Here is a 99,488-nt window from a genome sequence, read left to right on the forward strand (position 1 = left end):
TCTTGGGCGTGGCGGCAATCCGAAACGGGCGTTCTCTTCGTTCAGAATCTCCTCGCGCCAGGCCATATGCGCACAGCCGCGATCACAGACGTAGAGCATGCCGCGCTTTTGCGCGGCGGCGCCGCTGATCAACCCAACGCCTTCGTGACCTACAAAAATATCGCTGTCCGGCAGGTCTTTCGCCACGTATCGATCCAAAGTGGCGACAGAAAGCTGATGCAATCGATCAAGGGCGGCATGCGGCACCTGAAAGGGCAAAGCACGCGTGCCCATAAGCAAAGGCCGCACATAGGGAAAGGTCTTGACCCGCTCCCGGGACACGCCCTCTCGCTCCAACTTCGACCACGGAAACCCACTGTAAATCCGCTCAAGCACACCATGGCGTTCAAGCTCTCTGGCCAGAGGAAACATGTGAAAACGACCGATGGTGGAGAGGGTGATTTTCATAGGGCTTCTCGTCTCTCTCCGTGCCGGACAAAACGAGGCATGTAGTGGATCACAAATAGCAAAAGAAGGCAGGTTACCCAAAGTAAGGGAAGTTCTCTCAAAGCCATACTGTAAAAACGTTCAAATTCTTTCTCGGCTAGTCGCATCATGAAAAAGCAACTCAGCGCACCAAATGCCAAACCGTTAACATTTCCAAAAAAATAGTTCATTATCAGAAATGTAGGCAAAATAGTGATAAATGGAATGATCACTATGTTTAGGCTTCCGCTTATGGAGACAGTTGACGCGACTAGCCCGATTACGGGTCTTGCAATTGATCCTTCCGAACGAATTTTTGCCTCCCAAGCTACGATGTCCGACAAAGCTTCAGGGTCTTTAGAGATCAAAAATGAGGGCAAAATAAGCTCTCCCATTTCTTCTACTGCATCCGCGATTGAAACGCCTCCTGCACCTTGACTAGAACGCATGACCTGATCTGTCGGGAAAATCATCATAAAGCGATCGACATTCGCAGAACTTGGATAAACGTAGCTGTTATACGGCCCGTAGGAATAAGCAAAACTTTCAAAATGCTGATCTTGCAGCCTTGCTAAAGTCGCAGGCGAAAAACCCGAGTCAACAATCACATCCCATGTCGCGGCAATCCGCTGCCACGCATAAACGCCGGCCAGATCCTTTCGCGCCAATTGAACGGCTGGCGCAAGGATAGATACGGCCAAATAGGCGACCAGAGAAATGGCAAACAAATGCCTGAATTTGATTTTGAGATTCAGGAAAAGAACGCCAAAGAAGAGAGCCATAAACATATTTATGGTTTCAACTTTTACATTCCCAAGCATTGTCAAAATAACACCTGACACGAGACAGGAAATCACCCCCCACTTCGCAAGCTGAGAACCACGTGCAGCGTGGAACAGCGCCATGAACATGCCAAACATCAAAATGGGCTGAAAGAGATTCAAGTAAGCACCTAGAGAAGACCCACTCTCACTGGCCTTCACCAAAAGGACAAAAGCGAAACGGCTCAGAAGACCAAAGGCAAGTATGATCGGAAGAAACGTTACCCCGTTTTCCGCGAGATCGTTCATACGTTTGCTAATCTGAGAGGAATATCTACCACCAAGCATTTTCGCCAAAATTGCAGCCAGCATCACCGATGAGAAGCCGATCATCATGACAGCAGAAGAGGCTGTAGGTTCGACTAAATTGGTTTGTAGTTTCTGCCCCAACATGGATTTCAAAATGAGCGTAAAGGTTCCACAGTAAAGCCCAAGCAGATAGACAAAAACATCAGAAGGCCGGATAGAGCGCTGCATAAGGAACAGTGCCGACACGCAGGCAATACCCCACAACACAACTGTGAGCAGAATAGAACTGCCGATTGCCAGTTGAAAAACGGCCAAAACACTCATTGCCACGATTTGCACCCGCATAATTCGAACGCGGTTCGCAAAAGATACGGACATATCGGCCTGTTCCGTCATCGACATCTTACTGCGCGCTCCTCTTTGCCAACAGCGCCGCAACATTGCGGTTCAGCGTGTCTGTGGTGTAGGAGCGACGCATTTTCTCTGCACCTTTTCGTCCCATATCGGCCGCAAGGTCAGGATCATCGAACAGGCGCGCCATTGCCGTCGCGAGGGCCTCAGTGTCGGTCGGCTCGACCGCATACCCGTCCACGCCATCGCTGACAACCTCGGGCGCCGCGCCATGGACAGAGCAGATGACCGGCAGAAGATGACTCCAGGCTTCGAGGTAGACGATCCCGAACCCCTCCTTGGAAGACGGAAGCACAAATTGCGTGGCCGTTTGGTACAGCTCAAGCAAACGTTCCTCACTGACGCGCCCGGCAAATTCGACACGCTCCGTCAGACCGTTTTCTGCGACAAGGGCTTCATAGTCGGGGCGCAGAACACCATCCCCCACGATGACAAGGCGTGTCTGAGACAGGTGGTCCGGCAACAGCTTCATCGCGCGAATGATCTGATCCAGATGTTTGGTCCGGTCATGCTCATCCATCCGGCTCACAGCCAGCGCAAACGGCGGAGCGGAGGGATGATGCTCCGCATCGACTTCAGGATTCACCGTGTTCGGAAAAATCGTGAAAAGGGCTTCAGGCAGATGAAATTCGCGTTGCATGACACCTGCGGTATAGGCGCTTACGGCCGCAATCCGATCGAGTTTTCGCAAAAGATAGGGTTCATAAAACCGAATTTTGCGAAAGGCCGGATCGTTCCAGACTTCGACCCCATGCGCCATCATGATGACGTTGAGCTTTGGATGAATAAGCTTGGCCAGACGTCCGAGCCACAGCAAATTGATATGACCGAGAATAAGCGTATCTGCCGAAAGCGATTTCTTCAGTGACTGATAGATGTATGAGATTTTTTTGCGCCCAAACCCCGTCACACACATCGACATGTCCGAGGGAATATCCGTCGGCGCATCCTGAGTGAAGTGGGCCGTAAGGCGGTCAGGCCCAACCACAGACAGCAAAGCGCTCACCAGACGCTGGTTAAAACGCTGGATGCCCCCGAAACGGCTATAGGTTTGAAGACCGAGGAAGAGGACGTTTTTTTCACCATCGACAGTCATGTTCTTACTGTGACTCCAACACCCGTTTTTGACGGACGGATATGACGTTCGTGTCACCAACTCCGGGAATTACGGCACCGGCCTTTGGCGCATAAGACCCAGGCGAAGAACTCAAATCCGCGGGTCGCATCAGCCCTCAACACTCACGGGCAATTCCAGGCCGTGTTCCTTCAAAAGCGCCACGCGTTTTGCGGCTTTCAGGTCTTCCGCAACCATCTCCGTACACATTTCCTGCGCGGTGATTTCCGGCACCCAGCCGAGTTTCTCCTTGGCTTTGGTCGGGTCGCCCAAGAGGGTTTCCACTTCCGCCGGGCGGAAATAACGCGGGTCGATGCGCATGATGACATCGCCGACCTTGAGCGCGGGGGCTTTATCGCCAGAGATCGCGGAGACGGTGGCAGTTTCCTCCACACCCTCTCCTTTAAACTCAAGCTCAATGCCCAGTTCGCGCGCGGTCCAGATGATGAATTCGCGCACCGAATATTGCACCCCGGTGGCGATCACGAAATCTTCGGGCGCGTCCTGTTGCAGCATCATCCACTGCATCCGCACGTAGTCCTTGGCATGCCCCCAATCGCGCAGCGCGTCGATGTTGCCCATGTAGAGGCAGGGCTCGAGCCCCATCGCGATATTGGACAGGCCGCGGGTGATCTTACGCGTCACAAAAGTCTCACCGCGGCGCGGGCTTTCGTGGTTAAACAGGATACCGTTACAGGCATAAATGCCGTAGCTTTCGCGGTAATTCACCGCGATCCAATAGGCATACATCTTGGCCACGGCATAGGGCGAGCGCGGATAGAACGGCGTGGTTTCTTTCTGCGGAATTTCCTGCACCTTGCCGAACAGTTCCGAGGTCGAGGCCTGATAAAACCGGGTCTTCTTTTCGAGCCCCAGGAAACGGATCGCCTCCAAGAGACGCAGCGTGCCGGTGGCATCTACATCGGCGGTGTATTCCGGCGCCTCGAACGATACGGCGACATGGGATTGCGCACCGAGGTTATAGACTTCGTCCGGCTCAATGTCGCGCAAAAGACGCGTAAGGTTCGACGTATCGGTCAGATCGCCGTAATGCAGCTTGAGACGCGCCTTATCCGTGTGCGGGTCCTCGTAAATATGATCCACGCGCTGCGTGTTGAACAAAGAGGCACGACGTTTGATCCCGTGAACCTCATAGCCTTTCTCAAGCAAAAACTCCGCCAGATATGAGCCATCTTGCCCGGTAATCCCGGTGATCAGTGCCTTTTTCATCGGTGTCTTGTTCCTTCAGGTCTTAACGCGCACGTCAATGATACTTAGAATTGTTCGACAGATACGCGCCTATCGGCGAGATGTGTCATTCGTGTTTCGAGCCGGTTCAAAATGGCCGACATGTCCCAATTTTCCAAAGCTCTTGTTCGCGCCACGCGACCGTAAGCGAGACGTTGCTCAGGATCGTCCAGCATCTGTTCAATCGCATCGGCAAACGCCCTGGCATTTCCGGGCTCTGTCACAAGCCCTGCGCCCGCGACCTCCTGTGCCAACGCCGTATCGGGATAGGCGGTGGCGACAACCGGGCGCCCGGAGGCCAGCATATTCGTCAGCTTTGAGGGCAAAACCAGTTCGGCCACACCCGCAATCTGCGGCAGAAGATGCACATCCGCCATGCCCAATGCATCGCTCAGTTTTTCGAAAGGCTGAAGCGGGTAGAAGCGGATATTTTTTAAACCTTCTGCCTTTTGCTTAAGCGTTTCCAGAAAAGGCCCCTCGCCGCAAATCACGAAGGTCAAATCATCGCGCTCCGCCAAAAGCCGCGCCGCCTCGGGAATGATTTCCAACCCCTGCTTTGCCGCGACATTGCCGGAGTAATAGGCCACGAATTCCGTCTCGATCCCAAGCTCCGCCCGCATCGGCGAAACGCCTTCGATCACCTTGACCTTCTTCAGGTTGGCCCAGTTGCGGAATTCGAAAATCTTGTCTTCGGGAATGCCGTTTGAGCGCAATTTATCGAGCATCGGCCCGGAGATGGAGCTGATCATGTCGAATTTGCTCATCATCCAGCCCTCAAACGCCCGCGCAGCCCGCCCGAGACGGCTTTCGGGCGCAATCGCTCCCGTAGCGAAAGCGGCTTCCACTTCGAAATCCTGGATGTGAAGCCAGAGCTTGGCCCCTGTCAGGCGGGCCGTCACCCAAGCCGTCACGGCGGAAACCAGCGACGGCGCGACCACGAAAATGACATCGGGACGGCCCTTGGCGGCGTCTAAAGTCATGCGTGGAAAGGCCGTCAGGGCAAAACTTGCATAATGCAGCATCCGGGATTTGGCGGTCGGCACCTTGGGGACATAAAGCGGACAATGCACGACTTTCGGCTCTGCCTCCCCGGCCTGGACCGTACGATAGCCGAATTTGGGCCAGTCCGGCCGCAAACGCCACTGCGGGTAATAAGGATGCGCACAAAGCACCGACACATCATGGCCGCGCGCGGACATTTCCTGCGCAAAGCCCGTCGAGTAGACAGCAATCCCGATTTCTTCCGGCGCATAGTTCAAACTGAGGCATTGTATTTTCAAACCACCACCGCTTTCCCAAGCTACAGAAAGGAGCACCTCAGCGCACCCAAGCGTTAGAGATGATCAAAGCGCCTCTGATTGACGCTAAGACACTTTGGCATTTACGCAGCACAGGCCGTCATTATGCAAGTGCAGAATACACCAGCCTTGTGCAACTGCAGAAAAAATGTCACGCAAGTAAGGTGAAAGATCGCCACACGTGTTGGTTGTGAAACCTTTTTCTCACCATCGCCTAAAATTCAGACTTTTCAAACAGCTGAACGAGAGCAATCGATGACGAAGAAAATTTATGTCGCTGGACACCGCGGAATGGTCGGCGGAGCAATCATGCGAAGCCTTGAGGCGCGTCAGGCGTCAGGCGAAGATTTGACCCTCGTGACACGCACGTCGGCTGAACTGGACCTTAAAAATCAGGCCGCCGTGCAAGAGTTCATGCAAACGGAAAAGCCCGATCAGGTCATTCTGGCGGCGGCAAAAGTGGGCGGCATCATCGCCAACAACAGCTACCCTGCGCAGTTCATCTACGAGAACCTGATGATCGAGTGCAACGTGATCCACGCAGCCTATGAGGCCGGGGTCAAAAAGCTGTTGCAACTCGGGTCGTCCTGCATCTATCCGAAACTGGCCGATCAACCTATGCGCGAAGACGCCCTGCTGACCGGCACGCTCGAACCCACGAACGAAGCCTATGCCATCGCCAAGATCGCCGGGATCAAACTCTGCGAAAGCTACAACCGCCAATACGGTGTCGATTACCGCTCCGTGATGCCCACAAACCTCTATGGCCCCGGCGACAATTTCCACCCGGAAAACTCCCACGTCCTGCCCGCGCTGATCCGTCGTTTCCACGAAGCGGCACAAAGAGGAGATGAAAGCGTCACCGTTTGGGGGTCGGGCAAACCGATGCGCGAGTTCCTGCATGTCGATGACATGGCCGAGGCATCGCTGTTCGTGCTCGATCTGGCGGATGAAACCTATCAACGCGAAACTGAACCGATGCTCAGCCACATCAATGTCGGCTCCGGCACGGATGTCACCATTCGCGAATTGGCCGAAACCGTCGCCCGCGTCACAGGCTTTGAGGGGGCGCTGGAATTCGACGCGACAAAGCCGGACGGGACCCCGCGCAAACTGATGGATGTCAGCCGGCTGGCGCGTCTTGGATGGACCGCGACAATCCCGCTCGAACAGGGCATCGAAGAGACCTACGCATGGTTCCTGCAACAAGGCCTGGACCAACTTCGGTCGAAATAAGCGGAATTCCACTTATTCCGTAATCCTTTTGCCGGGAGAAACTCATGCGGTGTGATATAAGAAAGACCAAGATCGACGAGCCGCATATGCTATGGCAAAAGGCAGCAAACATGCACAGCATCAGCAAATTTCAGTGAATGAGAAACACGTGTCCCTAGATCGTCCCATACGACAAACGCCGCAAAACGCTTCCTCCGATGATGATGTACTCGATCTCGGCGCCATGTTGAGAACGCTATGGCGTAAAAAACTGTGGATTCTCGCGAGCGTCATCCTGGCGACCGCACTCGGCGCCTTTTACGCCTACAAAGTCGTCGTTCCGAAATACCGCGCCACATCTGTTGTTCTGCTGGATACGGCACAGGATCAACTCGTTGACCTTGGCGCTGTGCTTCCAAGCCTCGGCTCGGAATCCGAAGCCATCAACACCGAAGTCGAGGTTCTCAAAAGCCGTCGCCTTCTCGAACGTGTGGTCACCGCCGCCGATCTGACCCAGGACCCCGAATTCAACGGCGCGCTGCGCCCCTTGAGCTTCAAGGCACGTTTCAAAAATTTCGTCACGGGTGCCACACGGCCCACGCCGACCCAAGAACAACAGGTCACCGGCGCCGTAAATGCGCTTTTGGCTCGAATCTCCGTCCGAAACCTGCCGAAAACTTATATTTTGCAAATCACGCTTGAGACCGAGAATGCCGCAAAATCGGCAATGCTCGCAGATACGATGGCCGAACAATACATCCTCTATCAGATGGATGTGAAATTCGAGGCGACCCGCGATGCCTCGGAGTGGCTGACGTCCCGTGTCGCCGATCTCCAGATCGAGCTGGAACAAGCAGAAGCACGCCTCGCAGAGTTCTCATCGAACTCGGAAGTCGTCAGCATCGAAACCGTTCAGGCCCTTGAGCGTCAATTGAAAGAGCTGCGCGACAGGCTTCAGACGATGCGCGCTTCGCTGGTGACGGATACAGAGCAACTGAACGCGTTGGAAAATGCACAAGACGCCACGCCCGAAGAGAAAATCGCACTTGCCGGCGATCCGCGTCTTGAAACGATCTTCCGCGAAAACGGAGCTGGCCCCGCCTTTGACGCGCGCTTCCGTCAGATCCTCAATCTCGCTGACATTCAGGTCCAGCGGTCCCAGACCCAAATCGAGGCCCTGATGACAAGCATCAATGCCCGCGAAGCAGATATTGCGCGGCAAAGCGACGAGTTGATCCAGCTTCAGCAATTGACACGGGAGGCCGAGGCGAGCCGTCTGCTTTACGAATATTTCCTGAGCCGCCTGAAAGAAACCTCCGCCCAAGAGGGCATTCAACGTGCCGACAGCCGTATTCTGTCAAATGCCGTTTTGCCCACTTTTCCATCTGAGCCTCGCAAAACTCTGATTTTGGCCATGTCCATTATGCTTGGCGGGCTCATCGGTATTGCTGGTGTTCTGCTTTGGGAAATGCGCAAGAACGGATACCGCCTGCCGGAGGAACTGGAGGAAGATACAGGCTTGCCCGTCATGGGCCAGCTTCCGCTCCTTCCCACGTCCAACCGGCGAGAAGCGCTCGAATATCTCTCCATGAAACCCACGTCCTCCGCGGCAGAGGCGGTCCGGAACCTGCGAACTTCGATCCTTTTGTCCAGCATGGATAAAACACCGAAAGTCATCATGCTGTCCTCCGCTTTGCCGGGAGAGGGAAAAACAACCGTATCCTTTGCACTGGCGCAGAATTTCGTCGGGCTCGGCAAAAAGGTCCTGTTGATCGAGGGCGACATTCGCCGCCGGGTCTTTAGCCAATATCTCGACGTCAAAGATGCCAAGGGAATGATGTCGGTGCTCTCGGGGGAAACCACCCTGACCGATGCGGCCATCCACGATCCGGTGCTCGGCGCAGACATTCTCATCAGCGAACAAACCGATGCGAATGCTGCCGACATTCTCTCGTCGCAACAGTTCAAAACCTTCCTCGAGACCGCGCGCGAAGCCTATGACATCGTGATCATCGACACGCCGCCGGTTCTGGTCGTGCCCGACGCGCGCGTCGTTGCGCAACTTGTCGACACCCTTTTGTTCACCGTGCATTGGGACAAAACATCCAAGACGCAGCTGGCGAACGCTTTGCGCATGTTCGACACGGTCGGCGTCCGCATCAACGGGCTGGTGCTCAATCAGATCGATCCGAAAGGGATGAGAGAGTATGGTTACGGCGACAGTTACGGGGCTTACGGAGCTTATGGCAGCAAATATTATACAAACTGATCATGCCGCCTAAATTTTCACATGTTTGAAAACGCGAATGTGATGCGCAGAATCCTCTTCCACGATTTTGCTGTCGAAACCGAATGGTTTTAAAGGCGTTTTTTGGCTATGAGTTGTCACAAAGATAAGATCACATAGGGGCAGAACCGTGCGTATTGCAGTCGCCATTCTTACCGCCTTGACGCTCTCCTCCTGCGGGACCGTGTACAAGAGCCAGCGCGTTGTTGCGGGAACAACGGATGAGGCGAAAGTCCGCGTGATGGACGTGACGCCCCAGTCGGTGCTTGTCGCCAACAGATCGTCCTACTCCCCGCGCGAGCTGCCCGCCGTTTTCAACATGACAAGCGGCACGGGCGGCGGTCTTCGTGGCACCGGCGCAGTGCCCGAGCCGGCGTATTCGGCACAGACCCGCCCGAACGCACTTGAAACCCGCCTTCCGCCCGAAGTCACCCCGCAGCCCTACAAGATCGGTGTCGGCGATGTGATCCTTCTGGCCACCCCGTCGGGCAGCTCCATCGAGGAACTGACGGGCCTTTTGGCCGCACAAAACAGCCGCCAGGGCTATACCGTTCAAGACGATGGCAGCATCGCGATCCCGGATGTCGGACGTGTTTCCATTGCAGGCATGACGCTCGAAGAGGCCGAAGCAAAACTGTTCCAAAGTCTGGTCTCCGCCCAGATCGAACCGACCTTCAGCCTCGAAGTCTCGCAATTCAATTCCAAGAAAGTCTCGATCGGGGGCGCCGTGGGGACGCCCGGTGTTGTGCCGATCACCCTGACCCCGCTTTATCTGGACGAAGCCCTGGCCACTGCGGGCGGCACGACGGCGACGAATCTCGATTACACCTCCGTGCGCATTTATCGCAACGGGACGATCTACCAAATCCCGCTTGAGGAGCTCTATTCCAAGAGCAGCATCAAGAAAATCGCACTTCTGCCCGGCGACAGCATTTTCGTCGACGACACCTATCAGCTCGATCAGGCCTCCGCCTATTTCGCGCAGCAAATCCAGCTTGCGCAATATCGCCAAGGCGCACGTACGACGGCCCTGGCCCAGCTTCAGGCAGAGGTCGGTCTGCGGCGCGCCCAACTTGACGAAGCCCGCGACAACTATCGCGCCCTCACCGAATTCGACGCTACGGAACGCGACTACGTCTACCTGACTGGCGAGGTGAAGACACAAGGGCGGTTCGATCTTCCGCTCGGTCGTCAGGCCAGCCTTGCTGATGCGCTCTATGAGGGCGCAGGTGGGACCGCGACAAGTTCGGCGGACCCCCGCCAAGTCTATGTCCTGCGTGCCTCCACTGATCCGATGGAATTCGACTCCCTGACGGCCTGGAAACTGGATACCAGCAATGTCGCGGCACTGGCTTTGGCCACCCGCTTTGAATTGCGCCCGAATGACATCGTGTTCATCGCCGAGCAGCCGGTCACACGGTGGAAACGCACCATCGATCAGATCACGCCGACCATCATCTCGATCGGGGCCAATGCGGCAAACGGGTGACGCGATTGAATTTACGACTGGGGAAAGAGTAAGCAACAGGCTCAGGAATTGTGCCCTTCATGTGACGCACCCCGCCTGAAAGCCCCCGTTTTCGGTAAAATGGGCCAAATTAAAGCTTTCCTCATGCATTTGCGCGATGAATCGCGTATGCTCAACTTAAAGACGATTTAGATTCCCTTGCTGTGCAGGGGAGCCCTCCCTCGAAAATTGTGAGTTTACCGATGCCCAAATATGCCCTCCTGACGATCACAGCCCTCGCGCTGTCAGCGACCAACGCAATGGCGCAATCCACCTCGACAATCGATTGTAGCCTCGCAGCCAATGCCAACAGCCCGGAATGCATCGTTCTTCCGCCTGTGGGCGATGTGCAGAACTTTGTGCCTTTCATCGCACCTGCCCTCGCGGCGGCCGGTGTTGCGGCTCTCGCTGGTGGCGGAAGCTCGACGTCCACCACCTCCACGACGGCCACCACCTCGACCACGAACTAAAGCGTTTCGCATTCACGCTGAATAACAGATTTGGCGTGGAGCGTTCACAGCTTGCACTGCGTAAAGGCATCCTTCAGGATGCCTTTTGCCTTTGAGAGCCTCTCTCGCGATGGGCTCAACACTTCCTTAGTCCTTCTCTGTTGTACTCCAAGCTGAACCGATCCACGTCGGTGCTGGGGAAGAACACCCCGATGTTTCATCAGGGGTGTTGCCATGCTTATCAAAACCGTCACACGCTTTGCGGTCCTATGCGTCAATCTGTTTCTTATCGCCCTTATGCTGGCCGGAAAGCCCGCCGACGCAGCACAGTCACGGTCCAGCCAACCGGGCGCAACAATCCTCATCACCGGCGATCCGGGCGGGAGCGTCAAGGCAAGGTACAATGAGATCGCCGAAATCAACCGCCTTGGACAAAAGATCGAAATCCGCCGCGGCGAATGCGTGTCGAGCTGCACAATGTTTCTGGGCGCCGACAACGTCTGTGTCTCACCACGCGCCGTCTTCGCCTTTCATGGCCCCTACCGGCTCGGAACAAAATTAAGCCCGGCGGAATTCGACCACTGGTCGCACATGATCGCCGAACATTTTCCGGAGCCGCTGCGTCAATGGTACATGAGCACGGCACGCTACAAGATTTACAGCGTCACACGACTCTCCGGCGCAGAAGTGATCCGAAAAGGCGTGCCCCGCTGTCGCTGAGACAAGACTGCGCCCTCCTGTGTCGTCAAGACTGCGCAGGGCCAAAAGCGTTAACGCCGAAAAGCAGTTTCGTAGAGTTTGTGACCATAAATTCTACGAATTGGGCATATTTAACGCAGAGGCAAGATCACTCGCCTTAAACGCGACTTCTCCTAGACTTCACACAGGTTACACATCTATCAGAGAAAGAGTAGGTAACGACTTTGCGGATCAGGGAACGAACGAATGCCATTGATTACACCGGTTATTTTGTGCGGCGGTTCTGGAACTCGGCTTTGGCCGCTCTCGCGCAAGAGCTATCCAAAGCAATTCGTCCCACTGGTCGATGAGCAAACGCTGTTTCAGGCTTCGGCCAAACGCCTGAGCGGCACGAGCAACACGCTCAGTTTTACCGCGCCCACCGTCCTTACGGGATCGGATTTCCGTTTCATTGTCACCGAACAGCTTTCCGCCATCGGCATTGATCCCGGCGCCATCCTGATCGAACCAGAGGGCCGAAATACCGCCCCCGCGATCTTCGCTGCTGCGCTCTATCTCGTCGAGAAAGACCCGGATGCCATCATGCTGGTGGCGCCGTCTGATCATGTGGTGCCCGATGTCGAAGCCTTCCACGTCGCGATTGAAAAAGGCCTCACCGCAATCGAGGCCGGCAAGCTTGTGACCTTCGGCATCAAACCGACGCACGCGGAAACCGCCTATGGCTATCTTGAACTGACCGCCGAGCCGGACGCCTCCGGTTACGCCGTCGATCTCAAACAATTCGTGGAAAAACCCGATGCGGACCGCGCCGCCGAAATGGTCGCAGCAGGCACTTTCCTGTGGAACGCCGGGATTTTCCTGTTCAAAGCGAAAGACATCATCGCCGCTTTCACAAAATACGCACCCACCCTGACCGCCCCCGTCACGGAGGCCGTGGACGCGGCTCAGGTCGATCTCGGCTTCCTGCGCCTCGACCCGGAGACCTGGGCCAAAGCCGAAGACATTTCCATCGACTATGCCGTGATGGAAAAGGCCGACAACCTCGCTGTCGTGCCCTTTGACGGTGGCTGGTCCGATCTAGGCGGCTGGGACGCGGTCTGGCGCGAAGCGGGCCCCGATGAGAATGGCGTCGTCACCTCCGGCGACGCGACCGCCATCGACTGTAAAGACAGCCTTATTCGCTCCGACAGCGACCGCCTTGAGGTGGTCGGCATCGGACTTGAGAACATCATGGCCATCGCAATGAATGACGCGGTTCTGGTCGCCGACATGTCCCGCGCGCAAGACGTGAAAAAAGCCGTCACCGCGCTCAAAGCCAAAGGGTCGGATCAAGCCACGCAATTCCCGAAGGATCACCGTCCCTGGGGATGGTTCGAAAGCCTCGTGGTCGGCGGGCGGTTTCAGGTCAAACGCATCCACGTCCACCCCGGCGCAGCGCTCAGCCTGCAAAGCCACTTCCACCGCTCCGAACACTGGATCGTGGTCGAAGGCACCGCGCGCGTCACCGTCGATGACGAAGTGCAACTGGTGACCGAAAACCAATCCGTCTACATCCCGCTGGGCGCGGTTCACCGGATGGAAAACCCCGGCAAAGTGCCGATGGTGCTGATCGAGGTGCAAACCGGGTCTTACGTGGGCGAAGACGACATCATCCGCTACGAAGATGTCTATTCCCGCGGGCAAGGCGCGAAGGGGTAAGACAGATGGCTCCCAAATTCGGCACCAGCGGTCTGCGCGGCCTTGTCACCGAGCTGACCGACGATCTCGTTGCGGAGTATGTGCATGCTTTTCTCAGCACGGTCAAATCCGACACGCTTTACGTAGGCCAGGATTTGCGGCCCTCCTCCCCACGCATTGCCAAGACCATTTGCGACACGGCGCGGGCGGCGGGTGTGGATGTCATCGACTGCGGCGCGCTTGGCACGCCCGCTTTGGCTCTGTCATCGATGGCGGCAAAAGCCCCCGCGATCATGGTGACCGGAAGCCACATCCCGGCAGATCGCAATGGCTTGAAATTCTATCTGCCCGAAGGCGAAGTGTCAAAAGCGGACGAGGCCGCGATCAACGCGGCCTACGCGGAAAAGTCCCGCTATGAGGGCACGGCACAAGGCACCTATCAGGAGGCGCCAGAGGCCGAAACGCTCTATATCGCGCGCTACATCGACGCCTTTGGTCCGGGGGCACTCGCAGGCCTCAAAATCGGTGTCTACCGCCATTCTTCCGTGGCCCGAGACACGATGGAGGCGATCTTCACAGGCCTCGGCGCCGACATCGTCCCTCTGGCCCATTCAGACACGTTCATCCCGGTCGACACCGAAGCGGTCGATCCCGCGACCCGCGAGAAACTGCGGGCCTGGTGTCAGGACAATCAGCTCGACGCAATTGCCTCTACCGATGGTGACGCGGACCGGCCGATGCTCACAGATGAGACAGGCAAAGTCATTCCCGGCGACATCCTCGGTGTGTTGAGTGCGCAAGTTTTGGGCGCGAACTCCGTGGTCACGCCGGTGTCCTCCAACGACATGGTGCGCCGCCTGCCGGAGTTCGATGAGGTGATCCTTACAAAGATCGGTTCGCCCTTTGTCATCGCGGGCATGGCCGAGGCCAAACATCCAGAAGTCGTTGGGTTCGAGGCCAATGGCGGTTTTCTTTTGGGCTTCGCGGCCCATCTCAAGGCCCCGCTGTCGCCGCTTCCAACTCGCGACTGCGTCCTGCCGATCCTCGCCCCTCTGGTGGCTGCGAAACAGGCCGGGCACAGCCTGTCTGCGCTGGTCGCCGCCTTGCCGCCGTGCTTCACCGCCGCCGATCGTGTGCAGGAAATCGACCGCGACAAGGCAAAAGTCTTTCTCGACGAGCTGATCGCGGACAATGACACCCGTGCGGCCTTTTTTGCGCCCTTCGGCACGATTGCCGCGATGGACCTCACCGACGGGCTGCGCGTCGATTTCGACAGCGGCGATGTGCTGCACCTGCGCCCCTCTGGCAATGCGCCCGAATTCCGCATCTATGCGCAGGCACAGAGCGAGGAAAAAGCACTCTCTCTGGTGAAAGCCGCCTATCAGGACGTCGCAAAAGCTGTGCTTTAAACCTAAAGCGCGCTTTGCAGATATTGCACATGCCCGTCCGCGATAAGCGCCGCCGTCAGCCGCCCCGTCGCATAGGCGCCGGTGTCGATAGAGATCACCCTGTTGCGCTCTTGTGGCATGTCGACAATCTTATGGCCATGCACGATCCAAACCCGATCTGGCCGCATCTGTCGCCGAAACCCCCTGTGCCCCCACATTAGGGTCTTTGGGTCCTGCTCGGCGATCGGGATGTCCGGATCGGCTCCGGCATGCACCACGGCCACATTCCCGCTTTGGAAATAAAACGGCCTTTCGGCGAGCCAGATGGCCATGCCTTCCGGCATCCGCTCCAAAAGCTGATCCCGCGCGCGCACCAGGGCCTCGGCGGAATTCTCGATCCCAAGCTCGAACGCGCCAAAGCTTGCCATCGTCTGCAAACCACCATGCCGCATCCAACGGTTCCCGGCTGTTTCCGGTGCCACCATGAAGTGCAGCATCATGTCTTCGTGGTTGCCGCGCAGGCAGATCGTGTTGGGACGTTCCGCCTCCACCTCTCGAAGCCGCGACAAAACCGCCGCGCTATGATCCCCGCGGTCGACAAAATCGCCGACAAAGATCCAGCGCGCCCGCGGCGCTTCAACAGCGAGTTTTTCGAGAATGTCGTCAAGACAGCGGAGCTGGCCGTGAATATCCCCCACGACCGCCAAATCCTCATCCGGCGAGGGCAGGCTTTGCGCCCTGCGGGAGGTGAATGTGATTTCCGGCACCGGCTGGCGACGCAAACGCTTGAACATCTGGCGATCCTTTAGACTGTCATCCGGGCATCGTGGTGGCGGATTTCACCCACCACCAGGGATTGCCCTCGGCCAGTTGAAGTGCGGCTGCATCGGCCTTGTAACGCTCTTCGAACAGCGCAAAACAGGTCGCCCCCGAGCCCGACATGCGCACCATCTGCGCGCCGGGCGCCAAAGCCAAAGCCGTAAGCGCCGCCGCCACTTCAGGCACGCGTTTTACGGCAGGGCGTTCCAAATCGTTCCGCTGCGTGCCCAGCCAATCGATGAAAGACAGGCTATCGGGCCAATTGGGCAAAAGGTCCGGCATCTCCATATTGTCTTTTTCTGTCAGAGCCTTGAACACCTCCGGCGTCGACACTTCGACGCGCGGGTTGACCAGAACCATGTGCAAGGCTGGCATGGTCACGGGCGTCAGCTCATCGCCGATCCCGCGCATCCGCACGGGCTTGGTTGCCAGGCACACGGGCACATCGGCCCCCAAGGACAGGGCTTGTTCCGCAGTGACCGGCGCAGCCCCCAGACGTGCCGCCGCGCGCAAGGTGGCCGCCGCGTCGCTCGATCCGCCACCAATGCCGGAAGCGGGCGGCAAGCGCTTGTCGAGCACCATCTCCATCGGCATCCCGGCAAGCGCCGCCGCGCGCATCACCAGATTCGTTTCATCCGTCGGCACTCCTTCGGTAAAAGGCCCGGTGACGGTCAGAGACGACGTGGCGGCAGGCGTCGCCGTCACCTGATCGCCAAGATCGACAAAGGCCACCAGACTGTCCAAAAGATGATAGCCATCGTCGCGCTGGCCGGTGACGTGAAGCGTCAGGTTGATTTTGGCTGGGGCGAAAACCTTGACCGTCATTTATCCATCCGACCCCATGCGCGTCGGCTCTTCGCCCTCATCAATCAGAACGCGATCCAGACCGACGTCGAGCTTGCGGCGAATGCGATCTGCCTCCTCGTCTTCCGGCTCAAAGGACAGAGCCCGTTGCCACTGAAACCGCGCCTCGCGATCCCGGCCCACGGCCCAATAGACATCACCCAAATGGTCGTTGATGATCGGATCGACCGGCATCAATTCCACCGCGCGCTCCATCGGCTCCACGGCCTCCTCATAGCGGCGCAGACGGTAGAGGCCCCAGGCGAGACTGTCGGTGATATAGCCATCCTGCGGGCGTGCTTCGGCGGCTTTGCGGATCATCTCCATCGCCTCATCGAGGTTGGTTTTCAGCTCCAGGAATGAATAGCCCAGATAATTCAGCACACGCGGCTGATCGGGTTCGAGTGCCAAAGCCTGACGCAGGTCGGCTTCGGATTTCTCCCACTCGCCCAGCCGTTCATAGGCTGTGCCGCGGGTGAAGTAGAGCGGCCAAAGCGCACGGGTTGGCGGCTGGTGACGCTCGATCACCACGGAATAGGCCTCAACCGCCTCTTCATAGCGTTCCGAACTGCGCAGGGCGTCCCCCAAAGCGATATGGACATTGTCCATCTCGGGATAGGCCTTGGTCAATTGGCGCAGCACTTCCAAAGAAGCCTCATCCTTGCCCGCCGCGCGCAGGGTTTCGGCACGCCCCAGATTTGCAATCGGGAAAGCAGGATCGTCCTGCGCAATGCTGTCATAGGCCGTGGTCGCAAGATCGTAATTGCCCAGACGCTCCAAAAGCCCGGCCACATTCAAAACATAAGCCGCCTGATCCGGGCGCAGCGCCTCGGCGATGCGGGCGTAAAGGAGCGTATAAGAGTCATCAAGCCCGCCATCGAGCGCGGCAGCCACGGCGAAAAACACATCGGCGATGCCGTCACTGGCACTGCGCACGACCGTGAAGGGCACGGTATCGCCCGCAGACAGCGCAGCCCGCATTTCTTCGAGCTCCGGGTCCAACACGCCCTCGCCAAAGGCATCGTTCAACACCACAAGCGCCTCACCATTGCGTTCGAGCTGGCTGAGGATTTCGATCTTCGCCAGAACAGAGGTGCGCGCGTCCCGCACGCCGTCCTCTGTCAGAATCGCCAGCGCGCCTTCGTAATCGCCGACCAGCCCCAGGGCCAAAGCCTTGTTATAGGCGCCGAAATGTTCGAACCCTTCGCCGAGGCCGGTGCCTTCGTCGAACAATTCCAAAGCGCCCGACATATCGCCCTGACCGATATGCGCCCAGGCCAACATGAGGCCGTCGACCACGGTACTGATGCTTTGCCCGCCTTCGAGCGCGGTGATGAGACCGTCGTAATCGCCGTCGCGGGCCAACAGCGTCAGCTCCGCCATGGCGGCGATCTGATTGCCCGGCTCGATCTGGTTCAACAGCGCGGCATAGCCTTTGGTGGCGTCGAAGTCGCCCATGGAGATATGCGCCGAGATCACGGATTCGAGCAGGACGGGATTTTTCGGGTCCGACACGAGCGCGCGGGTGGCATAGGCGGCGAGGTCCTCAAAGCTGCGGTCCATCGTCGCCTGACGCGCGGCCAGATAGGGCCCTGCATCGGCCACGGCGGAAACGGGCGCGAGCGCGGCACTGCTTCCAAGCAAGAGGCCAATGGCCGTAAGGGCGGAAATCATGCGGCCGCTGCGTTGTGTCACCTGTGGTCTCCTCGGACATGTCGTGTGGAGCTGAGACTAGCCGCCAATCCGACCCACCGCAATGCAAACGGGGGCCGCGCTGGCCCCCGTCATTCATCTTGGAAAACACGTTGCCGTGAAAGGCTTACATGTTCGGATAGTTCGGGCCGTCGCCACCCTGGGGCACCGTCCAGGTGATGTTCTGGCTGGTTTCCTTGATGTCGCAGGTCTTGCAGTGCACGCAGTTCTGGAAGTTGATCACGAACTTCGGCGCCTCGCCTTCTTCCGTCAGATATTCGTAAACACCGGCCGGACAGTAACGCTGCGACGGGCCACCGTATTGTTTGTAATCGACATCAATCGCCACCTGCGGGTCTTTGAGTTTCAAGTGACAGGGCTGGCTTTCTTCGTGGTTGGTCGCCGCAAAGGAGACGTTGGTCAGACGGTCAAACGAGATCACGCCATCCGGTTTCGGATAGTCGATCGGTTTGAATTTCTCCGCCTTGCCGGTCGCTTGCGCATCGGTTTTGCCGTGTTTCACGGTGCCAAAGAGCGACCCGCCAAAGATCTGGTTGGTCCACATGTCGAACCCGCCCAGTGCCAGCGACGCAGTGAGGCCGAATTTGGACCAGAGTGGTTTGACGTTGCGCACGCGTTTGAGGTCTTTGCCGACCGCGCCCTCGCGCAGCTCGGTCTCGTAACCTTCCAGCGTATCGCCGGAGCGCCCTTCCTGGATCGCCGCAAAGGCGTGTTCCGCCGCCGCCTTGCCCGACAGCATCGCGTTGTGGTTGCCCTTGATCCGCGGCACGTTGACGAGGCCAACGGAACAACCGAGCAAAGCCCCGCCCGGGAAGGCCGCTTTCGGCATCGACTGATAGCCGCCCTCGGAAATCGCACGCGCGCCGTAAGCGACGCGTTTGCCGCCTTCCAAAAGCTCCTTCACCAGCGGGTGCTGTTTGAAGCGCTGGAATTCCATGTAGGGGAAGAGGTAGGGGTTCTTGTAGTTCAGGTGAACCACGAAACCCAGATAAAGCTGATTGTTTTCGGCGTGGTAGACAAAGCCACCGCCGCCCGCGTTCGAGCCCAGAGGCCAGCCCATCGAGTGCCAGACCTTGCCTTCGCGGTGCTTCTCCGGGTCGATCTCCCAGATCTCTTTCATGCCGAGACCGAATTTCTGCGCATCGCGGCCGGCCTGCAGGTCGTATTTCGCGATGATCTCTTTCGCCAGAGACCCGCGTACGCCTTCAGAAATCAGCACGTATTTGCCGTGCAGCTCCATCCCCGGCTCTGTGTCCGGCCCGATGGTGCCGTCGGCCTCAAGCCCGAAGACGCCCGCGACGACGCCTTTGACCTCGCCGTTGTCGCCGTAGACCAGCTCGGAACAGGCCATGCCCGGGAAAATCTCGACACCCAGCTCTTCGGCCTGCTCCGCCATCCAGCGGCAGACATTGCCCATCGACACGATGTATTTGCCGTGGTTCGACATCAACGGCGGCAGCGGGAAGTTCGGGATGCGGATCGAACCGGCTTCCCCAAGCACGTGGAAATGGTCTTCCTTCACCTCGGTGGTGATCGGCGCGCCGCGCTCTTTCCAATCCGGGATCAAAGCGTTCAGACCCACCGGATCAAGCACCGCTCCAGACAGAATATGTGCGCCCACTTCGGAGCCTTTTTCCAACACGACGACACTCAGATCGGCGTCCAATTGCTTGAGCCGGATCGCAGCAGACAGGCCAGCGGGGCCTGCACCTACAATCACGACATCATATTCCATCGCCTCACGCTCGATTTGCGACATGTTTGTTCTCCCTGGCACTGGCGGCGTTTGTTGGCCTAAGTAACCTTTATGCGAGGGCTTGGTCAATTTGCGCAGTCGATTTTCGTGACGTCCCTAGGGTCCTGCGACGCATAAAAACTCGCAAAAAGGCAAATATTGCGACAGTGAGCAGCACAGATGCGTAACCGTCCACCGCGTAATGCCATCCTGTATAGACAGAGAGGAACAGAATCGTCGCGGCATAGGCGATGCCAACGGGCGCATAGAGCCGCGAGCGTTCCGACACATAAAGCGCCCAGATCGTCGCCATCGCCACATGCATCGACGGGAAAGCGGAAATGCCGGAGCCGCCAAGTTGCGTGCCCCCGCCCTCGACATATTTGGCCCAGAGCGCCTGTTGCACACGGTCGACCGAGGTGCCCGGGAAGGTCAGATCGGACAGCGACGCCACCATCGGCGCAAAATGATCGCCGCCCGTGACCAGATCGGCATAGATCGGCCCGGCGGAGGCAAACACGGTCGCCATGACATTGCCAAGCAGAACCCAAGACAGCGCATAGAGGCTCAAGTAGCGGGCTTTGCGCGTCGGATCGCTGTCGCCCAAAGCCAAAAGCACAGGGAAGGAAAAGGCAAACGCGCCCCAGACACCCGAATAGGTGAAGGCGGCGCCATCCGTGTCGATCCAACGGCGCAGATCATGCGCCACCTGCCAGGCATCGCGCCCGCCATGCAGCGACCGATCCCATCCGGCCAGCATCGGGTCAGCCCAAAACGGCACGAGGGTCGGGATCACCGCTTTGAACAAAGTGTAGCCAGAGACCAGCGCGATGGTCGCCGCGAATCCCAAAGCTGCCTCACCCAGGCGTCGCGGGTGTTTCCACGCAAAATAGCCGAACAAAGGCAAAGTCCAGATCACCCAAGGCCCCGCGCCCATGTAAGCGATGGTCGAAAGGGCAAAACTGACGATGCCGGGGATATGCGCTGTCGTGCCCCGAATGAGCACCGTCGCCACGAGGGCGAAGAGGAAAAAGACAAAAGAAAATCGTGCGAACCCGACCACGCCCAGCCCCTTTTTGCATTTGGATTTCCTCGTAAGATGCATCTTTAATTGGGCATAAATACGACCGCAGATCGGGAATTTTGCGAAATCAGGAAACAAAAGTCTCTGACGCGTTCCAGAAAACCCCCTTGAAAAACCCCTCCATTCCGGGTCAGGTAGGTCGACAAACTGAAACAACACAAGCACGCGGAGACCCCGACAGGTCACTGCAGTGCTTTTTTCGTGCAGATGAGTGGCCCTATGGAAAAGATTCTCATGACCCGCGCGGGCTATACCGCGCTGAACGACGAGCTGAAAAAACTGAAATCCGTGGAGCGCCCGGCGATCATTCAGGCCATCGCGGAGGCCCGCGAACTTGGCGATCTCTCCGAGAACGCCGAATACCATTCCGCACGCGAGAAACAGAGCTTTATCGAAGGCCGGATCAAGGAGCTTGAGGGCGTCCTGTCTCTGACCGATGTGATTGATCCGAAAACACTTTCGGGCGCGGTGAAGTTCTCCGCCACCGTGACCATCGTCGATGAGGACACGGATGAGGAAAAGACCTATCAGATTGTCGGCGAGCACGAAGCCGACATCGAACGCGGGCTTTTGAACATCAAATCACCGCTGGCGCGCGCGCTCATTGGCAAAGACGAAGGCGACAGTGTCGAGGTGCGCACCCCGGGCGGAGAAAAAGCCTACGAAATCCTCAAGATCGCGTATATCTGATCGAGAAACGCGGTCACAGCCGACCACGGTGGAGGCCTCCTTGGCAGACGAAAGCCCGAAAAAAATCGAACTCGGCGTGTATCAACGCCCTGAGGATGCCCCGAAAATCACGGCGACCGAAATGATCGCCGCGATTCTGTCGCTGATTTGGCTGGCCATGACAGCTGGCTATTTTCTGATCGTAGGCACAGGGACAAGCGAAGGCGGCTTCGACAGCATTCGCTTCGTGATGATGCTCATCGCGATTTTCATGCCTGTGGCGATGATTTGGGTTGGGGCTCTGGCTGTGCGCGCCTCCGTGACCATGCGCGAAGAGAGCCGTCGGTTGCAGGCCGCGATCTCAGCCATGCGACAGGCCTACCTCTCCGGGCAACAGGGCGGTTCGAACGCCACTGTCGAGAAAAAGCTCGAAGAGATCGCCGCCGCGCAACGCAAGACCGAGAGCACGCTGGCGACCTTTACCTCGATCCGCCCTGGCCAGACACCGGCCGAGGACAAGCTTGCGATTCCGGCACCGACGCTGATCGAGGAACAGGCCTCTCTGGCACTTGGCACCCCCTCGGAAAGCCTCGCCCCCCCGCTGTCGGTCGCGGATTTCATCAAAGCGCTGAACTTCCCGGAAACCGCCGAGGACAAAGAGGGCTTTCGGGCGCTGCGTCGTGCGCTGTCGGATCGCAAGGTCAGCCAGTTGATCCATGCCGCACAAGACGTTCTGACGCTTTTGTCGCAAGACGGCATCTATATGGACGATCTGCGCCCCGACCGTGCCAAGCCCGAGATCTGGCGTCGCTTTGCCAAGGGCGAGCGCGGCCATGCCGTCGCCTCTTTGGGTGGTGTGCGGGATCGCTCGTCTTTGGCGCTGGCCTCCGCGCGGATGAAACAGGACGCGATTTTCCGCGATGCCGTGCACCATTTCCTGCGCAAATTCGACAAGACCTTTGCCGAGTTCGAACAGACCGCCACGGATGAAGAAATCGCCGCCCTGTCAGATTGCCGCACCGCGCGGGCCTTTATGCTTTTGGGCCGTGTGACCGGCACATTCGACTGACTCGCGTCTTTCGTCATCAGCATTCGCAAAGCCCGTCTTCACATTTCGCCATTGGTCCTGACCGCCGCACTCTCGTAGGGTGCAACGGTTCCCAACACGTTGATCTCATGTCTTACTCACCCGCCACACAGCAATTCCTCAAAGGGGCCAAAGACGGCCTGCCCTTTCACATCGTGATCTGGCCCTTCGCCGCGATTTTCGGCGCGATTGCCACCCAGGCCGGGCTCAATGTCGTCGAGGTCATGGGGTTCTCCATCCTCGTGATCGCCGGCTCCGCGCAATTGGCCGCACTACAGCTCATGACGGACAACGCCCCCACCGTGATCGTGCTGGCAACCGCCTTGGCCGTGAACCTGCGCATGGGGATGTATTCCGCCGCGATCACGCCGCATATCGGCAAGGCCTCGCTCGCGACCCGCGCCTTTGCCGCCTATATGCTCTATGATCAGCCCTACGCGCTGGCGAGCATCAAGTTCGAGAAAGAGCCTGATCTGAGCCTCTCCGAGAAGCTCGGCTATTTCTTTGGCGTCGCCATCCCAATCGGCATTGCCTGGTATCTTTTGACGCTGGCGGGCGCGCTTTTGGGCGAGATGATCCCCACCGACATCGGTGTCGATTTCGCCGTGCCGATCACGTTTCTGGCCGTCGTCGCGCCGATGCTCAAGACGCTGGCGCATGTCGCCTCTGCGCTGACCTCCGTCGTGCTGGTGTTGGTGTTGAGCTTCATGCCCTATGGCACCGGGCTTTTGGTGGCCGCCGTCGCTGCGCTTTTGGTGGGCGCGCAGGTGGAAAGCTGGATGGAAAAGAGAAAGGCCGCGGCATGATCGAGGCAAGCCCGACGCAAATCTGGATCATCATCATCGGAATGGCCATCGGCACCTTCCTGATCCGCTTTTCATTTCTGGGTCTGGTGGGGGATCGCCCCCTGCCCGCGTGGCTCTTGCGCCTGTTGCGCTATACGCCTGTCGCGGTGCTGCCCGCCGTGGTCGCGCCGATGCTGATCGGGGCCAAGGCCGACACCGACCCGCTGCGCCTGTTTTGCGCGGCGGTGACGATTGTCATCGGGGTCTGGACCAAGAACGTGCTCTGGGCCATCCTGGCGGGGCTTGGGTTGTTCTTCGGTCTCGGTGCTGTGCTTGGATAAGGCCTCTTAAGCCCCGCCACGGTTGAGCAACAGAGGCGGCGCCTGAATGAGCTGGCCATTGTCATCCGGGCTGTCATCGTAGTGCTTTTTCTCGGTGACACCGGGCAAACCGCCGAACCAATGCATCAGCTTTTTCGGCGACATGGTGCGTGGCGCATCCTCGAACCCCGGCAGGCCGGAGAGGATTTCGGACACGCTGCTGGCGCACATCGCCTTGGGCACGGCGCCGTAGGCCTGAACCTTCGCGAGCGCCAGGGTGGCGACTTCGGGGCTGACCTCGATGGTCTGCTCGACCACATGCCAGCTCACCCGCGCGTGGTAATCGATGTAAAAATCGACAGCCCGGTCGCTCATGCCGTAATGCACGTCGTTCCGTTCCGGCAGATGCGGGTGATAAAACGTGCCCGCCGGGTCAAAGATCAACCGCTCGGAGGGCGCATTGACCATCAACGCCGAGTGACCGCCGCCGCCGTGGCGGTTGTTGATCACGGTGAAAAGCGTCAGCTGATAGGGCGCGCCGTGGACGTAATGCGACCGCGCGACCTCGGTGTCAGGCGCCCATTTGGGTTCAGCGGCCCCACATGCGGTGAGAACGACAAGCGACAGGAGCCAAAAGGCTCGATGCAAGATGTGCAAAGTTTCGGCTCCTGGCCTATGTGGTAACTTAGCCGTTAAAGACGGCAGCGATGATCAAAACGATAATGGACGCGGCTGCAACCCCGATCGACCATTTGATGAAGCCATCAAAGGTCTTTTCCTGAACGGAAATATCCATTTCGCCGTGTTTGTGGTCTGACATTGTGCGTTTCTCCTCCTGTTTCTTATGAAGTAGACGATTCACAAACACCTGTCACGCCTTGGCGTTACCTTTCGCCTCTTCAACATCGCGCTCCTGTTCCAGATCGGCCACAAGGCGGAATCCGATCCGCGCGGGCGGCGCCATCGGCGCCTGTTTCGGCAAAGCGCGCAGCATGACGTTCAGTTGCGTGACGTGTTGAATGAGCTGGGTCTTGGTCCCCGTCTCATCAGAGCCGTAAAAGGTCACGATGTCAGGATCGAAAAAGCCGATGCCTTCGATCCGCATCACCCCGGTGTCAGAGCCCGCAAAGCCCATGGCGATCTCATGTTCGCTGTCGAGCTGTTCCTCGAAATTCTGGATATAGAGGATCAGGCGCTCATAGGCCCATTCGGCGGCGCTTTTCTCCTCGACCGACTTGCGCACCATGGCATTGGGCAGAGGTTTCTGCTCCGCCGTACAGGTTTCCGGGTCGGCATGGACCACACGGGCCTGCGGCAGCGCGGCCTCTTCGTGCGCCTCTGCGGTGGTGCGGATTTCATCAGACATGGTTACGCTCCTGTTTGCCACAGGATGGCACCATCCTCGCGCAGGCGTCCAGTCACAACGCCTTTGCGTTCGAGGTGACGACAATGCGCCATGGCCTCGACCATCGCGAGGCCATATTCGCCCTCTTTGATCGGACGCTTGAACAGCACATCGAAACAGTCGCAGGCGGTGCGCGGCTCCGACAGGACTTCGGTCAGCCGCGCGAGAGCATGGCGGTGGTTTTCGATCAAATGGCTGAGCCGTGCGGGCAGGCCGGTGTAGGGAAACTTGTGCCCGGTCAGCACCAATTGGCTATCGCGGGCATGCGGCGCGAAACGCTCGCAGGAGGCAATCCAATCGCCCACGGGATCGGCCAAGGGTTCGGTCGCAGAGACGCCGAGGTTCGGAGAAATCCCACCCAAAAGCTGATCGCCACCGATGACCAGGGCCCCATCGCGGCGCCAAAACGTCAGATGTTCGGGCGCGTGACCATCGCCCGTTCGAATGTCCCAGAGCTGTCCGCCGATCTCGATCTCGCCCCCGTCCTGCAACCGCGTGTATCCGAGGGGCAGCGGGCTCACCGCATCGGCGGTGTTGAAGGGGCGCTCAGAGAGGCGCTTGGCGTAGACCTCTTCCGACATGCCGCAAGAGCGCCAAAAAGCACACATTTCAGGCGTTGGAGCGTCCTGAACATCAAGGCACAGCATACGCGCCATCAGATAGGAGGTCCGACTGGTGAGCAATTCCGCGCCATGGTCGGACATCAGCCAGCCTGCGAGACCGACGTGATCGAGATGGTGATGGGTGACAATCACGCGCTTGATTGGCCGCCCGCCCAAAGGACCCGCCATGAACGCCTCCCAAAGCCCACGGCTTTTGCGCGTGTCCACGCCAGTATCCACCACGGTCCAGCCCTCGCCCTCGTCGAAGGCATAGACATTCACATGCCCCAAGGGCGGCGGCAGAGGCATCCGGGTCCAGAGCACGCCGGGTTCGATCTCGACCACGCCCCCCAATTCCGGTGGCTCGAAGGGCGTGCGGATCGGTTCAGTCATCAGGCAGTCAGGTCCTCTGGGGCCAAGGCGTAAATATCCTCCGCCCCCAAACGCGCCTGCGCCAGAAGAGCGGTGTGCTCCGGCAGCATACGGTTGATGTAGAAAGCTGCAAGACGCGCGCGCGGACCATCCCCGCCCTCAGAGATCGCGGCCTTGAGGTGATAATAGCCACCCAGCACGCGGGCAAAGGCGCGCAGGAAGGGCACGGCGCCCGCAAAACGGTCGTTCATCGGCAGCGCCAGCATCGCCTCGACACCTTCGCGGAGCGTCTCGGCGGCGTTCCACACCGCTTTCGCACGGTTCGGCAACGTCGCACGTGCGGCTTCGGCAAAGACCTCGATCTCGTCCAAAATCCCAAAGGCCGCGTCACCGCCGTCCATCAGTTTGCGGCCCACAAGGTCCATCGCCTGAATGCCATTCGTGCCCTCATAGATCGAGGTGATCCGCGCGTCGCGGGCATATTGCGCCGCACCGGTTTCCTCGATGAAGCCCATGCCGCCATGCACCTGCACGCCGATTTGAGCGACCTCATGGCCGATGTCGGTGGAGAACGCCTTGGCAATCGGAATGAGGAACGCGCCGCGCGCCTGTTGATCCGGGTCCTTGCGCCCAAGGTCCAGCGCCACACCGCAGGCCAGCGCAATCGAGCGGGCCACAAAGGTGTCCGCCCGCATCGTCGCCAGCATCCGGCGCACATCGGCGTGGTCGATGATCCCCGCGCCCTCATTGCCCAGCGGCGATTTGCCCTGAACGCGATCTTCCGCATAGGCCAGCGCCTTTTGCGTCGCGGCCTCGGCGATGCCTACGCCCTGAACACCGACGCCCAGACGGGCGTTGTTCATCATGGTGAACATGCATTTCATGCCCTGGTGTTCTTCGCCCACGAGCCACCCCTTGGCGCCCTCGTAGGCCATGACACAGGTCGGCGAGCCGTGGATGCCGAGTTTGTGCTCAAGGCTGACCACATGCAGGCTGTTCGCATCGCCCAGAGAGCCGTCGTCATTCGGCAGGATTTTCGGCACCATGAAGAGCGAAATGCCTTTCGTGCCCGGACCGCCATCGGGCAGCCGCGCCAGCACGAGGTGGCAGACGTTCTCGGAGAAATCATTGTCGCCCCAGGTGATGAAAATCTTCTGACCGGTGATGGCGTAAGAGCCGTCGTCATTGCGCTCTGCTTTGGTCCGCAACGCGCCCACGTCAGAGCCCGCCCCCGATTCCGTCAGGTTCATCGTCCCGGTCCATTCGCCAGAGATAAGCTTTGGAATATAGTGCTCTTTGATCGCGTCCGAGGCGTGGTGTTCCAGCGCCTCGATCTGGCCCTGGGTCATCAAGGGCTGCAACGACAGCGACAGACAAGCGCCGGACATCATCTCATTGACCGCCGTCGCCACCGTCAATGGCAGGCCCATGCCGCCATTTTCAGGGTCGGCCAGCATGCCGATCCAGCCGCCTTCGGCGATCTGGCCATGCGCCTCGGCAAAACCGGGTGAGGTTTTGACCACACCGTCGGAGAGCACAGCAGGCGTCAGATCACCGCCACGGTCCAGCGGCGCAACCACATCGCTGGCGAGCTTGCCAGCCTCGGACAGGATCGCCGCGATGGTCTCCGCATCCACATCTTCGAAACTGTCGCTCCCCAGGACGGAGGCGAAATCGACGATGTGATCGAGAATGAACTGATAATCCGAAACCGGCGCGCGATAGGTCATGTGAGTCTCCTCTTGAGCGGGACAGGTTCTCAAACCTAAGAGTCACCGCAAATTTGTCTACGAGACTAACGAACCCCTCTGCGCGTCCCAACCCGAACGCTGCGTCACGGAACTGTGCGGCGCTGGTGCGATCAGGCGCGCCCGGCGTCACCGGACAAAAGCGCGGGGCTGACGCCCAGAGAATTGAGCGCCGCTTCCCATTTCTGCGCATCGGGCGTGGCAAAGATGATGTCGCGATCCGCATCGCAACTGAGCCAACCGTTTTGCGAGATCTCGCCTTCAAGTTGGCCGGGCCCCCACCCCGCATAGCCGAGGCACAAGAGCCGCTCCAAAGGCCCGCCCCCCAGTGCCATATCGCGCAGAATCTCGCGCGAGGCGGTCATGGCATAATCATGGCTCACCGACATCGAGGCATGATCGGCGTCATAATCCGTCGAATGCAACACGAACCCGCGCCCGACCTCGACCGGCCCGCCGAAATGAACGGGCAAGGGCCGCATGTCGGGGCTCGGGCGAATCTCGAGCTGATCGAGGACATCGGCCACGGCGATTTCCTCGGAGCGTTTGTTGATCATCAAACCCATCGCCCCCTCATCGGAATGCGCGCACATGAAAACCACCGCGTTTTCAAAGCGCGGATCGCCGATGCCCGGCATCGCAATCAGGAGTTTACCTGTCAGATCAGAAGAAACGGGTTCCATAGGCCCACATCACCGCAATGTGCCGGGAGGTGCAAGGCTTCGTCACGCAGAGTTTTGCGCAAAATGACGCGGAAGGGCGCAGGGACAGCCGCGCAGTAAGGACATTTGCGCAACAGCACGGGCCTCTTCACAGCCAGATCGTCCAAATGTGAGTTTGTAACGATCTGCTCCCTCCTTATATCGGACACATGAAAACACCTGTCGCGCCGTTGGCCACCGCTCTTTGCCTCGCCCTCTCCGCCCCTGCCGCAGATGCGCAGGAGGCCTCCGATATGGCGCGGATCGACATCCTGCCTGGGTGGCAGATGGACAACGGGCACCGTATGGCCGCGATCCGCATCCGTCTCGCCCCCGGTTGGCACACCTATTGGCGCAGCCCCGGTGAAAGCGGCATTCCCCCAAGTTTCAACCTCGCCGGATCGGACAACCTGTCCCATATGGAGTTGCACTGGCCCGTGCCGGAGCTCTTTTCCGACAATGGCATGTGGTATCTGGGCTATGAGCATGAGCTGATCCTGCCGATTGAACTGGTGCCCGAGGCCAATGGTGACATTCACCTGAACGGCACGATGGATCTGGGCGTCTGCAACGACATCTGCATCCCGATGCAGGCGCAGTTGAACGCGACGCTGACGCCTGACGGCAAAGGCTCCATGAGTCCTCAGATCAAGGCTGCGCTGGCGGATCGTCCGACGCCTGTGGCCAACGCGAAATGCGATGCGTCACCTCTGAGCGACGGCATGCGCCTCACCGCGCATTTGACCCTGCCGTCTCTGCCGTCTGATGTGGTCGCTGTGATCGAACACCCGGACCGCTCCGTCTGGGTGTCGGAGGCTCAGATGCAGCGCCAGGGCGGCACGGTGGAGGTGCAAAGCGATCTGGTGCCCAAAGAGGCGCAGCCGTTTTTCATCGACCGTTCGGCCCTGACCATTTCCGTCATCGGCGGCGGGCGTGCCTATGAGGCGCAGGGCTGCACCGGGGGCTAAACCAACGCCCTCCCGGCCTAGATTTTCTGCCCGTTCCGCACCCGCATCCCCGCCACGACCATGTAGGTCGAGGCGAAAGCCGCGATCAGACCAATCAAAAACAGCGCCAAAGCCGACATGAAACTGCCGCTGCCAAAGAGCATCGGCAAGACACCCGGCAGGACCACCGGCCCGATGGTCATCACGAACCACAGAGCGGAGAACCCTACCGCACCGATCAGCACCTTGCCGACCGTGCCGCTGCGTTTCGGGTTGAACAACCCGCGCCGCAGCGCCGCAACTTGACGCGCCACATCGAGCTGCATCGCCAAAATAGCGGGCACCAGCATCAGCACGATCACCATGCCAAAACCCAGGCCATAGGCCAGCGTGATCACCGTCGGCTTGAGGAATTGCGCGTCCGCTGAGGTTTCATACAGCAGCGGCCCAAGCCCCAGAACCGTGGTCATCGTGGTCAACATCACCGGACGCAGACGGTCGACAGCGGCGTCGATCACCGCGGGGATCAGCCCGCGGTCCCGCCCGTATTCATCCACGGTCGAGACCAAGACGATGGAATCGTTGATGATAATCCCGGTCATCCCAATGAGACCGACGACGGAGAACATCGACAAAGGCACGCCCCAAATCGCATGGCCGTGGATTGCGCCGATGAGGCCAAAGGGGATCACCGACATCACCACCACAGGCCGCGTCCAGCTTGAGAAAATCCACGCGAGCGTCAGGTAGATCCCGATCAACACGCCGGAGAGCCCGAGGAAAGCATCGGAGAGAAAGCGGTTTTCCTGTTCGGCGAGGCCGGAAATCCGGTGGGTGATGCCAAATTGCGCATCCAGTTCCGGCATGATTTCATTGCGAATCTCGTCCTGAAGCTCGGCAGAGCGCGCCGCATTGCCCTCGTCCATATCGCCGGAGACGGTGAGAATACGCAGCCCGTTTTCGCGGCGCACAGTGGAAAAGCCGGTCTTGCGTTCGACGGTCACAATATCGGAAAGCGGCACATAGGCGCCCGAGGCCGCACGCATCTGGGTGCGGTTCAGGAAATCGGCGGTCAGCTCGTCTTCGGGCACTTCGACCTGAATGCTCGCGGTGCGCACACCTTCGGGATAGGTCGCCGCCTCGATGCCGCCCAGACGGTGCGCCAAAACGGACCCCAGCGCGTTGATGGTAAAGCCCAGCGCTTCGCCCTGCGGAGTGAGTTCGAGGATCAATTCCTCCTTGTCGTAAGACAGGGTGTCCTCAAGCGCCGAGACCTCAGGGAATTGCGACAGCCGGGATTTGAGCTCCTCGGCGGCGGCTTTCAAGGTCTCAGAGTCCGCACCGTAGAGATCGACGTCAATCGCGTCGCCACCGGGGCCGAACCGCCCGCGTCGGAAGGACACGGTTTCCGCCAGAGGATGATTCACCACCTCCTCTTGCAGGTCGCTCACAAAGGCGGCGGAGGAATAGGGCCGCAAGTCGGCGTCGATCAGTTCGATCGTGATACCGCCCAGCTGATAATCCTCTTTGCCGTTGGTCCCAGACAGGCCGCGCCCCGCATTCGAGCCGATTTGCGAGACCATGTAGAGCAAAGGATTGGTGCCGTATTCGTCTTCATAACGGTCTGCCACGGTCTCGGTCGCGCGCTGCAATTCCTGCGCCATGGCGATGGAGTCGCTGCGCAGACCGGCGGGGGCCATGGCGAAATTGCCGGTGATCACCGGTTGTTCAGGCGAGCTGAAAAACCGCCACTGCACCTGACCGGAGATCAGCAAAGAGGCCTGGACGGCCAAAAGCAACACGGCGCCGGCCACCACCGGATAGCGCAGTTTGACGGACCATGTGACCAGCGGGCGGAACAGGCGTTGGCGAAACGCCTGAAACCCTTTGTCGACCTGACGCGAGGGCCAGTCGTACCAATGCGATTTCGACTGCGCGGTCAGGGAATGGCTGAGGTGGTTGGGCAAGATGATGAAACATTCGATCAGCGAGGCGATCAGCACCACGATGACGGTAAAGGGAATGTCGGAGATCATATCCCCGAAGCGCCCCGAAATGGCGGTCAGGCCAAAGAAGGCGATCACGGTGGTCACGGTCGAGGAGAACACCGGCGCAAACATCCGTTTCGCGGCGTTTTCGGCGGCCGTGACGGGACCTTCGCCCAGACGCCTGACCCGGAAATCCGCATGTTCGCCCACCACAATGGCGTCATCAACAACGATGCCAAGGGTAATGATCAGCGCGAAAAGCGAGATCATGTTGATCGTCAGACCGGCGGCATACATCATCGCAATGGCCGAGAGCATCGCAACCGGAATGCCCGCCGCCACCCAAATCGCCGTGCGCGCATTCAGAAACAGAAACAAAAGCGTCAAAACGAGGCCAAGCCCCATCGCGCCATTCGACAGCAAAAGATCGAGCCGCGCCTGAATCCGCTCCGCCCGCGTGTTGTAGAGATCGAGCGTCACACCTTCGGGCAGGGTCAGCTCCATCTCGGCGGCGACCTCTTCGACGATGCCCTGAATTTCGATCGCATCGCCCATGTCGGAGCGCGACACCCGCACGGAAACCGCCGGATTGTCGCGCACGAAAAACGCCTCATCGCGGTCCACACCGTTGACCTCGATGCTGGCCACATCGCCGATGGTGAGCTGTGAGCCGTCGTCATTGCTGCGCAGTACGATGCTGGCAATGTCCGCCGCGCCGCGTTTTTCAACGCCCGTGCGCACCCGCGCGCCACCATTGCCGACATTGCCCGCCGGGCTGGTATCGGCCTCGGAGGCAATGGCGCTGGCGATCTCTTCCATCGTCACATCATGTTCGATGAGGCTCAGCGTCGGCACGCGCACCACGGTTTCCGAGGCCGCAACACCGGAGATGGTCGTCCGCGTCACACCGCGGGCAAAAAGCCGGGCGACCAGCTCGTCCGAAAACCGCGCCAATTGATCCAAGCCCACGGGTCCGGTGATCGCCACATCGGTGACGCGGTCGGTCCAGCCGCCCCATTGAACCTCGGCATCATCCGCGCCATCAGGCAGGTCGGTCACCGTGTCGATGGCGGCATTCACATCGTCGGCAGCGCGCTGCATGTCCCAGCCCGGCTCGAATTCCAGCGTGATATTGCCGCGCCCCTCGACCGAGGTGGCGCTTGATTCCAACACGCCTTCGACGGCCAAAAGCGTCGGCTCTAACACCTGCACGATGCCATTGTCGACATCTTCCGGCCCCGCGCCGTCCCAAGCGACCGAGACGCGGACGCTATCGACCACGACATCGGGGAAAAACTGCGACCGCATCTGCGGAATCGCGGCCAGCCCGGAGCAGAGCAACAACACAAGAACAAGGTTCGCCGCCGTCCGGTGACGTGTGAAATAGGAGAGAATGCCCTTGGCCTTCGCCAAACCTGCGCCGCGGCCTGTCTCTTTCACAGACATGGCTTAGCTCCCCATCCGTTGTTCGAGACGCTCGATCAGATCGGCGGGCACTTTATCAGCGGCAAGCTGTTCCTGAACACGCACCCGCATCTCGTCGGACATTTTGTCATTGCTGGCGACAAAGGCCAAAAGCGCGGCACGGCGTTCGTCGGTCAGCGCGATCATATCGGCGCCTGCACCGCCCTGCGCCGATCCTTCGGCGCCGTTCACTCGGACCCGAATGCCCGCGCCCAACAAGGGCGTGCGTTCCGCGACGACCTGACGCCCGGAGAGGCCCTCGACCCCGATGATCACATCATCACCCTGACGGCGCAGCACGGAAACGGGCACCTCTTCGAGACGGCTTTGCTCGGTCACGGCCAGCACCGTGTCATTGCCCCCCACCGCCGACGCGGGCACCAAGGCCACGCGCTCCAGCTCGGGTTCTTCCAACTCCACCGTCACAAAGTCACCGGGGCGAAAGCCCAGCACATCGTCGAGACGGGCATAAAGCGTCCGCCCGCTTTGCCCCTCGGCGACGGCGGCACTTTCACGCACAACGCGTCCCTTCGCCTTGAGATCCAGCCCGGCGACATCGAGCGTCACGGTGACGTCCATCTGCGGCAGGCGCGCGCGGTCGGTGACCAGCCTGGCATATTGTTCGGTCGAAATGCGAAACGCCACTTCCAATTCGTCGGGATTGATCAGCGTGGCGAATTGCTCATTGGTGCTCAACAGCGTGCCCAGCGCGCCGGACACGTCACTTAACACCCCGTCGAAGGCGGCGGTGATGGTCATGTCATCGAGCGTACGTTGCATGTTGTCGCGATCAATCTCGGCGCGGAGCACCGAGGTTTTCGCGCTATCGACCGCCGCTTCGGCATCCGCCAAAGCCTGACGTTTCGACAAAACGGATTGACCGGCGGCGGCATGGGTGAGGGCCGCCTCTTCGACCGAGCTGGCACTGCCGACACCTCGGTCGAACAGGCTTTGCTGACGGTCGAGTGCGGCCTTGCGCAGGTCGAGCTGCGCACGGGCGGCCTTCAGATCGTCAGCGGCGATGGTGCGAGCGCGCTCGGCGTCACGCAGATCGGCCTCTGCCTCCAACAGATCGGCCCGTGCCACGCGCAGCGCGGCATCGGCATCTTCGGTGTCGATTTTCAGGATCACTTCGCCCGCCGTGACCGCCCCGCCCTCTTCAAAGGCCTCGGACAGCGCGACGATCCGCCCGGCGGCGGGGGCGCGCAGTTCAAGGCTCTGCCGCGCCGAAATCTGACCGTAGCTCGTGAGCACCGGGATCAGTCGCTGCGGCACCACCTCCGCGACATTGACCGCGAACTGGCGCTCACGCGCCTGCGGCGGCAGGCTTTCGGCGGCCAGACGGGCCTGATAGGCGGAGTAGACCTTGTAGCCGGCACCGACCAAGAGAGCGAGCGTGGCGCAGGTGAGGAACAACCCGATCAGGGAACGGCGGAGAAATCGCATTGCGGGAACCCTTTGTGGTCCTGAAGATCAAAAGACGGCTCCGAAACAGGCACAGCTCTGCCCCGGTGAACGATAAGCATACGGCAGAACAGAAAAATTCTGTCGCGCTATTTTGTCGCTTCACGGAATTGTTGGTTAAAGCGTTTTTCAAAAAACTTGAGGCACTCAATTTTTGAAAAACGCAGCAAGATCAATTCAGTGTCGCAACGTTTTTCGCTCAATCTGATTCAGAATAAACGAAAACCGCTTTATTTCCGGCGTTTGTGCTCTTCGAGACGCGGGAAAATCTGGACGAAATTGCAGGGCTTGTGCCGGTAATCGAGCTGGAATTTCAGGATCTCGTTCCAGGCATCTTTGCAAGCGCCGGTCGAGCCGGGCAGTGCAAAGAGGTAAGTACCGCCCGCGACACCGCCGGTGGCGCGAGACTGCACGGCAGAGGTGCCGATCTTTTGCATCGAGACAATGGTAAAGACCGTGCCGAAGGCGTCGATTTCCTTTTCGTAGACATCACGATGGGCCTCGACCGTCACATCGCGGCCCGTAAGCCCCGTCCCCCCGGTCGAGATCACCACATCGACATCCTTGTCGTCGATCCACATCTGAAGCGTGTCACGAATGAGCGGACGGTCATCGGTGACAATCTTGCGATCCGCCACCACATGTCCGGATTCTTCGATCATCTTGACCAGCGTGTCGCCGGATTTGTCGTCCTTGAGCGTGCGCGAATCCGAGACGGTCAGAACCGCGATACGCACGGGGATGAATTCGAGGGTGTCGTCGATGTGGCTCATGATGGCTCCGTAAAAGGGCAATGCCCTATGATTTCAGCTTGGCCTGAATGTCCAACAAATCCGCCCAGGCCTCGCGCTTCGCCAGGGGCGTGCGCAAAAGATAGGCCGGATGGGTCATCGGCATCGCGGGTTTGCCCAGCACCTTTTGCCATTGGCCCCGAAGCCTCGTGATCCCGGCACGCCCCAGCAGAGCGGTGCAGGCCCAATTGCCCATCAGCACGATCACATCCGGGTCGGCCAACTCAATGTGGCGGATCAAAAACGGTTTCAGCATCGCGATCTCGGCCGGCGTCGGGTCGCGGTTTTCGGGCGGGCGCCAGGGGATCGGATTGGTGATGTAAAGCGCATGCTCTGCGTCGGGCGAGGTCCGATCCAGACCGATGGCCGCGAACATCTTGTCCAACAGCTGCCCGGAGCGCCCAACAAAAGGCTTGCCTTGAATGTCCTCGTCCCGCCCCGGCGCTTCGCCGACGATCATCACGCGGGCCTTGGGATTGCCGTCAGAGAACACCAGATTGCGCGCGCCGCGTTTGAGATCGCAAAGCTCGAAGCCCTCCAGCGCCTCGCGCAGCGCGTCCAGATCGCCCGCCGATTGCGCCAGTTTCAACGCGACTTCTGAGGCGTCTTGCTGTTTCTCCGGCAAGATCGCCTGCGGGGCCTTTGCCGCCTCCACCGCAGGTTTCGGTGCCTTCTCAGGGATTTCATAGCGATTGACAGGCGTCTCGGAGATCGCCTCGGCCGCGCCAAGTTCGATCTGCCACTCCAAAAGAGCGTGCGCCTCCCAATAGTCGATCTGAGTCTCCATAGCGGCCAAGCTACAAGGCCCGGACGAGGAGGTAAATCGCGTAAAAGTCGAGAATGGCGCATTGCCCGCCCGCGCGTGCTTTTCTATAAGCGAGGGAAAGCACATAGGGGGTTATCTCATGGCATTCCGGCAAAAACACCTTCTGGGGATCGAGCCGCTTCATCCCGATGAGATCACCACTATTCTCGATGTGGCGGAGCGCTACGTCGACCTGAACCGTCAGGCCAACAAACATTCCGACGCCCTCAAGGGCCTCACCCAGATCAACATGTTCTTCGAGAACTCGACACGGACGCAGTCGTCTTTCGAACTGGCCGGCAAGCGTCTTGGTGCCGATGTGATGAACATGGCGATGCAGGCCAGCTCGATCAAAAAGGGCGAGACGTTGATCGACACGGCGCTGACCCTGAACGCGATGCATCCCGATCTCTTGGTCGTGCGCCACCCGCATTCAGGTGCGGTGGATCTCCTGGCGCAAAAGGTCAACTGCGCGGTGCTGAACGCAGGAGATGGCAAGCACGAACACCCGACGCAGGCTTTGCTCGATGCGCTGACGATCCGGCGCGCGAAAGGCCGGTTGCACCGTCTCAACATCGCGATTTGCGGGGATATTGCCCACTCTCGCGTGGCGCGCTCGAACCTCATGCTCTTGGGCAAAATGGAGAACCGTGTGCGCCTCGTCGGCCCGCCCACTTTGGTGCCGCAGCAGTTCCGCGAATTTGGTTGCGAGATTTACGACGACATGGCCGAGGGCCTGAAAGATGTCGATGTGGTGATGATGCTTCGCCTGCAAAAAGAGCGCATGGATGGCGGCTTCATCCCGTCGGAGCGCGAATATTTCTACCGCTACGGGCTGGATGCCGACAAGCTGGCGCATGCCAAACCCGACGCCATTGTGATGCATCCGGGGCCGATGAACCGCGGCGTCGAGATCGACGGCACCATTGCCGACGACATCAACCGGTCGGTCATTCAGGAACAGGTCGAAATGGGTGTCGCCGTGCGCATGGCCGCGATGGATTTGCTCGCGCGCAACCTCAAGGCCTCGCGCGAAGAGGCGGGGGTGATGGTGTGAGCAACATTCTCGATATTCCGCAGTCAGAGCTACAGTTTGGGCAAAAGCTGGTCTGGGCCTTTTCCTATGAGGGCCCCATGGACGCCCTCGAAGCCCTTTCGCCCGAAGAACTGGCCGAGGCTTTGGGCCTTTGGGCCACGCCTGACATGGACCACGTCGAGCGCTTCGATCTGGACAGCATGCGCGACTATGGCTTTGCGCGCTATCTCTCCGAGGCCAGCGGGTTTGAGATTGGCGAGGACACAAGCCGTCTCGATGCGCTCACCGGGCCAGTTCTGCTGATCCACGCCAAGGCGCTCAATGTCAAAGACACCCGCTTTGCGCCGGAGCCGCCCTTTGCGCTGATCGGGCGCTACGGCACGGCCCTCGACATCCCGCCGGTGATCGGGATTGAGAGCGACAGCGCCAAAGGCCAGCTGCCGCAGGGCAAGCCGCCGAAGTCCTCGGCGCGCATCTCCGGCATGGTCGCCACCTTTGTCCTCATCTTCCTCGCGCTCTTTGTCGCCGTCTTCGTCTGGATCGGCGGATGACCGAGGGCTGGGCGGACATCCTCCACCCCAATGAGCGGGTGCTGTGGCAGGGGCAGCCTGATCAACGCATACAATGGCGTGGCCCCGGCCTGCCGTTTGCGTTTTTCGGCGTGGTCTTTGCGGGCTTTGCCCTGTTCTGGATGGTGAATGCTTTTGTGGCAGGCGGGTTCTGGATTTTCGGCCTGTTCCAATTCATCACCGGTCTTTTGGTGGCGCTTGCGCCCCTGCTTTTGGGCCCTTTCATCGCGCGGCGCACATGGTATTCGCTGAGTTCCCGCCGCGCGTTCTTCGCGAGCGACATGCCGTTCTCCGGCAAGACCCTTTTGGCCCTCGACCTGCGCCCCTCTTTGGGTGTGGAGTTCGACGGCCAAGACCCCGGCACAATCACCTTCAACACCCGCGCAGAGCCGATTGTCGGCGAACAATTCGACAGCACGCCCGCGTTTGCTCTTATCCCCGATGCCCGCACCGTCTACGGGCTGATCCGCGATATTCAGAAAGGCTCAGTATGACCATTTTCACCAATGCCCGTCTGATCGACCCGGAAACCCAGACCGATACTTTGGGGTGGCTGCGCGTCGAGGGCGATGTCATCGCGGAAAGCGGCACGGGCACGCCGCCGCTGGGCGAGACCGTCGACTGTGGCGGCAAATGCCTTGCCCCCGGGATCGTCGATCTGGGTGTGAAAGTCTCGGAACCCGGTGAGCGTCATAAGGAAAGCTTTGCCTCCGCCGGTCGCGCCGCCGCCGCGGGCGGGGTGACGACGATTGTCACGCGCCCAGATACGCTGAGCGCGATTGACACGCCCGAGGTTTTGGAATTCGTCCAACGCCGCGCAGCGAGCGATGCCATCGTCAAGGTCAAACACCTCTCCGCCCTCACCAAAGGCCGCGAGGGCCGCGAGATGGTTGAGATCGGGTTCATGCGCGACGCGGGTGCCGTGGCCTTTACCGATTGCGATCATGTCATCGAGAACACCAAGGTGTTGCAGCGCGCGCTGACCTACGCGAAATCCTGTGGCGCGCTGGTGATCGGCCACCCGCAGGAGCCGGGTCTGTCGAAAGGTGCCGCCGCCACCTCCGGCAAATTCGCCGCCCTGCGCGGCCTCCCCGCCGTGTCGCCGATGGCCGAACGCATGGGCCTCGACCGCGATCTGGCGCTGATCGAGATGACCAATGTCAGCTATCATTTCGACCAAATCACCACCGCCCGCGCCTTGCCTGCACTGGAGCGGGCGAAACAGAATGGCTTTGATGTGACGGCGGGCGTGTCGATCCACCACCTGACGCTCAACGAGCTGGATGTGGGCGATTACCGGACGTTCTTCAAAGTCAAACCGCCGCTGCGCTCCGAAGACGACCGTTTGGCGATGGTCGAGGCGGTGGCCTCCGGCTTGATCGACGTGATTTCCTCGATGCACACACCGCAGGACGAAGAGAGCAAACGCCTGCCGTTTGAGGAAGCCGCCTCGGGGGCCGTGGGGCTTGAGACGCTGCTCCCCGCCGCGCTGCGCCTGTACCACGCGGGCCAATTGACCTTGCCGGAGCTGTTCCGGGCGATGGCGTTGAACCCGGCGAAACGGCTGGGACTTTCGAGCGGGCGTCTCTCTGAGGGCGCGCCTGCGGATCTTGTGCTCTTCGACCCGGATGCACCTTTTGTGCTGGATCGGTTCAAGCTCCGTTCGAAATCCAAGAATACCCCCTTTGACGGCGCCCGGATGCAGGGCATTGTCAAAGGCACCTGGGTCGATGGGATGCGGGTGTTCGACGGCTGAGCCCCGCCGCCGCATCCTATTTTGAGTATTTAAACCACGGAAAAGACCATGACGCTTCTCTTGATCATCATAACCGCGCTTTTGGCCTATCTTTTGGGCTCGATCCCCTTTGGCATCGTCATGGCGCGGCTCTTTGGTTTGGGCGATTTGCGCCAGATCGGGTCGGGCAACATCGGCGCGACCAATGTTTTGCGCACCGGCAACAAAGTGGCGGCCTTTTTGACGCTTTTAGGGGACAGCGGCAAAGGGGCGCTGGCGGTGATCCTGGCACGGGCGCTTTTGGGCGAACAACTGGCCGGCATCGCCGGGCTTTTCGCCATGCTCGGGCATCTCTATCCCGTGTTTTTGCGCTTCAAAGGGGGGAAAGGTGTTGCGACCTTCCTCGGCACGCTTTTGGCGCTCTCTTTGCCTGTTGGGCTTTTGGCCTGTGGCACCTGGCTCTTGGTGGCGGTGATCACGCGCTACTCAAGCCTCTCGGCCCTGATCGCCGCACTTTTGGCGCCGATCTACACCGCGTTTTTCTACCATTTGCATGGCGCCCTTCTGGTGCTGATCCTGACCGGCCTGATTTTCTACAAACACCGCGACAACATCGCGCGGCTCAAGGCCGGGACGGAAACCAAGATCGGCCAGAAGGGCTAAGAGACCGCAAACGGTCCTTTTGAGGCCCAATTTACGCCACAAGTGATGGTTAATCTGAGCCCATATTTGGAGATCAGGAGCCTGTTATGATTGGTCCATTGCAAGCGATTGAAAATTTTTACTTTCGGTATTTCCAGTTTTCGGGACGCGCCACCCGCGCCGAATACAATTGGATTGGCCTCTATTCCTTCGTGGTCTCGGCCTTCCTTTTCATGCTCGCTCTCACGGGATCGGATGAGTCCGCACTCCTCGCGATCGGGGTGTTTTGCCTTGTGAACCTGATCCCCGGCTGGGCGCTCACCTGCCGAAGGTTTCACGATTTCAACTGGTCGGGCTTTGCGATTTTCCTGTTTATGATCCCTGTCGCCTCGCTCGTTGTCAGCATCATGCTGATGTTCCGGGGCTCGGACAGAGGTGAAAACAGCTACGGGCCACCTTCTGGCGGCACGCACAAGCTGACCGAGCGTCAAATGGGGGCCTATGCAGCTCTCGTCAATGTGCCCAGCGTGAACAATCAGGCAAGCGCCAGCACTTGGGACACGCGCGAAGAGGCGCGTCGCCAAGAGGTGCACGACTATTATCGCAAACATGTGCTGGGGCAGCAGAGCTAAAAGTTAATAGCTGTATTCGCCAAAGACGCGTGTCACGTCGCCGTTCCAGTCGCCTTCAAAACGCGCGATCAGCTCGTCCGCAGGGGCTTGGCCAGTTTCGATGCTGTCCTTGAGCGCGCTCAGGAAGTGGGTTTCATCCGGCACCATGCCGCCTGCACCCGCACGTCCACGGGCTTTGAGACCCGCCTCGGCAATCGACACACATTCGCGCGCGAGATCGAGCATTTTGACGCCACCAACCTCGGCCTGAAGCGCATCGACGGAGGCGGCGACGCGCAGCTCTTCGCGGAACTCGGGCGTCCAGCCCTTGATCAGGTCAGAGGTCGCATCGAGCGCGCTCTGATCGTACATCAGCCCGACCCAAAACGCCGGAAGCGCGCAGAGGCGACGCCACGGGCCACCATCGGCGCCGCGCATCTCCATGTATTTCTTGATCCGAGCCTCGGGGAAGAGCGTCGTGAGGTGATCCGCCCAATCCGACATCGTCGGCTTTTCGCCGGGCATCGCGGGCAGTTCGCCTTTCATAAAATCGCGGAAGGACTGGCCCAGCGCGTTGATGTATTTGCCGTCTCGGTAGACGAAATACATCGGCACATCGAGGGCATAGTCGACATAGCGCTCAAAGCTCATGCCGTCTTCGAACACAAACGGCAGCATGCCGGTGCGCGAGGCGTCGAGGTGACGCCAGATGCGCGAGCGCCAGGATTTGTGACCGTTGAGCTTGCCCTCTTTGAAGGGCGAATTGGCGAAGAGCGCGGTCGCCACCGGCTGCAACGCCAGAGCGGTGCGGAATTTCTGCACCATGTCGGCCTCGGAGGCGAAATCGAGGTTCACCTGCACGGTACAGGTGCGGCGCATCATGTCTTTGCCGGTCTCGCCCACGGTCGCCATATAGGAATCCATCAGCTTGTACCGGCCTTTGGGCATCAACGGCATCTCGTCATGGGTCCAGGTCGGCGCCATGCCAAGCCCGATAAACCGCGCGCCCACTTCGTCGGCGATGGTGTGCACTTCCTTGAGGTGTTCGTTCACCTCGTCACAGGTCTGGTGGATGTTGTCCAAAGGCGCGCCGGACAATTCCAACTGCCCGCCTGGCTCCAGCGAGATATTCGCGCCGTTCAGTTCAAGCCCGATGAGGTACTCGCCCTCGAAAATCGGGTTCCAACCATAGCGGTCCTGCAACCCTTCGAGGATCGCCTTGATCGAACGCTCGCCCGCATAGGGCAACGGCATCAGAGCATCTTCGCAATAGCCGAATTTCTCGTGTTCGGTGCCGATTTTCCACTGATCTTTGGGCTTACAGCCCTCAGCAAGATAACCCACGAGATCGTCATAGCTTTCGATCGGCCCGCCGCCGGATTGAGGAATGGACATGGGGGAAGGTGCTCCGAAAGAGTTGCAAATCGTTCGGGTACAGTTGTGCGATGCGGGCGGCGAAGTCAATGCGGCCCGGACCTTCTGTGATTTGCGCTCAGTGAAGAACCGCTGTGCGTTTCCGCCAGATCACGACCGGGTGATCCGGTGTCTGTTTGATCTGGCGCAGCATTTTTTCGGTCTCGAGACCTTCGAGCGTGACGAAGACATCAAAGAGCGCCTCGGCCCCGTGGGCGTTGACGGGGATGGTCAAGGGCGGCTGGCCGGGGGCATCCAATTGCCAATGGGCGTGGCCCTTGCCGGTGGGGACCAGAGTGACGGCGATCAGCGCCTCGATCTCAACCTGTCCGCCCGTCAGAGGGGAAAAGAAAGAGACGACGCCTTCGTCCACTTCGACCGCACCAAAGCCGCCGCCGCCCCGATCAAAGCGCGCGCGCTGAATGGCCGCAACGGCGAAGATCACGGAGAGCGCAGTGAACCCCAGCGCGATCCAGCGCATGACACCGAAAGAAGACGCGGCCCAAAGGCCCATGAGCGTGACGACCAGAAGCGCCACGACAACCTCACGCCAGCGCCAGAGCAGGGCTTTCACCTCGGGGCGCATCACCAGTCACCGAGCTGTTGCTGCCAGATCGTCAGCGCCGCGACCGCCGCCGTGTCGGCGCGCAGGATGCGAGGACCGAGAGACACCGCATGAGCAAAGGGCAACGCATGCAGGCGTTTGCGCTCAGCCTCGGAGAACCCACCTTCTGGACCAATGAGAATGGCCCATTTGCCACCTTTCACATCCCCAAGCGCCTCCTCAGCGCCCACAAGCGTCTCGTCACAGAACATGATCTGCCGCTCCGCATCCCAGTCTGACAAAAGCCTATCGAGCTTCACCAGATCGGCCACCTCGGGCACGTAAGTCCCGCCACATTGCTCGGCGGCCTCGACGGCATGGGCCTGCAACCGGTCTTGCCGGATACGTTCGGAATTGGTGAAATCCGTCGCCACGGGGACGATGCGTTTCGCCCCCATCTCGGCAGCTTTCTCGACAATAAAATCGGTGCGCGCCTTTTTGATCGGAGCAAACAAGAGCCAGAGATCGGGCGGCATCTGCAAATCGCGGGTCTTTTCGCGACAGGTCAATTCTCCACCGCGTTTGCCCGCCTGCGTGACCTCCGCCAGAAACTCGCCATCGCGGGAATTGAACAGCGCGACAAAGGCGCCCTCCCCTTGGCGCATCACGCCAAAAAGATAATGCGCCTGATCCCTTTCCAGAGGAATGGATTGCCCCACTGCAAGCGGGTGATCTACATAGAGCCTGATTTTCGCTTCAACCATGGACATTACATATGACCGATGAGCAGCCAACACCAGAGATGAACGGACAAGTGGCCGATGCGGTGAAGGGCAATTGGGTGGACCGACTTGCGCCCCCCGCCACGCGTCCCTACCTGCGGCTGTCGCGGGCGGATCGGCCTGTGGGCACATGGTTGTTGCTCATTCCCTGCTGGTGGGGTGCGCTTTTGGCCTCGGCTGAGGTCGGAACTCTGAGCCTGCGGACGGTCTGGATCATCATCGGCTGCGCTCTGGGCGCTTGGCTCATGCGTGGGGCGGGCTGTACATGGAATGACATCACCGACCGGGATTTCGACGATAAGGTGGAGCGTACCAAAAGCCGTCCGATTCCCTCCGGTCAGGTCACGGTGAAACAGGCCGCGGCATGGATGATCGTGCAAAGCCTCATCGCCCTCGCGATCCTCCTGACCTTCGGCAAGCTCGCGATCCTCTTGGGCATCCTCTCGCTTTTGCCCGTCGCGATCTATCCTTTCGCCAAGCGGTTCACATGGTGGCCGCAGGTGTTCTTGGGCATCGCTTTCAACTGGGGCGCACTTTTGGCCTATGCCGCCGTCGCGGGCAAACTCACCACGGCGCCCGTGTTTTTGTATCTGGCGGGCATCGCCTGGACGATCTTCTACGACACAATCTATGCGCATCAGGACAAAGAAGACGATGCGCTCATCGGCGTGAAATCCACCGCGCGCCGCTTTGGCGACGACACCCCGCGCTGGCTCAAACGCTTTCTCGTGATCACCGTGGTGCTCATGGCCGCAGGCATCATCGAGGCGCTGGCTGACCGTTCGATTTTGGCGCTGGTCGTGGGGCTTGGCGCGCCATGGGCGATGGGGCTGCACATGACCTGGCAGATGTCGCGGCTCGACACCGAAGACCCGGATCGCTGCCTCTCTCTGTTCCGCGCGAACCGCGACACGGGGCTCTTGGCTGCGCTGTTTCTTGCCATCGCGGTCTTCCTTTGATTGCAGCAATCCGCCGAACCCCCTAAGACAAAGGCCAAAGTCACAAACAGGCGTCTTGTTCCCTGATGCGCATTTCAGAATTCCTACCCGTCTTCGCCGCCCTCATCGCGGGCCTCATCCTCAGCCTCGGGGCCGCCGCCATCGGGGCCACGGTGATCGAGAACACCTCGACCAAAGCCGTGGACAACCAATTGGCGATGCGCGGCTATGACTGGGTGGATGTGCAGGGCGACGGGTTGCAGATCGTGCTCACCGGCACCGCGCCGGACGAACAGACGCAACTGGCCGCCCAGCGCGCGGCGGGCCATGTGGTCGATCCCTCCCGCGTCATCAACGTGATGAACGTCGTGCAACAAGAGGCCATCCCCGCGCCGCGGTTTTCCATCGAGATCCTGCGCAATGACAGTGGCATTTCTCTGATCGGTCTGGTGCCCAGCGGTTGGGACCGCGAAGGGTTTATCGAAGCACTGAAACGCGCGAGCGGCACCGGCTCCGTCGCCGATCTTCTGGAACAGGCGGATTATCCGGTGCCCGAAAACTGGGGCGATGCCACCGAATTCGGCCGCACCGCGATTGGTCTTTTGCCCCGCTCGAAAATCTCCATCGCCGCCGACGGCATCACGCTCACGGCTCTGGCCGACAGCAAGGAGCAGAAAGTCACCTTCGAGCGCGCCCTGATCCGCGCCCTGCCCGACACGCTTCCGGTGGCCATCGACGTGGCCGCGCCCCGGCCCGTGATCACCCCCTTCACGGTGCGCTTTATCATCGACGCAAATGGCCCGCGCTTTGACGCCTGTGTCGCCGAAACGCCGTCGGGTCACGCCCGCATTCTGGCCGCCGCGAAAGCCGCAGGCGTTGAGAACCCGACCTGCACCATCGGCCTCGGCTCGCCCACGGCACAATGGGCTGCGGCGGTCGAAACCGGCATGCGCGCGCTTCAGGACTTGGGTCAGGGCAGCATCACCTATTCCGACGGCGATGTCAGCCTGATCGCCGCCGAGGGCACTTCTGCGTCGCTCTTCGACAGGGTCGTGGGCGAGCTGGAAGCCGATCTTCCCGCCACCTTCACCCTGCACAGCAGCCTGCCGCAGGCGGAGACAGAGGCCGAAGAAGAAACCCGCCCCGAGTTCATCGTCATCCGTTCGCCCGAAGGCCAGACCCAGCTGCGCGGCCGCATCGCCGACGAGCGCAGCCAGGCCGCGACCGAAGCGCTGGCCAAAGCCGCCTTCGGCAGCGCCTCGGTCTATTCCGCGATGCGCGTCGAAGATGACCTGCCCGACGGCTGGTCCCTGCGCGCCATGGCCGCCATCGAAGCACTGGCCCAGCTGAACCGCGGCTCCGCGACCATGACCGAGGACCTCGTGACCGTGCGGGGCGAGACCGGCAACGAGAACGCCCGCGCCGAGATCGCAAGCCTCCTATCCGCGAAACTGGGTGACGGCGAACAATTCACCATCGATGTCACTTACGTGCGGAAACTCGATCCGGTGCTCAACCTCCCGACGCCACAAGAGTGCGTCGACCGCGCCAACCAACGCATCGCGGCGAACAAAATCGTCTTTGATCCCGGCTCGACCGAGCTGAACGAAGCCGCCAACGAGACCCTCGACCAGATCGCCGAGGTGCTCAAGGATTGCGAAGAGGTCGAAATGGAGATCGGCGCGCATAGTGACAGCCAGGGCGGCGAGGTGATGAACCTCAACCTCTCGACCCAACGTGCCAACTCGGTGCTCGACGGGTTGCTGATGCGCCGTGTGGCAGGCGTGAAATTCACCGCGCAGGGCTATGGCGAAAGCCAGCCGATCGCGGACAACGACACCGAGGAGGGGCGCGAGGCCAACCGTCGGATCGAATTTAAATTGCTGAACGCAGAGGCGCCGGAGACGGCAACCGCGCAAGATGAGGCACAACAGGACACATCTGACGCGCCGCGGGGGGACGATGCGGCGACAGATACGGATGGGGCCACGGATGGGGCAGAGGGTGCAGATACCGCATCTGAAGACGGGGAAACGGAAGAATGAACAGAACCGAATTGATCATCGCGACCGCAGTCGTGCTCTTCATCGCCTTTTTGCTGGGCTGGTTTGCGCATTGGCTGATCCATCGCTTTGTGCGTGTGGGTCAGGGCGAGATGAGCGATCTCGACACCATGGCGCAGCAATTGCATGAGGCCGAAGAAGAACGCGATCAGGCGATCCACTATTATCAGCAACGTGAATCCGAGCTGACCAATCAGGCCAATCAAACCGACGCGGAACTGCGCGCTGCGATGGAAGGCCTGCGTGAGGCGCGCCAGGAGGCCGAAGAGCTGCGCGCTTATATCGAACGGCAAAACGCGGGGTAAGCCCCCGCGTCTTCACGTTTCAGGCGCTTATTCCGCTTCGATCATATCCACGCGGGTGGCGTGGCGGCCGCCTTCGAATTCGGCGGACAGGTAAGCATCCACGATGTCGAGCGCGAGGCCCTCGCCCACCACGCGCGCGCCGATGGAGAGCATATTGGCATCGTTGTGCTGACGGATCATCCGGGCGGAGAAGCTGTCGGAACAGACCCCGCAACGGATGCCTTTGACCTTATTGGCGGCCATCATGATGCCTTGGCCCGTCCCGCACAGAATGATGCCCAGATCACAATCGCCAGAGGCGACAAGCTCCGCCGCCGCCTGCCCATGTTTCGGGTAATGCGTGCTCTCCGGCGTGGTCGGACCGATGTCGACGGCTTCATAGCCCTGCTCGGTGATATGTTTGGCAATCGCTTGACGCAGCTCGATGGCGGCGTGGTCGCTTGAAAGCGCGATACGTTTGGTCATGGTTCGTTTCTCGGTCGTTGTCTTGGTTAAAATCTGCGGGCTCACCAGCGGTTCAAAGCCTCTTCATCGGCGTCTTTCGCGGCGACCCAATCGGCGCCCTCGCGCGTCACTTCTTTCTTCCAGAAGGGCGCGCGGGATTTCAGGTAATCCATGAGATATTCGGCGGCCTCGAACGCCTCCACCCGGTGGCGGGCGGCGGTGGCGACCATCATGATCTGATCGCCGGGGCGGAGATTGCCGTAGCGATGGATCACAAGGCAATCGGTGAGCGACCAGCGCGTGGCAGCCTCTTCGGCGATCTTGGTGATCGTCGCCTCGCACATGCCGGGATAATGCTCGATCTCCATATGCTCCAGCGTACCGCTGTCATCGCGGACCCGTCCTGTGAAGCTGACCGTCGCGCCGGTGTTGGGCGCTTTGCCAAAGCCTTTGAGCACTTGGGCGAGATCGAAATCTTCGGATTGGACGGTCACTTGCATCTCAGCCACCCGTCATGGGCGGAAAGAACGCCACCTCGCGCACGCCGTCCAAGGAGGCGTCGAACTCGGTCAGCTCCTGATCAAGCGCCACACGCAGGGATTTGAGATCGGAAAACGCCAGATCATAGCGCGGCTCGCGGGCGCGCAACTCTTCGACCAGATCCATCACGGTCGCGGCCTCGGTCTCCAACGTCTCGCGCGGCTCCCCGATGCGCTCGCGCACCCAAGCGAAATAGAGCACCTCAATCTTCATGGCTGTCTCTCAGATAGGGCATGGCTTTGCTCAGATAATCCCAACCGGTGATCACGGTCAAAATCCCGGCGATCCAGAAGATCAGCAGCCCCAGCGTGAACAAGGCCGCAACCGCGGTCGCGCCATAGGCAAAGAGCACCGCAATGGCGACCATCTGCGCCGTGGTTTTCCATTTGGCAAGCTTGGTGACCTTCAAAGTCCCGGCGGTGTCGCCCAGGAATTCCCGCAGGCCAGACACGAAGGTTTCGCGCAGCAAAATGAAGGCGGCGGGAATGACGATCAACGCATTCGCGCCATGCAACATGGTCAAGACCGCAATCGCCGTGACCACCATCGCCTTATCGGCAATCGGGTCCAACATGGCGCCGAATTTCGACATCTGGTCCCATTTGCGCGCCAGATAGCCGTCGAGAAAATCGGTGATCGAAGCGGAGGCAAACAGGATCAGCGCGGCCCAATCGGCGACGGGGCGCGGCAGGATCAGAAAAACGAGCGCCACCCCCGGCGCGCAGAGCAACCGGAAGACGGTGAGAATATTGGGCAGGTTCCATGTCATGGCTCTCTCCTTACCCCGTCACCCGTGCTCATGGAAGAAGTCGTAGATCGTCTGGGCCACTTTCTCTGAAATTCCATCCACCGCCTTGAGATCGGCGAGGTTCGCGCCCGACACCGCCTTGGCCGAGCCGAAATGTGCCAAAAGCGCCCGTTTGCGGGTCGCGCCCACGCCCGGCACTTCATCAAGTTTCGTCAGCCCCATGGCTTTCGAACGCTTCGCCCGGTGGGTGCCGATGGCAAAACGGTGCGCCTCATCCCGCATGCGCTGGATGAAATAGAGCACCGGATCGTTGCGGCGGAGCGCCATGACACGGTGGCCGATGCGATGGAATTCCTCCTTACCCTGATCGCGGTCGATGCCCTTGGCCACGCCGATCATCGGCACATCGGTGACGCCTTGTTCGACCATGATTTCATGCACGGCGGAGACCTGCCCGGCGCCGCCGTCGATCAACAAGAGATCAGGCCAGAGACCTTTGGAACGATCCGGGTCGTCTTTCAAAAGGCGTTTGAACCGGCGTGTCAGCACCTCTTTCATCATGCCAAAGTCATCGCCCGGCGTGATGTCGTCGCCGCGGATATCGTATTTGCGGTACTGGTTTTTCATGAAGCCTTCCGGCCCCGCGACGATCATCGCGCCAACCGCATGCGCCCCCTGAATGTGGGAGTTGTCGTAGACCTCGACGCGCGCGGGCACACGCGGCAGGTCGAAGGCCTCTTTGAGACCTTCGAGCAGTTTTTCCTGCGCCGCACCTTCGGACATTTTGCGGCCCAGACTTTCGCGGGCATTGCGCAGTGCGGAGGCGACAAGCTCCTGTTTCTCGCCCCTTTGCGGGACGAGGATTTCGATCTTTTTGCCCGCTTTTTCCGACAGCGCCTCGGCCATCAGCTCGCGCTCTTCGATGTCATGCGACAGGATCAACTGACGCGGCGGATCGCGTTTTTCATAGAATTGCCCGATGAAACCGGCCAAGACCTCTTCGGCCTCCGCCCCGTTGGTTTTCGGATAGAAATCCTTGTTGCCCCAGTTCTGATGCGCGCGGATGAAGAAGACCTGAACACAGGCCTGCCCGCCCTCCATATGCAGCCCGATCACATCGCCCTCGCCCACGGTGCGCGGGTTGATGCCTTGGGCGGTCTGCACATTGGTGAGCGCCCGGATCCGGTCACGCAGCCCGGCCGCTTTCTCGAACTCCATGGCGTCAGAGGCCTCTTGCATGTCATGCGCCAGCTTTTCCTGAAGCCCAGAGTGCCGGCCTTGCAAGAACCGCTCCGCCTCATTCACCAGTTCGGCGTAGTCCTCTTTCGAAATCTTTCCCACACAAGGCCCGGTGCAGCGTTTGATCTGATATTGCAGACAGGGCCGCGTGCGAGACTCAAAGTCCACATCCGAACAGTTCCGCAGCAGAAAGACCTTTTGCAGCTGGTTGAGCGTGCGATTGACCGAAGAGGCCGAGGCGAAGGGGCCATAATACGACCCTTTGCGCTTGCGCGCGCCGCGATGTTTGGTGATCTGCGGAAACGCGTGATCATGGGTGACGAGGATATTCGGAAACGACTTATCGTCGCGCAACAATACGTTGTAGCGCGGCTTCAATTGCTTGATCAGGTTTTGCTCTAAGAGAAGCGCCTCGGTTTCCGTTCGCGTGGTCAGGAACATCATCTGCGAGGTCTCGGAAATCATCTTGGCGATGCGCGCGGAGTGCCCCGAGGGACGCGCGTAATTCGAGACCCGGTTTTTCAGGTTCTTCGCCTTGCCGACATAGAGCACGTTATGTTCGGGATCGAGCATCCTATAGACGCCGGGAGAGCCGTCGAGCTGTTTGACATAGGCGTCGATCACCTTGTGACCGCGCGGGATGTCTTTGCTTTCCCCCATGCTCTCCACAGGGCTCTCCAAAGCGCTTTCTTTTGGGGTCGTCTCTTCGCTCATCTGCCTGTCTCTGATTCCCGTCTCCGGCTGCAATCTTATCGCACTGGGGGCAAGAGGAAACTCATCCACCATTCCTGTGGATAACCCTGCCGATAAGTTTTCGTGAACCGTGATTTTCCCTTGTTTCCGTGTATTTTCGTGAGTTTGCCCAAAAAACAGTCATATTTTCAAGCCATTGATTTTAAGGGAAATATTTTTATAAGACCCGCAAATCATTGAAATGATTTACATTTTAGTAACAGAAATGAAACAAACCTGCCCAAGGTGCAAAACTTTTCGCGACACCCTGCCGCAGGGTCACTCCGTGACATCCACATCGGGCGTTTCCCAGGCCAGGTGTTGCCCGCTATCGGGACAGATCAATTGCCCCGTCACAGCGTTTGCAGCACACAGATAGCGCAGTGCCTCACAGATATCCTCAGGGTCGGCCCCGCGCTGCAAAAGCGTGGCCTTTTGCTGCTCGGCAAACGCCTCATCCGACTGGCGCGCACCTTGCAGGGTCGGGCCCGGCCCAATGCCATTCACACGCACCTTCGGCGCCAGTGCTTGCGCCGCCGTTTGCGTCAGCGTCCAGAGCGCAGATTTGGCCAGAGTGTAGCTCATGAACTGCGGTGTCAGCTTGCGCACCCGCTGGTCGATCATGTTGACAACAAGCGCCTGCGCACGGGGCCGCCCGCGCGCATCCACAACCGGCTCGGGCGCCTGCGCCGCGAAGGCTTGCAGCAACACAAACGGCGCGCGCAGGTTGCTTTCGATGTGCCGATCCCAGCTTTGACGGGTCACATCCGGCAGGCTGTCCTGTTCGAAAATCGAAGCGTTGTTCACCAAAAGCGTCAAAGGCCCGCCCAAGGCCTCCGCCGCACGCGGCACCAGCGTCTCGACCTGCGCCTCGTCCAAAAGATCGGCCTGAAGCACGGAGGCCTTGCGCCCCATGGCGCGCAGTTTCGCGACAAGTTCACCGGCCGCGTCCGTCGAGCTGTTGCAATGCACAGCCACATCGAAGCCATCCTCCGCCAAGGCCAAAACCATAGCCCGGCCAAGCCGATGCGCCGCCCCGGTCACAAGCGCTCTTTTGTCCTGCAAAATCCTCTCCTCAGCTCAGAACTGCCAGAATGTAGAGGACATATAGGGCGGAAAGGACGATCCCCCAAAGACGGGTGATGTCGATGCGTTTGAGGACGAACACCCCGAGGATCACCGAGGCCCCGAGCATGACCCAGATGTCGAAGTCCATCAGCTCGGAATCGACCGGAAGCGTGCCAACGAGGCTCGACACGCCGATGATGCCCAAAAGGTTGAACATGTTCGAGCCGATGACATTGCCAAAGGCGACATCGGCCTGTTTGCGAAGCGCCGCCATCACCGTGGTTGCAAGCTCCGGCAAGGAGGTGCCAAGGGCCACAAGGGTCAGGCCGATGACGGTTTCAGACACGCCGAAAGCCCGCGCGATATTGGTCGAAGCGTCAACGAGGATGTCCGCCCCCAAAGGCAGACCGATGAGACCGGCGATCAGAAAACCGATGATCTTGGCCCAGGGCATATCGGGATCGGCGCCTTCGACCTCTTCTTCCTCAGGAGCATCGCGCTGCGCCACGCGGTGACAGCGCGCCTGATAGATGGCGTGCCCGATCATCGAGAACAGCGCCGCCAAAAGCACGACCCCGGCGATCCAGTCGAATTGACCACGCATCGCCAAGAGGATGAAAAGCACCGTCGCTCCGATCATCTGGAGGTAGGAGGCGCGGGTGGAATTGTCGATCACATGCAGCGTCGAAATCAGGGCGGGTACACCGAGAACCAGCAGCACATTGGCGGTGTTCGAGCCAATCACATTGCCCAGCGCCAGCCCCGGCACGCCGTCGAAAATTGCGGAGACCGAGACCAAAAGCTCAGGCGCGGAGGTGCCAAAGGCCACAACGGTCAGAGAGACGATCAGCGCCGGAATCCCCAACCGCAGAGACAGGTTCACGGCGCCACGCACCAACATATCCCCCGCCACGAGCAAAAGCACCAAACCGGCGACCGCGTAAATGAAATCCATCAGGGTTTGCCCTTTTCACAGGCGCATGCGCCCTTGCCTATTTTGTAACGCCCGCAGCGGGGGCATTTCATGTCTTTGAGTTTTTGCTGTCCAGGAAAGCGCAGCCGTCCGAAGATGGCCAAAACCATCATGAAGATCAGAAAAACGCTGATGACCTTGAACATCATGATGTCAGAGCCCGAACCTGGCCCAAAGCGCCTGTTCTTCGACCTGCGCCGTCAGACCGGAGGCCAATTCAGTCCCGAAGCGGCGCAACAGCGGACGTTTCGGCCCGAACACCGTCAAACGCACCTTATCGCCGTAAATCTCTTTCATCTTCGGCACGAGATGCCCGATCCCGTCCGCAAGGCCCAGATCGATCCCCTTCGCCCCGGTCCAGAACGCGCCATCGAAAAGCTCGACCTCTTTCGAGAGCCGCTCTCCGCGGGACGTGGTGACGTGCTGGATAAAGGCCTCGTGGATTTCTTCCTGAAGCCCTTTGATCCGCGCCACGTCTTCGGGGTTTTCGGGTCGGAACGGGTCCATCTGGCTTTTCGATTTACCGGAAGTATAGACCCGACGTTCGATCCCATGCTTGGCGATCAGCTGATCAAAGCCAAAGCCCGCAGAGATCACGCCGATGGAGCCGACGATGGAGCTGGTATCGACGAAAATCTTGTCGGCGGCACAGGCCAGCCAATAGCCACCCGAGGCCGCGACATCCTCGACAAAGGCATAGACGGGCAGTTCTTTTTCCGCCGCCAGCCGCGAAATCCGCGCCGCGATCAAGGACGACTGCACCGGCGAGCCACCCGGCGAATTGATCGACAGCGCCACCGCCGTGGGCTTGCCCTTGCGAAAGGCGCGCTCGATGGCGGGCGCAAGGCTTTGGTCGTTCAAGCCGCCCTGACGGGTCATGATTGCGCCATTCAGGCGCACGACATTGACCCGCGGAGGGCTATGGCGAAAGGGGATGCGAAGTTTCATGCCCTTGGATGTAAAGTGCCCCCCCCGGACAAACAAGGGCGCGAGACAAAGCCCCGCGCCCTTTTTTTCACTCAATACTCAGATCACATCAGTCTTCGGCGCAGGCCGTGAAGGCGCCCGCCAATTCGTCCATGAATTCGCCATAAAACGCGGCCCCCGGTGTCAGATCGACACCCAGCGGGTCGATGACGGCGCTTTTGGCCTCGGTGCCGTCCAGCACGGTGTTCACAAGACCAGCGTTGAATTGCGGCTCGGAGAACACGCAGGTGATGCCGATCTCTTTCACCTTGTCCTGAATTTCACGAATGCGCGCGGGGCTCGGCGCCGTGGCGTCGCTGATCGAGATCGAACCAGCCGCAGACAGGCCGAAACGGTTTTCGAAATAATTGTAAGCGTCGTGGAAGACGATGAAGTTCATATCGGCGAGCGGCGCCATCTCGGCCTGAATCTCCGCGATTTTCACGTCCAGCGCCTCTTGGGCGGCGGCGGCATTTGTGCGGTAGGTCTCGGCGTTTTCCGCGTCGAGCGCGGCAAGCTCTTCGGAGATGACTCCGAGCCAGACGCGGGCGTTCATCGGGTCGAGCCAGGCGTGGCCGTCAATACCCTCGTGGGCGTGATCATGGTCGTCGTGATCGTCGTGAGCTTCCTCTGCATGATCGTCGTGGTCGTGATCATCGTGATCGTCGTGCGCGTCCTCGTCATGCGCGTCATGGTCATGATCGTCGTGATCCTCGGCCTCATGTGCGTGGTCGTCATGATCTTCGTCGCCATGGTCGTGCGCATCTTCATCATGCTCATCCTCGTCATGCACATGACGCTCAAAGGTTGCCCCTTCGCGCACCTCCAACACGGTCGCCCCCTCGACCGTTGCGAGCGGCACGGAAAGCGTCTGTTGCCCAACCTCTTCGATCACCTCTTCGAGCCAAGGCTCGATTTTCGGCCCGGTCCAGAATACGACATCCGCGTCCTGCACGGCCTTCGCCTCAGACGGGCGCATCGCATAGCCATGCGGCGAAGCGCCCTGTGCCATCAACATGGAGGGCTCACCGAGGTCGCCCATAACCTGCGCGACCAGAGAGTGAATCGGCGCCATGTCGGCCACGACATTGGGGACCTCGGCCTCAGCGGCGGTGACTTGTGCAAAATGTGCGCCCGCGAGAACAGGAACAACGAAAAGGGAGGAACGTAGGGACATTCTGGCCTCTGGATTGATGTGTTATGTTATTACGTGACAGACTTGATATATCACAGGTGATAACATATCAAGTCCTCCTGTCACGAGTCTTGCAAAAGACCCACCCCGCGCCTCGCGCCCTTACGGAGCACAGTCCCATGGACCCGAACCCGATCGGATTTCAAAAGCACGATCACAGCCATTGCGTCGCCGATGCCGTCGCCGAGGCGGATCGGACCTGTCAGAAGGCCGGGTTGCAATTGACGCCGGTGCGCAAACGCGCCTTGGAGATTTTGCTCGAAGAACACCGCGCCTTGGGCGCCTATGACGTGCTGGCGCGCTTAGCGGAAGACGGGTTTGGCAGCCAACCGCCCGTGGCCTACCGCGCGCTCGATTTTCTGACGAAAAACGGCTTTGCCCATAAGATCGAGCGGCTGAACGCCTTTATCGCCTGCGCGCATCCGGGCGACATCCACACGCCGGCCTTCCTGATCTGCACCACATGCGAGGCCGTGGCCGAGGCGGAAACCGACCCCTCGCACAGCCTGTTGAACCAGATCGCCGACACCACAGGATTCCGCATCAGCCGCGCGGTGCTGGAGGCAGAGGGCACCTGCCCCAATTGCCTCGCGAACGATCAGGCGAAAGACCCGAAATGAGCCTCGTTTCCGTCGACACGATCAGCCTGCATCTCGGCGGGCGTCAGGTGCTGGATCAGGTCTCGCTCAACATCGAGCCGGGGGAGATCGTCACCATCGTCGGACCGAACGGCTCCGGCAAATCGACGCTTTTGCGTGTCATCATCGGGGCGCTTTCGCCCAAGATCGGCAAGATCACCCGCAAAAAAGGTCTCAAGATCGGCTATGTGCCACAAAAGCTGCATATCGATCCGACCCTGCCGCTGACCGTGCGCAGGTTCCTGTCGCTGCCGAAACGCGTGAGCGATGAGGCCGCCCATGCCGCGCTTCATGATGCGGGCGCGGGGCACCTTTGCCACCATCAGATGACCTCGCTCTCGGGCGGGCAATTTCAACGCGTGCTTCTGGCCCGTGCGCTTTTGACTGATCCCGATCTTTTGATCCTCGATGAGGCGACCCAAGGCCTCGACCAACCCGGCTCCGCCGATTTTTATAGTCAGATCGAGCGACTGCGCCGTGAAAAAGGCTGCGCCGTACTCATGGTCTCGCATGAGCTCCATGTCGTGATGGCGGCCTCGGATCGGGTGATCTGTCTCAATGGTCACGTCTGTTGTCACGGCGCGCCGGAACATGTCGCCTCCGCGCCAGAATACCGCGCGCTCTTTGGCACCGGCACCCATGGCGCGCTGGCGCTTTATCGCCACGACCATGACCACGATGCTTGCGATCACGATCATTCCCATGACACAGCACATAAGGAAAGCGCATGAGCCTTTTGGATGATTTCATCGTCCGCGCGGTCTTGGCCGGGCTGGGCCTCGTTTTGGCCGCCGCCCCGCTGGGCTGTTTCGTCGTCTGGCGGCGCATGGCCTATTTCGGCGATGCCACGGCGCATGCCGCGCTTTTGGGCGTGGCTCTGGCACTGGCTTTCAACATCTCGATTTTCGTGGGCGTGTTGAGCGTCGCGCTGATCATGGCCGTGACCGTCTCTGCGCTCTCGGGCCGGGGCTTTGCCATGGACACGATCCTCGGCGTCATGGCGCATAGTTCACTGGCCTTCGGCCTCGTCGCCGTGTCTTTTGTGCCGGGCGTGCGGGTTGATCTCATGGCCTATCTCTTCGGCGACATCCTCGCCGTCGGGCGCAGCGATCTTGTGGTGATCTGGCTTGGTGCGGCTTTGGTGGTCGGGCTGTTGTATTGGCGCTGGTCGGCGCTTTTGACCGCGACGCTCAACCCCGATCTGGCCTATGCGTCCGGCATCTCGCCCAAGCGCGAACAGATGATCCTGTCGCTCGCGCTCGCTCTGGTCGTCGCCGTCGCCATCAAAGTGGTCGGCACGCTGTTGATTGCCGCGATGCTGTTGATCCCGGCCGCCAGTGCGCGCACCTTTTCGCGCACGCCCGAACGCATGGCCGCCATCGCCATGGTGATCGGCGTGCTCTCCGTCTTGGGCGGTATTCAGAGCGCCTTTACCTTTGACACGCCGACCGGCCCGACCATTGTCTGCGTCGCGGCACTTTTGTTCGTGGCCGCCAATCTGGTGCGGCTTCTGCGCGCTCAGGTCAAATAAGAGCTGAGCGTGGCCTCCACACCCTCGCGATAGATCATCGAAAGCCAGCGCGCGAAAGCCTCCGCAAACTGCGGCTCTTCCGCCAGATCGCCATAGATGTGACGCATGGAAAGCCAGACCTTCGGGTCACTTTTGGCCTTGGCCGCCAGCGCCGTCAGATTGGACCAAAACGGATCATTCGGCGCAATCTCGGTCCCATCTTCGCGTGACCCCAAACAATAGCGCGCCCAAAGCGCAGAGCTGAGCGCAAGTCCTTCCGGCGCAATCCCCCGTGCAAGACAGGCGTGGATCGACGGCACAAGAAAGCCCGGTTGCCGCGACGAGCCGTCAAAGGCCACGCGGCGCGTCGTGTCGACGATTTTCGGATTGGAGAACCGCGTTTTGATCAGCGCGACATAGGTCTCTGGCGTAAACTCGGGCACCGGCGCGACATGGGGCATGATCTCTTCGCGCTCGACTTTCTCGAACAAAGCAACGATCAAAGGATGCGTCATACAGCCGGAAATCGTCGCAACGGAAAGCAACTCTCCGACAGCCGCAATCACCTGATGCCCACCGTTGAGAATGCGAATTTTCATCGTCTCGTAAGAGTGCACATCGTCTGAAAATGTTGCCCCCGCCTTGTCCCAATCGGGACGGCCCGCGCAAAACTCATCCTCAATCACCCATTGCCGAAAATTCTCATGCGTGACGGGCACGGCATCCTTGATGCCGAAGTCTTGCACCAACTCCAACTCCTGCGGGCCTGTCGCGGGCACGATGCAATCGACCATGGCGTTGGGGAAGCTGCACTCGGCATCGATCCACTCCGCCAGATCGGGATCGGAAAGCTTAGCGAGCGACACCACCGTTTGGCGCAGCACCGCGCCATTGCCTTGCAAGTTGTCGCAAGACTGTCCCGTGAACGGCCCGACCCCGCGATCCCGGCGCAGCTTCAACGCGGCGACCATGGCGCCAAAGGCCGTGCGCGGGCGCCAGGGGTTTTCGGCGTCATGGACAATATCCGGATGCGTGGCGTCAAAGCCCTTGGTCGCCGGATCGATGTAATAGCCGCCCTCTGTGACGGTGAGCGCGACGATGCGAATGTCGGGCTGCGCCATGCGTTCGATCAGCGCGCCGTTGCCGTCTTCGACCGGGACATAGTCGATCATCGCACCGACGACCTCCGCCGAAGACCCCGCAGGGTCCAGCTCGATCAGTGTGGTCAGATAGTCCTGTGCCGCGAATTTCTGGCGCATCTGCTCATCATAGGGCCGCACCCCGGCGCCGACGATGGCCCAATCCTGCGCCAATCCCATCTGCATCAGCCGGTGCAGATACCAGGATTGATGCGCGCGGTGGAAATTGCCGAGACCGATATGAACGATGCCCGGTGTGAGCGCGCTCCGGTCATACTTCGGGCGTTTGATCGCGTCAGGCAAATCCGCGAGGGTCTTGTTGGATAGTTTAATCATGTCTCTTCCCTCTGCTCATCCGCTCAGCTCATCCACTGGCCGCCATCGACGTTATACGTCTGCGCCACGATGTAATCGGCCTCGGGCGTGGCGAGGAAAACGGCCATGCCGGTCAGATCCTCCGCCCGGCCCATGCGCCCGAAAGGCACGGCCTCGCCGACTTCTTTTTTCTTTTGGCCCAAAGGCTTGTTTTCATATTTGGCGAAGAACGCATCGACCCCTTCCCAGTGCTCGCCCTCCACCACGCCGGGCGCGATGGCGTTGACGTTGATGCCCTGCGAGATGAGGTTCAGCCCCGCCGATTGAGTCAGGCTGATGACCGCCGCTTTCGTCGCGCAATAGACCGCCACGAGAGGCTCGCCGCGCCGACCGGCTTGCGAGGCCATGTTGATGATCTTGCCCCCCTGCCCGCGCGCGATCATGTGTTGCGCGACGGCCTGCATCATGAAAAGCGTGCCGGAGACGTTGATCGCGAAAGCGCGCTCAAAGTCGTCGCGGGTGATCTCGACGAGGGGTGCTGCGGTAAAGATCGCGGCGTTGTTGATCAGGATGTCGATGCCGCCGAGACGCTCCGCCGTTTCATCAACAGCGCGATCAATGCTGGCTTGATCCGTCACATCAAGCTCGACCGCGATGGCCGCCGCGCCGATTTCGGTCGCAGCCAAACGCGCACGCGCGATGTCGATGTCGGCGATGGCCACACGCGCCCCTTCCGCGACATAGGCCTTGGCGAAGGCTAGGCCTATGCCACGCGCCGCCCCCGTGATCAACGCAGTTTTACCCGACAGTTTCCCGGCAAGCCGTGTCATGCGATCCGCAGCCCCTCGGCGTCGAAACGATGCAGATTGGCCTCATTCGGCGTCAACCAAACGGTGTCGCCATAGGACAGAGACACTTCGCCGGAGGCGCGCACGGTCAGAGGTTCGTCCCATCCATCGACCGTGACGTGAAAGAACGTGTCGGAGCCCAAATGTTCCGACACGCCGATCTCCCCCTTCCACGCGCCGCCCTCGGTCGAGATTGCGAGGTGTTCGGGGCGGATACCGATGGTGGTGGCACCATGTTTGGCCGCCTCTGCCCCGGTGATCAGGTTCATTTTCGGCGAACCGATAAAGCCCGCGACAAAGACATTGCGGGGGCGATTATAGAGTTCGAGCGGGGAGCCGACCTGTTCGATATTGCCCGCACGCAGGACGACGATCTTATCGGCCATGGTCATGGCTTCGACCTGATCGTGGGTGACGTAGATCATCGTCGTGGCGAGGCGTTTGTGCAGCTCGGAGATTTCCAGCCTCATGCCCACACGCAGCGCGGCGTCGAGGTTCGAGAGCGGCTCATCGAACAGAAACGCCGCCGGTTCACGCACAATGGCGCGTCCGATGGCGACGCGCTGACGCTGGCCCCCCGAAAGTTGCCCCGGCTTGCGGTCGAGGTAATCGGTGAGGTTCAGCGCCTTGGCGGCTCCCTCGATCCGGCGCTCCTGTTCGTCCTGCGGCAGGCCCGCCATTTTCATCGGAAAAGCGATGTTCTTGCGCACGGACATATGGGGATAGAGCGCGTAAGACTGGAACACCATCGCCAGACCGCGTTTCGCGGGCGGCAGGTTGGTGGCGTCTTCGCGGTCGATGCGGATCTGGCCGCCAGAGACATCTTCGAGCCCCGCGATTAACCGCAACAATGTGGATTTCCCGCAGCCCGACGGGCCGACGAAGACCACGAATTCGCCATCCTCGATGGTCAGATCCAGAGGCGGAATGACTTCGATGTCGCCGAAGGCCTTGCGCACTTTATCAAGTGTGATGCGTCCCATGTCGAAGGTCCTTTTCTTATTACTTCACAGCGCCGAAGGTCAGGCCCCGGACGAGTTGTTTCTGGCTGAACCAGCCCATGATCAGGATCGGCGCGATGGCCATGGTGGAGGCGGCGGAGAGCTTCGCGTAAAACAGGCCCTCGGGGCTTGAGTAGCTGGCAATAAAGGCCGTCAGGGGCGCCGCTTTCGCAGCGGTCAGGTTGAGGGTCCAAAACGCCTCATTCCACGCAAGGATGATGTTCAACAGCACCGTCGAGGCCATGCCGGGGATCGCCATCGGCGTCAGCACATGGATGATTTCAGAGCGCAAACTGGCGCCATCCATCCGCGCGGCCTCCAAAATTTCGCCAGGGATTTCCTTGAAATAGGTGTAGAGCATCCAGACGATGATCGGCAGGTTGATGAGCGTCAAAACGATGACCAGACCGATGCGGGTGTCGAGCAATCCGAGATCGCGGAACAACAGGTAGATCGGGACCAACACACCGACAGGCGGCAGCATCTTGGTCGAGAGCATCCACATCAAAACGTCTTTGGTGCGCTTGGCGGGGACGAAAGCCATCGACCATGCGGCGGGCACCGCGATGATCAGGCCCAAAAGCGTCGAGCCGCCGGAGATGATCACCGAGTTCATGAAGTGCCGGAAATAATTCGAGCGCTCCTGTACCGTGACGTAATTGTCCAGCGTCCAATGGAAATTGAACCAGACGGGCGGGTCGGCGATGGCGGCGGCCTCGGTCTTGAATGAGGTCAGTATGGTCCAGAGGATCGGGAAAAAGATCGCGATGCCGATGGCCCATGCTGCGAGCGTGGTGATGAGTTTGCGCCGGGTCGAAACGGAACGTGCCATGAGTTCGCCTCCTTACGCGTCGAGGTTCTTGCCGATCATCCGCATCAGGAAGATCGCAACGATATTGGCGAGGATGATGGCGACGACGCCACCGGCGGAGCCACCGCCCACATCGAATTGCAGCAAGGACTGCATGTAGATGAGGTAGGTGAGGTTCGTGGACGCCGTGCCCGGACCGCCATTGGTGGTCACGAGGATCTCGGCGAAAACCGACAAGAGGAAAATCGTCTGGATCAGGATCACCACGGTGATCGCGCGGGCCAGATGCGGCAGCATGATGTAGAAGAACCGCTTGATCCACGGCGCGCCGTCCATCTCTGCGGCCTCCAACTGTTCCTGGTCGAGCGACTGCAAAGCGGTCAAAAGGATCAGCGTCGCAAAGGGGAGCCATTGCCAACTGACGATGCCGATGATCGAACCAAGAGGGGCCGCAGATAGAAAATCAAAGGGCTGCAATCCCAGCGCCTTGGCGGCATGGGCAAAGAGACCGTTCACAGGATTCATGAACATGTTCTTCCACACCAGCGCCGACACGGTCGGCATGACAAAAAACGGTGCGATGACCAGAATGCGCACGATGCCCTGACCGAAAAACGGCTGATCGAGCAAAAGCGCCAAAAGGATGCCGCCGATCACGGTGACCACCAGGACACCGACAACCAGCGCGATCGTGTTCCAAAGCGCCGCGAAGAACGCCGGGTCAGTCAGGAAATAACGGTAGTTGGTCAGCCCGGTGAATTCCTCCATCCCCGGCATCAACAGGTTGTAGCGCAGGAAGGAGAAATAGAGCGTCATCGACAGCGGGATCAGCATCCAACCCAAAAGCAAAAGAACAGCGGGCGAGATCATGAGCCGCGCGCTCATGCGAGAATGTTTCGTGGCCATGTGATGTGCCTCGGCGATCAGAGGGAAAAATGCGGGCCGGAACTGGGAACCGGCCCGCGAGGAGGACGGCTTACTTGATGTATCCGGCCTTCATCATCTCACGCTCGGTGAGTTTCTGGGCGTTGTCCAAGGCCTGTTCGGCGCTCATCTGACCGGCCAGAGCCGCAGAGAATTGCTGGCCGACGGCGGTGCCAATGCCCTGAAATTCCGGGATCGCAACGAATTGCACGCCCACGTAAGGCACCTCATCCACGGTCGGGTTCTTGGGGTCCGCAGACAGGATGGACTCGAGCGTCATCTTCGCGAAAGGCACGGACTGATACTCCGGGTTCTCGTAGAGCGACTGACGCGTACCCGGCGGCACATTCGCCCAACCTTCTTTCGAGGCGACGAGCGCGGTGTAGTCTTTCGACGTCGCCCATTCGACAAAGGCTTTTGCCGCGTCGACTTTCTGCGTGCCCGCCGGAATGCCGAGGTTCCATGCCCAAAGCCAGTTGCCACGCGGGCCAAGCCCGTTGTCCGGCGCCTGCGCAAACCCGACGCTGTCGGCCACTTGGCTGTCGTTCGGGTTGGTCACGAAAGAGGCCGCGACGGTGGCGTCGATCCACATGCCGCATTTGCCGGTCTGGAACAGCGCGAGGTTCTCATTGAACCCGTTGCCCGACGCGCCCGGCGGACCGTAATTGTTCATCAGCTCAAGATAGTCGTTCAGCGTATTGGCCCAGGCCTCAGAGTCGAACTGCGGCTTCCAATCCATGTCGAACCATTTCGCACCGTAGGAATTGGCCATCGCCGAGAGGAACGCCATGTTCTCGCCCCAGCCCGCCTTGCCGCGCAGGCAGATGCCGTAGACCTCGTTGTCCTTGTCGGTCATCGCGGCGGCGGCTTCTTTGATGAAGGTCCAGGTGGGCGCGTCGGGCATCTCAAGCCCGGCCTTTTCCATCAGGTCGGTGCGATACATCACCATCGAGCTTTCGCCATAGAACGGGGCCGCGTAAAGCTCGCCATCGACGGTCAGTCCCTCGCGGATCGCGGGCAAGAGATCGTCAACGTCATAGCTCTCCGGCAGATCGTTGAGCGACACAAGCCAACCACGCTCGCCCCAGATCGGCACCTCGTAGGTCCCGATGGTCATGACGTCGAATTGACCGCCCTTGGTGGCCACGTCCTGCGTCACCCGTTGGCGCAGCACGTTTTCCTCCAACGTGACCCACTCCACCTCGATGTCGGGATGTTTGGCGTAAAAATCATCCATCAGACCCTGCATGCGGATCATGTCGCCGTTGTTCACGGTTGCGACGGTGATGGTCTCGGAAGTGGCCCCTGTCGCCAAAGCAGCAAGAGCGCACGCCCCCATGAGGGCGCGGAAAGTCGTGTTCATGATATCCTCCCATTAGATTTGAGCATTTGCCCATATCATGAACTAATGCTCACCTATGCGTGCAATTCTGTCAAGACGCTTTCCCAAAACGCCCATGACTTCATCTCTCGCGGGAAATTCTATTGTAAAATCAAATCCCTGGCGGTGCGCTCATCGGTAAAAACACCGGACAGAAGGCCCCCACCCAGCGCCGCCCGCAACGCAGGAAGCTTTGAATCGCCCGCAGCAACGCAATACACCGGCATCTTCTGCACCGGCACTTGCACCCCGACCATGCGGTGATTCACCGGGTGATCGAGGTAGCGACCAGCGCCGTCGAAAATATGGCCGCAAATCTCGCCAACACCCCCTGCGGCCCGCAAATCGGTGAGCTCCTCGGCGGTCAGGAAGCCATCGACATAGAGCGGCGCGTCATCGCCCATCTGTCCGATGCCCACGATGGCGAGATCGGCAGATTTCGCCAAGGCGCGCGAGGCTTTCACATGCGGCAGAGACCGATAGAGCACCAATTCCGCATCGTCACGCGCCGAGACCGGGGCGGACATTGGGTAATGCTTGGCGCGGGTCTTTTCCGCAAACCGCATTATAACTTCGTAAAACGACGCGGACCCATCTGGCGCGACATTGCCAATGAGCGACACCAGCTTGTGGTGCGCGCCATCGACGATGCGCAGATGTTCGACCACGGTCTTGAGCGTCCGCCCGGTGCCCAGCGCAAAGGTCTTGGGCTGCGTCTCCTCGAAGAACCGTTCCAACACCGGCGCGACAAAAGGCGCCAGCCCGATCAGCGGATCGGCCCCCGCCCCGATCCCCGGCGAGACCCAGGCTGCCTCCAACCCGAACCGGGCTTTGAGATCACGTTCCAGCTCAAGACAGCGCGCAATCGGATGATCGATCCGCACCCGGATCAACCCTTCGGCAGAGGCGCGTGCGACGAGCCGCTGCGCGCGCTGGCGGGAAATGCCCAACTCCTGCGCGATCTGATCCTGCGTCATGCCGCCGACAAAGGACAACCACGCCGCCCGCGCCGCCAAATCGCGCGGAGAGACATCGCTGTCCTCGGCAAAGCCTTGCACATTTCCTTTGGTCATGACCCTGACGCTCCCCCGCAAAGTTGCGGTGCAGCATGAAAGAAATCCGCGAATGATGCAAATACGCGATGCGGCTCAACGCCATCTTCATGCGTCAGATCGAGGCCACGAAGGTGACTTCCGCCGGTGAACCGCCAAACGGTCATGCCCGCCGCCAATCCCGCCTGAACCCCCGCAAGCGAGTCCTCAATGACGAGGCAACGGCTTGGGGATACACGGTTTTTCTCCGCGACCAAAAGGAAAAGATCGGGGGCGGGTTTGCCGTGCGAGACCTCAGAGGCCGTGGTGCACCGGCCCTCGAAGAGATCGCTAAAGCCGACGATGCGCAACGAATCCGCCAGACGCGGCGGGCTTGAACTTGTGGCCAGGGTATAGGGCACGGAGAGCTGTGTGATCGCCTCACGCACGCCTTGGACGGGGCGCAACTCTTGTTGAAAGGCGGCAATGAGACGCGCACGGTAAGCGTCTTCGAAGCCATCTGGCAAGGTGAGGCCGAACGCCTCGCGGATCTGTTGCATCACGACCGGATAGCTGCGCCCAAGGAAATGCCGCGCCACATAGGCGGTGTCGATCTCGACCCCAAAGCCTGCCAATTCGTCGATCAGCATGCGGGCGGAAATCACCTCGCTGTCGATCAGAACGCCGTCGCAATCAAAGATCACCAGATCGAACATCGCCCCTCCCTCACGCTGGGTGCCCAGCGCCTTATGACAGAGCGACACCCCTCAGCCAAGCTCAAGCGTCGCCACGCCAAAGAGCGTTTCGGGATGGCCCGGCTGTGGCGGCGTGCCGCGGTACATGCGGGCGGTCTCGAAGGTGGCCTGCCAACCGAGCGACACGAGGCGATTGCAAAATTCACCCTGCACGCCCGGCACGTCCAGAATGGCCCGGGTCTGGCCCAGCGCCCGTGCAGCAGCGGACATCAGCGCCAGAGCCGCCTCGGCATCGGGGGCAATCAGCGGTCCGATCTTGCAGCCGTCGCGACAGAGCCGCGCGGTGGCAAAACCGACCGGACCGTCAGGCCCGTCCAACACCACGGTGCGGCGGGTCTCTGTGTCGAAAAGCCATGAGGACAGGAACCGAGGACGCAGGAAACCATTGGCCAAGAGATCGAGCTGACCGAGATCGGCGGCCTCACGCGGACCAAGCACCCGCAGACCCTCGCAGGTCACATCCGGCACAGGGCCTTCGAAGCGAAGGGTCGCGCCGGTTTTCTCAAATCCGGATTTGGCATAATTCGCCTGCTGCTCTGCCACACCATCGAGACCGACAGTGCGCGTGCCTGCGTGCTCAAGCGCGTGGCTCCAAAGCTTGAGGCCAATGCCCCGTCCGCGATATTTCGGCTTGCAGATGTACAGCCCCAGAAAGGCAAAGCCCGGCGAATGGTTCACAACCGAAATCGCCGCCGCCAGACCGCTTTTCTTTTCCGCGACAAAAAAGCCCTCCTGATCGGCGCGCGCGAAAACTTCGGCATCCTCAAGCCCCGGGTTCCAGCCCTCTTCGGCCGCCCAGTCGAGCATGGTCGCAACCTCTGCGGAGCTGGCGCTGCGCAGGATCAATTGAGCGCCTCTTTCAGAGATTTCGGCACCGACGGCTGATCGCGCAGATCGAGCGAAGTCAGAAGGTCCAAGAGGTGATGATGCATCAACTCCTCCGCCGCCGCGCCATCGTGACGGGCCAGAGCCTTGATCAACGCATCATGGGCGTGGCTCTCGCACAGGGCGGTGCGCCGTTGCCAATAGAGCGCGATGATCAGCGACGAGCGCGAGACGAGCTGGGCGATGAATTCGGCGACGGTGGATTGGTCGGCGATGCGGGCGATCTCGACATGGAACATGCCGGAGAGGTGCAACGCACGGCCCGTGTCGCCGGCGTGCAGCGCGGCATGTTCTTCGTCGATATGTTTTTGCAGGATCTTGATGTCTTCGGGCGTCGCGCGTTCGGCGGCGGATTTTGCGGTGCGAGGCTCCAACAGAGACCGCGCCTCGAAAACCTCGCGCGCCTCTTTGACGGAGGGCTGCGCGACGAAGGCACCGCGATTGCGCTTCAGCTCGACCAGACGGTCATGGGCCAGTTCCTGGAGCGCGGCGCGCACGACGGTGCGGCTTACGCCATAAATCTCTCCGACCTCGTCCTCGCTCAGCTTCATACCCGGCGACAGGCGATGTTCGTGGATGGCTATGGCAAGGCTCTCTGCGACCCTCGCGCTCCCGCTTTCCCTCTGATCTGCCTGACCCTGCATCTTTTTATCCTTCGCACTCGACCGTTGTCCTAGTTTCCGCCCTCGCGTCCGATTCTCAAGTCTGGAAGGGAAATAATATTGTTTACGATTTTGTATACAATTTTAGCGCATAATTAATGCACTCTTATGTACGAGGCGCACAAACAGCAGGCAAAATATGCCCAGCCGCGCCGCAACTGCGAAAAAAACTTCGGCTCAGGCAAAAACCGGACAAGCGTAATCCCATCGAAACGCAAGCAGCAGGTGAGATATGCGCTCTGGTAAAGACCTGGAACTCGTGACACTGACCAAGCGCTATGGCGACACCACCGCCGTGGATGCAATCAATTACGTCTTTGAGAACGGCACCTATGTGTGCCTTTTGGGCCCGTCGGGCTGCGGCAAATCCACAACGCTCCGGATGATCGCCGGGCATGAAAGCGTCACCGACGGCTCGATCCTTTTGGACGGGTTCGACATTTCGCGCTTGCCGCCCGCCAAGCGCGGCACGGCGATGATGTTTCAAAGCTACGCGCTCTTCCCGCACCTTAACGTGCGCGACAACGTGGCGTTTTCTTTGCGCATGAAGGGGGTCGACAAGGCGGAGCGCCATAAAGCCGCCGGCGAGATGCTTGAGCTGGTGCATATGACCGATTTCGCGGATCGGCTTCCGGCGCAACTCTCAGGCGGTCAACAACAGCGTGTCGCCCTGGCCCGCGCTCTGGTGACCAAGCCCCGCGTCTTGTTGCTCGATGAACCGCTCTCTGCGCTCGATCCGTTTTTGCGGATCAAGGTGCGTGCCGAGTTGAAACGCATTCAGCGCGAGTTGGGCATCACCTTCCTGCACGTGACCCATGGTCAGGACGAAGCCCTCGCGCTCGCCGATGAGATCGTGGTGATGAACAATTCCGTCATCGAACAGGCCGGTCCCGCCCGCGAGGTGTGGAACACGCCGAAAACCGAATTCGTTGCGCGCTTTATGGGCGGTCACAATGTGATCTCTCTGGATGGCGCCAAAGTCGCGCTGCGCGCCGATGAGGTGCTTCTGGGCGACACGGGTCTGCCCGCCACCGTCACCTCGGTCGAATATCAGGGCGCCCATGTGGCGATGACTTCGATGACGGACGCGGGCGAAGAGGTTCTGGCCCTCGTGCCCGAAAGCACCTTCTTTTCCAATCCAAAGAACCCGGGCGATGCGGTGAGCCTCGCTTGGGACGAGGGGCGGCTGCACCGCCTCCAAGCCTGATAAAAACCACTCCAACAAGGGATGAACTCACATGTCTAAAATGCGTTACTCGCGGCGTGCCGTGCTCAAAGGCGGTGCCGCTGCCGTTGCCGCCTCGACCCTTCCGGCGCCGATGGTCTGGGCCCAGGAAATCAAGGACATCACGCTGCGCCAATTCGGCACCGGCGTGTCGAACCTCAACGATGTGGCCAACAAGGTGAAAGAAGACCTGGGCTTCACGCTTGAGATGACCGCTCTGGATTCCGATAGCGTGACCCAGCGCGCCGCGACCCAGCCCGACAGCTTTGACATCGCCGACATCGAATACTGGATCTGTAAGAAAGTCTGGCCGACCGGCAACCTTCAGGCCATGGACACCTCGAAAATCGCCAATTACGACAAGATCGTCGGCATTTTCCGTGACGGCAAACTGACGCCGGAGTCCACGATCGCACAGGGCACCGCGCCGCACACCGTGGGCTTTGTCGACGGCCCGGGCGGCACCTCCTTCGCCGATGAAGAGACCGGCTGGATGACCCTCATCCCGACGATCTATAACGCCGACACGCTGGGCATCCGCCCCGACCTCATCGGTCGCCCGATCAACACCTGGGCCGAGCTTCTGAACCCGGAATTCAAGGGCAAAGCCTCGATCCTCGACATTTCCTCGATCGGTATCATGGATATGGCGATGGTCTGCGAGGCCATGGGCGAGATCCAATATGGCGACAAGGGCAACATGACCCGCGAAGAGATCGACAAGACCATGGCGATCTTCACCGAAGCCAAGAAAAACGGCCAGTTCCGCGCGTTCTGGAAGACTTTCGATGAATCCGTGAACCTGATGGCCTCGGGCGAAGTCGTGATCCAATCCATGTGGTCTCCGGCGATCACCGCGGTGAAATCGCGCGGCATCGAGTGCGTCTACCAGCCGTTGAAAGAGGGCTATCGGAGCTGGGGCGGCGGCATCGGCCTGTCGTCTTCGCTCTCCGGCATGGAGCTTGACGCGGCCTACGAATACATCAACTGGTATCTCTCCGGTTGGGTCGGCGGCTATCTGATGCGTCAGGGCTACTACTCCGCCGTGCCGGAAACCTCGAAGAACTTCATGACCGAGAACGAGTGGGGCTACTGGTTTGAGGGCAAGCCCGCGACCGACGTCATCACCTCGCCGACCGGCGACATTCTGGCGCAAGCCGGCGACACGCGCGATGGCGGGTCGTTCTACGACCGCATGGGGTCCGTGGCCTGCTGGAACGCCGTCATGGACGAGAACCAATATATGGTTCGCAAATGGAACGAGTTCATCGCGTCCTGATCAGCGTCATGACCAAAGAGGGGGCGCTGCCCCCTCCACCGTGCAGGCGTCCCGTCTGCACGTTTCCTCCCCCAGGGATATTTTTAAAACGCTTTAGACAGAAGAAGGCGCACGATGCTCAAGAACCGTCACATCCAGGGCTGGCTTCAGGCCTCGCCTTTGACCCTGATCCTGATCGGGTTCCTGATCCTGCCGATCATCACCATCGTGGTGGTGAGTTTCTGGCAGGCCACCGAGTTTTCGATCATCCCGGCGTTTACGCTTGAGAATTACGAATTCCTCTTCGGCTCTCCGGTGACCTACAAAGTCTTTTTCGCGACCTTCAAATATGCCGTGATCACATGGGCGCTGACCCTCGCCATCGGCTTTACGGTCGCCTATTATCTGGCCTTTCATATCCAGAACCAGACGACGCAGATCGCGCTTTTCCTGCTGTGCACCATCCCGTTCTGGACCTCGAACATCATCCGGATGATTTCCTGGATTCCCTTCCTCGGACGCAACGGCATCGCGAACTCCATGCTGCAAAGCTGGGGCGTCATAGATCAGCCGCTTGAATGGCTCTTGTATTCCGATTTCTCCGTGATCCTCGCCTTCGTGCATCTCTACACGCTCTTCATGGTCGTGCCGATTTTCAACACCATGACGCGGATTGATCATAGCCTGATCGAAGCCGCCCGCGACAATGGCGCCAGCGGATTTCAGACCCTAACCCACGTGATTTTGCCCCTCACAAAGCCCGGCATCATGATCGGCACCATCTTTGTGCTGACCCTCGTGATGGGCGATTTCATCACCGTGCGCTTCATGTCCGGGTCGCAAAAGGCCAACGTCGGGCGGTTAATCTCGAACGACATTTCCCTGCTGCAATACCCGTCTGCCGCCGCCACCGCCGTGATCCTTTTGATCACCGTCCTGATCGTGATCGGCATCCTGTTGCGCTTTGTCGACATCCGAAAGGAGCTCTGACATGGAAAAGAAATCCAAATCCTTCTACGTGCTGACCGCCTTCTTCGGGCTGTTCATCCTGTTCCTTTACGGCCCCACGCTGACCATCGGCATTCTCTCGTTCCAAGGCCCCGGCGGCGGGCTTACGTTTCCGATGCAGGGCACCTCGCTCAACTGGTTCCGTGAGCTGTTCCAGGAACAGGCCGTGGGCGACATCTGGGGCAGTTTCCGCCGCTCCTTCGCGCTTGGCCTCATGGTCATGGTGACGACCGTTGTGGTCTCAGTCATGGGTGGTTTCGCCTTCCGCAAACGCTTCGCGGGCTCCGGGATTCTGTTCTACCTGATCATCGCCTCGCTGGTGATCCCCTCGATCCTGATCTCTCTGGGGGTCGGCTTGATCTTCAACCAATTCGGCTTGAAAATTCACTGGGCCACCTCGGGCTTTGGCTCGCAGCTCACCTGGACCCTGCCCTTCGGCCTGTTGATCATGTTCGCCGTCTTCAACCGCTTCGACAAATCCTTCGAAGAAGCCGCCCGTGACCAAGGCGCCTCCCCTTGGCAAACCGTGCGTTATGTGGTCTTGCCGATCATCGCGCCCTCGCTCATCGGGGTTGGCCTCTTTGGCTTTACGCTGTCCTATGACGAATTCGCGCGAACCCTGTTGACCGCAGGCTCTTACAACACGCTGCCGCTGGAGATTTTCGGCATGACGACCAATGTGACCACGCCGGTGATCTATGCTTTGGGCACGATGACCACGCTGTTCTCCCTGATCATCATCGGGGCATTCCTGTTAACCGTCTGGATCTTGGGCAAACGCCGCGCCCGGTTCGGATCCGATGCGGGCAAAGGTGTCTGAGGCAAACCGTGAAAATTCTCTTTCTCAACCCCAACTCGTCAAGCCATATGACCGAGAGCGTCGTGGCGACAGCACGCGCGATTTTGCCCGAAGCAGACATCCTCGGCTGGACCAACCATGACGGCCCGCCCGCCATTCAAGGCCCCGAAGACGGTGCGGCGGCTCTGGCCGGTCAGATGGCTCTCTTGCCGAAAGCCCGCGCCGAAGGAGTCGATGTCATCGTCATCGCCTGTTTTGACGACACGGGCCTGAGTGAGATGCGCGCCGCGGCGCATTGCCCGGTGATCGGCATCGGCCAAGCCGCCTATCATATGGCGCTTTTGATGGGGCAAAACTTTGGCGTGGTGACCACGCTCGACGTCTCCCTGCCCGTGATTGAGGCCAACATCCAAACCCAAGGTTTCAGCACCCAATGTCTGGGCGTCAAAGCCAGCGGCATTCCGGTGCTCGACGTCGAAGAGGGCCGCCCCGAGGTGCTGGACCGCTTGGCCGAGAACATCCGGAGCATGGGCGATGCGGGCGCCTCGGCGATCATCCTCGGCTGTGCGGGCATGTCGGCGCATCACGCGGTGCTGTCCGAGCAAACCGGGCTGATGCTGATCGACGGGGTGCGGGCGGCCACCGCACTGGCGCATGCCATGGGGCGGATGCAGCAACACGCGGGCTAAGCGTTTAAAGCGTTTTTCTTTTTATCTGAGCCAGAGAAAAAGAAAAACGCAGTGCAACATATAAACGTTGTGAGCGCTTCACACAAAATCTGTGATTCAGATTTAATGCGAAACGCTTTAGTGCGAACTGAGCCAGGCCGCATTGCCGCGCGCCAAAAGGCTGTCCTCCGGGATGTCGGGCAGGCTTTGCGGCACAGCCTGCTTTGCCACCGTCACAGAGCTCTCGAAGTCGAGCCCCAAGATGCGCAGCATTGCCGCCACGAAAGCCTCTATATCCACCGCTTCGCCTGCCATGATCCGCCGCAAGATCGCGATGGTGCCGACTTCGAGCATGTCGAAAATCAGGCTCTCGGGCACATCTTGAAACGCACCACACGCAATGCCGTCGGAGATAAATCGCGGCCCGGTTTCACAGAGCACAGCGGCGAAACTGAAACTGCGCCGCCCAAGACGCGCGGTGAATTCGAGGAACAACGTATTGCGCCGGGCGATCTCGATGAAAACGTGAATGCCATGGGCAATGCGCTCCGCCGGTGGCTGGCTCAGGTCGACGGAGTCCTTGACCAGCAAAACCACCTCGCGCCCCAGCGCAATCCGCGCCGTTTCCAACGCATCTTCGATCGTGTCGAAATAGTTGTAAAACGTCCCGCGCGACACGCCCGCGCGGCTCACCACATGGTCAATCACCGTGCCGTTCAGGCCGCGTTCGGCAAAGACCAGAATGCCGGCCTCGATCAACCGCTCAAGCGTTTTTTCACGCCGCGCCTGACCGACCCGCGTGCGGTGATCTTCTTTCTGATGCTCGGGCCTGTCGCTCATTTTTCCGCCTCAGGTTTGACACCGAACACGATGCAATAGAGCGCGGGCGCGAACAAAAGCGTGATCAACGTGCCCGCGATGATGCCGCCCATCATGGCATAGGCCATCGGCCCCCAGAACACCTGACGCGAGATCGGGATCAGTGCCAGAGAGGCGGCGGCGGCTGTCAAAAGGATCGGACGCGCGCGGCTATCGGAGGCCTCAAACACGGCCGCCCAGCGCGATTTGCCCTCGCGGCGCAAATCTTCGATCGCCTGAATGAGAATGATCGAATTGCGGATCAGGATGCCGAAGAGGGCCAAAACCCCAAGCAGCGCCACGAAGCCCATCGGCGCCCCGGCCGTCAGGAGCGAGGCCACCACACCGATCAGCCCCAAAGGCGCGACGGCCATAACCACGAACATCAGGCGGAAGCTCTGCACCTGGATCATCGTCAGCGTCAGAATGATCAGCACCATGATCGGCATCACCGCCACGATGGGCGCTTGACTGTCGGCGCTGCTTTCCACTGTGCCGCCGACCTCGACCGTATAGCCGCGCGGCAATGTCTCGGCATACTGCGCAACGGCGGGCGCGAGATCATCGACAATGGTCGCAGGCAGATCGTCATTGGCAATTGCCGCCTTGACGGTGATCACTGGCGCGCGGTCTTCTTGGCGGATCAGCGGCTGTTCGGTGACCCAATCGAGCGTCGCGATGGAGGACAGCGGGATGGCCACGCCTTGCGTATTGGCGAATTGCAGGTTCTCCAGCGCGGTGAGCGTTTTGCGATCCTCTTCGGCACCGCGGATTTCGACATTGATCAGATCGCGATTCTGGCGGATCTGGGTCACGGTCGACCCCTCGAACAAGGACGACAGAACGCCCGCCACATCGGACTGCGTCAGTCCCAATTGCCGCAAACGCGCCTGATCGAGATCGACCCGCACCACCCGCGTCGGTTCATTCCAATCGAGGGCAATCGCCGTCAGCCTATCATCCGCCGCAATCGCCGCCGCAAAGGCGCGGGCATGATCGCGCAACTCGGCATAATCCGGCCCGGAGACGCGATATTGCACCGGCTTGCCGACCGGCGGCCCCAACTCGAAGGTTTTCGGATAGAATTCCGCCGAGGGCAGCGCCTCGGAATACTCACGGATTTTCGCGATCAATCGATCCCGCGCCTCCAGATCCGGCGTCATGATCAAAAGCTGGCCGATGTTCGGCCCCGGCGTGAGAGATTCGAGCGTCAAGACGACACGCGGCGCGCCCGTTCCGGCGTAAGACGTCCAAAAGACCACTTCGTCCTGATCCTTCAGCCACGTCTCAAAAGTGGCAATGGTGCTGTCGGTCGCGTAGATGCTTGCATTCTGGCGCAGGGTGACATCGACCACGACTTCGGGGCGATCCGAGCTTGGGAAGAACTGTTGTTCGACCTTGGTCATCCCCACGACAGAGAGGCCGAACACGACGAATGTCAAAAGCACGGTGAGGAATTTATAGCGCATCGCCAGCCGCAACATGACGTGGAACCGACGCCGCAGCCAGCCTGGCTCGCCGTCATGATGTTTCCAGTTTTTCGGCAGGAAGGTGGCACCCAAAACGGGGGCAAAAAGCACCGCGACGATCCAGCTCAGCACCAGAGAGATTGCGATCACGTAGAACAGCGTGCGGGTGTATTCGCCCGCCTGCGAGCTGTTCAGACCGATGGGAATGAACCCTGCCGTGGTGATCAGCGTGCCGGTGAGCATCGGCCAGGCAATCGAGGTCCAGGCATAGGACGCCGCTTTGCGCCGCCCCTCGCCCAATTCGAGCCGCGAAATCATCGTCTCAATCGCAATCATCGCGTCATCGACCAAAAGGCCCAGCGCGATGATCAAGGCGCCCAGGGAAATCCGCTGCAACGTGATGCCCAGCATTTCCATGAACACAAAGGTCAGTGCCAGAACGAGGGGGATCGTCAGGCTGACGACAAAGCCCGCGCGCATGCCCAAAGACACGAAACTCACCGCCAAAACGATCACCACCGCTTCGATCAATGCCTTGACGAAATGGCCCACAGAATCGTCCACCACCTTCGGCTGATCGGCGACGTGATGCATCTCGATCCCCATCGGCAAAAGCGCGGCCTGCTCCATCATCGTGCGGTCAAGCTCCTCGCCGAAATCGAGGATATTGCCGCCTTCCAGCATGCCGATCTTGAGACCGATGGCGGGCTCGCCATTGAAACGGAACAGCTCGCTCGGCGGATCGTCATAGCCCTCGGAAATCTCGCCGACATCCGAAAGCGTGAAGAAAATATCGCCCGAGCGCAAAGGCGCCTGGGCCAGCGCTTCGACCGTGTCGAACTGGCCTGAGACACGCAGCAGGATGTTCTCGTCTTGCGTGGAAATCATCCCCGAAGGCACAATCGCGTTTTGCGCCGACAAGGACGACAGAACCGCACCGGCGTCGAGACCAAAGGCCGCCAGACGACGCGCGGAGAATTCGAGGTGGACAACCTGATCGCGGGTGCCGAACAGTTCGACCTTGCCCGCATCATCGAGGCTTTGCACCACATCGCGGATGTCCTCGACATAGTCCTTCACCTCTTCGGGCCGGAACCCGTCGGAGGTGAAGGCATAGATCGTGCCGAACACATCGCCGAAATCGTCATTGAAGGAAAAGCCTTGAAATTCCGAGGGAAACTCACCGCGAATGTCGGACATCATCTGACGCACGCGCGTCCAGGAGGGCGTCACCTCGCGGTTCGGCACATCGTCGCGCAGATCGACATAGACCATGGCGATGCCGGGATAGGTCACCGAACGCGTGCCATCGAGGCTCGGCAATTCCTGCAACTTGCGTTCGATCCGGTCCGTGACCTGCGTCACCGTCTCCTCGGCCGTTGCCCCCGGCAAGCTGGCGGAGACGATCATGGTGCGGATGGTGAAGGACGGGTCCTCTTCTCGCCCCAAACGCATGTAGCTCAGAGCGCCGGCCACCACCGCGACAAGCATCATGAACCAGATGAAGGAGCGATGCCCCAGCGCCCAATCGGACAGGTTGAACCCCTTCATTGCAAACGCTCCCCGACCTCTTGGCCGTCTTCCAGTCCGTGAACCCCGTGGGTGATGATCTCGTCGCCTTCTGCGAGGCCCTCGGTGATCACGATGCGATCCCCGACCTCGGCGCCAAGCGCGACGGGCGTGAAATGCGCGACCCGCGTGTCGCCCTCTGTGACCACGCGCCAAACGCCCGGTGCCTCAGTCGTCCCGCCAATTGCCGTTTGCGGCAGGGTCATCACGGGCGCTCTGTCGCTGTTGTAGCTCGCGGTGATCAGGGTGCCGATGCGGTAGTCTTCCGGCGGGTCGATCAGGATCAGACGCAGCCGCCGCGTGTCGAGGCTGGTCTCCGCGACCGGTTCGATCACGCTCAGCTCCGCTTCGACGGGCGCCACACCCTCGGCGCGGTGATAGACCGTGAAACGGGCATGCGCCGGGATGATCATGGCAAAGCTTTCCGCCACATCTATGATCGCCTCGCGCCCCATCGGATCGGCGATTTCCATGACACTCACGCCGGGGCTGACCATCGTGCCCGGCTCGACATTCGTGTTCAGCACGATGCCGTCACGCGGTGCGATCAGCTGGCCATAGCCTGCGGCCTCGCGCGCGCGGACCAGATCAGCGCGCGCACTGTCGGCCTGAGCCACGGCAGCGTCGCGGGCAGCGCGCGCCGCTTCGATCTGGGCCGTGGTTGCGACATTGCGGGCCAAAAGCGCCGCGACACGATCGTATTGCGTCTCCGCAAATTCCGCCTGCGCCTCGGCCGAGGACACTGCAGCTTCGGCCACAGTAACATCCTGCGCCAACGTGATCTGATCGAGCGTCGCGAGCCCCTGCCCCGCCTTGATCCGATCCCCCGCTTCGACATTCATCGCGGCCAAACGCCCGCTGGTCTGGAACGCCAAAGCTGCCACATCCTCGCCCCGGATCACGCCGGAGAACTGCCGTTCGACGTAAGGATTCGCGGAGACGTATTCAGTGACAACCGGACGCAGGCCTTCGACCACAACCTCGGAGGTTTGAACCGGGCCTGCGGCAAACATGGGAGTGGCCAGACAAAGGCAAAGGCCCAAAGCGATCCCTCTCATTGTGTCGCCTCCATGGTCTGAATTGTGCGCCCGTCATACAAAAGATGCGACCCGGCGCCGACGACGAGATCGCCATCTTTCAGGCCCTCAGACAATTCGATTTGCGTGTCGTCATAGCCCGCAATCGTCACGGGCGTCAGGGAGACGGTGAAAGTCTCGGGGTCGACCAGCCAGACGGCGGGCCCCTCGGCATTGGCGCTCAGAGCAGTCCAGGGCAGCACGATCCGCGTGTCGGTCATGACCGCGGCGCGGCCGGAGATTGAGGTGCCGATGGGAATGTCTCCGGTCTGATCCAAGGGAATATCGGCACGAATTTCGACCGTGCCGGTGTTGGTCAAAACCGGCAGAACCTCGGTCACCGAGGCCGTGAAAGGCGGCAGCGGGCCGTTCGGGTCCAACTCGACTTCACGCCCGCGCATCCGCGACAGACCGGCGGCGTCGGGGGCGAAGAAAATGGCTTGTAATTCCCCTTCAGGCGCGAGCTGCACCACGGCTTTGCCGGCGGAGACCACCTCTCCCAAATCGACGAAACGATCCGTGACGATGACATCGCGCGCGGCGCGCAGGACGGTGTCGTCCCTGGCCTGTTCTGCCGTTTCCAAAAGCGCTGCGGCCTGATCTCGCGTGGCCTTCGCGGCCAGATAGCTTTGCTGCGCCTCGTCATATTGCGCCTGTGTGCCGACGCCGCGATCCAAAAGGCTCTGGGCACGGCTGCGGGCCTGATCTGCTTGAACAAGCGCGGCCTCTGCCGCATCAAGATTGGCCTTCGCTGCGTCCAGTTCGGCCACAATATTGGTCGGATCGATCCGGGCGATCACCTCGCCTGCTTTGAAATGCATGCCGGTCTCGGCGTTGAACACGTCGATCTGACCGCCGCGCCGAAACGACGCCGGAAAGCTGTCTGAGGCCTCGACCGATCCCACCAACCGCAATTCCTGCTCAATGGGATGCGATTGGGCCGTGATCACCTCGACGGGCACCGGCGTTTCCGCAAACGCGGAGGCGGGCAGCAACGCCAACGCGAGCCATCCGATTGTTTTGCCGACTGTCTTTCGCGGGGTCATGTCCGTCTCCTGACATTTTCGTGGCCACCAGAGAGGGCCGTCGCCTTGGTATGCACTTTGATCCATATCTTTCAAATATTAAAAATGACATTTTCGTCAATATTAAACTTGATCGGATTTCTTTTTGTGAACGCGATGCTCTTCGAGATCTTTTAAAATTTCATGTACAGATAAAGTTGACAGAAAAACTAAGGTTTAATATCCAGAGGAAAGGACCGAAGCACTTCGGCGAGTCGCGTGGACAGCGCGACATCCTTGGCAAGCAGAGACGAGAAACGTCCAGCCAGTCTTGGTGATTTTAACAGCGCGATAAACGCACCGCCCTCCCGCGCAAGGCAGGCGGGTCAATATGACTGACGAAAACGACAAGACCTTAGAGGCCTCTGATATGAACGCACATGTAACTTCGATGACCGCAGATGCCGGTCAACTTCCCCCCGTCGACGCCCGTAGCCTGATTGCCGATGGCAACACGCGGCTGATCAATCTGGACGGACAGCTCTACACCCTGCGCATCACCCGTGCCGGAAAGCTGATCCTGACCAAATGACAGCGCACACTCTGAAAGCCCCGATGCGCCCCGCATTCGGAGAGATGAGAAGAGCTTTGCGCTTCATCTCTTCGATTGCGACGCGTGGATAGGGCGCAAAAGCGTCTCCACCTGTGATACAGCGCCCCTTATCTGCATTAGTATCATTTAACGCGACGACCGGCGAAGCGAACTGGCGTCATGATTTCCCGACTGATACCCGCACATGGGTGCGGTGTCGCAGTCTGGCCTATCTCGACACCTCGATCCCGCTCGAACAGCCGACCGTGGAGGGCGCGACCCCCGTAACCCCGTTCAACCTGCCGGAAGGCGCCTCCTGTGAGAAGTGCATCTATATGAGCACCACCGACAACATCATCGACGCGGTGCTCGTGGCCTTGGATGCCGAAGCCGGTGCGCTTTGCCAAGGCTTTGGTGACGCGGGCACGATCGACCTGAAACAGGGGCGGGGGGACGCACAAGCGCCGCTCTACGCGTTGACTTCTCCGCCGCTTCTGGCAGGCTCCACCATCGTCGTGGGCGGTTGTGTTGCCGACAACGTGGCGCTGGATATGCCGGGCGGTGTGATGCGTGGCTTCGACGTGCCGATGCAGCCGGAACTGATCCTTGGTACCAAAGCCGGGCAGATTTTTGTGCTCGTCCGAGCGTCAGGGCAATCTCTTACCAAAGTCACAGAGATCGACGTCAAACCGGCGAATATTCCCGGGTGAGAAATACGCTCTGAAACAGCCGCTTTCCGTCGGCATGCCGCAGATCGGAAGCACAAACTCTGACCGAAGCTGACATGTGGGGCGCCACGCCCTTTGATCAACTGATGTGTCGCGTAATCTTCAAAAGTTATCGCGACGAAGGTCTCTACACCGCGCCGGACACCGATTATGCGACAGGCGATCTCCCGAGCACAGGGCATTACTACAGCGAAGTGGCCGACTATTTGTCGCCTTCTGTCGATGCCTTAACCCATATGGCAGAAAAACTTGACCCGGAACTTTCACAGCGCTTGATCGTGCAGGCGCTCGGAGCCGCAACTGAAGCATTTTTAGACAATCCACTGGAACCGACCATTCTCATGTCTGCTAGCTTCCTGCACCTAGTTTCTTCCGGCGAAGCTCATGCGAACACAGAAGCCCTCGCCGAATGCTCAGGGGTTCCGCTAAATGACCTCGCAAGTCTGGCACAACTTCAGATCACTGATCCTGACCCCAATAAGGAAAAAGCAGTGATGACCCGCGAAGAATTTAGTGAAACATTCAGATCGTCAAAAATGGAAAAAATGCTGTTTCCAGGTTTGATGGAACGCGACCGGGACTGACGCTTAGATATCTCCATCGCTTAAATCTGATGGAGGTATCTATGCGAAACCTAAAAACTGAAAACCTTATGACCCCGCAAGACGTGGCAGGTCGCCTCGGGGTTTCGACCACAACACTCAGCATCTGGCGCTGCACAAAGCGCTATCCGCTCACTTATTTGAAGGTGAGGCGTTTGGTACGCTACCGGATCTCTGATGTGGAGGCTTTCGAGGTCTCCCGCCTTCAGGAGGTCGCCGCCAATGACAACTAATGCCCTTCGCAAAGCCCCGCGTTACACCGGCCCGCGCCACATCCAATTTGTCGCGGTGAACATGGCCTGCATGCGCAGCCTCTGGGGCCACCTGGTTGCCGGATGGCCGTCAGATCGGGCGGGAATGGGTGGCTTTGAACCCCACCCGTAGCGACCGCACCCCCGGATCGTTCAAGATCAATCTGGATACGGGTCTCTGGGCGGACTTCGCCACAGAAGACGCGGGTCGCGATCCTGTGAGCCTTTACGCCTATCTCAACGGCCTCTCTCAGCGAGAGGCCGCCACGGAGCTTCTAGAACATTGGGGGATGGGCGCATGAGTGCTGTGATTGCGGATCTACGTCACCCGAAGGCAGGTAAACCGTCGACGCAATTTGTCTATCGCGATGCCGAGGGAAACGCGGTTCTAGTGGCCAACCGCTTTGATCGGGGCGGCGACAAGTTCTTCATTCCCTTTGATCTGGAAACGGGCAGTTGGAAAGCCCCGGATCATCGCCCACTTTATCGCCTGGACGAATTGGTCGCAGCGAATGACGACCGGGCGGTGATTGTCACCGAGGGCGAGAAATGCGCCGACGCGCTGGCCTCGCTCGGATTTGTCGCCACCACGACCTACGGCGGTGCGCAAGCGCCGCATAAATCCGACCTCTCCGCTTTGAACGGGCGTAACGTTTACGTATGGCCCGATAAGGACGAGCCAGGGCAACGCTATGCGGAAAAGCTCTGCGCTACGTTAGGTAGCGAATACCGCACCCTGCCGAAGATCATCCCGTTCTCGGATTTGGCCCTACGTAACGTAGCGTATCCTATCGAGGCAGATCCGGCGGAAAATTCCCTACGTAGCGTATCCTATCCAAAGGGCTGGGATGCGGCGGACGTCATTGCCTCGGGCTGGGGCGTGCGGGAGGTGAATAGCCTCCTGAAACTGGCCGCCCCCTATGACGGCCCCGGCGACACTGCCCCGACACCGGCGAATATCGATGAGCAGCCCGAATTGTTCGACGGGTTGGAGCTATGGCACACGCCGGAGGGCAAGCCCTACGCCTCGGTCAAACGCGGCTCTGGGCATGGAACATCGCCATCGGCGACCTTCGCCCAGGAAAGCGCTGCCTTCAAACGGCTCCTGGCCCATGCCGAATATCAGGCCAGCGGCAAAGTTCCGCCCGCCTCCAAGCTCGATGATCAGATGCGGCAGATGCGGCAGATGCGGCAGATGCGGCAGATGCGGCAGATGCGGCAGATGATCGGGGAAGCGACCTTTGAGGGCAAGACACGGGAGGTTTACACCCGTATCGGGGAAAGCCGCGATACGTTAGAGACCAAGAGCTTGTTTCTGGATCTCGGGCGGCCCGATTGGTCCTGTGTGGAAATCTCTCCTGAGGGATGGGTGATCCGTAACGCGACGCTACGGAACGATAGAGCAGCTCGATTCAAACGTTCGCCCAGTATGGCCCCTCTTCCCGTTCCTATTGCTGGAGGCGCGGGGATCGATCTGCTGCGCCCCTTCGTGAACGCGGCCACGGACGAGGACTTCCGGCTGATGATGGGTTGGCTTCTGGGCTGTTTGCGCGCGCAAGGCCCTTGCCCGCTTCTGATCCTGACCGGCGAACAGGGCAGCGCCAAAAGCACCACCTCGAAAGTTCTGCCGGCGCTGGTCGATCCCTCGACATTGGTCACGCGGAGCTTTCCCGGGGACGAGCGGGATTTGGTAATCGCGGCCCAGGGCGCGCATGTTCTGGCCTTCGACAATCTATCGAAGGTCAAACCATCCGTGGCGGATGCGCTCTGCCGCCTGGCCACAGGTGGCGGCTTTGCCACCCGCAAGCTTCACAGCGATGCGGACGAGGTGCTGTTTGACGCCACCCGGCCCGTGATCCTCAACGGTATTCCCGACCTTGCAGAACGGGCGGCCCTGGCGGATCGGGCAATCATGCTGCACCTGCCGACGATCCCGGCAACAGAGCGGGCTTTTGAGAGCGATTTCTGGGAGAGGTTCGAAAAGGCGCAGCCGCGCATTCTGGCGGCACTCCTCGATGCAGCCTCACACGCTCTCGGGCATGTCTCGCAGGTGACGCTCACGGAGCGCCCCAGGATGGCCGACTTTGCCCGATGGGTCACAGCCGCCGAGCTTGCCCTTGGCTGGCCTGACGGGGCGTTTCTGGCCGCCTATACCGCCAACCGAAAGGAGGCGGCAGAGGTGGCGCTGGACGGCGACGCGGTGGCGAGCGCGGTTCTGACGCTTGTGCGGGAGCAAGGGCTCTGGCGCGGCACGGCCTCGGAGCTGATCACCTACCTGCGGATGCTCTACCCCGCCCTCACAGAGAGCGCAGAGGCCTTCCCGAGGCAGGCGGCAGGGTTCGGGGCCGAACTGCGCCGTGTGACCCCGCTCCTGCGCGCACATGGCGTGGAGGTGACACACCTACGTAAAGGCAAGGAACGGAAGCGTTTGGTCTGTATCGCGAAAATAGAAGGATGGGAGGGGGAGGACAGCTAAGTATCTACCTAGGCGCTGCGCCTCGCGCGCGGCGTTCTAGGCAATTACCCAACTAGGGGGTCGAGGGGCGGATAGGAAATGAAACATAGGCCCGTTTGCTGTCCGCCCCGTCCGCCTACCGTCCGCCCCCATAATCAACAGGGCTTCAAGGCGGACAGCGGCGGACAGGGCGGACGGCGATTGGGGGAGGTTTTAGGCGATTGGGACGCAAACGGCCCAAAACGGACCTTCGCGTGAGAACGGTCGGATGGCCGTTTTAGGCCAATTAAGATCATGACCATTTTCGGTCCAAAGTGATGGCATTCACTTTGAAAGGTTTGAAGATCTGTGACAATCAGACTGTGGAGTTCTGCCGTCTGACGCTTTCAAAGACACAGGGACACGGCGTATCGTTACGGCGATCAGAAACGTGGACACGGTCAGGATCGTGTGGGCCTGACCACTCCGTAGTCGCCGCAGAGATCCGCGAGAACAGAGTGCAGCAGTGCGATAATTTCAGCACGTGGTGCTTCCGTTCTTTCAACGATGCCGATCTGGCGATTCACCTGTGGATTTCCAAAGGGCAAGCGCGTGATGTTCAGATCCTCTGGCTCCTGCAGCGCGACATGGGGCACCACTGATATGCCCAGACCCTGTCGTACTCCGGTGACGATCGATCCGATGGTGTCGATTTCGGCCACGTCGTTCGTCACGACGCCCAGACGGGAAAGTTCGGTATCAATCAGATTGGCCAGCGGCACGGAGCTTCGGAAGCGGATGTAGGGACGCGTATTGAGGAGCTTGATCGGGTCGCGCGATTCCGTCCCGGGGGGGGCGATAAGCCAAAGCGGTTCGCGCAGGAAGGGACTCCAGCGCAGCGCACTTGGAAAACCGAGGTGTTCCGCAACGATGGCGGCATCGAGCCGTCCTGCGGCCACATCCGAAATCAGGGTCGTGGACAGCGAAATACGCAGGCTCGGTTTCAGGTCGGGATAACGCTGGCGCATTTGCACCAGCGCGCGCGGCAGCAGGTTCAGCGCGCTTGACCGTACAGACCCCAACATCAGTGTCCCGGCAATCTGGTCGCCGCGCAAGCTGGCCTTGGTGTCCTCTTCGCGGCGCAGTATATCCCTTGCCATTTCAATGACTTGTATCCCGCCGGGCGTGACCCTCGGCGGGCGTGTGCTGCGGTCGAAGATGGTGACGTGCAACTCCTCTTCCAGTGCGTGAACCTGCTGGCTGACAGCCGAGGGAGTCAGTCCAACCACGTCCGCCGCCTGAGCAAAGGTGCCGTGTGAGTGGATCGCTAAAAGGGTTTTCAGTTGCCGTGTGTCCATCATTAAATCCAGTTTTTCTTAACTTAATAACCAGAATTCGGCGCTTTTGTGAAGACATTCTTGGCATTAGGGTACCAAACCTAGGAGGACACCCGCAGTCCGGTTTGGGAGACCGCTGTGGGCCATTCGAAAAACAACGAGACGAAATGGCGCGCCCCGACTCTTCGGGACGCTATGGAGACACGCGTGATGAGCAAGACAATCCTCGTAACGGGGCCCGACCTCGATCCGTCAGCAGCCAAACTGGTGGCGGATCACGGATATCAGACGGTGCATACGCCGCCCTATGCCGACAGCGCGGTGATTTCAGATTACCTCCAGCAGACGGGTGCCGAAGGCATCGTGTCCCGCATGGGGCGACTGGACGCCGCAGTGATGGATGCGGCTCCGCAGATCAAGGTGATCTCAAAACACGGCGTTGGCGTCGACAATATCGACATTCAGGCCGCGGCAGACCGGGGCATCCCGGTGCTGGTCGCAACCGGTGCAAACGCGGTGTCCGTTGCCGAACACGCCATTGCGCTGCTGCTGGCGACGGTGAAACGCATTTTGCCACTCGATGCGGGGCTACGGGCCGGTCGATGGGAAAAGCCCGGTTTTTCGGGCCGAGAGATCGCCGGATCAACCATGGGCCTCATGGGTATGGGTGCGATTGCGCAGGCGACGGGCCGCATGGCGAAGGGGCTGGGGCTGAAGCTTGTGGGTTTTGACCCCTTTGCCCCCGACAGTGCCTTTGAGGCGCTTGGCGTCACCCGTTGCGCCACGGTCGAGGACATGCTGGCGCAGTCTGACATTCTTTCTTTGCATTGCCCGCTGACCGACCAGACGCGCGGCCTTTTGAACGCTGACTCCATCGCCCGCATGCCAAAAGGGTCTTACATCATCAACACCGCCCGCGGCGGGCTGATCGACGAGCCGGCGCTGGTTGCCGCAATCCAGAGCGGGCATCTGGCGGGCGCCGGGCTTGATACCTTCGCATCCGAGCCGCCGGCCGCCGACCATCCGTTCTTTGCCGTGCCGGAAATCGTGCTGACCCCGCACATCGGCGGCGTGACCCGCGAAGCCGGTGCACGCGTCGGCATCGACGCGGTGCGCGGCATCTTCCAGATCCTCGACGGTCAGACCGTCGCCCCTGAACGCATCATCAACCGCAAATTGCTGGCCGCCGCACAGGCGGAGCAGTCCAACGTGGAGAAACAACAATGACTCTAGGTTTCCGGATCCTCAATCGCGACCGCGTCGCCTCCGCAGAGATCGTCGCCGAATTCGCCAAGCTACCCGTGGCCAATGTGTCTGACAGCATGTCGCGCATGACCGCCGCTGGATCGCGCCTGCGCCCGATGCATACATCCGGCGGCATGGCGGGCGTCGCCCTGACGGTCAAGGCGCGCCCTGGCGACAACCTTATGCTTCACGCGGCCATCGACCGGGCTGTGCCTGGCGATGTCATTGTCGTCGATGCGGGCGGCGCTCTGGACAACGCGCTGATGGGCGAGCTGATGCTGGCCTATGCGATCAAGAAAGGTGTCGTCGGTTTCGTCATCGACGGCGCGATCCGCGACCTCGACAACTTCCGCGAAACGAACCTGCCCACATGGGCGGCGGGCGTGACCCATCGCGGCCCCTACAAGGACGGCCCCGGTGAGCTCAACGTCCCCATCGCCATCGACGGCATGGTGATCCACCCCGGCGACATCGTCATTGGCGACAGCGACGGCGTGCTCTGCGTGCCGATCGATGAGGCCGAAACGGTCCTGAAGGCCACACAGGCGAAATCCGACGCCGAGATCAAGCAGATGGCTGCAATCGAGGCCGGAACCAACGACCGGACATGGGTCGACCACGCGCTTAAGGACCGCGGCTGCACTCTGCCCTGAAACTGAAAAAAACTGCATGAATCGGAGGAGTAACATGCTCAATTTCTTCAAGAAAACCGCCATCGCAAGCGCGATGTGCCTCACCGCAGGCGCCGCTCTGGCCGAGTATCCCGAAAAGCCCATCGAGGTCATCGTGGGCTATTCGGCCGGTGGTGGCACCGACGTCATGGCGCGCACCGCTGCGCCCTTCATCGAGAAATACCTTGGCGACGGTGCCAGCCTCGTCGTCAAGAACATGCCGGGTGCCTCGGGCCAGATCGGCGTGACCGAAGCGGCGAATGCCGATCCGGATGGCTACACGCTGGGCACCTTCAACCTGCCGGGCATGATGGCGCGCACCGTGGATCGGAAGGCGGACTACGATAAGGAAAGCTTTACCTACCTCGCAAACGTGGTGAACGACCCCAACGTGATCGTGACGGCCAAAAACACCGGGCTCGACACCCTCGACAAGCTTCTGGAAGAGGCCAAGGCCAATCCCGGCGCGGTCACCGTCGCGATGTCGAGCCTTGGCGGCGACGATCACTTCGCCCTCATCAAGCTGGAGAACGCCACCGACACCGAGTTCACCATCGTTCCGTTCAAGGGCTCTGCCCCCGCACGGACCGCGCTTTTGGGTGGCCATGTCGCCATGGGCATCCTGAACATCTCCGAAGTGGCCGAATTCCAGGACCAGCTGAACGTGCTGGGCGTCGCTACCAAGGAGCGTTCTGAGTTTGCGCCGGACCTGCCGACCTTCCAAGAGCAGGGCCTCGATCTCGTGAACGGCTCTATGCGTGGCTTCATCGCGCCCGCCGGTCTGCCCGAAGACGTACAGGCCAAGCTGATCGACGCGTTCTCGCAGTTGTCCAGCGACCAGGAATTCCTCGACGCCATGGCGGCGACCGCCAACCCGGTCGAAGTGGTGACGGGCGAAGAATTCAAGCAGCTGACAGCTGACCTGCATGAACTCGCCAAGGGCGTCTGGGAAACCACCCCCTGGAACTGAGCCCGCGCGCGTGAGGGGCTCGTCCCCTCACGCACCCCATTCCTTACATCATGAGCAAACCCATGCCCGAGAGCCGAAATTCCCGCCTGACCCGGCCCGAGACCCTGACCGCGCTTGGCATCATTGTGGCCGCCGCAGGCTTCCTGATCCCAACCACCGCTCTGCGCCCGATTTCCGCACTTCTCCCCGCCGCCATGCTGGTTGGTTTGATCGTCTTGTCGGTGGCCCTTCTGGTTTCGGACCAGCGCAAGGCTCGCGCGGGCGAGCCTGCCAAGTCGATGACGCAGGCCCCCAAACGGGTGATCGGGGCGTTCCTGCTGATCGTCACCTACGCGCTGGCGTGTGATTTCATCGGCTTTTACGTCAGCACTGCAGTGACGATCCCGCTGGTCGCGTGGATCTTCGGCTATCGCAGCCCCATCGGCCTTCTGATCGCGACGGTGATCGTCGTCGGCACGATTTGGGCGATCTTCGATTTCGGGATGTCGCAGGACTTCCCCACTGGCCGCTTTTGGGGGCACTAAATCATGTATTCTGACCTTCTCCATGCCCTTCCGGATGTCTTTGCCTGGACGAACTTTGCCGCCGTTGTGATCGGCGTGATCGCGGGCATCGTCGTGGGCGCCATGCCGGGGCTCTCGGCCACTATGGCGATCTCTGTTCTCGTGCCCTTTACATTTGGTCTCGAACCGCTTGTGGCGCTCGGCCTGATGGCGGGCATCTACAACGGGGCGATGTATGGCGGCGCAATCCCCGCCGTGCTGCTCCGTATCCCCGGTACGCCGGCCGCCGTCGCCACCACGTTTGATGGCTACCCGATGGCGCAAAAGGGCGAAGGGGGATTCGCGTTGCAGGTCGCGGTGGTGTCCTCCGCGTTCGGCGGTATCGCCTCTGCCTTTGCGCTGATGCTGCTGGCACCGCCGCTGTCCAAGGTGACGCTGCTCTTTGGCCCGTCCGAGGTGTTCTGGGTCGCTGTCTTCGGCCTTGCCTCGATCATCTTCCTGCTGGGCGGTAACCCGGTGAAGGGGTTGATCTCGGCCTGTTTCGGGGTCTTCGTATCGGTGATCGGCTCTGACCCGATCTATGGCAACGACCGCTTTACCTTTGGCCAGCTGGAGATGCTCGACGGCATCAACATCGTGATCCTGCTGGTCGGCCTCTACGCCTTGCCGCCGGTGATCGACCTTCTGGAAACGCCGCTCAAGACCGACGGCGTCAGCAGCTCCAAGCTGGGGACGCAGTCGCTCTGGAAAGCACTCCCGCGCATGAAATCCTTCTGGAAGACGTGGTTGCGCGGGTCCTTCCTTGGCATCTGGATCGGCATTCTGCCCGGAGCGGGCGGATCGATGGCGGCGTTCATGTCCTATAACGAAGCGCGGCGTACCTCCAAGCATCCCGAGAAATGGGGTGAGGGTGAGCCCGAGGGCGTCGCCGCCGCAGAAGTCGCCAACAATGCCGACACTGCCTCCGCGCTGATCCCCGCGCTGACGCTGGGTATCCCGGGCACCGCCGTCGCGGCGGTCATGCTGGGGGGGCTGCTGGTCCATGGCCTGCAACCCGGGCCGATGCTGTTCCGCGACAACCCGGACATCGTCTTCGGCTTCATGTGGCAGTTCCTCTTCGGCGCGATCCTTCTGGTCCTGCTGGGTGGCTCGCTGGCGACCAACTCCTTCGCGCGCCTCTTGAACCTGCCGCGGCCGCTGTTGGGGTCGGTGATCATCGTGCTCATGCTGATCGGCGTCTATTCGATCCATGGCCGCATGTTCGACGTCTATCTGATGCTTGGCTTCGGTGCGATTGGCTGGGTGATGGACCGGCTCAAGTTCCCGCTGCCGCCCGTCGTGCTGGGCCTGATCCTTGGTGGCTTTGCCGAAGAGAACCTGCGCCTTGCTCTGCGGATCGGACGCGGAGACCCGATGATCCTGTTCCAGAACACCACGAGCCTGATCCTTGTGGCGCTCACCATCGCCGTGGTCGTCGGCCCGACGCTGAAGAAACGCTACATCGACAGCCGCAAGAAGGCATGACCGTAAGCCCGCATCATAGGGTCCGCGAGGATTGGCTCGCTCTGGCGCAAGAGGACGTTCTTGCGCCGGAGCAACCCATTTTCGACTGCCACCACCACCTTTGGGATCGGCCTGAGGGCCGTTATCGGGCAGAGGAATTGATGGCGGATATAACCACGGGCCATGACGTGCGGGCCAGTCTCTACGTCCAGTGTCGCACCGGCTACCGCACAGACGGCCCAGAGGCCCTTCGCCCGGTGGGCGAAGTCGAAACCGTGCTGGACTGGACACGCGGGCATGATCGCTTTCCGACGGGCATCGTCGCGATGGCGGACCTGCAACTGGGCGACGGCGTACGTCCGGTACTGGACGCGCTGGTCGAGGCGGGGCGGGGCCGGGTCAAGGGCATCCGCAACACCACCGCATGGCATGCCAATCCGGCAGTGCGCTCCAATCCGAAGCCGCCGCCCGAGGGCCTGTTGCGTTCGGACGCCTTCCGCGAGGGCGCGCAAGCGGTGTCTGCAAAGGGGCTGAGCCTCGATATCTGGGCCTACCAGACCCAACTGGACGAGGTTCGTGCATTGGCAGAAGCTGTGCCGGAGCTGACCGTCATCGTCGACCATTGCGGCGGACCGCTGGGTGTCGGCCCGCATGATCGCTTTGACCCTGAGAATTTCCGCGCCTGGCGTGACGCGCTGAGCACGGTGGCCGCACTGCCCAACACGCGGGTCAAGATCGGCGGCTTCGGCCTCGGTGTCTTTGGCTGGCGGTATGCCGATGCGCCCCTGCCGCCGCACTCCGAGACGCTGGCGGAGGACTGGCGTCCCTGGGTCGAAACCTGTCTCGACCTCTTCGGCCCCGATCGCGCGATGTTTCAAAGCAACTTCCCCGTGGACAAGGGACAGGTCGGCTACCGGACGCTTTGGAACGCCTTCAAACGCCTCGCCGCACCGCTGAGCCGCGACGAACGGGACACCCTGTTCTGGCGCAGCGCCGCGCGCAGCTACGACATCGAAGAACAGATTTTCACACATGACATTGGGAGGATACCGTCATGAAACTCACCCTTACCGCGCTGGTGCTGAGCCTTTCGGCCACAGCCGCATTCGCTGAATACCCGGAAAAGCCCGTTGAGGTCGTCGTCGGCTATTCTGCGGGCGGCGGCACAGATGTGATGGCGCGCACCGTCGCGCAATTCCTCGAGCAGGAGCTGGGCGACGGCGCATCGGTCGTGGTCAAGAATATGCCCGGTGCCGGAGGCCAGATCGGCTTTACCGAGGTCGCCGGGGCAAAGCCCGATGGCTACACGCTGGGCACCTTCAACCTGCCGGCAGCCCTTGCACTGACCAAGGACCGTGCGGCGGACTACGACGTGGACAGCTTTACTTACCTCGCGAATTTCGTTGAGGACCCGAACACCATCACCGTCGCGGCCTCGTCGCAGTTCCAGACGCTGGGCGAGCTTATCGACGCGGCCAAGGTCGATCCGGGTGCGATCACGCTGGGGCTGTCCAGCCTTGGGGGTAACGATCATTTCGCCGCCAACATGATGCAGGACGCAAGCGGCGCGGAGTTCACGCTGGTGCCGTTCAAGGGCGCGTCCAACGCCCGTACCGCGATCATGGGGGGGCATGTGGCCGCCGGAACCATGACGCTGGGCCAGACCTCGAACTTCCCCGACGAGCTGCGCGTACTGGCGGTGCTGGCCGATGAACGCTCGCCCTTCCGCCCGGATGTGCCGACTGCAAAGGAGCTGGGCTATGACGTGCAGATGTCATCCCTGCGCGGCATCGTCGCCCCGGCGGGCATGGACGCGACCACGACCGAGCAGCTGCTCAGCGCGCTGAGCGCCGTCAACGAAAACCCCGAGTTTCAGGCGATGATGGCCGAGCAGGGCAATCCGATTGCCTTCATGGTTGGCGACGATTTCGCTGCCACCGCCGCCAAACAGGACCGCATCGCCGCTCAGATTTGGGCTGAGACCCCTTGGAAATGAAATTTCCGCGACAGAAGTGACTTACTGATTTTTGGGAGGAGAACAGTATGAAATTCAGGTTGGGCACCGCACTGACGGGTGCGCTTCTGCTTGGGGCGCTTCCGGCATTCACCGAGAGCGATCCAGACCTGTCGGCCCGCCACGTGGCTGCGGCCGAAGCCGCCGCGGGTGACGAGCTTGCGCATGTGCTGGGACATTGCAGCAAGATCGGCAAGTCTTTCACCATTCCCCATGACAAGGGGCATGAGATGCTGGAGCGCCTCATTGGCAAGGGCGACCCGCGCACCACGGCGGTCTTTGACAACCTGATCTTCCTTGGAACGGCTTGGGTGACCGCTTGGGCGATCCCCACGTCCGACGGCATCATCCTGATCGATGCGCTCAACAACGAAGATGAGGCAAAGCGCTACATCGAAGGCGGGCTGCGCGACATCGGGCTGGATCCGGTCGACATCAAGAAGATCGTCGTATCCCATGCGCATGGCGACCACTACGGCGGCGCCGTTTACCTCAAGGATAAATACGGCGCCGAAATCATCATGTCGGAAACCGACTGGCAGGAACTGGAGAAAGACGAGCTTCAGTTCGATGATCCCTTGTGGGGTCGTCCGCCCCAGCGTGACGTCAGTGTCGGTGATGGCGCCACGGTGACACTGGGCGACACGACGATTACCCTGCTGGAAACGCCGGGCCACACGCCGGGCACGCTTTCGACGATCGTTCCGGTGACCGACGATGGCGAACTGCACAAGGCGATCATCTGGGGGGGCAACGGTCTGAACTTTGGGCCGGATGCCGGGCGTTTCGTTCAGATGATCGATTCTCAGCGCCGCCTTGCCGCGATGGCCAGAGAGGAAGGCTTTGACGTGTTCCTTTCCAACCACAAGACCCTTGATGGGACTTACACCAAACTCGACGCCATGGAGGCAGGTGCCGAGGGCAATCCCTTTGTCATCGGATCAGACAAGGTGGAGCGCGCCTTTACCGCGCTGAGCCATTGCGTCGCCGCACAGCTGGCAAGCTTCGATCCAGAGGCCGTTCCAGCCGACTGAAAACAGACGGGCCGGGCCGCAACGCCCGGAACAACACTTTGAAACTGGAGGAAAATCATGACCATTAAAACCCTCGGCGCTGCTGCGCTGATCGCCGCGTCCGCCACCGTCGCACATGCCGACGACTGGACCGCCTACACCTATTCGTCCGTCTCGACGACGTCCGCCGTCAAGGGCATGACACGCATCGTCGACCGCGTTGCGGAAGACACCGATCTGACCATCGACCTGCACCTTGGCAAGACCTTGCAGATCGCGTCCGCAGATATCACGCAGGCCGTGGGCGACGGCATCATCGACATGGCGGCCGATTTCTTCTTTTCCGGCAGCGTGCCGATCGCGCGGGTGCTGAACCTGCCGATGCTGATCGAGAACGACGAGGAATGGGCCAAGGCCTACGAGGCGATGGAACCGACGCTGGTCGATGCCTTCGCAGAGCAGGGCGTCGTGCTGCTGGGCGGCTACCGCTACCCGGAACAGACCATCTTCACCACTTTTGAAATCAACTCGCTGGCCGACCTCGAAGGTCACAAGATCCGCGTGACGTCGCCTGAGCAGGGCAAATTCATCGAGGAATTCGGCGGTGCGCCGATCACCCTATCCGGCTCCGAAGTGCCGACCTCGCTGGAACGCGGCGTGATCGAAGGCGTGCTGACCGCCTCGGCGGGTGGGGCCAAGAACTGGCACGAATTCCTGCCCTACAACTACCGTTTCGCAGTGAACTACGGCAACTCGATGATCATCGCCAATGCTGACAGCTTCGACGCTCTGTCCGAAGACACGCAGGCCAAGCTGCGCACCATCGTCGCCGAAGAGGGGCCCAAGACCACGGCGGCTTTCCTTGAGGATGAAGAGGCGCAGAAGGCTTCGCAATCGGCAGCGGGCATGATGCTTGTTGACGCCGCAGATGGCGATGCCGCCATGGCGGCCGAAAAGCTCACGCCGTTCTGGGAAGCCTGGGCCGAGCAAAACGGGCCGGAGTATGTCGAAGCCCTCGCCACCGTGCGCGAAGCCATCGGTAAGTAAGATGCAGACGCAGAGCAGAACGGGGCCGGCATCGGCCGGCCCCATTTTCGACGTTGCCGCGCGGATCACGGGCGTTGCAACCGGCACGGTCCTTGTGGCGCTGGTCTCGCTGGTCTGCCTCGAGGCGCTGCTGCGCGGCGGCTTTAATTACTCGCTGGGCTTTGCCGAGGAACTGACGGGCTACGGCGTCGTCTTTATGACCTTCTTCGGCGCGGCTCTGGCATTGCGTAGCCATGCGATGTTCCAGGTGCATTTCCTGCTGGACACCTGGCCTGAGGGCACGCGCCGCTGGCTGATCCGCGTCTTTGCGCTCGTCGCGCTGGCGATCTGCGTGATCCTCGCGTGGAAGACCAAGGATCTGACGCTGTCGTCCTTTTCGCGCGGCAAGTTCGCGCCGACCGTCCTGCGCACGCCCCTTTGGATCCCGCAGATCATCCTGCCGCTCGGCTTTTCCGTGCTGGCGTTCTTTCTGGTCGAGCAACTGCTGCTGACCTTCCGCAATTACGGGGACAAGTAAAATGGAAGCGATCCTCGCCTTTGGCCTGCTGATTGGCCTGATCCTTGGCGGCATGTGGGTGCAATTCGCTGTTGCCGGTGCCGGTCTGACCTATATCTGGCTCCTCAAGGGCTTTGGGGGCTGGAAGGCGCTTGGGCTTGTCAGTTGGGGCGCCGCCAACAGTTTTACCCTTGCCGCTATTCCGCTGTTTGTTCTGATGGCCGAAATCCTGCTGGGCTCGGGTCTCTCGACGCGCCTGTATAACGGTGTCGCGCCCTTCATGCGGCGGCTTCCGGGCGGATTGTTGCACACCAATATCGCGGGTAGCGGCATCTTCGCGGCGATTTCGGGCGGCTCCGCCCCCACCGCCGCCGCCATGTCTACGGTCGCCCTGCCGGAACTGTCCGCGCGTGGCTACAACCGTCGCCTCGTCGCCGGGTCGCTGGCCGCGGGAGGAACGCTGGGCATTCTCATCCCGCCGTCGATCACCATGATCATCTATGCCACTTTCACCGAGACCTCGATCGCGCGGCTCTTTGCCGCCGGTCTGGTGCCGGGGATCGTTCTGGCGCTGTGTTATATGGGCTTCATCATGGCGCGCGTGCTGATTAATCCGTCTCTGGCGCCGAAGTCCGAGACCAAGGCCAGTCTCGGTGATCTGGGCCGCGCGCTCTTGGACATCGTGCCGTTTCTCATGCTGATCTTCATCGTGCTGGGTAGCATCTACGGCGGCTTTGCCACACCGACCGAGGCCGGGGCCGTGGGCACAGTGGGCGCCATCCTGATCGCCGCACTCTATCGCAAGCTTAGCCTGCAACTTCTCAAGGACGCGCTGTCCCGTACCGCCTCCATGAGCGGAAACATCCTGTTCATTGTTTTCACCTCGATGATCTTTGCCTACGCGACTGCGCTCTCGGGTATCGGCGAGGATCTCGTCGGCATGCTGGAAGAGGCCAATGTCTCGCGCCTGACCTTCCTGCTGATCATCATGGTGGTCTTTGCGATCCTGGGCTGTTTCATGGAGGGCCTCGGCATGATCGCGATTATCGTGCCGGTGATCTTCCCGGCGCTGATGGCCATGGGTGTCGACCCGATCTGGTTCGGCGTCTTCGTCGTGATCCTGGTGGAGCTGGGCCAGTTGACCCCGCCGCTGGGCGTGATCCTCTTTGTCGTGGCCTCGTCGTCGGATGAGGTCAAGGTCGAGGACGTGATCATGGGTACCTTGCCCTTCTTCTTCATTATCGTCGCCTTCATGCTGCTTCTCATCGGTGTGCCTGATATCGCCCTGTTCTTGCCGGAGTTTACGTTCGGATGACACATACCTATCCCTTTCCTGAGCCGGTCATCCTTGATGCCGAGGTCTTTACCGAGCTGCCCGCCGCGCTGCGCCGCACGGGTCAGCCGTCCTACTGGGCGGAAAAGAACCGACGCGGCGCGCCTGCGGACAGTTTCCTTGAGGGGCCGTCCTTTGATGCGCAGGGGAATCTCTGGTTCGTCGACATCCCTTTTGGTCGGGTGTTTCGGGCCGATCAAGGCGGTGGAATCAACCAGGTCGCCGAGTATGACGGCCAGCCCAACGGGCTGAAGATCCACCGCGACGGGCGGATCTTTCTGGCGGATTATCAGAACGGCATCATGTTGCTGGACCCGGACAGCGGGACGGTGAGCAAGGCGCTCGGCGATGCCGACACCGAAAGTTTCAAAGGCTGCAACGACCTGCATTTCGGTCGCGACGGCGCGCTTTACTTCACCGATCAGGGCCAGACCGGGCTGCAAGACCCCACAGGCCGTGTTTGGAAATGGGTGCCGGAAACGGGCGCGCTGACCTGTCTGATCGACAAGGTGCCGAGCCCCAATGGACTGGTGCTGGACATTGCCGAACACGTACTCTTCCTTGCCGTGACGCGGGCGAATGCCGTCTGGCGCTTGCCCATGTCGCCCTCAGGGCGGGTGAACAAGGCCGGGCTTTTCATCCAGTTCTCCGGCGGCCGCGCGGGGCCAGACGGGCTTGCGCTGACCTCCGCTGGCGGCGTCGTGGTGTGTCAGACCGGCATGGGGCTGGTCTGGGTGCATGATGTGCTGGGACGTCCCATCGCTGTGGTGCGTTCGCCGCGCGGCCTCGGCACGACCAATTGCGCCTTTGGCGGGCCGGAGGGGCGGACCCTGTTCATCACAGAAAGCGACAGTGGCAGCATCCTGAAGGCAGAGTTCCCGACGGAGTTGGGAATCGCTGGCGCGCCGATGTTTTCCGGCGCGCTCTAAGGTGCAAACGGCTCAAAAGCCGTAGAGCGTTTCGGGATTGTCCCACATGCACCGCCGGAAGGTATCGGCACTGAACGCCGTGCGGCATAGCTCCAACATCGGCGGGATCTCCGGCACTGGCTCGGGGGTCATCACATGCGGCCAGTCGCTGCCCCAGAGGATCTGGTCGGGAAAATCCGTCCCGAGACGTGTCATCAGCGCGGACAGGTCGGCGTAGCGCCCGATATCGGTGCTGACCCGGGTCGGGGAGAGTTTGACCCAGATGCGGCCCGTGTCGAGAAGCCGGAACAGGGCGTCCGGCGCGTCGGGGTCGACATGACCGATGTGATCGAGAATCAACAGCACGTCTGCGGGCAGGTCGGGCAGCATCGCTCCGATCCGGTCAAAGCTGTGCGGCTCCGTGTTCAACTCGATATGCCACCCGACTTCTGCCATCCTGTCCGCGAGGTCAGGCAATTGCCCGAGCGCACTGTCGCCCAGCCGTGCGCGGTCCTGGATGCGGATCGCGCGGATGCCAGCGGCATGCAATGCGGGCAGGTTGGCATCCGCGTCGATCATGGCGACGCCGCGCAAGGCAACGGGGCCTTCGGTGCTTAGCGCCGCCACCAAGCGACTGTTGTCCGTTCCATCGACCGAGGCCTGCACCACAACGGCGCGGCGCACGCCCAGAGGCGCGGCCTCTGCCATGTAGTCGCGGATATCGCGTTTGGGCGGGGCATAGGCGCCGGTTTTCGGGGGAGCGTCCTTAGCAAAGGAATGCATGTGGCAATCGGTAATCATGTCCGCGCCTTTCTGATGTCGAGAGCCAAGCTGATCAGCACGCAGAGCACGATCAGCGCCATCAGTCCGAGGGTAATGGGTGATCCGACAAAGATGCCGTAGCTGCCGCCCGAGGTCAGTAAGGCCTGTCGCAGGCTCTGTTCGAATGGTGCTCCAAGGATCAACCCGATCAGCAGCGGCGGCAGCGGGAAGTTGGCGCGGCGGAAGAGGAACCCCAGCACGCCTGCGCCGAGCATCACCCAGACATCGAACAGGCTGTTGTTCACCGAAAACGCTCCGAAGACCGCGAGGATCGTGATCGCGGGCAACAGGTGGCGCGGCTGAATGCGCGTGACGTGGATCGCAACGCGAAAGAACATGAGGCCCAAGATCACCGTCGGGATGGACGACAACAAGAGCGCCTCGAAGATGGCATAAACCTCCAGCCCGTGATCGCGGAAGAGGAACGGCCCCGGCGCCAGCCCGTGCAGCATGAAGGCGCCAAGGATCACTGCCGTGACCGCGTCGCCGGGAATGCCGAGCGCCAGCGTCGGCACCAACGCTCCGCCGGTCACGGCGTTGTTGGCGGCTTCGGGGGCGGCGACGCCTTCAGGTGCGCCCTTGCCAAACTGCTCGGCATCCTTGGAACGCGAGCGAGCGAGGTTGTAGCTCATGAAGGCGGGCACGGTGGAACCGATCCCCGGCAGGATGCCGACAAAGGTGCCGATGATCGAGGACAAGAGCAGTGTCACCCGCATCCGCCACACCTCGGCAAAGCGCACGACCGACGACTTCAGCGGCGGAACCTGAACATCGCCCACCAGCGGCTCTCGGTCAAAGGCCTGCATCAGAACTTCGGCCATTGCGAACAGGCCGATCAACACCGGGATCAACTGGAACCCATTTTCAAAGGCAAAGGAGCCAAAGGTGAACCTCGGCGTGCCACTGATCGGGTCGAGGCCCACGATGCCCGCACATGCGCCCACCAACACCATGATCAACGCGTCCAGTTTCGATCCGCCGCCGAAGATGACGATCACCAGCAAGGCAAACAGCATCAACATCGCCATTTCCGCCGGGCCGAAATCCAGTGCGAAGCGCGCCAGCGGTTCCGCCAGCGCCATCAGCACGAAACAGCTAAAGATGTTGCCGAAGACGCTTGCATAGAGGGCAAAGCGCAGCGCCCGGCCACCTTCGCCGCGGCGCGCCATGGCGAAGCCGTCGATGGCTGTCGCTGCCGAGGACGGCGTGCCCGGCACGTTCAACAGGACCGCCGAGATCGATCCGCCAAAGATCGCGCCCTGATAGACGCCGAGAAGCAGGATGATCGCCGGGATCGGCTGCATCGAGAATGTGACCGGGATCAACAGGGCGATGGCCATGGTCGGCCCGAGGCCGGGGATCGTCCCGATGATGATCCCCGAGACGATCCCGATCAGCGCCGCAACCAGCACCCAGATGTTCAAGAGTTCAAGAAAGGCATCGACAAGCATAGCTTGCGCTCCATTGCATATTGAAAAGGATCGAAAAGGTTAGGGCAGAGGGATGCTCAGCCCATACCGTCCGCCAAAGGTCACGACCGCAGCAATGACCAGCGGCAGGCCCAGCAAAAGCGGACGACGTTCACCGAGAACCAGCGCCACGACGATCCCCACGCCAGCAGCTCCGAAGAAGAACCCGATGTGCGGTATCGCCCAGAGCGCCGCCGCGCAACTTGCCGTCAGGGTCAGAACCCGGCCCAACCGGGACAGACCAAGCGGGGTATCCTCAGTGCGCAGGCATAGGATGAGGCGAAGTGCCGCGACAGCCGCCAACAGCCACAGGGCCACGCGGGGAAAGCTGCGGGCATCCGGCCCCGAGGCGCCGAACCCAAAGATCTCGATCTGGCTATCCAGGCTCACAAGCCCCCAGGCCGCTGCCGCGAGCAAGAGCCCGACGGTCAGCGTTCGAAAGCCCGGGCGGGCGAACCCGCCTTGCGTCTTGTGGCTCAATTGCCAAGGTCCTTGGCGATGTCGCGATAGGCGTTCAGGTTTTCCTGAATCGTCGCGGCGAGCTCTTCGCCGGACATGATCCGCACCGGCTGGCTGAGGTCGGTCATGAAGGTCTTGAAGTCATCCGACATGGCGACCTCGGTGAACGCGGCTTCGAGCTTGGCGATGATCGCCGGGTCGGTGCCGTCCGGTGCCATGATGCCGACGATCGAGGGGAATTCTGCCGCCAACCCCGCCTCCTTCAGCGTCGGTGCGTCGGGGAAGTCCGGGTCGTTAGTGCCGTCGAGCACACCCAGAAGGCGCAACTGACCGTCCTGGACCAGATCGCGATAGGCCGGCACCAAGGCTGCGTTCACGTGACCGCCCAGCACCGCTGCCGTGGCCTTGGAGGCGCCGTCGAAGGGCACGTGTTGAAGCTGGGCACCGGTTTCCTTGGCCACCGAGGCGAAGGCCAGATGCGCGCCGCCCATTGCGCCTGCGGTGCCATAGGTCACCGCACCGGATTTTGCACCTTCGATCAGAGCGGCGAGCGTTTCGTAGGGGCTGTCCGCAGGAACGACAACGCCGTGGTACGGGCCGGAATAGTTCAGGATGGGTGTGAAATCTGCCAGCGTGTCATAGCCTACGTCGCGAAGCGCCGGGGTGACGAAAGACGGCGACGAGGTCGTCGCAATCAGTGTGTAGCCGTCCGGGTCGGCGGCTGCGACGGCACGCATCGCGTTCGTGCCGCTGGCACCGGGCTGGTTTTCCACCACGATGGGCTGACCAAGGATCTTTTCCGCCATTGTCGCCATCTGGCGCGCTGAAATATCGGTGGTGCCACCCGCTCCATAGGGAACGACGATGGTGATCGGACGGTTCGGGTAATCCTCCTGCGCAAAGGCAGCAAGAGGCGTGATCGCCATGCTGGCCAGCAAGGCCAGACTCGAACGGCGTGTGAATGTCATGATATCCTCCCAAATGTCATAAGCGCTGGCGGGTCGCCTTGGCGGTTGGCTTGAAAACCGTTGGCCGTCGGCGCGTCAATGCGCAGCTTACAGTCCGGCCTCCCACCGGACGCTCGATCATGACCTTTATCATTTCTTAATAAAAGCGCGAAAAATTTAAGATTAAGAACAGAGATTTTTCACCAGTCGTGCTGTCCACGTGAGGAACTGAATGCGGCAATATATCCTGCTGACACCTCGACTACCTGTCGACAAGTGTCGAATTCACTCTTCGTCGGGCTCACCCTGCAGCCGGCGTCGGGCAGCTTTGGACGTAGTTGAACCAAGCGTTCCGAGAGTCGAATTGGACTTCTAAGTCGCGCTGCCAAAAACTGCTGAGATTGACCAATCTTTCATCAGTCTTCGATTACGGCAGAGCACCGGTTTACACTGCGATGAAAAATGCTCACAAGTTTTGTAAAGCTTCGTTGGCGGCGCGGAACTGCCATTCGTGCAACGCGCAGCGAAGGTCCGGAATCCACCCCTTGCTCCGAGTCACGGGCCCATCCTGCACTCTTTTGGCGATCACAGTTTCAG

98 protein-coding genes (1 of these 98 cut by a window edge) are annotated in these 99,488 nt (G+C 60.4%); 46 read left to right on the forward strand and 52 right to left on the reverse strand.

Annotation, left to right across the window (positions count from 1 at the left end; translation table 11 throughout):
• The 5 genes from HCZ23_RS15810 to HCZ23_RS15830 form a co-directional block, all read right to left on the reverse strand.
• Positions 1 to 447, reverse strand: partial view of a glycosyltransferase gene (locus tag HCZ23_RS15810; protein WP_167602710.1) — the beginning only. 726 nt of this gene lie to the left of the window's left edge; 447 of the gene's 1,173 nt are visible here — the first part of the coding sequence; the start codon lies at positions 445 to 447; the stop codon falls past the left edge of the window.
• Positions 444 to 1,937, reverse strand: a complete 1,494-nt coding sequence (locus tag HCZ23_RS15815) for a hypothetical protein (protein ID WP_167602711.1) — start codon at positions 1,935 to 1,937, stop codon at positions 444 to 446. Before HCZ23_RS15815 ends, HCZ23_RS15810 begins: the two co-directional genes overlap by 4 nt.
• 1 nt (position 1,938) lies before the next feature.
• Positions 1,939 to 3,042: a glycosyltransferase family 4 protein gene (locus HCZ23_RS15820; RefSeq protein ID WP_167602712.1), complete on the reverse strand. Its 1,104-nt coding sequence runs from the start codon at positions 3,040 to 3,042 to the stop codon at positions 1,939 to 1,941.
• Between the two features lie 129 nt (positions 3,043 to 3,171).
• Positions 3,172 to 4,290, reverse strand: coding sequence for a GDP-mannose 4,6-dehydratase (gmd, locus tag HCZ23_RS15825; RefSeq protein ID WP_167602713.1), 1,119 nt, complete (start codon positions 4,288 to 4,290; stop codon positions 3,172 to 3,174).
• A gap of 44 nt (positions 4,291 to 4,334) precedes the next feature.
• Positions 4,335 to 5,588 carry a WcaI family glycosyltransferase gene (locus HCZ23_RS15830; RefSeq protein WP_167602714.1) on the reverse strand — a complete coding sequence of 418 codons (1,254 nt, stop codon included), beginning with the start codon at positions 5,586 to 5,588 and terminating at the stop codon, positions 4,335 to 4,337.
• Between the two features lie 273 nt (positions 5,589 to 5,861).
• Here HCZ23_RS15830 and HCZ23_RS15835 point away from each other — a divergent pair, with 273 nt between their 5' ends.
• The 7 genes from HCZ23_RS15835 to HCZ23_RS15865 all read left to right on the forward strand — a co-directional run bounded on the left by HCZ23_RS15835 (position 5,862) and on the right by HCZ23_RS15865 (position 14,849).
• Positions 5,862 to 6,842: a GDP-L-fucose synthase gene (locus HCZ23_RS15835; protein ID WP_167602715.1), complete on the forward strand. Its 981-nt coding sequence runs from the start codon at positions 5,862 to 5,864 to the stop codon at positions 6,840 to 6,842.
• A 91-nt stretch (positions 6,843 to 6,933) separates the two neighbouring features.
• Positions 6,934 to 9,090, forward strand: a complete 2,157-nt coding sequence (locus tag HCZ23_RS15840; RefSeq protein WP_167602716.1) for a polysaccharide biosynthesis tyrosine autokinase — start codon at positions 6,934 to 6,936, stop codon at positions 9,088 to 9,090.
• Between the two features lie 148 nt (positions 9,091 to 9,238).
• Positions 9,239 to 10,597, forward strand: coding sequence for a polysaccharide biosynthesis/export family protein (locus tag HCZ23_RS15845; protein ID WP_368487360.1), 1,359 nt, complete (start codon positions 9,239 to 9,241; stop codon positions 10,595 to 10,597).
• Positions 10,598 to 10,818: 221 nt separating this feature from the next.
• A complete protein-coding gene (locus HCZ23_RS15850; RefSeq protein ID WP_167602717.1) occupies positions 10,819 to 11,085 on the forward strand; it encodes a hypothetical protein in 267 nt (88 codons plus the stop codon).
• A 213-nt stretch (positions 11,086 to 11,298) separates the two neighbouring features.
• Positions 11,299 to 11,784, forward strand: a complete 486-nt coding sequence (locus tag HCZ23_RS15855; RefSeq protein ID WP_167602718.1) for a hypothetical protein — start codon at positions 11,299 to 11,301, stop codon at positions 11,782 to 11,784.
• Positions 11,785 to 12,009: 225 nt separating this feature from the next.
• Complete coding sequence (locus HCZ23_RS15860; protein ID WP_167602719.1) at positions 12,010 to 13,461, forward strand: mannose-1-phosphate guanylyltransferase/mannose-6-phosphate isomerase; 1,452 nt, start codon at positions 12,010 to 12,012, stop codon at positions 13,459 to 13,461.
• 5 nt (positions 13,462 to 13,466) lie between these two features.
• Positions 13,467 to 14,849 carry a phosphomannomutase gene (locus HCZ23_RS15865; protein ID WP_167602720.1) on the forward strand — a complete coding sequence of 461 codons (1,383 nt, stop codon included), beginning with the start codon at positions 13,467 to 13,469 and terminating at the stop codon, positions 14,847 to 14,849.
• Positions 14,850 to 14,851: 2 nt separating this feature from the next.
• On the opposite strand, the gene HCZ23_RS15870 is transcribed toward HCZ23_RS15865, so the two are convergent.
• From HCZ23_RS15870 to HCZ23_RS15890, 5 genes are all read right to left on the reverse strand, one after another.
• Complete coding sequence (locus HCZ23_RS15870) at positions 14,852 to 15,622, reverse strand: metallophosphoesterase family protein (protein ID WP_167602721.1); 771 nt, start codon at positions 15,620 to 15,622, stop codon at positions 14,852 to 14,854.
• A gap of 19 nt (positions 15,623 to 15,641) precedes the next feature.
• Entirely contained in the window at positions 15,642 to 16,472 is an 831-nt protein-coding gene (locus HCZ23_RS15875) for a 4-(cytidine 5'-diphospho)-2-C-methyl-D-erythritol kinase (RefSeq protein WP_167602722.1), read from the reverse strand.
• Entirely contained in the window at positions 16,473 to 18,185 is a 1,713-nt protein-coding gene (locus tag HCZ23_RS15880) for a tetratricopeptide repeat protein (protein WP_368487361.1), read from the reverse strand.
• Positions 18,186 to 18,309: 124 nt separating this feature from the next.
• A complete protein-coding gene (locus HCZ23_RS15885; protein ID WP_167602723.1) occupies positions 18,310 to 19,962 on the reverse strand; it encodes an electron transfer flavoprotein-ubiquinone oxidoreductase in 1,653 nt (550 codons plus the stop codon).
• 46 nt (positions 19,963 to 20,008) lie between these two features.
• On the reverse strand, positions 20,009 to 21,001 hold the full coding sequence (locus HCZ23_RS15890; protein ID WP_167602724.1) for a phosphatase PAP2 family protein: 993 nt from the start codon (positions 20,999 to 21,001) through the stop codon (positions 20,009 to 20,011).
• A 240-nt stretch (positions 21,002 to 21,241) separates the two neighbouring features.
• Between HCZ23_RS15890 and greA the strand changes: the two genes are divergently transcribed.
• From greA to HCZ23_RS15910, 4 genes are all read left to right on the forward strand, one after another.
• A complete protein-coding gene (gene greA / locus HCZ23_RS15895) occupies positions 21,242 to 21,712 on the forward strand; it encodes a transcription elongation factor GreA (protein ID WP_167602725.1) in 471 nt (156 codons plus the stop codon).
• A 40-nt stretch (positions 21,713 to 21,752) separates the two neighbouring features.
• Positions 21,753 to 22,760 (forward strand): hypothetical protein, encoded by a 1,008-nt coding sequence (locus HCZ23_RS15900; protein ID WP_217703231.1) that lies wholly within the window; start codon positions 21,753 to 21,755, stop codon positions 22,758 to 22,760.
• 107 nt (positions 22,761 to 22,867) lie between these two features.
• Positions 22,868 to 23,584 (forward strand): AzlC family ABC transporter permease, encoded by a 717-nt coding sequence (locus tag HCZ23_RS15905; RefSeq protein WP_167602727.1) that lies wholly within the window; start codon positions 22,868 to 22,870, stop codon positions 23,582 to 23,584.
• Positions 23,581 to 23,904, forward strand: coding sequence for an AzlD domain-containing protein (locus HCZ23_RS15910; protein WP_167602728.1), 324 nt, complete (start codon positions 23,581 to 23,583; stop codon positions 23,902 to 23,904). The genes HCZ23_RS15905 and HCZ23_RS15910 overlap by 4 nt, the downstream gene beginning before the upstream one ends.
• Positions 23,905 to 23,910: 6 nt before the next feature.
• Here the strand turns inward: HCZ23_RS15910 and HCZ23_RS15915 are convergent, their stop codons facing one another.
• The 6 genes from HCZ23_RS15915 to HCZ23_RS15940 all read right to left on the reverse strand — a co-directional run bounded on the left by HCZ23_RS15915 (position 23,911) and on the right by HCZ23_RS15940 (position 28,693).
• A complete protein-coding gene (locus HCZ23_RS15915; RefSeq protein WP_254870340.1) occupies positions 23,911 to 24,540 on the reverse strand; it encodes a hypothetical protein in 630 nt (209 codons plus the stop codon).
• A gap of 28 nt (positions 24,541 to 24,568) precedes the next feature.
• Entirely contained in the window at positions 24,569 to 24,703 is a 135-nt protein-coding gene (locus HCZ23_RS15920) for an aa3-type cytochrome c oxidase subunit IV (protein WP_167602729.1), read from the reverse strand.
• A gap of 51 nt (positions 24,704 to 24,754) precedes the next feature.
• Positions 24,755 to 25,249: a DUF6173 family protein gene (locus tag HCZ23_RS15925; RefSeq protein ID WP_167602730.1), complete on the reverse strand. Its 495-nt coding sequence runs from the start codon at positions 25,247 to 25,249 to the stop codon at positions 24,755 to 24,757.
• A gap of 2 nt (positions 25,250 to 25,251) precedes the next feature.
• Positions 25,252 to 26,283, reverse strand: coding sequence for an MBL fold metallo-hydrolase (locus HCZ23_RS15930; protein ID WP_167602731.1), 1,032 nt, complete (start codon positions 26,281 to 26,283; stop codon positions 25,252 to 25,254).
• Positions 26,283 to 27,992 (reverse strand): acyl-CoA dehydrogenase, encoded by a 1,710-nt coding sequence (locus tag HCZ23_RS15935; protein ID WP_167602732.1) that lies wholly within the window; start codon positions 27,990 to 27,992, stop codon positions 26,283 to 26,285. Before HCZ23_RS15935 ends, HCZ23_RS15930 begins: the two co-directional genes overlap by 1 nt.
• 131 nt (positions 27,993 to 28,123) lie before the next feature.
• The gene (locus HCZ23_RS15940) at positions 28,124 to 28,693 is read right to left on the reverse strand and encodes a YqgE/AlgH family protein (protein ID WP_167602733.1); all 570 of its coding nucleotides are present in this window, start codon (positions 28,691 to 28,693) and stop codon (positions 28,124 to 28,126) included.
• A 188-nt stretch (positions 28,694 to 28,881) separates the two neighbouring features.
• Between HCZ23_RS15940 and HCZ23_RS15945 the strand changes: the two genes are divergently transcribed.
• Positions 28,882 to 29,679 carry a protein-disulfide reductase DsbD domain-containing protein gene (locus HCZ23_RS15945; protein ID WP_167602734.1) on the forward strand — a complete coding sequence of 266 codons (798 nt, stop codon included), beginning with the start codon at positions 28,882 to 28,884 and terminating at the stop codon, positions 29,677 to 29,679.
• A gap of 17 nt (positions 29,680 to 29,696) precedes the next feature.
• On the opposite strand, the gene HCZ23_RS15950 is transcribed toward HCZ23_RS15945, so the two are convergent.
• The 4 genes from HCZ23_RS15950 to HCZ23_RS15965 all read right to left on the reverse strand — a co-directional run bounded on the left by HCZ23_RS15950 (position 29,697) and on the right by HCZ23_RS15965 (position 36,152).
• Positions 29,697 to 33,092, reverse strand: coding sequence for an efflux RND transporter permease subunit (locus tag HCZ23_RS15950; RefSeq protein WP_167602735.1), 3,396 nt, complete (start codon positions 33,090 to 33,092; stop codon positions 29,697 to 29,699).
• A 3-nt stretch (positions 33,093 to 33,095) separates the two neighbouring features.
• Positions 33,096 to 34,556 carry an efflux RND transporter periplasmic adaptor subunit gene (locus HCZ23_RS15955; protein ID WP_167602736.1) on the reverse strand — a complete coding sequence of 487 codons (1,461 nt, stop codon included), beginning with the start codon at positions 34,554 to 34,556 and terminating at the stop codon, positions 33,096 to 33,098.
• 248 nt (positions 34,557 to 34,804) lie between these two features.
• Positions 34,805 to 35,347: a molybdenum cofactor biosynthesis protein B gene (gene moaB, locus HCZ23_RS15960; protein WP_167602737.1), complete on the reverse strand. Its 543-nt coding sequence runs from the start codon at positions 35,345 to 35,347 to the stop codon at positions 34,805 to 34,807.
• A gap of 25 nt (positions 35,348 to 35,372) precedes the next feature.
• The gene (locus HCZ23_RS15965; RefSeq protein ID WP_167602738.1) at positions 35,373 to 36,152 is read right to left on the reverse strand and encodes a uracil-DNA glycosylase family protein; all 780 of its coding nucleotides are present in this window, start codon (positions 36,150 to 36,152) and stop codon (positions 35,373 to 35,375) included.
• A 118-nt stretch (positions 36,153 to 36,270) separates the two neighbouring features.
• Here HCZ23_RS15965 and HCZ23_RS15970 point away from each other — a divergent pair, with 118 nt between their 5' ends.
• From HCZ23_RS15970 to HCZ23_RS15995, 6 genes are all read left to right on the forward strand, one after another.
• The gene (locus HCZ23_RS15970) at positions 36,271 to 37,227 is read left to right on the forward strand and encodes an aspartate carbamoyltransferase catalytic subunit (protein WP_167602739.1); all 957 of its coding nucleotides are present in this window, start codon (positions 36,271 to 36,273) and stop codon (positions 37,225 to 37,227) included.
• A complete protein-coding gene (locus tag HCZ23_RS15975; protein WP_167602740.1) occupies positions 37,224 to 37,757 on the forward strand; it encodes a hypothetical protein in 534 nt (177 codons plus the stop codon). Before HCZ23_RS15970 ends, HCZ23_RS15975 begins: the two co-directional genes overlap by 4 nt.
• On the forward strand, positions 37,754 to 38,269 hold the full coding sequence (locus tag HCZ23_RS15980) for an aspartate carbamoyltransferase catalytic subunit (RefSeq protein WP_167602741.1): 516 nt from the start codon (positions 37,754 to 37,756) through the stop codon (positions 38,267 to 38,269). Before HCZ23_RS15975 ends, HCZ23_RS15980 begins: the two co-directional genes overlap by 4 nt.
• A complete protein-coding gene (gene pyrC, locus HCZ23_RS15985) occupies positions 38,266 to 39,531 on the forward strand; it encodes a dihydroorotase (protein WP_167602742.1) in 1,266 nt (421 codons plus the stop codon). Before HCZ23_RS15980 ends, pyrC begins: the two co-directional genes overlap by 4 nt.
• A gap of 48 nt (positions 39,532 to 39,579) precedes the next feature.
• On the forward strand, positions 39,580 to 40,173 hold the full coding sequence (gene plsY / locus HCZ23_RS15990; protein ID WP_167602743.1) for a glycerol-3-phosphate 1-O-acyltransferase PlsY: 594 nt from the start codon (positions 39,580 to 39,582) through the stop codon (positions 40,171 to 40,173).
• 86 nt (positions 40,174 to 40,259) lie between these two features.
• Complete coding sequence (locus HCZ23_RS15995) at positions 40,260 to 40,784, forward strand: DUF805 domain-containing protein (RefSeq protein ID WP_167602744.1); 525 nt, start codon at positions 40,260 to 40,262, stop codon at positions 40,782 to 40,784.
• A 3-nt stretch (positions 40,785 to 40,787) separates the two neighbouring features.
• Here HCZ23_RS15995 and HCZ23_RS16000 read toward each other — a convergent pair whose 3' ends face one another.
• From HCZ23_RS16000 to HCZ23_RS16010, 3 genes are all read right to left on the reverse strand, one after another.
• Positions 40,788 to 42,158, reverse strand: coding sequence for a glutamate--cysteine ligase (locus HCZ23_RS16000; protein ID WP_167602745.1), 1,371 nt, complete (start codon positions 42,156 to 42,158; stop codon positions 40,788 to 40,790).
• A gap of 97 nt (positions 42,159 to 42,255) precedes the next feature.
• Entirely contained in the window at positions 42,256 to 42,762 is a 507-nt protein-coding gene (locus tag HCZ23_RS16005) for a hypothetical protein (protein WP_167602746.1), read from the reverse strand.
• Complete coding sequence (locus HCZ23_RS16010; protein WP_167602807.1) at positions 42,762 to 43,484, reverse strand: 16S rRNA (uracil(1498)-N(3))-methyltransferase; 723 nt, start codon at positions 43,482 to 43,484, stop codon at positions 42,762 to 42,764. Before HCZ23_RS16010 ends, HCZ23_RS16005 begins: the two co-directional genes overlap by 1 nt.
• Before the next feature lie 11 nt (positions 43,485 to 43,495).
• Between HCZ23_RS16010 and ubiA the strand changes: the two genes are divergently transcribed.
• The 3 genes from ubiA to HCZ23_RS16025 all read left to right on the forward strand — a co-directional run bounded on the left by ubiA (position 43,496) and on the right by HCZ23_RS16025 (position 46,808).
• Positions 43,496 to 44,461, forward strand: coding sequence for a 4-hydroxybenzoate octaprenyltransferase (gene ubiA / locus HCZ23_RS16015; RefSeq protein WP_167602747.1), 966 nt, complete (start codon positions 43,496 to 43,498; stop codon positions 44,459 to 44,461).
• A gap of 65 nt (positions 44,462 to 44,526) precedes the next feature.
• Complete coding sequence (locus HCZ23_RS16020; protein ID WP_167602748.1) at positions 44,527 to 46,485, forward strand: OmpA family protein; 1,959 nt, start codon at positions 44,527 to 44,529, stop codon at positions 46,483 to 46,485.
• Entirely contained in the window at positions 46,482 to 46,808 is a 327-nt protein-coding gene (locus HCZ23_RS16025) for a hypothetical protein (RefSeq protein ID WP_167602749.1), read from the forward strand. The genes HCZ23_RS16020 and HCZ23_RS16025 overlap by 4 nt, the downstream gene beginning before the upstream one ends.
• A gap of 27 nt (positions 46,809 to 46,835) precedes the next feature.
• Here the strand turns inward: HCZ23_RS16025 and rpiB are convergent, their stop codons facing one another.
• The 10 genes from rpiB to HCZ23_RS16075 form a co-directional block, all read right to left on the reverse strand.
• Positions 46,836 to 47,273 carry a ribose 5-phosphate isomerase B gene (rpiB, locus tag HCZ23_RS16030; protein WP_167602750.1) on the reverse strand — a complete coding sequence of 146 codons (438 nt, stop codon included), beginning with the start codon at positions 47,271 to 47,273 and terminating at the stop codon, positions 46,836 to 46,838.
• A 41-nt stretch (positions 47,274 to 47,314) separates the two neighbouring features.
• Positions 47,315 to 47,752: a molybdenum cofactor biosynthesis protein MoaE gene (locus HCZ23_RS16035; RefSeq protein ID WP_167602751.1), complete on the reverse strand. Its 438-nt coding sequence runs from the start codon at positions 47,750 to 47,752 to the stop codon at positions 47,315 to 47,317.
• Between the two features lies 1 nt (position 47,753).
• Positions 47,754 to 48,005: a molybdopterin converting factor subunit 1 gene (moaD, locus tag HCZ23_RS16040; protein ID WP_175580913.1), complete on the reverse strand. Its 252-nt coding sequence runs from the start codon at positions 48,003 to 48,005 to the stop codon at positions 47,754 to 47,756.
• Positions 47,995 to 48,561, reverse strand: coding sequence for a CDP-diacylglycerol--glycerol-3-phosphate 3-phosphatidyltransferase (pgsA, locus tag HCZ23_RS16045; protein ID WP_167602752.1), 567 nt, complete (start codon positions 48,559 to 48,561; stop codon positions 47,995 to 47,997). The genes moaD and pgsA overlap by 11 nt, the downstream gene beginning before the upstream one ends.
• An 18-nt stretch (positions 48,562 to 48,579) precedes the next feature.
• The gene (gene uvrC, locus HCZ23_RS16050) at positions 48,580 to 50,439 is read right to left on the reverse strand and encodes an excinuclease ABC subunit UvrC (RefSeq protein ID WP_167602809.1); all 1,860 of its coding nucleotides are present in this window, start codon (positions 50,437 to 50,439) and stop codon (positions 48,580 to 48,582) included.
• Between the two features lie 351 nt (positions 50,440 to 50,790).
• Positions 50,791 to 51,576, reverse strand: a complete 786-nt coding sequence (locus HCZ23_RS16055) for an SDR family oxidoreductase (protein ID WP_167602753.1) — start codon at positions 51,574 to 51,576, stop codon at positions 50,791 to 50,793.
• A 10-nt stretch (positions 51,577 to 51,586) separates the two neighbouring features.
• Positions 51,587 to 52,534 (reverse strand): calcium/sodium antiporter, encoded by a 948-nt coding sequence (locus tag HCZ23_RS16060; protein WP_167602754.1) that lies wholly within the window; start codon positions 52,532 to 52,534, stop codon positions 51,587 to 51,589.
• A complete protein-coding gene (locus tag HCZ23_RS16065; protein WP_167602755.1) occupies positions 52,534 to 52,701 on the reverse strand; it encodes a hypothetical protein in 168 nt (55 codons plus the stop codon). Before HCZ23_RS16065 ends, HCZ23_RS16060 begins: the two co-directional genes overlap by 1 nt.
• Before the next feature lie 4 nt (positions 52,702 to 52,705).
• Positions 52,706 to 53,500 carry a S49 family peptidase gene (locus HCZ23_RS16070; RefSeq protein ID WP_167602756.1) on the reverse strand — a complete coding sequence of 265 codons (795 nt, stop codon included), beginning with the start codon at positions 53,498 to 53,500 and terminating at the stop codon, positions 52,706 to 52,708.
• Between the two features lie 88 nt (positions 53,501 to 53,588).
• Positions 53,589 to 54,695: a zinc ABC transporter substrate-binding protein gene (locus HCZ23_RS16075; RefSeq protein ID WP_167602757.1), complete on the reverse strand. Its 1,107-nt coding sequence runs from the start codon at positions 54,693 to 54,695 to the stop codon at positions 53,589 to 53,591.
• Positions 54,696 to 54,832: 137 nt separating this feature from the next.
• On the opposite strand from HCZ23_RS16075, the gene HCZ23_RS16080 reads away from it, so the two are divergent.
• The 3 genes from HCZ23_RS16080 to HCZ23_RS16090 are packed head-to-tail and all read left to right on the forward strand — an operon-like array spanning position 54,833 to position 56,882.
• Entirely contained in the window at positions 54,833 to 55,333 is a 501-nt protein-coding gene (locus tag HCZ23_RS16080; RefSeq protein ID WP_167602758.1) for a Fur family transcriptional regulator, read from the forward strand.
• Positions 55,330 to 56,082 carry a metal ABC transporter ATP-binding protein gene (locus HCZ23_RS16085; protein ID WP_167602759.1) on the forward strand — a complete coding sequence of 251 codons (753 nt, stop codon included), beginning with the start codon at positions 55,330 to 55,332 and terminating at the stop codon, positions 56,080 to 56,082. Before HCZ23_RS16080 ends, HCZ23_RS16085 begins: the two co-directional genes overlap by 4 nt.
• Complete coding sequence (locus HCZ23_RS16090) at positions 56,079 to 56,882, forward strand: metal ABC transporter permease (protein ID WP_167602760.1); 804 nt, start codon at positions 56,079 to 56,081, stop codon at positions 56,880 to 56,882. The genes HCZ23_RS16085 and HCZ23_RS16090 overlap by 4 nt, the downstream gene beginning before the upstream one ends.
• Here the strand turns inward: HCZ23_RS16090 and HCZ23_RS16095 are convergent.
• The 10 genes from HCZ23_RS16095 to HCZ23_RS16140 form a co-directional block, all read right to left on the reverse strand.
• On the reverse strand, positions 56,870 to 58,336 hold the full coding sequence (locus HCZ23_RS16095; protein ID WP_167602761.1) for a mannitol dehydrogenase family protein: 1,467 nt from the start codon (positions 58,334 to 58,336) through the stop codon (positions 56,870 to 56,872). The genes HCZ23_RS16090 and HCZ23_RS16095 overlap by 13 nt on opposite strands.
• A gap of 23 nt (positions 58,337 to 58,359) precedes the next feature.
• On the reverse strand, positions 58,360 to 59,145 hold the full coding sequence (locus HCZ23_RS16100; protein WP_167602762.1) for an L-iditol 2-dehydrogenase: 786 nt from the start codon (positions 59,143 to 59,145) through the stop codon (positions 58,360 to 58,362).
• Positions 59,142 to 60,146 (reverse strand): ABC transporter ATP-binding protein, encoded by a 1,005-nt coding sequence (locus HCZ23_RS16105; protein WP_167602763.1) that lies wholly within the window; start codon positions 60,144 to 60,146, stop codon positions 59,142 to 59,144. Before HCZ23_RS16105 ends, HCZ23_RS16100 begins: the two co-directional genes overlap by 4 nt.
• 19 nt (positions 60,147 to 60,165) lie before the next feature.
• Positions 60,166 to 60,996, reverse strand: coding sequence for a carbohydrate ABC transporter permease (locus HCZ23_RS16110; protein ID WP_167602764.1), 831 nt, complete (start codon positions 60,994 to 60,996; stop codon positions 60,166 to 60,168).
• 12 nt (positions 60,997 to 61,008) lie between these two features.
• Positions 61,009 to 61,881, reverse strand: coding sequence for a carbohydrate ABC transporter permease (locus tag HCZ23_RS16115; RefSeq protein WP_167602765.1), 873 nt, complete (start codon positions 61,879 to 61,881; stop codon positions 61,009 to 61,011).
• A gap of 70 nt (positions 61,882 to 61,951) precedes the next feature.
• Complete coding sequence (locus HCZ23_RS16120) at positions 61,952 to 63,262, reverse strand: sugar ABC transporter substrate-binding protein (protein ID WP_167602766.1); 1,311 nt, start codon at positions 63,260 to 63,262, stop codon at positions 61,952 to 61,954.
• 119 nt (positions 63,263 to 63,381) lie between these two features.
• Positions 63,382 to 64,353, reverse strand: coding sequence for a sugar-binding transcriptional regulator (locus HCZ23_RS16125; RefSeq protein WP_167602767.1), 972 nt, complete (start codon positions 64,351 to 64,353; stop codon positions 63,382 to 63,384).
• Complete coding sequence (locus HCZ23_RS16130) at positions 64,350 to 65,027, reverse strand: HAD family phosphatase (RefSeq protein ID WP_167602768.1); 678 nt, start codon at positions 65,025 to 65,027, stop codon at positions 64,350 to 64,352. Before HCZ23_RS16130 ends, HCZ23_RS16125 begins: the two co-directional genes overlap by 4 nt.
• Before the next feature lie 51 nt (positions 65,028 to 65,078).
• Positions 65,079 to 65,912, reverse strand: coding sequence for a GNAT family N-acetyltransferase (locus HCZ23_RS16135; RefSeq protein WP_254870341.1), 834 nt, complete (start codon positions 65,910 to 65,912; stop codon positions 65,079 to 65,081).
• Positions 65,909 to 66,595 carry a GntR family transcriptional regulator gene (locus HCZ23_RS16140; protein ID WP_167602769.1) on the reverse strand — a complete coding sequence of 229 codons (687 nt, stop codon included), beginning with the start codon at positions 66,593 to 66,595 and terminating at the stop codon, positions 65,909 to 65,911. The genes HCZ23_RS16135 and HCZ23_RS16140 overlap by 4 nt, the downstream gene beginning before the upstream one ends.
• 250 nt (positions 66,596 to 66,845) lie before the next feature.
• On the opposite strand from HCZ23_RS16140, the gene HCZ23_RS16145 reads away from it, so the two are divergent.
• From HCZ23_RS16145 to HCZ23_RS16165, 5 genes are all read left to right on the forward strand, one after another.
• A complete protein-coding gene (locus HCZ23_RS16145; RefSeq protein WP_167602770.1) occupies positions 66,846 to 67,820 on the forward strand; it encodes an ABC transporter ATP-binding protein in 975 nt (324 codons plus the stop codon).
• A 31-nt stretch (positions 67,821 to 67,851) separates the two neighbouring features.
• On the forward strand, positions 67,852 to 69,117 hold the full coding sequence (locus tag HCZ23_RS16150; protein WP_167602771.1) for a PotD/PotF family extracellular solute-binding protein: 1,266 nt from the start codon (positions 67,852 to 67,854) through the stop codon (positions 69,115 to 69,117).
• A 114-nt stretch (positions 69,118 to 69,231) separates the two neighbouring features.
• The gene (locus HCZ23_RS16155) at positions 69,232 to 70,086 is read left to right on the forward strand and encodes an ABC transporter permease (RefSeq protein WP_167602772.1); all 855 of its coding nucleotides are present in this window, start codon (positions 69,232 to 69,234) and stop codon (positions 70,084 to 70,086) included.
• Between the two features lies 1 nt (position 70,087).
• Positions 70,088 to 70,924 (forward strand): ABC transporter permease, encoded by an 837-nt coding sequence (locus HCZ23_RS16160; RefSeq protein WP_167602773.1) that lies wholly within the window; start codon positions 70,088 to 70,090, stop codon positions 70,922 to 70,924.
• A gap of 8 nt (positions 70,925 to 70,932) precedes the next feature.
• Positions 70,933 to 71,592 (forward strand): aspartate/glutamate racemase family protein, encoded by a 660-nt coding sequence (locus HCZ23_RS16165; protein ID WP_167602774.1) that lies wholly within the window; start codon positions 70,933 to 70,935, stop codon positions 71,590 to 71,592.
• A gap of 117 nt (positions 71,593 to 71,709) precedes the next feature.
• Here HCZ23_RS16165 and HCZ23_RS16170 read toward each other — a convergent pair whose 3' ends face one another.
• Genes HCZ23_RS16170 through HCZ23_RS16185 form a run of 4 tightly spaced genes read right to left on the reverse strand, consistent with a single transcriptional unit; the run spans position 71,710 to position 77,589 of the window.
• Positions 71,710 to 72,411, reverse strand: coding sequence for a TetR/AcrR family transcriptional regulator (locus tag HCZ23_RS16170; protein WP_167602775.1), 702 nt, complete (start codon positions 72,409 to 72,411; stop codon positions 71,710 to 71,712).
• Entirely contained in the window at positions 72,408 to 75,449 is a 3,042-nt protein-coding gene (locus HCZ23_RS16175; RefSeq protein WP_167602776.1) for an efflux RND transporter permease subunit, read from the reverse strand. The genes HCZ23_RS16170 and HCZ23_RS16175 overlap by 4 nt, the downstream gene beginning before the upstream one ends.
• Positions 75,446 to 76,525 carry an efflux RND transporter periplasmic adaptor subunit gene (locus HCZ23_RS16180; protein ID WP_167602777.1) on the reverse strand — a complete coding sequence of 360 codons (1,080 nt, stop codon included), beginning with the start codon at positions 76,523 to 76,525 and terminating at the stop codon, positions 75,446 to 75,448. The genes HCZ23_RS16175 and HCZ23_RS16180 overlap by 4 nt, the downstream gene beginning before the upstream one ends.
• Positions 76,522 to 77,589 (reverse strand): efflux RND transporter periplasmic adaptor subunit, encoded by a 1,068-nt coding sequence (locus tag HCZ23_RS16185; protein WP_167602778.1) that lies wholly within the window; start codon positions 77,587 to 77,589, stop codon positions 76,522 to 76,524. The genes HCZ23_RS16180 and HCZ23_RS16185 overlap by 4 nt, the downstream gene beginning before the upstream one ends.
• Before the next feature lie 409 nt (positions 77,590 to 77,998).
• On the opposite strand from HCZ23_RS16185, the gene hemP reads away from it, so the two are divergent.
• The 5 genes from hemP (at position 77,999) to HCZ23_RS18180 (ending at position 82,196) form a co-directional block, all read left to right on the forward strand.
• On the forward strand, positions 77,999 to 78,139 hold the full coding sequence (hemP, locus tag HCZ23_RS16190) for a hemin uptake protein HemP (RefSeq protein ID WP_254870351.1): 141 nt from the start codon (positions 77,999 to 78,001) through the stop codon (positions 78,137 to 78,139).
• Positions 78,140 to 78,348: 209 nt separating this feature from the next.
• Positions 78,349 to 78,849 (forward strand): hypothetical protein, encoded by a 501-nt coding sequence (locus HCZ23_RS16195; RefSeq protein ID WP_167602779.1) that lies wholly within the window; start codon positions 78,349 to 78,351, stop codon positions 78,847 to 78,849.
• Positions 78,850 to 78,923: 74 nt separating this feature from the next.
• The gene (locus HCZ23_RS16200; protein WP_167602780.1) at positions 78,924 to 79,451 is read left to right on the forward strand and encodes a hypothetical protein; all 528 of its coding nucleotides are present in this window, start codon (positions 78,924 to 78,926) and stop codon (positions 79,449 to 79,451) included.
• A 346-nt stretch (positions 79,452 to 79,797) separates the two neighbouring features.
• A complete protein-coding gene (locus HCZ23_RS16205) occupies positions 79,798 to 80,022 on the forward strand; it encodes a hypothetical protein (protein ID WP_175580915.1) in 225 nt (74 codons plus the stop codon).
• Positions 80,019 to 82,196, forward strand: a complete 2,178-nt coding sequence (locus HCZ23_RS18180) for a hypothetical protein (RefSeq protein WP_167602781.1) — start codon at positions 80,019 to 80,021, stop codon at positions 82,194 to 82,196. Before HCZ23_RS16205 ends, HCZ23_RS18180 begins: the two co-directional genes overlap by 4 nt.
• 419 nt (positions 82,197 to 82,615) lie before the next feature.
• Here the strand turns inward: HCZ23_RS18180 and HCZ23_RS16215 are convergent, their stop codons facing one another.
• A complete protein-coding gene (locus tag HCZ23_RS16215) occupies positions 82,616 to 83,515 on the reverse strand; it encodes a LysR family transcriptional regulator (RefSeq protein ID WP_254870342.1) in 900 nt (299 codons plus the stop codon).
• Between the two features lie 186 nt (positions 83,516 to 83,701).
• Between HCZ23_RS16215 and HCZ23_RS16220 the strand changes: the two genes are divergently transcribed.
• The 12 genes from HCZ23_RS16220 to HCZ23_RS16275 are packed head-to-tail and all read left to right on the forward strand — an operon-like array spanning position 83,702 to position 95,215.
• Entirely contained in the window at positions 83,702 to 84,718 is a 1,017-nt protein-coding gene (locus HCZ23_RS16220) for a hydroxyacid dehydrogenase (RefSeq protein ID WP_167602782.1), read from the forward strand.
• Positions 84,715 to 85,389 (forward strand): RraA family protein, encoded by a 675-nt coding sequence (locus HCZ23_RS16225; RefSeq protein ID WP_167602783.1) that lies wholly within the window; start codon positions 84,715 to 84,717, stop codon positions 85,387 to 85,389. The genes HCZ23_RS16220 and HCZ23_RS16225 overlap by 4 nt, the downstream gene beginning before the upstream one ends.
• Positions 85,390 to 85,423: 34 nt before the next feature.
• Positions 85,424 to 86,377 carry a tripartite tricarboxylate transporter substrate binding protein gene (locus HCZ23_RS16230; RefSeq protein WP_167602784.1) on the forward strand — a complete coding sequence of 318 codons (954 nt, stop codon included), beginning with the start codon at positions 85,424 to 85,426 and terminating at the stop codon, positions 86,375 to 86,377.
• Between the two features lie 50 nt (positions 86,378 to 86,427).
• Positions 86,428 to 86,901: a tripartite tricarboxylate transporter TctB family protein gene (locus HCZ23_RS16235; protein ID WP_254870343.1), complete on the forward strand. Its 474-nt coding sequence runs from the start codon at positions 86,428 to 86,430 to the stop codon at positions 86,899 to 86,901.
• Positions 86,902 to 86,904: 3 nt separating this feature from the next.
• Positions 86,905 to 88,404: a tripartite tricarboxylate transporter permease gene (locus HCZ23_RS16240; protein ID WP_167602785.1), complete on the forward strand. Its 1,500-nt coding sequence runs from the start codon at positions 86,905 to 86,907 to the stop codon at positions 88,402 to 88,404.
• Positions 88,401 to 89,441, forward strand: coding sequence for an amidohydrolase (locus HCZ23_RS16245; RefSeq protein ID WP_167602786.1), 1,041 nt, complete (start codon positions 88,401 to 88,403; stop codon positions 89,439 to 89,441). The genes HCZ23_RS16240 and HCZ23_RS16245 overlap by 4 nt, the downstream gene beginning before the upstream one ends.
• Positions 89,438 to 90,379 (forward strand): tripartite tricarboxylate transporter substrate binding protein, encoded by a 942-nt coding sequence (locus HCZ23_RS16250; RefSeq protein ID WP_167602787.1) that lies wholly within the window; start codon positions 89,438 to 89,440, stop codon positions 90,377 to 90,379. The genes HCZ23_RS16245 and HCZ23_RS16250 overlap by 4 nt, the downstream gene beginning before the upstream one ends.
• A 47-nt stretch (positions 90,380 to 90,426) precedes the next feature.
• Positions 90,427 to 91,431 (forward strand): MBL fold metallo-hydrolase, encoded by a 1,005-nt coding sequence (locus HCZ23_RS16255; protein WP_167602788.1) that lies wholly within the window; start codon positions 90,427 to 90,429, stop codon positions 91,429 to 91,431.
• Between the two features lie 57 nt (positions 91,432 to 91,488).
• Positions 91,489 to 92,457, forward strand: coding sequence for a TRAP transporter substrate-binding protein DctP (dctP, locus tag HCZ23_RS16260; RefSeq protein ID WP_167602789.1), 969 nt, complete (start codon positions 91,489 to 91,491; stop codon positions 92,455 to 92,457).
• Position 92,458: 1 nt separating this feature from the next.
• Positions 92,459 to 92,974: a TRAP transporter small permease gene (locus HCZ23_RS16265; protein WP_167602790.1), complete on the forward strand. Its 516-nt coding sequence runs from the start codon at positions 92,459 to 92,461 to the stop codon at positions 92,972 to 92,974.
• 1 nt (position 92,975) lies between these two features.
• Positions 92,976 to 94,268, forward strand: a complete 1,293-nt coding sequence (locus HCZ23_RS16270; RefSeq protein WP_167602791.1) for a TRAP transporter large permease — start codon at positions 92,976 to 92,978, stop codon at positions 94,266 to 94,268.
• Positions 94,265 to 95,215 carry an SMP-30/gluconolactonase/LRE family protein gene (locus HCZ23_RS16275; protein WP_167602792.1) on the forward strand — a complete coding sequence of 317 codons (951 nt, stop codon included), beginning with the start codon at positions 94,265 to 94,267 and terminating at the stop codon, positions 95,213 to 95,215. Before HCZ23_RS16270 ends, HCZ23_RS16275 begins: the two co-directional genes overlap by 4 nt.
• A 12-nt stretch (positions 95,216 to 95,227) precedes the next feature.
• On the opposite strand, the gene HCZ23_RS16280 is transcribed toward HCZ23_RS16275, so the two are convergent.
• Genes HCZ23_RS16280 through HCZ23_RS16295 form a run of 4 tightly spaced genes read right to left on the reverse strand, consistent with a single transcriptional unit; the run spans position 95,228 to position 98,912 of the window.
• Complete coding sequence (locus tag HCZ23_RS16280) at positions 95,228 to 95,995, reverse strand: amidohydrolase (RefSeq protein WP_167602793.1); 768 nt, start codon at positions 95,993 to 95,995, stop codon at positions 95,228 to 95,230.
• Complete coding sequence (locus HCZ23_RS16285) at positions 95,992 to 97,467, reverse strand: tripartite tricarboxylate transporter permease (protein ID WP_167602794.1); 1,476 nt, start codon at positions 97,465 to 97,467, stop codon at positions 95,992 to 95,994. Before HCZ23_RS16285 ends, HCZ23_RS16280 begins: the two co-directional genes overlap by 4 nt.
• Positions 97,468 to 97,506: 39 nt before the next feature.
• Positions 97,507 to 97,965, reverse strand: coding sequence for a tripartite tricarboxylate transporter TctB family protein (locus HCZ23_RS16290; protein WP_167602795.1), 459 nt, complete (start codon positions 97,963 to 97,965; stop codon positions 97,507 to 97,509).
• Positions 97,962 to 98,912, reverse strand: a complete 951-nt coding sequence (locus tag HCZ23_RS16295) for a tripartite tricarboxylate transporter substrate binding protein (RefSeq protein ID WP_167602796.1) — start codon at positions 98,910 to 98,912, stop codon at positions 97,962 to 97,964. The genes HCZ23_RS16290 and HCZ23_RS16295 overlap by 4 nt, the downstream gene beginning before the upstream one ends.
• Between the last annotated feature and the right edge of the window lie 576 nt (positions 98,913 to 99,488).

The organism is Celeribacter sp. HF31 (assembly GCF_011806455.1).
Lineage (GTDB): Bacteria > Pseudomonadota > Alphaproteobacteria > Rhodobacterales > Rhodobacteraceae > Celeribacter.

Excerpts from the sequence above, each read along its gene's own strand:
- HCZ23_RS15815 (WP_167602711.1), bottom strand. The coding sequence starts at position 1,937 with ATGTCGATGACGGAACAGGCCGATATGTCCGTATCTTTTGCGAACCGC.
- HCZ23_RS15820 (WP_167602712.1), bottom strand. The coding sequence starts at position 3,042 with ATGACTGTCGATGGTGAAAAAAACGTCCTCTTCCTCGGTCTTCAAACC.
- gmd (WP_167602713.1), bottom strand. The coding sequence starts at position 4,290 with ATGAAAAAGGCACTGATCACCGGGATTACCGGGCAAGATGGCTCATAT.
- HCZ23_RS15835 (WP_167602715.1), top strand. The coding sequence starts at position 5,862 with ATGACGAAGAAAATTTATGTCGCTGGACACCGCGGAATGGTCGGCGGA.
- HCZ23_RS15840 (WP_167602716.1), top strand. The coding sequence starts at position 6,934 with ATGGCAAAAGGCAGCAAACATGCACAGCATCAGCAAATTTCAGTGAAT.
- HCZ23_RS15850 (WP_167602717.1), top strand. The coding sequence starts at position 10,819 with ATGCCCAAATATGCCCTCCTGACGATCACAGCCCTCGCGCTGTCAGCG.
- HCZ23_RS15855 (WP_167602718.1), top strand. The coding sequence starts at position 11,299 with ATGCTTATCAAAACCGTCACACGCTTTGCGGTCCTATGCGTCAATCTG.
- HCZ23_RS15860 (WP_167602719.1), top strand. The coding sequence starts at position 12,010 with ATGCCATTGATTACACCGGTTATTTTGTGCGGCGGTTCTGGAACTCGG.
- HCZ23_RS15865 (WP_167602720.1), top strand. The coding sequence starts at position 13,467 with ATGGCTCCCAAATTCGGCACCAGCGGTCTGCGCGGCCTTGTCACCGAG.
- HCZ23_RS15870 (WP_167602721.1), bottom strand. The coding sequence starts at position 15,622 with ATGTTCAAGCGTTTGCGTCGCCAGCCGGTGCCGGAAATCACATTCACC.
- HCZ23_RS15875 (WP_167602722.1), bottom strand. The coding sequence starts at position 16,472 with ATGACGGTCAAGGTTTTCGCCCCAGCCAAAATCAACCTGACGCTTCAC.
- HCZ23_RS15885 (WP_167602723.1), bottom strand. The coding sequence starts at position 19,962 with ATGTCGCAAATCGAGCGTGAGGCGATGGAATATGATGTCGTGATTGTA.
- greA (WP_167602725.1), top strand. The coding sequence starts at position 21,242 with ATGGAAAAGATTCTCATGACCCGCGCGGGCTATACCGCGCTGAACGAC.
- HCZ23_RS15905 (WP_167602727.1), top strand. The coding sequence starts at position 22,868 with ATGTCTTACTCACCCGCCACACAGCAATTCCTCAAAGGGGCCAAAGAC.
- HCZ23_RS15910 (WP_167602728.1), top strand. The coding sequence starts at position 23,581 with ATGATCGAGGCAAGCCCGACGCAAATCTGGATCATCATCATCGGAATG.
- HCZ23_RS15920 (WP_167602729.1), bottom strand. The coding sequence starts at position 24,703 with ATGTCAGACCACAAACACGGCGAAATGGATATTTCCGTTCAGGAAAAG.
- HCZ23_RS15925 (WP_167602730.1), bottom strand. The coding sequence starts at position 25,249 with ATGTCTGATGAAATCCGCACCACCGCAGAGGCGCACGAAGAGGCCGCG.
- HCZ23_RS15930 (WP_167602731.1), bottom strand. The coding sequence starts at position 26,283 with ATGACTGAACCGATCCGCACGCCCTTCGAGCCACCGGAATTGGGGGGC.
- HCZ23_RS15935 (WP_167602732.1), bottom strand. The coding sequence starts at position 27,992 with ATGACCTATCGCGCGCCGGTTTCGGATTATCAGTTCATTCTCGATCAC.
- HCZ23_RS15940 (WP_167602733.1), bottom strand. The coding sequence starts at position 28,693 with ATGGAACCCGTTTCTTCTGATCTGACAGGTAAACTCCTGATTGCGATG.
- HCZ23_RS15945 (WP_167602734.1), top strand. The coding sequence starts at position 28,882 with ATGAAAACACCTGTCGCGCCGTTGGCCACCGCTCTTTGCCTCGCCCTC.
- HCZ23_RS15950 (WP_167602735.1), bottom strand. The coding sequence starts at position 33,092 with ATGTCTGTGAAAGAGACAGGCCGCGGCGCAGGTTTGGCGAAGGCCAAG.
- HCZ23_RS15955 (WP_167602736.1), bottom strand. The coding sequence starts at position 34,556 with ATGCGATTTCTCCGCCGTTCCCTGATCGGGTTGTTCCTCACCTGCGCC.
- moaB (WP_167602737.1), bottom strand. The coding sequence starts at position 35,347 with ATGAGCCACATCGACGACACCCTCGAATTCATCCCCGTGCGTATCGCG.
- HCZ23_RS15965 (WP_167602738.1), bottom strand. The coding sequence starts at position 36,152 with ATGGAGACTCAGATCGACTATTGGGAGGCGCACGCTCTTTTGGAGTGG.
- HCZ23_RS15970 (WP_167602739.1), top strand. The coding sequence starts at position 36,271 with ATGGCATTCCGGCAAAAACACCTTCTGGGGATCGAGCCGCTTCATCCC.
- HCZ23_RS15980 (WP_167602741.1), top strand. The coding sequence starts at position 37,754 with ATGACCGAGGGCTGGGCGGACATCCTCCACCCCAATGAGCGGGTGCTG.
- pyrC (WP_167602742.1), top strand. The coding sequence starts at position 38,266 with ATGACCATTTTCACCAATGCCCGTCTGATCGACCCGGAAACCCAGACC.
- plsY (WP_167602743.1), top strand. The coding sequence starts at position 39,580 with ATGACGCTTCTCTTGATCATCATAACCGCGCTTTTGGCCTATCTTTTG.
- HCZ23_RS15995 (WP_167602744.1), top strand. The coding sequence starts at position 40,260 with ATGATTGGTCCATTGCAAGCGATTGAAAATTTTTACTTTCGGTATTTC.
- HCZ23_RS16000 (WP_167602745.1), bottom strand. The coding sequence starts at position 42,158 with ATGTCCATTCCTCAATCCGGCGGCGGGCCGATCGAAAGCTATGACGAT.
- HCZ23_RS16005 (WP_167602746.1), bottom strand. The coding sequence starts at position 42,762 with ATGCGCCCCGAGGTGAAAGCCCTGCTCTGGCGCTGGCGTGAGGTTGTC.
- HCZ23_RS16010 (WP_167602807.1), bottom strand. The coding sequence starts at position 43,484 with ATGGTTGAAGCGAAAATCAGGCTCTATGTAGATCACCCGCTTGCAGTG.
- ubiA (WP_167602747.1), top strand. The coding sequence starts at position 43,496 with ATGACCGATGAGCAGCCAACACCAGAGATGAACGGACAAGTGGCCGAT.
- HCZ23_RS16020 (WP_167602748.1), top strand. The coding sequence starts at position 44,527 with ATGCGCATTTCAGAATTCCTACCCGTCTTCGCCGCCCTCATCGCGGGC.
- HCZ23_RS16025 (WP_167602749.1), top strand. The coding sequence starts at position 46,482 with ATGAACAGAACCGAATTGATCATCGCGACCGCAGTCGTGCTCTTCATC.
- rpiB (WP_167602750.1), bottom strand. The coding sequence starts at position 47,273 with ATGACCAAACGTATCGCGCTTTCAAGCGACCACGCCGCCATCGAGCTG.
- HCZ23_RS16035 (WP_167602751.1), bottom strand. The coding sequence starts at position 47,752 with ATGCAAGTGACCGTCCAATCCGAAGATTTCGATCTCGCCCAAGTGCTC.
- moaD (WP_175580913.1), bottom strand. The coding sequence starts at position 48,005 with ATGAAGATTGAGGTGCTCTATTTCGCTTGGGTGCGCGAGCGCATCGGG.
- pgsA (WP_167602752.1), bottom strand. The coding sequence starts at position 48,561 with ATGACATGGAACCTGCCCAATATTCTCACCGTCTTCCGGTTGCTCTGC.
- uvrC (WP_167602809.1), bottom strand. The coding sequence starts at position 50,439 with ATGGGGGAAAGCAAAGACATCCCGCGCGGTCACAAGGTGATCGACGCC.
- HCZ23_RS16060 (WP_167602754.1), bottom strand. The coding sequence starts at position 52,534 with ATGGATTTCATTTACGCGGTCGCCGGTTTGGTGCTTTTGCTCGTGGCG.
- HCZ23_RS16065 (WP_167602755.1), bottom strand. The coding sequence starts at position 52,701 with ATGATGTTCAAGGTCATCAGCGTTTTTCTGATCTTCATGATGGTTTTG.
- HCZ23_RS16070 (WP_167602756.1), bottom strand. The coding sequence starts at position 53,500 with ATGAAACTTCGCATCCCCTTTCGCCATAGCCCTCCGCGGGTCAATGTC.
- HCZ23_RS16075 (WP_167602757.1), bottom strand. The coding sequence starts at position 54,695 with ATGTCCCTACGTTCCTCCCTTTTCGTTGTTCCTGTTCTCGCGGGCGCA.
- HCZ23_RS16080 (WP_167602758.1), top strand. The coding sequence starts at position 54,833 with ATGGACCCGAACCCGATCGGATTTCAAAAGCACGATCACAGCCATTGC.
- HCZ23_RS16085 (WP_167602759.1), top strand. The coding sequence starts at position 55,330 with ATGAGCCTCGTTTCCGTCGACACGATCAGCCTGCATCTCGGCGGGCGT.
- HCZ23_RS16090 (WP_167602760.1), top strand. The coding sequence starts at position 56,079 with ATGAGCCTTTTGGATGATTTCATCGTCCGCGCGGTCTTGGCCGGGCTG.
- HCZ23_RS16095 (WP_167602761.1), bottom strand. The coding sequence starts at position 58,336 with ATGATTAAACTATCCAACAAGACCCTCGCGGATTTGCCTGACGCGATC.
- HCZ23_RS16100 (WP_167602762.1), bottom strand. The coding sequence starts at position 59,145 with ATGACACGGCTTGCCGGGAAACTGTCGGGTAAAACTGCGTTGATCACG.
- HCZ23_RS16105 (WP_167602763.1), bottom strand. The coding sequence starts at position 60,146 with ATGGGACGCATCACACTTGATAAAGTGCGCAAGGCCTTCGGCGACATC.
- HCZ23_RS16110 (WP_167602764.1), bottom strand. The coding sequence starts at position 60,996 with ATGGCACGTTCCGTTTCGACCCGGCGCAAACTCATCACCACGCTCGCA.
- HCZ23_RS16115 (WP_167602765.1), bottom strand. The coding sequence starts at position 61,881 with ATGGCCACGAAACATTCTCGCATGAGCGCGCGGCTCATGATCTCGCCC.
- HCZ23_RS16120 (WP_167602766.1), bottom strand. The coding sequence starts at position 63,262 with ATGAACACGACTTTCCGCGCCCTCATGGGGGCGTGCGCTCTTGCTGCT.
- HCZ23_RS16125 (WP_167602767.1), bottom strand. The coding sequence starts at position 64,353 with ATGACCAAAGGAAATGTGCAAGGCTTTGCCGAGGACAGCGATGTCTCT.
- HCZ23_RS16130 (WP_167602768.1), bottom strand. The coding sequence starts at position 65,027 with ATGTTCGATCTGGTGATCTTTGATTGCGACGGCGTTCTGATCGACAGC.
- HCZ23_RS16140 (WP_167602769.1), bottom strand. The coding sequence starts at position 66,595 with ATGCAGGGTCAGGCAGATCAGAGGGAAAGCGGGAGCGCGAGGGTCGCA.
- HCZ23_RS16145 (WP_167602770.1), top strand. The coding sequence starts at position 66,846 with ATGCGCTCTGGTAAAGACCTGGAACTCGTGACACTGACCAAGCGCTAT.
- HCZ23_RS16150 (WP_167602771.1), top strand. The coding sequence starts at position 67,852 with ATGTCTAAAATGCGTTACTCGCGGCGTGCCGTGCTCAAAGGCGGTGCC.
- HCZ23_RS16155 (WP_167602772.1), top strand. The coding sequence starts at position 69,232 with ATGCTCAAGAACCGTCACATCCAGGGCTGGCTTCAGGCCTCGCCTTTG.
- HCZ23_RS16160 (WP_167602773.1), top strand. The coding sequence starts at position 70,088 with ATGGAAAAGAAATCCAAATCCTTCTACGTGCTGACCGCCTTCTTCGGG.
- HCZ23_RS16170 (WP_167602775.1), bottom strand. The coding sequence starts at position 72,411 with ATGAGCGACAGGCCCGAGCATCAGAAAGAAGATCACCGCACGCGGGTC.
- HCZ23_RS16175 (WP_167602776.1), bottom strand. The coding sequence starts at position 75,449 with ATGAAGGGGTTCAACCTGTCCGATTGGGCGCTGGGGCATCGCTCCTTC.
- HCZ23_RS16180 (WP_167602777.1), bottom strand. The coding sequence starts at position 76,525 with ATGAGAGGGATCGCTTTGGGCCTTTGCCTTTGTCTGGCCACTCCCATG.
- HCZ23_RS16185 (WP_167602778.1), bottom strand. The coding sequence starts at position 77,589 with ATGACCCCGCGAAAGACAGTCGGCAAAACAATCGGATGGCTCGCGTTG.
- hemP (WP_254870351.1), top strand. The coding sequence starts at position 77,999 with ATGACCGCAGATGCCGGTCAACTTCCCCCCGTCGACGCCCGTAGCCTG.
- HCZ23_RS16200 (WP_167602780.1), top strand. The coding sequence starts at position 78,924 with ATGTGGGGCGCCACGCCCTTTGATCAACTGATGTGTCGCGTAATCTTC.
- HCZ23_RS18180 (WP_167602781.1), top strand. The coding sequence starts at position 80,019 with ATGAGTGCTGTGATTGCGGATCTACGTCACCCGAAGGCAGGTAAACCG.
- HCZ23_RS16215 (WP_254870342.1), bottom strand. The coding sequence starts at position 83,515 with ATGATGGACACACGGCAACTGAAAACCCTTTTAGCGATCCACTCACAC.
- HCZ23_RS16220 (WP_167602782.1), top strand. The coding sequence starts at position 83,702 with ATGAGCAAGACAATCCTCGTAACGGGGCCCGACCTCGATCCGTCAGCA.
- HCZ23_RS16225 (WP_167602783.1), top strand. The coding sequence starts at position 84,715 with ATGACTCTAGGTTTCCGGATCCTCAATCGCGACCGCGTCGCCTCCGCA.
- HCZ23_RS16230 (WP_167602784.1), top strand. The coding sequence starts at position 85,424 with ATGCTCAATTTCTTCAAGAAAACCGCCATCGCAAGCGCGATGTGCCTC.
- HCZ23_RS16235 (WP_254870343.1), top strand. The coding sequence starts at position 86,428 with ATGAGCAAACCCATGCCCGAGAGCCGAAATTCCCGCCTGACCCGGCCC.
- HCZ23_RS16240 (WP_167602785.1), top strand. The coding sequence starts at position 86,905 with ATGTATTCTGACCTTCTCCATGCCCTTCCGGATGTCTTTGCCTGGACG.
- HCZ23_RS16245 (WP_167602786.1), top strand. The coding sequence starts at position 88,401 with ATGACCGTAAGCCCGCATCATAGGGTCCGCGAGGATTGGCTCGCTCTG.
- HCZ23_RS16250 (WP_167602787.1), top strand. The coding sequence starts at position 89,438 with ATGAAACTCACCCTTACCGCGCTGGTGCTGAGCCTTTCGGCCACAGCC.
- HCZ23_RS16255 (WP_167602788.1), top strand. The coding sequence starts at position 90,427 with ATGAAATTCAGGTTGGGCACCGCACTGACGGGTGCGCTTCTGCTTGGG.
- dctP (WP_167602789.1), top strand. The coding sequence starts at position 91,489 with ATGACCATTAAAACCCTCGGCGCTGCTGCGCTGATCGCCGCGTCCGCC.
- HCZ23_RS16265 (WP_167602790.1), top strand. The coding sequence starts at position 92,459 with ATGCAGACGCAGAGCAGAACGGGGCCGGCATCGGCCGGCCCCATTTTC.
- HCZ23_RS16270 (WP_167602791.1), top strand. The coding sequence starts at position 92,976 with ATGGAAGCGATCCTCGCCTTTGGCCTGCTGATTGGCCTGATCCTTGGC.
- HCZ23_RS16275 (WP_167602792.1), top strand. The coding sequence starts at position 94,265 with ATGACACATACCTATCCCTTTCCTGAGCCGGTCATCCTTGATGCCGAG.
- HCZ23_RS16280 (WP_167602793.1), bottom strand. The coding sequence starts at position 95,995 with ATGATTACCGATTGCCACATGCATTCCTTTGCTAAGGACGCTCCCCCG.
- HCZ23_RS16285 (WP_167602794.1), bottom strand. The coding sequence starts at position 97,467 with ATGCTTGTCGATGCCTTTCTTGAACTCTTGAACATCTGGGTGCTGGTT.
- HCZ23_RS16295 (WP_167602796.1), bottom strand. The coding sequence starts at position 98,912 with ATGACATTCACACGCCGTTCGAGTCTGGCCTTGCTGGCCAGCATGGCG.